Origin of the sequence: Pseudomonas syringae KCTC 12500, assembly GCF_000507185.2 — a bacterium.
Lineage (GTDB): Bacteria > Pseudomonadota > Gammaproteobacteria > Pseudomonadales > Pseudomonadaceae > Aquipseudomonas > Aquipseudomonas syringae.
In genome coordinates this window covers 1,007,761-1,123,103 of the sequence record NZ_AYTM02000002.1, presented here as the reverse complement: position 1 = coordinate 1,123,103, position 115,343 = coordinate 1,007,761, and the positions used below count along the sequence as shown (strand labels likewise).

Sequence of the window (115,343 nt, the reverse complement as noted above, 5' to 3'; positions counted from 1 at the left end):
CTCATGGGTGCTGGATAAATGCAAGGCTCGGCTCAATTGAGCGCGAGCTTTGACGTGCTCGCTACTGTCCTGATCGAGGTCGAGAATCGACCCATCCAACACCAGCGGGGTATCGAACAATGCAGGGTTGTTGAATACCCGGTCGAACATCGGCAAGCGTCCGTCGTTTGCCTCGCCGGGCATCTGGTGAACAAAGGCTGCAAACTCACCAGGCGCGAGGCCGTAACGTTTGTTCAGATACCGATAGGTTCCCAGTGCGCGCAGCGTATTTACCGTCAGCACCATCTGAGGGTTCACGTCGCCTTCGGAGCGAATGACGGCCATGACCAACGTGTCCAGCGCTGTAAAAGGAATGCCCGTCCAGCGCTGCAGACGGATCATGCGTTGCAGGCGGTCGAAGCGGTCCACGCTGGTGTTGGTCAGGTATACGACACCATCAATGTCCTTGCGAAGCCCCATCGCTGGATCGGCGGCTGTGCCATTGACGTATCCAGCCCCAAAGCGACTCACGATTGCAGCAGCGCCTTCATCATGTGACGGCTTCCCCCCGGCAATTTGTCCAGCCGATTGGATATTGGGCGAGGGGTAAGGCGTATGACCGCCCATGGCAAGAAGTGCTTCCACGGCATCGCTGTCGAGCTCGGTCTTGGCCATGAAGGTATCAAGGCTATTGAGCGGATTGCTGGCGTCGTCTGAGTAAGCGATGTTGTATTTGGTTTTGAAGAACGGAATGATGACTTCCGGCTGAGTCGTCAGTGCAGGTTCAAGCACGATTGCCTGTTGTTCAGGACTTAAACCGCTCATCAGCGCCTGTGCGATGGCGCTGGATTGCTGCACTTTTCCAAACTCGTCAGTCGGCGTCGAGGTCGCCGGAACTTCAAGGCTGACGTGATAACTCAGCTCACCGAGCATCGGCTTTTTGCCTGCCAGCCCCAGCGTTATCTGTTGAAAGTGAAAGTTGTAAGGAAACTGAAACGGGTGTTGTTTTTCGGCCACCAATTGGTAAATAGTCTTGCCCTTGTCCTCAGGCACTGTGCCCACGTAGGCGTTGATGGCTTTACTTAACACCTGATTGACGATATGCAGCGTAGGCACTGGCGTGAAGGTGCTTTGGTGATCGATCAACAGATCCTTGAGGTCAGGCCGTCGTTCATCGAGCTTGATTCGGCTCGGTTCCGCTACGCTGCCTTCCAGCTGTTCCAGAGCAAAGCGATACAAGGACGTCAGGTACGCAACGGGTGAATCCTTTGCCTCGATTGCACCCACCTTGCAAAACAGATCCCAGTTCTCCTTGAACAGATTAGGGAAGCCAGGCCCGATGTCTACCAGCGAACGCACGCCGGTGCGCTGCGTCAGCTGTTGGGTTCGGCCTGAAGACAGCAGTTGATTGCGATACAGGCGCACGATCTGGGTGGCGTAACAACGAGCGTTTTCATAGGCGAGCGCTGCATCAGCATCACTGATGCGTGAGAGTTCGTGAACAAAAGCGCCTTTGGAGCGCCGTACGATATCGAACACTGAATGGATGTTCAGTTTTTCCATCGCGTTGATGAACGATAACGTGTCATCGCCATGTTCGTGCGTGTCGTTCCCGGATCGGGCCAGGTTGCGTAACAGGGAGAAGGGGTGCTCGGTCATGTCCGGCTCTCCAGTGGTCATGACCCAGCCTTGTTTACCATGGCGCTCGCGTCTAGCTGACAAAAGTGTCAGTCAACCATCAACAACACCAAAAATTTCTCATCAAAACAAAGTATTAGCGCCCGACGCTGAAGGTATATTCATTGGCGATTGACTACCCAACGGTTATGCCTATTGGTTCTTGACCAAGCCGCGTGCTTCCGTTTGTCTGCTGTTATGGTTGAAGGGCGTCACTAACGGCGGGTAGAGGTTTCAAGGATGAGCTCGATCACGCACACCAACACGCCGCAATTGGCGGTCAGCGATTCACGGGGTCTGCCGGTACGCAGTGTGCAGTTCTATCGTGGCGCTGATGGTCAGCCTGTTGACGCGAGGGTGACGCAGCACTATTTCGACAAGGCCGGGCGACTGATCGCCAGTCGCGATCCACGTTTTTCCAGTCGTTTGAAATACGGTGTCTGTGCGCCTGTGAACCTGATGCAAATCGTCAGCTTGTCCGGGGCTTTGCTGTTATCGAAAAGTGTCGATTCAGGTTGGCGGGTGAGCCTGAACGGCGAAGCGGGGCAGTTAGTCGACAGCTGTGACGGACGTGACAACCCGCGCCAGATCGAATACGACAGGCTGTTGCGCCCTTTGGCGATCAACGAATCAGGCCGAATGACCGAGCGCTTCACTTATGGCGGGCCTGCCACTGCTGAGCATAACCAGTGCAATCAACTGATTCGCCATGACGATACGGCAGGCTCGCGTTTGCTGCTGGACTATGGACTGTCGGGTAGGGCGTTGAGCGAAAAAAGGTACTTCCTGCAGTCGCCCGACAGCCCGGACTGGCCACTTGCCGAGCCCGATCGTGATGCACTGCTCGAGCCGGTCGGCCTGCAGACGCGCTGGGCTTTCAACGCGCAGGGCGAGGACCTGGCGCAGACTGACGCAAACGGTAATGTCCAGCGTTTCAGTCACGGTGTGGCTGGGCAACTGCACGCTGTTGAACTGACCCTGGCCAATACGGCACAGCGGCAAACGCTGGTCAGTGCCATTCACTACGACGCGTTCAATCAGGCCGAGCAGGAGACGGCAGGAAATGGTGTGGTCAGTCGCTATGTGTATGATCAACAGGACGGTCGGCTGACTGAGCTCAGTGCGCTATCTGCCGACGGCTCAGTGTTGCAAAAACTGAACTACAGCTATGACCCGGCAGGTAACGTTCTACTCATCAACGATGCCTCGCAACCAGACCGGTATTGCGGCAATCAGCGTATCGAGCCGATAAACCGTTACTGTTACGACACGTTGTATCAGTTGATCGAAGCCACGGGGCGAGAGGTCAGAAACGGGGCCAGCCATGGTCCGGCGCTACCCGGTCTGCAACCTCTGCCGACGCTCGATCCTTGCCAGGTCAGCAACTATAGACAGAATTACAGCTACGACGCAGCGGGCAATCTGCTGCAAATGCGCCACGAAGGCGCACACAACTTCACCCGCAACATGCACGTTGCCCCGGACAGCAACCGCAGCCTGCCCGACGATGACGGGGATGTGGATTTCGCTACGAGTTTTGATGCCAATGGCAATCTGCTGCAACTGGTTCGCGGGCAGGTTATAGGCTGGGATGCGCGTAACCAGTTGCAGCACATCACCACTGTGCAGCGTAAAGACGCACCGAACGATGACGAACGCTATGTCTATGACGGCCAGGGTCAACGTTGTCGCAAGATCAGCACCGCGCAGGCATCAGGTCGCACACTGACCAATGAAGTTCGCTACCTGCCGGGACTGGAAGTTCGGACCACGGCCGATGGAGAAACTCTTCACGTCGTTACGGCTCAGGCGGGTCGCAACAGCGTGCGGGTGTTGCACTGGGAAGCCGGAAAACCAGGCGCTATTGCGAACGATCAGGTGCGTTACAGCCTGGGTGATCATCTGGGCTCGAGCACGCTGGAGCTTGATCAGCAAGGCGGCCTGATCAGCCAGGAAAGTTATTACCCCTTTGGCGGCACGGCCTGGTGGGCGGCGCGCAGTGCAGTGGAGGCCAAGTACAAAACAGTGCGTTATTCGGGTAAAGAGCGCGATGCCAGCGGGCTTTATTATTACGGGTTCAGGTATTACGCGCCGTGGTTGCAGCGGTGGATCAATCCGGACCCGGCGGGGGCTGTGGATGGGTTGAATTTTTATGCAATGGTTGGGAATAGTCCGTTACGAAATAAAGATATAGCAGGTTTGCAACATCGACCTTATCAGGGCTTTCAAGACGCTTACGAGCAGCAGGCCAGTTCAAGTGGCCTCACCCTCATCGCTCGAGGCAGAGAAAATATAAAACTGTTGAAGAAGCCTCCGACAGATAAGCTGGGTCATGCCCTTGAGGTTGTTGAAGTGGCCTATAAGGAGAGTCAGCGTGTTTTTAATAGCGGAGATTTAACTGAAACGCAAAAAGTCGTCGTCTGGAATGTCATGGGGTATACATCATTGGCACAAATGCCCGAAATGGCCAGTCAGTACGCGAGTTTGAACGACGTGGTGCAGGATTATACGGCAGGGCACGGGTTTAATCAGTTTGCCGTCTTTGGCAGGCAGCCAGGTAATCAGGGTCTTACCTTTTCAAACGACCCACACAAAAGAATATTTTTAGGGCGTGAGGTATTGGATTTTCATGTGCTGGGAACCGCGCTGGTAATGGGCCATGAAATTTCCCATACCACGCAGAGGCGTTCGAGGGATTACATTTATATGAATGCGAGCGTCAATCGGGATGAAGGTGTTGAGCAGCTAACATCCGGTGACGTGGATGAGCATTTGCAGAGCATGTTAGAGTCGGCAAGTCATGTTACAGCAGGGCAGCATGATCACGTCATATTTTCGAATATTGATAGCATGATTAGCGAAGGTAAGCTGACGACAGGTGATGTAACAGGTCTGTTTGCAACCCGTAGTCTTCAAGATATCAACGTTAACCGCTTAAAGTACCCGGGTGTCCGGGACCGCATCCTGCGTAATAATGCAGATAATATTGCGTTTTTAGGGCTTTTTCTCGGAAGAGAGCAGGTTGTTTCAAAAATGAAGGCGCGAGGCTATGTTAAGTAGATGCAGGATGCTGTGGTCGCGCGAAGGTGTCTGGTCTGTACTTGAAGTATGAGCTTGATTTTTCGTGCTGCACGTCCGTGCACTGATCCTGTCAGGCAGGAATAGTGTTCTTATCAAACTTTCATGGATGAAGGTCATGAGTTCGATTGTGCACAGCAATACGCCGATACTGGTGGTCATTGAACCACGTGCGCTGGCCGTGCGTAGCGTGCAGTTCTGTCGAACTGTGGCCGGGCAGCCTCTTTGCGCGCGGGTGACCCATCAGCGCTATGACTGGGCAGGGCGTCCGGTTGTCGGTCGTGATCCGCGTCTGTTCAGTCGCTCGGAAACCGAAGCGCAGACCCCGGCAAATCGGGTGGTCAGGTTCAGTCTGTCCAGAGCGGCCTTGCTGAGCGAAAGCGTCGACTCGGGTTGGCGACTGAACCTGATGGGCGAGGCAGGGCAGTTGCTTGAAAGCCGGGACGGGCGAGGCACTCAGCGCTTGATGGAATACGACAGTTCGCTGCGCCCGGTCTCTGTGACAGAGCAGGGGCTTGTCTTGGAACGCCTGGCCTACGGTGGCGCCGACGCCGCTGAGCATAACCAATGCAATCAACTGATTCGCCATGACGATACGGCAGGCTCGCGCTTGCTGCATGATTACGGCCTGCCTGGCGCTGCGCTGGGTGAGAAACGGCATTTTTTGCAAGCGCCTGAAAGTCCGGACTGGCCGCTGGGCGAAGCAGAGCGCGATGCATTGCTTGAGCCTGTCGGGCTGCAAACCCGCTGGGGGGTCAATGCGCTGGGCGAAGCGATCTGGCAGACCGATGCCATGGGCAATACACAGTCCTTTGGCATGAGCGTCGCTGGGCAGTTAAAAGCTGCTGAACTGACATTGGCCGGTGCCTCACCACCGCAAACGCTGGTCGGTGAAATTCATTACAACGCGCTTGACCAGGTCGAGCAGGAAACGGCGGGCAATGGTGTTGTCAGTCACTTCCAATATGATCCGCAGGACATCCGGCTCGCTGCGCTCAGCGCGATGGCGGCGGATGGCGCGCTATTGCAAAAGCTGATTTACAGCTATGACCCGGTCGGTAATGTTCTGGTGGTCAACGATGCGTCCCAACCAGACCGTTATTGCAACAACCAGCTCGTCGAGCCGATCAGTCGCTTCGAGTACGACACGCTGTATCAGCTGATCGAAGCCAGCGGCCGTGAAGTCCGAAACGGTGCCAGCCATGGCCCGGCGTTGCCGGGCCTGCAATCTCTGCCGACGGATGATCCTTGTCAGGTCAGCAACTACACACAGCGTTACAGCTACGACGCTGCGGGTAACCTGCTGCAAATGCGCCACGAGGGCGCGCACGACTTCACCCGCAACATGCACGTTGATCCCGACAGCAATCGCAGCCTGCCCGACGCTGAAGGAGAAGTGGATTTCGCCACAAGTTTCGACGCCAACGGCAACCTGTTGCAGCTCGTGCGTGGGCAGACCATGAGCTGGGATGCGCGTAATCAGTTGCAGCACATCACCACCGTGCAACGTGAAGACGAGCCGAACGATGACGAACGCTATGTCTATGACGGCCAGGGTCAACGTTGTCGCAAGATCAGCACCTCGCAGGCATCAGGTCGCACACTGACCAACGAAGTTCGCTACCTGCCGGGGCTGGAAATTCGTACCACGGCCGATGGCGAAATCCTTCATGTCGTTACGGCTCAGGCGGGTCGCAACAGTGTGCGGGTGTTGCACTGGGAGGCTGGAAAACCGGATTCCATTACGAACGATCAGGTGCGTTACAGCCTGGGTGATCATCTGGGCTCAAGCACGCTGGAGCTTGATCAGCAAGGCGGTCTGATCAGCCAGGAAAGTTATTATCCGTTCGGCGGTACGGCCTGGTGGGCGGCGCGTAGTGCAGTGGAAGCCAAGTACAAGACCGTGCGTTATTCGGGTAAAGAGCGCGATGCCAGCGGGCTTTATTATTATGGGTTCAGGTATTACGCGCCGTGGTTGCAGCGGTGGATCAATCCGGACCCGGCGGGGGATGTGGATGGGTTGAATCTGTACCGTTTTGTTGGCAATGCGCCGGTACTCATGGTCGACAACACCGGCTTGTTTGGTGAGCGAAGCAACGCTGCGAAGCAGGCTGCCGAAGCGAGCAAGCTGCACTTTGATACGTATCTTCAACCCAGAATAATGGAGCGGAGGGAAAGGGATAAGGAAAGCGCCATCGAATCATTGAAAAAGCGCACGGGGGCGACGTCTTCAGGAAGTGTGGGAGAACTCCTGGAGGCGGTGAGCGGGGTTCTTGAGACAGCTCCGATGACCTTTAATATACAGCCAGAAAAGCTTGGACGGTTGAAGGGCGAGGGAATGATTAATAGGTGGCATACACTAACGCATGAGGACAGCTGGACGCGCAGGAGAGATAAATTCGAAAATCTGATGTTTAAGTATGGCGATTCGTCGTCTGAGCTTGTTCGTAGAGCAGCCCTGACTGGAGCGCAAGAAAACAAGGGAACTCTACGTCCTCTTTACGGTGCTCTTCAGGTCGACAGGCATAGCGGTGCAGGCGGTGCACCTAGCCACGGTAGTGCGGCTTTTCACCTGTCAGACCAGGCGAGGTCCTATATGACGTTTACAGGAGCCGACAGCCTATGCTCAAAAGTCTCCCTGGATGTCCTGGCTTCGTCTGGAAATGTGTTTCCCTTGGTAACCAGCATGCTTCCTTGTACTTGGGAAGCGCTCACTCAGGGCTTGGGTAAAAACGATAACGCCGAACCCGGATCTGGATCCTCCAGCTATATAGAATGGCAGTCGCATGCCCCCGTAAAATGGCGAGATATGAAGTTTTTGAAGTTCGAGAAGTTCTCTGATCTGGACACGGCAAGGTCTGATCCTTCAACCGTAGCTTTTTTCAAAAAACATGCCGTTCCAGTGCGTCTGTATTCGATGTAGTGGCGAATGACTGCGTGGGGCAAGGCGCGGCACTCAGAAGCTAATGCAGCAAGCCCGGCTTGTTGGCCGGGCTTGCTGACATTGCTGCTTACTGCACTTCCACCGCCAGACTGTCGCTGATCTTCTTCTGCCAGATCTGCGGGCCGGTGATGTGAACGGATTCACCGGTGCTGTCGACTGCAACGGTCACCGGCATGTCCTGGACCTCGAACTCGTAGATCGCTTCCATGCCCAGTTCGGCGAAGGCCACGACGCGGGATTTCTTGATCGCCTGAGCCACCAGATAGGCAGCACCACCGACGGCCATCAGGTATACGGCCTTGTGGTCACGGATCGCTTCGATGGCGGTCGGGCCGCGTTCGGACTTGCCGATCATGCCCAGCAACCCGGTCTGATCGAGGATCTGCCGGGTGAACTTGTCCATTCGCGTCGCCGTGGTCGGGCCGGCCGGGCCGACGACTTCTTCGCGTACCGGATCAACCGGGCCGACGTAGTAGATGAAGCGACCCTTGAGGTCTACTGGCAGGGTTTCACCCCTGTTGAGCATTTCGACCATGCGCTTGTGCGCTGCGTCGCGGCCGGTGAGCATCTTGCCATTGAGCAAAACGGTTTCGCCCGGTTTCCAGCTTTGTACTTCTTCCGGGGTCAGGGTATCGAGGTTGACGCGGCGGGCCGATGGGCCGGCTTCCCAGACGATTTCCGGGTAGGCGTCCAGCGATGGAGCCTCCAGCGAGGCAGGGCCGCTGCCGTCGAGCACGAAGTGCGCGTGTCGGGTGGCGGCGCAGTTGGGGATCATGCACACCGGCAGCGACGCGGCGTGGGTCGGGTAATCCATGATCTTGACGTCGAGCACGGTGGTCAGGCCGCCCAGGCCCTGAGCGCCAATGCCCAGCTGGTTGACCTTCTCGAACAGCTCCAGACGCATCTCTTCGATACGATTCTGCGGGCCGCGGGCTTTCAGTTCGTGAATGTCGATGGACTCCATCAACACTTCCTTGGCCATGACCGCGGCCTTTTCTGCGGTGCCGCCGATGCCGATGCCGAGCATGCCCGGCGGGCACCAGCCTGCGCCCATGGTCGGAACGGTTTTCAGAACCCAGTCGACGATCGAGTCGGACGGGTTGAGCATCGCCATCTTCGATTTGTTTTCCGAGCCGCCGCCTTTTGCCGCGACGTCCACTTCCACGGTGTTACCCGGGACGATGGAGTAGTGAATGACGGCCGGGGTGTTGTCCTTGGTGTTTTTGCGAGCGCCTGCCGGATCGGCAAGGATCGAGGCACGCAGCACGTTTTCAGGCAGGTTGTACGCGCGGCGCACGCCTTCGTTGATCATGTCGTCCAGGCCCATGGTGGCGCCGTCCCAGCGAACATCCATCCCCACGCGCACGAAAACCGTGACGATGCCGGTGTCCTGGCAGATCGGGCGATGACCGGTCGCGCACATGCGCGAGTTGATCAGGATCTGGGCGATGGAGTCACGAGCGGCAGGCGACTCTTCACGCAGATACGCCTCGTGCATGGCCTGGATGAAATCCACGGGGTGGTAATAGGAAATGAACTGCAGTGCGTCTGCAACGCTCTGAATCAGGTCGTCTTGCTTGATCACGGTCATGCGGCGCGCTCCTCTGTAAGGACGGGAACATTCAATTACGCTATCGGCGGCAGTCTGGAACTGCGGCTTGAACCAGAGCTGTCAGGGTGGCGATAGCGGGCGCAAAAAGGCGCGGCAGTATAACCCGCCCGACAGGCCAGTCTGTACAATCGCCGTTATTTTCTGCACAGGCCGTCTTGATGCCTCAATTGCATGTGGGTGAGCTTAGCTGGTCGGTGGCATCGGCCAGCAATCTGCTCGACGCCCTGAACCATGCCGGTATTCCGGTCCCTTATAGCTGTCGTGCCGGCAGTTGCCATGCGTGTCTGGTGCGCGTCGTAAAGGGCGAGCCTGAAGACGCTTTGCCCGACGCGCTGCCTGCCGAAAAGCGCCAGCAGGGTTGGCGGCTTGCCTGTCAGTGCCGAGTGACGGGGGATCTGGCTGTCGAGGTGTTTGACCCGCAGCGTGATGGCCTGCCTGCCACGGTGGCAGGCTGCGACTGGCTCTCTGCATCGGTGCTGCGTTTGCGTCTGGAGCCAGCGCGACCGCTGCGCTACAGCGCCGGGCAGCACCAGGTGTTGTGGACTGGCAGCGGTGTTGCGCGGCCTTACTCGCTGGCGAGCCTTCCCGGTGAGGATGCGTTTCTGGAGTTTCACATCGACTGCCTGCAGCCTGGGGCCTTCCGTGACGTTGCCCGCCAGTTGCAGGTCGGCGACGCCCTGAGGCTCGGCGAGTTGCGTGGCGGGGCGCTGCGTTACGACCCGGACTGGCAGGAAAAACCCTTGTTGCTGCTGGCCGCCGGCACCGGGCTCGGGCCGTTGTGGGGTGTGCTGCGCGAGGCGCTGCGCCAGGACCATCAGGGCGCCATACGCGTGATTCATCTGGCCCGCGACAGCCAGGAGCACTACCTGGCCGATGAACTGCGCGCCCTGGCTGAGCGTTATCCCCAAGTGCATGTTCAGTTGGTTACCCCGCAGACGCTACAGGCAACCCTGGCTGAACTGCGCCTGTTGTCGCGGCACGCGATGGCGCTGGTGTGCGGCAGTGCCGACAGCGTGGAGATGTTTGCCAAGCGCCTTTATCTGGCGGGGCTGCCGCGTAATCAGTTGCTGGCGGATGTGTTTGTGGCGCGGGATTAAGAGTGAGTTACAGCTCTCGTTCTTCGGCACGATAATCACATGATTCGCAGGGCTGACCCAACGCAAAAGGCCCCGACTCTTGCGAGACGGGGCCTTGGCTTGCCGTGTGCTGCGATCAGACCAATGGGTCGCCAACGTGCAGAATCTTCATGCCGTTGGTGCCGCCGATGGTGTGGTAGCTGTCGCCCTTGGTGAGGATGACCCAGTCACCTTGCTCGACCAGACCACGCTTGAGCAGTTCGTCGACTGCGGCCTGGCTGACCTGACCTGGCGGCAGGGCTGCCGGGTCGAATGGCACGGTGTAGACACCACGGAACATCGCTGCACGCGCCTGAGTACCACGGTGCGGAGAGAACGCGTAGATCGGCACCGAGGAGCGAATGCGCGACATGATCAGCGGGGTGTAGCCGCTTTCGGTCAGTGCGATGATCGCCTTCACACCCGGGAAGTGGTTGGCGGTGTACATGGCCGCCAGCGCGATGCTTTCATCGCAACGGGTGAAGGAGTGACCGATACGGTGGCTGGAAGTCTTGCCGGTCGGGTGCTTTTCAGCACCGATGCAGATACGGGCCATGGCCTGAACCGCTTCGATCGGGTAGGAGCCTGCAGCACTTTCGGCCGACAGCATCACGGCGTCGGTGTAGTCGAGCACGGCGTTGGCCACGTCGGACACTTCGGCACGCGTCGGCATGGGGCTGGAGATCATCGACTCCATCATCTGCGTGGCAACGATCACTGCCTTGTTGTGGCGACGAGCGTGCAGGATGATGCGTTTCTGTACGCCGACCAGTTCGGCATCACCGATTTCAACGCCCAGGTCACCACGAGCGACCATGACCGCGTCACTGGCGCGGATCAGCTCATCCAGCACTTCGTCGTTGGCAACGGCTTCGGCGCGTTCGATCTTGGCCACCAGCCAGGCCGTACCACCGGATTCGTCGCGCAACTGGCGAGCGTATTCCATGTCGGCGGCGTCGCGCGGGAAGGAAACGGCCAGGTAGTCGAGGTCCATCTCGGCAGCGAGCTTGATGTCCTGCTTGTCTTTTTCGGTCAGTGCCGGCGCCGTCAGGCCACCACCACGACGGTTGATGCCTTTGTGGTCGGACAGCGGGCCGCCGATCAGCACGGTGCAGTGCAGTTCGTTAGCGGTCTGGGTGTCGACGCGCATGACCACGCGACCATCGTCGAGCAGCAACTCGTCGCCTACGCCGCAATCCTTGACCAGATCCGGGTAGTCGATACCCACGATCTGTTGGTTGCCACTGGTCAGCGGATGAGCGGTGGAGAAGGTGAACTTGTCACCGACCTTCAGCTCTATTCGCTTGTCGGTGAACTTTGCGATACGGATCTTCGGACCCTGCAGGTCGCCCAGCAGAGCGACGAAGCGCCCGTGTCTGGCGGCGATTTCGCGGATCAGCCTGGCGCGAGCCTTGTGCTCGTCTGGAGTACCGTGGGAGAAGTTCAGACGAGCAACGTCCAGACCCGAAAGGATCAGTTGTTCGATGACTTCCGGCGAATTGCTGGCAGGGCCAAGTGTGGCGACGATTTTGGTGCGGCGAACGGTCATGCACAAACTCCTTAATTGAAGCGCAGCGAGAGGCTACTCCTGTCTGGGTCTTTAGTCATTGTTCCTTTGCACTACCGTGTCAGGGTCAGGGAGGGCAATCGGCTGACAACCGGCGCTCTATTGGCCTGAAGAAACAGGCCGTGACGCCGATACAGGGCAGAGAACAGGAGAGTCCCATGCGTATTGTAACGATTGTTGTATTACTGACTGCGCTCAGCGGTTGCACCCGCTGGGCGATGAATTCCAACCTTGATCACGCTTACCGTGCCTATCAGGAAGGTGACTGTGATCGGGTGATGCTCGATCTCTCCAAGGTCGAACGCCAGAGCCGCTCGCGCCGTTATGTCCAGCCGGAAGTGTCGATGTTGCGCGGCCAGTGCCTGGAACGGCAGAAATTGTATGTCGATGCGGCACAGACCTATCAATTCCTGATGGCGCAGTATCCAGAAAGTGAATACGCCTTCCGTGCACGCGCCAGACTCGACACGCTGGCACAAACAGGTCTTTACCCCAGGGCTCAACCTGCCAGACCCATACCTGTACCTGTTCGAAACGCTCCTGTATCGAAATAATTACCCTCGTTTGAATGGAAGGTGCTGTGTTCGGGTGGATTTTGAATAATTGTGAGCTAGGCTGAGGTCACAAAGCGGACGAGCTGCTGGGCTCCGGGTCGAGACTGTTTCCTGGATAGCCTTTGTCGTGCAGCGCATTAGAAGTCCGCAACGAACACACGGTGCCGCCTTGTCGCAGCATCGGTCTCGGAAGGCAGCCTGCCATGTATAAAGAGCGGAAAATCGAACGTCATCAACTGCAGGATTATTTGCAGGTTTTCAATCGTCATACCGGCAAGCTGGTGGGGTGTCTGGGGAATGTGTCCGGTGAGGGGCTGATGCTTATCAGCAGTCTGCCGGTGCTGGTGGGCGCGAGATTCGATCTGTGCCTGAAACTACCGAATGGCAACGTCGGACAGCCCATCGATGTGAGTGCCAGGTGCCTCTGGTGTCACGAAGACGAGACACCAGGCAGCTATGACTCCGGTTTTGAATTGTGTCAGGTCTCGACAGAGTATCTGGAGTTCGTGCAGCTGTTGCGACAGTACTTCTGTTTTTACCCCTCCTACGAAGCCTCTGCCTGAGGCTGCTGCCTGACGGGCAGGGCGTCGTTCATAACGTACCTGCCTTTTTCCAGCTCATGTAACGGTTGACCAGCTGTGGGCCCAGTTCTCCTGGCCGCGCATCCATGATCACGATGCCTTGCGCGCTCAAACGATCGTGCAGCGAAGCGCGGGCATTGAGGAAGTCGATCGTCCCGCAATAACTCAGTGCTTCATCGTAGGTGTGTACCGGCGAGTGGCGCAGGCCGTCGAGGACTTCTTCGCGCAGACTGGCGATCAGTACCCGATGCTGTTTGCCGAGCTGCCTGGCAGCGGCCAGCAGTTCCTCATCGTCTTCATCGCGCAAGTTGGTCATCAACACCACCAGTGAACGTCTTTTATGACGAACCATCAGATGGCGCACGGCGGCGCTGTAGTCAGCGGGGCGCCGGGTGGTCTGCAGGTCATAGACTGTGTTGAGCACCCGATTCAACTGCCCAGGCCCCTTCACCGGCGCCAGATAACGATCCTGCTCGCCGGCAAAGGTCGCAATACCGACAGAATCACCCTGACGCAGCGCGACGTAACTCAATAGCAGGCAAGCGTTGAGGGCGTGATCGAAGTGAGACAGGTCGCCGTCCTGACTGCGCATCCGACGTCCGCAATCGAGCATGAAAACGATTTGCTGATCCCGCTCGTCCTGGTATTCCCGTGCGATGGGCGCTCGCTGGCGGGCGGTGGCTTTCCAGTCGATCTGGCGCAGGCTGTCGCCCTCGCGAAACTCACGCAACTGGTTGAATTCCATGCCCAGCCCGCGGCGTTGTAGCTGGCGTATGCCCAATTGGCTCAGCCAGTTATCCACCGCCATCAATTGACCGCCGCAGAGGCGGGCGAAATCCGGATAGACCCGCGTGGTGCCGGGCACTGCCAGGTAGCGTCGTGTCGTCCACAGGCGCAACGTTCCCGGCAGGCTGATTTCGCACTGCTCAAACGTAAAGTGACCCCGGCTTGACGGGCGCAGGCGATAGCCGATGCTGCCTTTACCGCGTGCGGCCAGGGTGAGGGACTGAGGCAGGTTTTCGTGTTCCAGCCCGTGCGGCACATGATCGAATAGCCGCACGATCACGGGTCTGCGATTGTCGTGCTGGACGTCGAGCCGGACTTCGTTCCAGCGGTCCAGCGTCAGACTGCCCGCCAGCTCGCGCTGCACGCGTGGCGAGGGGCTTCTGAGCAGCCAGATTGCATCAAGCACGCTCACGACGACGAGGGCCAGCAATGCCCCCCAGTAAAGGTCGTCGATTTTTGCCGGATACTCGATGCCCAGCGCATGAAACGTTCCGAGCAGCAAGGCCACGCCCATCAGTCCGCCGAGCCAGCGCAGCAGCGTTATCGACGGCTTGAGGACCTGTTTCACAGGCGCGGTGCCGAGACCTGGTCGAGGATCTGCCTCAGCACCTGATCCACCGACAGCCCTTCGATGTCCAGCTCAGGCGACAGCCTGACCCGGTGTCGCAGCACTGCCAGTGCACAGCCCTTGATGTCGTCCGGGGTCACGAACTCGCCGCCACGCAACACGGCTCGGGCCCGCCCACCACGCACCAGCGCAATCGAAGCGCGAGGGCCTGCGCCCTGACTCAGACCTGGCCAGGTGCGCGTGCTGCGTGCCAGTCGCACGGCGTAGTCCAGCACTTGCTCATCGATGGGCAGTTCGCTGGCAATGCGTTGCAGCGCCTGAACCTCGCGGGCCTGCATGATGACCCTGAGCGGTCGCACATCCAGCATGTCAGCCCGGGACGAGCGGGTGACCTGACGTACCATGTTCAGCTCTTCCTGCGCTTCGGGATAATCCATGCGCAGTTTGAGCATGAAGCGATCCAGTTCAGCTTCAGGCAATGGATAGGTGCCCTCCTGTTCGATGGGGTTCTGGGTCGCCAGCACCATGAACGGCTGCGGGATCGGCAGGGCGCGCCCTTCAAGGGTGACTTGCCGCTCCTGCATCGCTTCGAGCAAAGCCCCCTGGGTCTTGGCCGGTGCCCTGTTGATTTCGTCGGCCAGCAGCAGGTTGGTGAACAGCGGCCCCTTGCGCAGCTTGAACTGCTCTGTCTGCATGTCGTATACCGCATGACCGGTGACATCGCTGGGCATCAGGTCCGGCGTAAACTGGATGCGGGCGAATTCGCAGCCGATGCAACTGGCCAGCGCCCGAACCAGCAGGGTCTTGCCAAGTCCCGGAACACCTTCCAGCAACACATGCCCGCCACCGATCAGCGCGGTCAGCACATCGTCGATAACCGCATTTTGTCCAATCACGGCCTTTTGCAGCTCATTGCGCAACGCCTGAGCCAACTGGCTGGCGCGCTGCCGCTGCTGCAACTGAGTGGAGGATTCGGCTGCGGGCTCGGCAAGTGGCTCGGTGCTGCTGCCTGATGGGGCGGGTGTTTGATCGCTCATAGGGCATTCCTGATTGTTTGCAGGTGGGCTACCTGGCGGGTGAATTCGCTGTGTGACAGGCGTTGCGGCGGGCGAGGGCGCAGCGCGTCGCTGATGGCGCTGGTGGGCTGACGGGTCAGGCGTGCAAGCACTTGCCATTGTTCGGCAACGACCAGCCGCTCGAAACCGGGATGCAACCGGCGGGCGCGACGCAGGATGTCCTGTTGCAGGCGTTTGATCAGCGTCTGCTGCCCTGTGTGTTTGCGCAGGAACTCGGCACTGGCGCGCAGGTGCTCGGTCAGTTGGCGGCGTGCAAGTGGCGCGGGTCGACGCAGCGGGCCCTCGCGCAGACCGATGTGCCACAGACCCAGGCCGATCAGCAGTGCCAGCGTCAGCAGCGCCTGAGGATAGTTGCGCAGCAACAGGCTCAGCAGGTTGTCGTGTTCGGTTTGCAGCACCAGGGTCACTTGGCTGTCCTGCGTCAGATACCAGAGCAGCCAGGCATTGTCATAGTGGCCGATCGAGCGGGTTTTCCACAGGTTGGCGTCCGTGATAACCGTAATCAGCCCAGTGCCCCGGCTTATCTGCAGCAGGTGCGTGGCATCGGCGCTGTTGGCCCAGGACTGGGCGTGATCCTCCGGGTCTTCGAGGTGAAACGCCGGATCGAAACTCATGTAGGCCGGGGCGCTCTCGTTTTCCAGGTACAGGCGGGTCAGCTCTGGCCAGGGCATCTTCTTGTGTTTGGGTGCGGGCGTCATCAAAGGGATGGGCAGTGGTGGCTGAGCGTCGGTCAGCTGCTGTTCCTTGGCATTGATGTCTTTGGTGAGGTACTGATGAATCTGCAGACTGTCCAGCAGCAGATCGCCGCTGCGACCTTTTTGTTCGTCCCACAGTTGTTCGGCGACGAACAGCAGGTGCCCGCCTGCTTCGGCCCAGTTCAGCAGCTTTTGGGTTTGCGCCGGCGTCATGTCTTCCCGGTCATCGAGCAGCAGCAGGGTCTGGGTGCTCTGACTCGGGTCGGGAAGCTGGGCCAGCGTATCGACGGTATTCACTGTGACAGAGAGGCCACGCAGAAAATGTTCGGCCGCCAGCCAGGGATTGGCCTTCGCCTCTGGCGAGGGGCCCTGATCGACCGTTTTCTCGTAGCGCTCGAGCTGAGTGCTCAGAAACAGCGCGCCACTTGCCAGCAGCAACAGGACCAGCAGCCCGATCAGCAGTCCGGTGCGGCGGCTCATGGCTGCGCTGCCTGGTTGAACAGGCGACGCCAGCCATCGCAGAGTTCCTGCCGGGCATGCGCCGGTGGCAGGCGATGCCCGTAGGCGAGGTTTTGCCAGTGTGCGGTCAGCGCGCGGCTGAATTCACTCAGCAGCGGCTGGTTGAGCGCGGCGATACGTTCGAGTACCTGACTTTCGGTATCGGCATTTTTCAAGGGCAATCGATAGTCGCTCAGCAAGCGGCTGAGCAAGGCGCGGTACAGCAGACCCAGCGCTTCGCGAGGCTGGCTGTTCCAGAGCTGCTCGGCCCGGCCGGCAACATCGTCGGGCAGGTTTTCAGCATTCACTTGCAGACCAAAGAGCTGCTCGGGTGTCGGGCGGGTGGTTTTGGCCTTGCCGGTCTTCCGGCCGACGAAGGTCCTGAACCAGTCCCGGTAACGAAAGATCACCAGCCCCACAAGCCCGATGACCACGGCCCACAGCAGTACTTCAATCAGGCCGGCCAAGGCGCTCGCTGCGCGCAGAAGCCGGTTGAGCCAGGTCATCAGCCAGCCCTGATCACGCGTGTCCCGCGCCGCAGACTGGCCTTTCTGTTTTTCAGGAAAGCGCCAGCCCGTTTCGGTTCGGGGGTTGCGGAAGGGCGGCTGTTGCAGAACGTTGTGGATCTGGCTGCGTGCCGCTTCGCTGGTCAGGGGCTGGCGGGTCAGGCGCGGCGTGTCGGGCGCCGCCACGGACGGAGCGGATTGCGCAGGGGCGGATTCCGGCAACGGGCAGCTGTAGCTTGGCTGATCGGCCCAGACCGGTGCTGGCGCTGCCGAAAGCATCAGCCCGACGCCCATCAACACGGCATAGGCCGTACCGATCAGGCGCTGGCGCAGGCGCCGGAAGATCAGTTCTATATCCCAGGCTTCAAGAACCGTGCGGCGATTCAAGTACAGCGTGAAGCCGCAGGCGACATACACAGGCTCCCAAAGTATCAGCGCCAGGGCATAGAAGAGGTTGGTCAGGTGGTCGATCCACAGCCATTGGTTTTCGACGTCGAGCAGACTCATCCAGTGCCAGTCGATCTGGATCTGCTGCGGTATCAGGGCGTAGAGCAGGACCAGCAGGCCTATCCACAGTGCGTATTCCAGGTGTGCGCCAACGATGGTGAGCAGCTGTGCGGCACGCAGGTCTTTCTGGCTGAGCAGGCTGATGCGCAGGGCGCGCTCGGTGCCTGCCAGATGCTCCAGTTGCTGCACCGGCAGTTGAAAACTGCGACTCAGGGAAAGACGTCGCCACAAGAGGCTGGGCAGCAGTTGCTCCTTCAGGGTCGCCGGCCAGGCCTTGAGGGCCTGTCGCAGTGTCGGCGTGGCACCGAACAGTGACTGCGAAAGGATCAGCAGCGGCAACCGCTCGAACGCAGGTTTGAGCCACCAGAACAGCAGGATGGCGGCCGTGGGGTAATCCCAGAATAGTGCACTGAGGACACAGAAAAAGGGCAGGGTGACGATTGCCCAACTGCTCATCAGCACACCGCGGTGCCGCCCGGCGAGCAGCACGCCCAGGTCGATGGCCTCCCACGGCGAGCGAGGGCGTATTGCAACAGTCGACTCAGTCAGGCGCATGAGGTGTACGTCCTGCCAGAGTCAGATACGCGGCCACCAGCACCCACAGGACGGCACCTGTCAGGTACTTGAGAAGGGGGCCGGGCCAGGTCATCGATGACCAGTAGGCCTCGATGAAGGCTGCGATCAGCAGAAACAGGATCACCCCGCCGACCAGTTGCATGCTGGCCCGCGCGGCGATGCGCAGTGCGGCACTGCGCGTCAGTCTTCCCGGAGCCAGCAAGGGCCATCCCAGTTTGAGGCCCGCCGCCCCGGCGAGGGCGATGGCCGTCAGCTCGAAGGCGCCGTGACCGATGACGAAGGGCCAGAAGGTCTGCCCGTAACCGATGTTTGTCAGGTGCCCGGCGATTGCGCCGGTCATCAAGCCGTTGAAGAGCAGGAAAAACAGACTGCCCAGCCCGAACAGCAAGCCGCTTGCATAGGTTTGGAAGGCGATACCGATGTTGTTCATGATGTAGTAGCCGAACATCATCCAGTCCGTATCGGAACCCCGTTCGACGGGCTGACCGACCCGGCTGGCCGACGGGTCATACATACTCTGCATGTCTGCCAGTTGTTCGGGGCTGACGACGCTGTAGATCAGTTGTGGAAAACCATAGACCAGCAACGCCATGCCGATCAGGCTGCCGAACAGCAGCAGGCTGGCAACCAGTACAAAGCGCCATTCGGCCCGCACGCGTCGCGGAAAGCCGCTCAGAACGAAGCTCAGCAGTCGCACCCCGGCAGTGCTGCGGTGGCGGTAAAGTTGCTGATGACCGCGCATGGCCAACTGATGCAAGGGGTCGACCAGGTGGCTGCTGTAGCCGCGCTCCTGCGCCAGCGCCAGATGGTGGCAGAGGCGTCGATAATCGCCGGGAAAGGTCTCGCCGCCGCTGACATCGGCCTTGCCCTGTTCAAGGGCCGTCAGGCGCTGCGCGAAGCGTTGCCACTCCTGCTGATGGCGGGTTTCAAACAGGCTCTGCTTCATGTCGGCCCCAGCAGGTTGCGGGCGATGCCGTTTACCTGAGCGACCGCCGTGTCGGCGGGGATACGCAAGGGTTCGGCGAGGATGGTCGCCAGTTCCTGGGTTCGCGCGCTGGACAGTTCAGCCTGCCGCTCCGCCAGGCCGAGCAGCGCGCGCTGTTCATCCAGACGCAGGGCAAAGGGCACCATGACCGGTTCGGCCTGCGGCAGAGTAGGGCGCGCCACCGGCCGGTCGCTGTAAATCACCAGCGTTCCGGCGGCGAGATCACCCAGCCGTTTGAATAGCGGATGGTTCAGACAAGTGATCGCGCCAAGCCCGTAGCCCAGCGGGAGCATGTCGACGAAGCGCAGCAGGTTGCGGATCAGCGAAGAAGACCAGTCTATGGGCGTGCCGTCGTCATGCACCACCCGCAGCCCGAGCAGGCGCTTGCCCGGTGTGCGTCCCTGGTTGAGTACTTCAAACAGCACCATGTACCACCAGTTCACCAGAAAAAACACCAGAGCGGCCAGACCCATGCCGAGCTTGTCGAACAGCTGCAGAAGCACGAAGAACACGCCGAGGAGGGCTGCGCGAATGGCGAAGTCGATGCCGAACGCCAATGCGCGGGAAACCAGCCCGGCAGGGCGCAGAAGCATATCGATGCCTTCTGGCGTCTCGATTTCAATGCGCGTGTCCAACGGCGTGGGCAGCGCTGCACTCCTTGGCGAAGCGGGACGGGATGACATTGTCGGAAGGACGCGCCTGAAAACCAAAACTGATGCTAGCTACCGCAGCGGAGCTAAGCAACCGACCATTCAATACGCGTGCTGTAAGAAAACATTTCCCGGTGCGCCGGATACGACCCGATTAGCCAATGACACCTGTCACGCCCTACACTTCGCGGGTCTTTTGTTCAGGATCAGCCCGTGACCTCCAGCATCTTCTGGTACGACTACGAAACCACCGGTATCAACCCGCGCAATGACCGTGCGCTGCAGATGGCCGGAATTCGCACGGATACCGACCTCAATGAAATAGCGCCTCCGGTCAATCTGCACTGCCAGCTCAGCGATGACATCCTGCCTCATCCTGCCGCCTGCATGATTACCGGAATCACCCCGGCCACGCTGGCAGAAAAAGGCCTCTGCGAGGCCGATTTCATGACGCGCGTACATGCCGAACTGTCTGCTCCGGGAACCTGTGGCGCGGGTTACAACACCTTGCGTTTTGATGATGAAGTCACGCGCTACAGTTTTTATCGCAACTTCTTCGACCCCTATGCGCGCGAATGGCAGGGGGGCAACAGTCGCTGGGATCTGATCGATGTTGTGCGGGCTGCCTACGCATTGCGCCCCGATGGCATTGTCTGGCCGGAACAGGACGGCCGGGTCACGCTGAAACTGGAGCGGCTGACGGCTGCCAATGGTATTGATCACGGGCAGGCGCACGACGCGTTATCCGATGTGCGTGCAACTATTGCGCTGGCACGTTTGATTCGTGAAAAGCAGCCGAAGCTTTACGACTATCTGTTCGCATTGCGCAGCAAACAGAAAGTCCAGGAACAGGTTCGCCTGATGCAGCCTCTGGTGCATATTTCGGGACGCTTTTCTGCGGCGCGCAATTACCTGGGCGTGGTGCTGCCGTTGGCCTGGCACCCGCATAATCGCAACGCGCTGATCGTGTGTGATCTGCACCTGGATCATTCACCGTTGTTGCACGAGGGCGCTGAAACACTCAAGCGGCGTTTATATACGCGGCACGACGCGCTGGGCGACGGCGAATTGCCCGTCCCGCTCAAACTCTTGCATATAAACCGTTGCCCGGTGATCGCGCCGCTGGGGGTGCTGCGCAGCGAAGATCAGCAGCGGCTGCAACTGGACATGGCCGGCTATCAGGCACGCGCAGCGCAATTGAGTGAACGCCGCGAAGTTTGGCACGATAAACTGGCGGCCGTTTACGGCAAGGACGACTTCGTCGCAAGTGAAGATCCCGAACAGCAGTTATATGACGGTTTTATAGGTGACCGTGATCGTCGACTGTGTGAGCAAGTTCGGCAGGCCGAGCCCGAACAACTGGCGCGTGACGCCTGGCCGTTTGATGATGCCCGATTGCCTGAATTGTTATTCCGGTATCGCGCTCGTAACTTTCCTGACACCTTGAGTGGCGAAGAGCAAACACGCTGGCGGGATTTCTGTCAGCAGCGCTTGCGCAGCCCGGAATGGGGCGCTCCCAACACCCTGCATGACTTCACGGCCGCCTGGGTAGAATGCTCCCTTAGTGCCGCGCCAGAGCAGTTAGAGGTGTTGCGGCAGTGGCAGGATTACGCCAACAAGCTGAGTAACCGTCTGGGCGTATAAAAATACCGGGCAATAAAAAACGCCAGCAAGCTGGCGTTTTTGCAATCGCAATGAACCGCGATCTGGTGAAGCTTAGCCCAGCAAAGTGGCCCAGCTTTCAACGTCGTCGCTGCCCCACTTGGCTTTCCACTCTTTCAGCGTCTTGTGGTTGCCACCTTTGGTTTCGATGACTTCACCGTTGTGCGGGTTCTTGTATTGCTTGACCTTGCGCGCGCGTTTGGTGCCGGCAGGTTTAACAGCGCCGCCACGGGGGGCCTTGTTTACCTTGGCATCCGGATCCAACAGAGCAATGATGTCACGCAGCGACTTTTGGTATTCGCCCATCAGCGTGCGCAGTTTGCCTTCGAATTCCAGCTCGGTTTGCAGTTTGTCGTCCTGCGACAGGTTCTTCAAACGGGCTTGCAGTTCTTTGATGGCTTCTTCTGTAGCGCGGTATTCGTTGATCAGGGACATGAGGAGACCTTATGTTGTGAGGGTTGCAGGGATACAGTGCGGCAATAATAGTCACTGTAAATGAGCAAGTAAACATTAAATAAAAGTTTTATTTGAATTATTTAGCAATATACACGCGTCCTACAGACGTCTGAACTAGGAGCGCGTCACGCTTCCTTCAAAAGATCGCCCCTATAAAGCCCTTCTTATTACAGGTTTTGTTTAGCGATGGGCACACGGAAAACGCATACTGGCAAGGTGCAATCTTTGGCCTTGGCGGTGTGCTTTTTCGGCATCTGAATTCAGGCAACAGAGATACTGCAGTTTTGCTGCGCAGCCGCTAGAATAGCGGCTTTGCGAAGTTCTGGAGTTTCCCCCAATGCGCACTTTTCGTCTGGTGATTGCTTGCCCGGACCGTGTAGGCATCGTTGCCAAAGTCAGTAACTTTCTGGCGTCCCATAACGGCTGGATCACCGAAGCGAGTCATCATTCTGACAATCTCAGCGGCTGGTTTTTCATGCGTCACGAGATCCGTGCCGACACCCTGCCTTTTGACCTGGACGGCTTCCGTGAAGCCTTCACGCCGATTGCCGAAGAGTTTTCGATGGACTGGCGCATTACCGACTCGGCGCAGAAGAAACGCGTCGTGCTCATGGCAAGTCGCGAATCGCACTGTCTGGCCGACCTGCTGCACCGTTGGCACAGTGACGAACTCGACTGCGACATCGCCTGTGTGATTTCAAACCACCAGGACCTGCGCAGCATGGTCGAGTGGCACAACATCCCTTACTACCATGTTCCGGTGGACCCGAAAGACAAGGAGCCTGCATTCGCCGAGGTATCGCGTCTGGTCGGTCATCATCAGGCTGATGTCGTGGTTCTGGCGCGTTATATGCAAATCCTGCCGCCGCAGTTGTGCCGTGAATATGCCCATCAGGTCATCAATATCCACCACAGCTTCCTGCCATCGTTCGTCGGGGCCAAGCCTTATCACCAGGCCTCGTTGCGCGGCGTCAAACTGATCGGCGCGACCTGTCACTATGTGACCGAAGAGCTCGACGCCGGTCCGATCATCGAGCAGGACGTCGTGCGCGTCAGTCACCGTGACAGCATCGAAAACATGGTGCGTTTCGGCCGCGACGTGGAAAAAATGGTGCTGGCGCGCGGCCTGCGCGCTCACCTGGAAGACCGCGTTCTGGTTCACGACAACAAGACAGTCGTCTTCGGCTGATCTATCTTTTCCGGAGCGCGTCTGTCGCGCTCCCGACTCAGCTGTCGGCAAGGGTGCAACGCGCAAGGTGACAGCCAATGACCGATCCTCTCGACAAAGCCACTTCCACCGCTCCGGCAACGCTTGGCGAAGGCTGCCTGAGCCGCTATGACCCTGCTGAACTGACTGCTGAAAACGGCACTGATTTCGACGGTGCCGCAGCACTGTGGCGCGAGCTGCAGCAAGCGCAAGCGCCTGGTGAAGGGCTTGAGGAGGAGGGGGAACAAGAGGATGAGTGAGTCAAACCCTTGAGCGGTGCAAGGCATGCACCGCCCGAAGGGTTTCGGATCAGGCCAGGGCCTTGGAAGCCAGCCAGAACAACGCTGCGGACAAGGCGACCGTTGCCGGTAGGGTCAGCACCCAGGCCAGCAGGATGGTGCGCACGGTTCCGCCTTGCAGACCGCTCTTGTTGGCGACCATGGTGCCGGCTACACCCGACGACAGAATGTGCGTGGTGGACACTGGAAGACTGAACACGTTGGCCAGACCAATCGCGCAGGCGGTGGTGATCTGCGCCGACATGCCTTGTGCGTAGGTCATGCCCTGCTTGCCGATTTTCTCGCCGATCGTCAGTACCACACGTTTCCAGCCGACCATGGTGCCGATGCCCAGCGCCAGTGCGACCGCCAGAATCACCCAGAACGGTGCGTACTCGGTGGTGGTGGTCAGGTCCTTGCGAAGTTTCTCCAGGTCGGATTTTTCACGCGCTGACAGGTCCGGAAGTTTGCCGACCTTGCGGGCGGTGTCGTCCAGGCACAACAGGTAGCGACGAACTTCGATGCGGCTTTCAGGGGCCAGCGCGTGGTAGTCGGACACGCCCTTCAGGCGGTCGAGCAGCGCGTCGATGGTGGGTTCGGTCTGCTTCGGATTACAGGCAGAGCTGGACGGCAGGTCGCCTTTTTCGGCTTTACCCATGGCCAGGTATTCGCCCAGCGTGCTGCTGTTGCGCTGATAGAACTGGTTCAGGTGCTGGGTCGCATCGCGGGTGCGTTCGATCTGGTAGGTCGTGCTGGTGAGGTCAAGCACGAACTGGCTGGGCACGATACCGATCAGTACCAGCATGATCAGGCCAATACCTTTCTGGCCGTCATTCGAACCGTGTACGAAGCTGACCGCCATGGCGGAGATGACCAGCACCAGACGGTTCCAGAACGGCGGGTGCTTCTTGTCATCCAGCTTGCGGCGCTGGTCAGGGGTCTTGTGCATCTTCGACAGCGGACGCCACCATTTCAGGGCAATCAGTACCAGGCCCGCAACGATAAAGCCGGCCAGCGGCGAGAACACCAGCGAAGCGCCGATATCGATCGCTTTCTGCCAGTTCACGCCATCGGCCAGCGGGATATCGTTGAGCAGCGCATTGGCCAGACCCACACCGAGTATCGAGCCGATCAGCGTGTGCGAACTGGAGGCCGGAATGCCGAAGTACCAGGTGCCGAGGTTCCAGGTAATCGCCGCCGCCAGCAGCGAGAACACCATGGCCAGGCCATGTCCGGTGTTGACGTTGATAAGCAGTTCGACCGGCAGCAGGTGGACGATGGCATAGGCAACGCCCACGCCGCCCAGCAACACGCCGAGAAAGTTGAATACACCGGAAAAGAGCACGGCCAGATGAGGCGGCATCGCTTTGGTGTAAATGACTGTCGCCACCGCGTTGGCGGTGTCATGAAAGCCGTTGATGAACTCGAAGGTGAGGACGAAAGCCAGGGCGAGCAACAGGCTCACAAGCACCCAGGCATCAAGCCCGCTGAATAAATCGATCATGTAGGTTTTCTGACCGGGTCTGAAGGGGGCGCGATTATGACAGAAAAAATACCGAACGACTTGTCGTCACCACGTGGTGTCGCCTCAAACCAAAAAAAAGACGCATGAGCGCCGCCCCGTTGAATGTTCAATGAGGCAGTAAGGCGTGTAATTCCGGGGGCTGAAAGTCAGAAACGTATCGGGCAGGGATCATCGGCCCTGCGCTGTCATGGCTCTTCTTTCAGGCCTTCTTCCATTTTTTGCAGTTCTTGCTTGAACGCCTGGTCCAGCAGGCTGGCTCTTTTGCGCCAAGGCTTGCGTTCCGGTTCAGGTTGCGCGGCGTAGGTGGTGATTTCACCGCCGTAGACATCCTTGTAGCGTTGTTCCTGGCGCTCAAGTTCCGCGCGCAGTTCATCTTTAGTCACTTTAATACCTGATCGAGTCGAATGGGCTCTGGCGATGACGCAAAACATTGCAAGTATGTTCACTCCAGTCTGGCTGTATACCAACTACAGTCAGCGGCCTGTTCGGGCGATTGCGCGAAAGGGTTACTGGACATGCCTGTTGTTGTCTGCGGCTACGTGCACCAGAGAGAAACACCTGTCGTAGCGACACACGTTTGATTTCAAGCACAGGGCTTGCGCTGGCAGGCTTGCTGATGGTCTCGCTGCGATGGTGCACCGTGACAACGCTTCGACAGGACAGTCGAGGCAGAAATCGGGTCAATGGATCAATCGTTGCGAGGGTATTGCCAACCAACTGACAGATACTATCTCCAAGAACTTCTGCTACGTCAACAACAGAGGTTGAATGAGTTCACATGTCTGGTTTTTTTGTACGATTGTTCCGAAGTTTCAGTGAGCCATTTATATGACATAAGTTTTATAAAACAGTTTTCACGTTCCACGACAAAATGTTGGCGAAGAAATTCACTGTCTTTTATATGCAGGATGTGTGGAGTCGCGTGGCAGGCACCGACCGAGAACGGGATGAAGAGGAGGGTGTCGCGAGCATCGGGCACGAGGGATGCGCCTGAGTAATGAAAACGGCCTTGCTTGGTGAGCAAGGCCGCTGCCTTGGACTTCTCAGTGGGTACCTGACCAGTATTTCCAAGAAGTCACTTCGTGGCAGAGGTAAAGGTATAAGTATATTTACATGGGGTCAATTGCGATTATCGGCCACCTGTTCGATAATCGCACAACTGAGGGCGGGCTTCGCTCCCCTGAAAAGAGCTGAAACCTACGGTTTACAGGGCCTGAAAGGCAGTTACATAAGGTGTTTCAATGAACGACGAACTGCGTAAATCTTTTGCCTCGTTGGCACCGCCCATCGTGGCGTCGCCCGCAAAGCGCATTCAGGCGCTGACCGGTGACCCGGATTTCATGACCTCGCTGGCGCGCGGGCTGGCCGTGATTCATGCCTTTCAGGAGCGTAAGAGACACCTGACCATTGCGCAGATCAGCCACCGCACCGAGATCCCCCGTGCGGCAGTGCGTCGTTGTCTGCACACCCTGATCAAGCTCGGTTATGCGACCACTGACGGCCGTACCTACTCGCTACTGCCCAAAGTATTGACGCTGGGCCACGCCTATTTGTCATCGACGCCACTGGCAACGTCATCGCAGCCTTATCTGGACCGTATGAGCGACCAGCTGCACGAGGCGTGCAATATGGCGACTCTGGAAGGCGACGACATTCTTTATATAGCGCGCTCTGCGACCACGCAGCGACTCATCTCGGTCGACCTTTCCGTGGGCGGTCGTCTTCCCGCGTACTGCACATCCATGGGCCGCATTCTGCTGGCCGCACTGGATGACGTGTCGCTGCATGAATACCTTGACCATGTCGATCTGCAGCCCAAGACCAGCCGCACCATTCGCACGCCGGAGGCCTTGCTCGAATGTCTGCAACTGGTTCGGCAACAAGGCTGGTGCATTGTCGATCAGGAACTGGAGCAGGGGCTGCGTTCGATTGCCGTACCGGTCTATGATGCGTCGGGTCAGGTGCTGGCTGCGCTGAATGTCAGTACCAGCGCCGGACGTGTGGCACGCAGCGAGCTGGAACAGCGCTTTCTGCCGATCATGCTCGATGCCAGTCGCGACCTGAGTACGCAGCTATTTACCTGACGTTGCCGTATTTTAGACGGATTGAATTCGTTCGATTACCGAACGTTTAGTCGATTATCGGATTGTTTGCCTTCTTGCTCAGGCATAACCTCATTTTCATTCCGGCGCAGGTCTTCGCGCTGATCATTGAACGTGATGTTGGGTTCGGAGCACCTCATGGCAGACATTCTTTCTCTACGCGATGCGGTGAAGCAACTGGTCAACGATGGCGACACCGTTGCGCTGGAAGGCTTCACGCATCTGATCCCCACGGCCGCTGGGCATGAAATCATCCGTCAGGGTAAAAAAGACCTGACCCTTGTGCGCATGACGCCCGATCTGATCTACGACCAGTTGATCGGTGCCGGCTGTGCGAAGCGGCTGATTTTCTCGTGGGGCGGCAACCCTGGCGTTGGCTCCTTGCACCGTTTGCGCGATGCCGTTGAAAAGCAGTGGCCGCGCGCGATGGAAATTGAAGAGCACAGCCATGCCGACCTCGCCAACGCTTATGTAGCGGGCGCGTCCGGTCTGCCGTTCGCGGTGCTGCGCGCCTACGCCGGGTCCGACCTGCCCAAGGTCAACCCGCTGATCAAGACGGTCACCTGCCCGTTCACCGGCGAAGTGTTGGCAGCGGTGCCTTCGGTACGTCCCGACGTAACCGTGATTCATGCACAGAAAGCCGACCGCAAGGGCAACGTGCTGTTGTGGGGCATTCTCGGTGCGCAGAAAGAAGCCGCACTGGCTGCGAAGCGTTGCATTGTGACGGTGGAAGAAATCGTCGATGACCTCAAGGCGCCGATGAATTCCTGCGTGCTGCCGACCTGGGCGCTGAGCGCGGTGTGCTTGGTGCCAGGCGGCGCGCATCCGTCTTATGCGCATGGCTACTACGAGCGTGACAACCCGTTCTATCAGGCCTGGGACCCGATCGCCCGAGACCGGGAGACCTTCACGGCGTGGATCGATGAATACATCCACGGCACCGCAGACTTCAGTGAATTCCAGAGCAAGCTGGCTCGCGCTTCGGAGGCCAAATAATGACTTACTCCACCAGTGAAATGATGACCGTTGCCGCAGCCCGTCGCTTGCGTAATGGTTCTGTGTGCTTCGTCGGCATCGGCCTGCCTTCGAAGGCGGCGAACCTGGCACGTCTTACCTCTGCGCCTGACGTGGTGCTGATCTACGAGTCCGGCCCGATCGGTGCCAAGCCCACGGTGTTGCCGCTGTCTATCGGCGATGGCGAGTTGGCTGAAACCGCCGACACAGTGGTCTCCACCAGTGAAATCTTTCGCTACTGGCTGCAGGGCGGTCGCGTCGATGTCGGCTTTCTCGGCGCGGCGCAGGTCGACCGTTTCGGCAACATCAACACCACCGTGGTCGGCGATTACCACCATCCAAAAGTGCGTCTGCCGGGCGCCGGTGGTGCGCCGGAGATCGCCGGGTCGGCCAAGTCAGTGCTGATCATTCTCAAGCAGTCGGCGCGTTCGTTCGTCGACAAGCTGGACTTCATCACCTCGGTCGGCCATGGCGAAGGTGGCGACTCGCGCAAACGCCTGGGCCTGCCCGGTGCCGGCCCAGTGGGCATCATCACCGACCTGTGCATCATGGAGCCGGAAGCCGGCACCCACGAGTTCGTCGTGACCACGCTGCACCCTGGCGTGACCCGCGAGCAGGTCATTGCTGCAACCGGCTGGGAGGTCCGCTTTGCCGACACCGTTGTTGTGTCCGAAGAGCCCACTGACGTCGAGCTGACGGCGCTGCGTGATCTGGAAGCACGAACTGCCGCGGCTCATGGTCAGGTCGCAGGAGAAGCGTGATGCGTGATGTATTTATTTGCGATGCGATTCGTACGCCCATCGGTCGCTTTGGTGGTGGGTTGTCTTCGGTGCGTGCAGACGACCTGGCTGCGGTGCCGATCAAGGCGTTGATGGAGCGCAACCCTTCGGTCAACTGGGAAGAGATCGACGAAGTGTTCCTTGGCTGCGCCAATCAGGCCGGTGAGGACAACCGCAACGTTGCGCGCATGGCCGCACTGTTGGCCGGGCTGCCGGAAAGTGTACCGGGCGTCACCCTCAATCGTTTGTGTGCGTCCGGGATGGACGCCATCGGCACCGCGTTCCGGGCCATCGCTTCCGGTGAAATCGAGCTGGCCATCGCCGGAGGCGTCGAGTCGATGTCCCGCGCGCCCTTCGTGATGGGCAAGGCCGATGCCGCGTTTTCGCGCAACATGAAGCTGGAAGACACCACGATCGGCTGGCGCTTTATCAATCCGGCGATGAAAGCGCAGTACGGCGTCGACTCAATGCCCGAAACGGGCGACAACGTTGCAACCGACTTCAGGATTTCTCGAGCCGATCAGGACGCTTTCGCCCTGCGCAGCCAGCAACGCACTGCCGTTGCCCAGGCTGCGGGCTTTTTCGAGGAAGAGATCGTGCCGGTGCGAGTCGCGCACAAAAAGGGCGAGACCCTTGTCGATAAGGATGAGCATCCGCGTGGCGATACCAGTCTGGAAACCCTGAGCAAACTCAAGCCGGTCAATGGCCCGGACCGCACGGTGACTGCCGGTAATGCGTCCGGAGTCAACGACGGCGCTGCTGCGCTGATTCTGGCGTCGGCCGAGGCGGTCAAAAAGCATGGCCTGACGCCCCGCGCCCGCGTGCTCGGCATGGCCAGCGCGGCGGTTGCACCTCGGGTGATGGGCATTGGCCCGGTGCCTGCGGTGCGTAAACTGGTCGAGCGGCTGGGCCTGGCGGTGACCGATTTCGATGTCATCGAACTCAATGAAGCGTTTGCCAGCCAGGGGATTGCGGTGCTGCGCGAACTGGGTCTGGCGGACGATGCGCCGCAGGTCAATCCCAACGGCGGGGCAATTGCCCTCGGTCATCCGCTGGGCATGAGCGGCGCGCGGCTGGTGCTGACGGCACTGCATCATCTGGAGAAAACCGGCGGGCGCAGAGGCCTGGCAACCATGTGCGTCGGCGTCGGGCAGGGGCTTGCGCTGGCCATCGAGCGGTAAGCCCTCCCGCTTCAACCTGTTGTCCAGCAACCCGGATCGTTTGTCAGCCTCCACGAAAAGGCAGGCCGATGATCCGGGTTGTTGTTCGTCTGGACGCCCGGATTCTCAACGATCCCGCTATTCCAGTCGGCTGAATTGGCCTGACTTATTGTGCTCGATTAAAGACGGTGTTACAGATTGTTTCTTATGGACAGTTCTGCTTGGGGAAAATAATGACTACAACATCAAAAGCACCGCATTACACCGGCGAGGAGCGAAGCAAAAGAATTTTCGCCATTGTCGGCGCCTCATCCGGCAACCTGGTCGAATGGTTCGACTTTTATATCTACGCCTTCTGCGCGATTTATTTCGCACCGGCTTTCTTCCCTTCCGATGATCCGACCGTTCAGTTGCTCAACACCGCAGGTGTATTTGCCGCTGGCTTTCTGATGCGTCCGATTGGCGGCTGGCTGTTTGGTCGTGTCGCAGACAAACATGGCCGCAAGAACTCCATGCTGATTTCGGTCACCATGATGTGTGCCGGATCATTGATCATCGCCTGCCTGCCGACCTATGCCTCGATTGGCGCCTGGGCGCCGGCCTTGCTGTTGATGGCGCGCCTGCTGCAAGGCCTGTCGGTGGGTGGCGAGTACGGCACCACGGCCACTTATATGAGTGAAGTGGCGCTGCGCGGCCAGCGCGGCTTTTATGCTTCGTTTCAGTACGTCACCCTGATCGGCGGGCAATTGCTGGCGGTGTTGACGGTGGTCATCCTCCAGCAATTCCTGACCACCGAAGAACTGCGTGACTACGGCTGGCGTATCCCCTTCGTGATCGGTGCTGGCGCTGCGGTCATCGCCTTGCTGTTGCGTCGCACCCTCAATGAAACCACCACGGCCGAAAGCCGGCAGGACAAGGACGCGGGCAGTATTGCGGCACTGTTCAAGCATCATGCTGCTGCCTTCATCACAGTGCTGGGCTACACCGCCGGTGGCTCGCTGATTTTCTATACCTTCACGACCTACATGCAGAAATACCTGGTCAACACCGGGGGCATGGAAGCCAAGACCGCCAGCTACATCATGACCGGTGCGCTATTTCTGTACATGTGCATGCAGCCGTTCTTCGGCATGCTCGCGGACCGCATTGGCCGTCGCAATTCGATGCTCCTGTTCGGCGCGCTGGGTACGCTGTTCACAGTGCCGATCCTGATGACGCTCAAGACCACCACCAACCCGTTTATTGCCTTTGTGCTGATTACCCTGGCGCTGGCGATCGTCAGCTTCTACACCTCGATCAGCGGGCTGGTCAAAGCCGAGATGTTTCCGCCTCAGGTTCGTGCGCTGGGCGTGGGTCTGGCGTACGCGGTGGCCAACGCAATGTTCGGCGGCTCGGCTGAGTGGGTTGCACTGAAACTCAAGAGTGCCGGAATGGAAAACAGCTTTTACTGGTACGTGACGGCCATGATGGCGGTAGCGTTCCTGTTCAGTCTGCGTTTGCCCAAAGAGCCTAAGTACCTGCATCAGGATCATTGATCGCAGGTGTGTGCCGGCCACAAAAAAACCACCTGATCAGGTGGTTTTTTTGTCTGCCGCTGTCAATCAGAACAGCTGAACCGAAGGCTTCTCCTTGGAGATGGTTTCGGTCTGTCCGGTTCTTTCATACCAGCCGCCGCCGAGGGCCTTGTACAGGTTGACCTCGCTGGTCAGCTGCGACAGGCGATCGGTGATCAGTGTTTGTTGCGCACTGAACAGCGAGCGCTGGGCGTCGAGGAAGGTCAGGTTGCTGTCGATGCCGATCCGGTAGCGACGCTCGGCCAGACGGTAGTAATCCTGGTTGGCCGCGACGAAGTCACGTTGCGCCTGGAGCTGCTCGTCATAGGTCTTGCGCGAAGCCAGACCGTCGGACACTTCCTGGAAGGCGGTCTGAATCGCCTTCTCGTAGTTGGCGACGCTGATTTCCTTCTGGATTTTCGAGTAGTCCAGGCTGGCGCGCAGGTTGCCGGCGTTGAAGATCGGGATGTTGATGCTTGGCTGGAACAGCCACGCGCCCGATCCGCCCTTGAACAGGCCGGACAGCTCGCTGCTGCTGGTCCCGGCACTGGCCGTCAGGCTGATGCTCGGGAAGAACGCTGCACGTGCCGCGCCGATGTTGGCGTTGGCCGCCTTCAGTGAGTGCTCGGCTTCCAGAATGTCCGGACGACGCTGCAGCAGGTCGGACGGCAGGCCTGCCGGCATTTCGGTCAGCATGTCGGAATCGAGCAAATGGCTGGCCGGCAGGTTGTCAGGCAGGCTGGTGCCGAGCAGCAGCACCAGGCTGTTCTGATCCTGGGCAACCAGGCGCTGATACTGGGCCAGTTTGGCGCGCGCGCTTTCAACGGCGGTGCGTGACTGGCTCAGGTCCAGTGCCGAAGACACGCCGACTTCGCTGGCGCGCGAGGTCAGACGGAAGCTTTCTTCGTAGGTCTTCAGGGTGTCCTGCGTCAGCTTGAGCAGTTCCTTGTCGGCCTGCCAGGTCATGTAGGCATTGGCAACGCTGGCCACCAGACTGATCTGGGTGCTGCGACGCGCTTCCTCGCTGGAGAAGTAGGTCTCCAGCGCCTGCTCGCTGAGGCTGCGTACCCGGCCGAAGAGGTCCAGTTCGTAAGAGCTGACACCCAGGGTGGCCGAGTAGCTGCTGGTGATGCCGGGCTGACCGGTTTGCGACTGGTCACCCGGTACACGCTGACGTGAGCCGCTACCCGTGGCCGAAACGGCAGGGAACAGGTCCGAGCGCTGGATACGGTACTGGGCGCGGTAGGCGTCGATGTTCAGCGCCGCAACCCGCAGGTCACGGTTGTTGAGCAGTGCAGTCTGAATCAGCTGTTGCAGCGCCGGGTCATTGAAGAAGTGCCGCCAGCCTTGTTCCGCGGCGGCCATTTTGGCGCCTTCGACCGGCGAGTACGCCGGCCCTTGCGGATATTGTGCCGCGACCGGTGCTTCCGGCTGCTTGTAATCGGGGATCAAAGAGCAGCCGCCGAGAATGAACGCGGTAACTGCAAGTGAGATCAATGACTTGCTCATTGGCCAGCCTCATCGTGTGAAATATGTTTCTGCTTGCTCTTGAAGAGCCCTGAAACCGTTACGAAGAACAGGGGCACCCAGAAGATCGCCAGAATAACTGCGGTGATCATACCGCCAATTACGCCAGTACCGATCGAATGCTGACTACCCGAACCTGCGCCCGTGGAAATCGCCAGCGGTACGACGCCGAGGATGAAGGCCATGGAAGTCATGATGATCGGGCGCAGACGCATGCGGCAGGCCTCGATCGCCGCGTCCACCAGGCTCTTGCCCTGTTCGTGAAGCTCTTTGGCGAACTCGACGATCAGAATGGCGTTTTTCGCCGCCAGACCCACCGTCACCAACAAGCCGACCTGGAAGAACACGTCGTTGGACAGACCGCGCAGGCTGGTTGCCATTAATGCACCGATAACCCCCAGTGGCACCACGAGGATGACCGCGATGGGAATCGACCAGCTTTCATACAGCGCCGCCAGACAGAGGAACACGACCAGCAACGACAAGGCATACAGGGCAGGGGCCTGCGAACCGGGAAGGCGTTCCTCGTAAGACAGACCGGTCCACGAGATGCCGATGCCCTGCGGCAGCTTCTTGGCCAGCGCCTCGACTTCGTTCATCGCGTCGCCGCTGCTGTAACCAGGGGCTGGAGTACCGAGCACTTCCTCTGCCGCCACGCCGTTGTAGCGTGACAGTTTCGGCGAGCCGTAGGACCATTTGCCGCTGGCGAAGGCCGAGAACGGCACCATCTCACCCGCGCTGTTGCGCACGTACCATTTCTTCAGGTCTTCAGGCGTCATACGCGCACCTGCATCGCCCTGGATGTACACCTTCTTCACACGGCCACGGTCGATGAAGTCGTTGACGTAGCTGCCACCCAACGCGATGGACAGTGTGTTGTTGATGTCCGACAGGGTGATACCCAAAGCGCTGGCGCGCTCGTCGTCAATGATCAACTGGTACTGCGGTTCGTCGTTCAGCCCGTTGGGACGCACACCCGCCAGAATCTTGCTCTGTGCGGCCATACCGAGGAACTGGTTACGCGCTTCCATCAGCTTGTCGTGACCCACGCCGCCTTGATCCTGCAAGTAAACATCGAAGCCGGTGGCGTTACCCAGTTCAAGTACCGAAGGCGGGACGACCGCAAACACCATCGCGTCGCGCAGGCTGAAGAAATAGCCCTGAGCCCGCTTGGCCAGTTCGAAGACGCTGTTGTTGGAATCACGCTCCTCCCACGGCTTGAGCATCACGAACGCAATCGCCGAGCTTTGACCGCGGCCTGCGAAGTTGAAGCCGTTTACCGAGAACACCGACTTCACTGCGCCGCTTTCCTTGGTCAGCAGGTACTCACGCATCTGATCGATGACTTCCTGCGTACGCTCGGTCGAGGAGCCGGCCGGTGTCTGGATCTGGGCGAAGATAACGCCCTGGTCTTCATCCGGCAGGAACGCAGCCGGAATACGCATGAACATGAACACCATGCCCGCGCAGATCAGTATGTAACCCAGGTACGCAGGCCACTTGTGCTTGAGCATGTTGCCGACGCCGCGCTCGTAACTCAGAACGCTACGGTCGAAGGTACGGTTGAACCAGCCGAAGAAACCACGTTTCGGTTGCCCGTGCTTCTCGTGATCGATGGGCTTGAGCATGGTGGCGCACAGCGCCGGGGTGAAGATCAGCGCAACCACGACCGACAGGGCCATGGCCGAGACGATGGTGATCGAGAACTGCTTGTAGATCACCCCGGTGGAGCCACCGAAAAACGCCATTGGCAATAGAACCGCCGACAGCACCAGGGCAATACCGACCAGTGCGCCCTGAATCTGTGTCATGGATTTGATCGTGGCGTCGCGCGGGGAGAGCTTTTCCTCCTCCATGACCCGCTCGACGTTTTCCACCACCACAATCGCATCGTCCACCAGCAAGCCGATGGCCAGCACCATACCGAACATGGTCAGGGTGTTGATGGTGAAACCGAAAGCCGCGAGGATGCCGAACGTACCCAGCAAGACCACCGGAACCGTCATCGTGGTGATGATGGTTGCGCGGAAGTTCTGCAGGAACAGGTACATCACCAGGAACACCAGCACGATCGCTTCGATCAGGGTGTGCACCACGCCGTTGATCGATTCGCTCACCACCGGTGTGGTGTCATACGGGTACACGACTTTCATGCCAGGCGGGAAGAATGGCTCCAGCGACGAAACGGTCGCGCGGATGGCCTTGGCGGTGTCCAGTGCGTTGGCGCCGGTGGCGAGCTTGATCGCCAGACCGGAAGCCGGTTTGCCGTCGAACTGCGAATCGGTGCTGTAGTTCTCTGCGCCCAGGCCGACTGTAGCGACGTCTTTCAGGCGAACCTGTGAGCCGTCGGTGTTGACCTTGAGGAAGATATTGCCGAACTGCTCGGCGGTCTGCAGGCGGGTCTTGCCGATGATCGTAGCGTTCAACTGCTGGCCGCTGATCGATGGCAGGCCGCCCAACTGGCCGGACGACACCTGAACGTTCTGCGCGGTGATCGCGTTTTTCACGTCTACCGGGGTCAGCTGGAAGTTGTTCAGCTTGGCCGGGTCCAGCCAGATACGCATGGCGTACTGCGAACCGAACACCTGGAAGTCACCCACACCGGAGGTCCGGGAGATCGGGTCCTGCATGTTCGACACAATGTAGTTGGCCAGGTCTTCCTTGCCCATGCTGCCGTCTTCCGACACCAGACCGATCACCATCAGGAAGTTCTTCACTGCCTTGGTGACGCGGATACCCTGTTGCTGCACTTCCTGTGGCAGCAGCGGGGTCGCGAGGTTGAGCTTGTTCTGCACCTGGACCTGCGCCGTATCCGGGTTGGTGCCCTGATTGAAGGTCGCCGTGATGGTCATGCTGCCGTCGGAGTTACTTTCCGAGCTGACATAACGCAGGTTATCGATACCGTTGAGCTGTTGCTCGATCACCTGGACCACAGTGTCCTGCACCGTCTGGGCAGACGCGCCCGGATAGGTGACCTGGATACCGATGGCGGGCGGTGCGATGCTCGGGTACTGGTTGATCGGCAGGCTGGAAATCGACAGCGCACCGACCAGCATGATCACGAGGGCAATAACCCAGGCAAAAATGGGTCGATCAATAAAAAATTTCGACATGGGTTACTCCCCTTTGCTGCCTGCGGCTTTATCAGTGGCCGGGGCAGGTGCCGGGTTTGCTCCTTTGACGTTGGTCGCTTCGGCGACTTTCACTTCGGCGCCTGGTTTGACGTACTGCAAGCCTTCGGTGATGACGCGATCACCTTCTTTCAGGCCGTCTTCGATCAGCCAGTCGCTGCCCACGGTGCGATTGGCCACCAGCGTACGCATTTCAACCTTGTTGTCCTGGTTGACTACCATGGCGGTCGGCGTGCCTTTCAGGTCACGGGTTACGCCTTGCTGCGGTGCCAGGATGGCCTTTGAATTGACGCCAGCCTGCAATTGAGCATGAACGAACATGCCCGGCAGCAGACGGTGTTCAGGGTTCGGGAACACCGCACGCAGGGTTACGGAGCCGGTGGTCTGGTCAACCGATACCTCGGAGAATTCCAGTTTGCCTTCCTGGGCGTAGACGCTGTTGTCTTCCAGGGTCAGCTTGACCTTGGCCGCGTTGTCACCGGCTTTCTGCAGCTTGCCGCTATCCAGGTCGCTGCGCAGCTTGAGCATGTCGGCAGATGACTGCACCACGTCGACATAGATCGGATCGAGTTGCTGGATGGTTGCCATCGCGTCGGTCTGCGCGCTGCTCACCAGTGCGCCTTCAGTCACCGCAGAGCGACCGATACGACCGGAAATAGGAGCCAGCACCTTGGTGTAGCGCAGGTTGATCTGGGCGGTCTGCAGGGTTGCCTGAGCTTCCTGGGTGGATGCCAGCGCCGTGTCGTACTCCTGACGGCTCACTGCCTGCTCGCTGACCAGTTGCTTGTAGCGATCGGACATCGACTTGGCGGACTGCAGGGTGGCCTTGGCGCTGTTGGCGTTGGCTTCATAGACAGCCGGATCGATCTGGTAGAGCTGCTGACCGGCTTTGACATCGCCACCTTCGGTGAACAGACGCTTGAGAATGATGCCGTTGACCTGAGGGCGAACCTCGGCAACGCGGAATGCGGTGGTGCGACCCGGCAGCTCGGTGGTCAGGGTATACGGCTGTGCTTTGATGGTAACGACGCCTACCTGAGGGGTTTGCGCAGGCGGGGCGGCCTGTTCCTTCTTGCCACAGCCACTGAGCAGGGTTGCCAGGGCGATGGCAGTGACCAGAACGGTAACAGCTGGCTTGAATTGCATGAAGATCCTCGGGGCAGGAGCCTGTTTTCTCAACAGTACGTTGAAGTGTTAAAAAATATTTCGGCTAGATAAGTAGCATGCTAAGGAATATACTTACATTCGCGGTTGTTTGTAAACACCTGCCGTGCGCATTCGGCCAGTATTCAGGGAGCCGGGAGCCAATTCGGGACAAGGCGAGACAAATGCCGCCCGGTCATATCTCGAGGCATGACGCAAGACGCATGCCCGAGGTGAATTTTTTGAGGTCTTATTGCCATGGTTCGTCGCACCAAAGAGGAAGCTCAGATCACTCGCAGCCAGATTCTGGAGGCTGCCGAGCAGGCTTTTTATGAGCGAGGCGTCGCCCGCACTACGCTGGCCGACATTGCCACCCTTGCCGGTGTGACGCGAGGCGCCATCTATTGGCACTTCAACAATAAGGCCGATCTGGTGCAGGCCATGCTCGACAGCCTTCAGGAGCCTCTTGACGAAATGGCCGAGGCCAGCCAGAGCGAGGACGAGGAAGACCCGCTGGGCTGCATGAGAAATCTGTTGATTCACCTGTTTCATGAACTCGCACTGGACCCGAAAACCCGTCGCATCAATGAAATCCTCTTTCACAAGTGCGAGTTTACCGACGAGATGTGTGATTTCCGTCGTCAGCGTCAGGACAACGCCATACAGTGCCACGACCGTATCACCCTGGGGCTGAACAACGCCGTACGCCAGGGGCAATTACCCAAAGGGCTGGACACCGCCCGGGCTGCCGTGGCGCTGTTTGCCTACGTCAACGGCATCATTTACCAATGGCTGCTGGTTCCGGACAGCTTCTCGCTGCCCGCAGAGGCCGAGCAACTGGTCGACGTGTGCCTGGACATGCTGCGTTTCAGCCCGACGTTGCTGATCGACAGCAACCGCTCGACAGTTGGCGCCTGACTGAACATGACCGGCGGCGGCACCCGCCGGTTCCGCCTGCCAGCGATGCTGTGCAGAGCCTAACTCCAATCCGTGCCTCTTATATAGTGTGTTTACCGATCGTTTACCTGTATTTACCGATTGCGCTCGCCGTGCAAGCATCAGCGAGCGTTGATCTGACAAGATATTGTAGGAAGCAAGTAGGACATTTCCTGATACATGTAGCTGATTTCCCAAAGTAAATTCCGAGTATTGCTCCGCAGGAAAACTCCCTTCACTCTTCGCCTCCTGAAAGATCAGAAGAGAGGAAGGTTGCATGTTTTTGCCGAATCTTGCGCCTATGTGCCCTGAAATCATCACCAGTTACGCTGATGTCTACTCGGGCAGGCAGGGCCATGTCTACCCAATGAGCGGGGACATCTCTGGCGTGACCGATACCTGCGAAGGGCATGCAGGTACGCGCAAAAACCTGACCCCGGCGACTGATGGGAGGGCAGGGCATGTCGGACACTGCAACTGACGCTGTGGGGTTATTGGCCAGGATCACGCAACAATCTGAACGTGTGGCCATGGATTCAGTATTGGGCACACCGGTCATACGATTGGGGTTGATCACCACACTGTATTTTCGCAATGGACATACTGTGGAGATGAAGCGTCGCGTCGAAGCCTGCTTTTTGCGCTTTTACGAAGCGTTCAAAACCAGACTCAAATGGCAACTCTTCAAACGCATGCGTCGCCTGAGCGGCTCCGGGTTCGCTTCGACCCGGCGCCAGATTGTCGAGAGCCCGCCAGACGAGCAGTTCATCTGGTCTATCGCCAGCGCCACTCAGGCTGAAGTCGCCACCTACAGCCTGTTCGTGATGAACACTTCAGAGGGCCAGGCCGACAACGATCGATCATGCCTGAAAATGGTTCTGCCCTGGTCATATCTGACCGAGCCCGACGGCTTGAAACAGTACGAGGAGTGGATCAGGTACCTCAGCAGCGAACTGCAGGCCGAGCACGGCTTTGGTGGTCTTGCCTGCGTTTTGCCGTGCGACGGCCATCAGTATTTGCCCCGGGAATTTCGGCTTGCTCAGGATTTTAGCGGGCTGATGGTCGATCCCGGCCCGCACATTGAAAGCCTGCGTCTGCTGGACCGCATAAAGGGCGTCAGTTGGTACACCGTGCTTGGCGATGCGTTCGTCAGGCAACTGGGAGGCAGCGACAAAATGCGCGGCGAGATGAGCGCTCACAGCGAGATCGTGTTCCACACCTATCGCAATGGCTTGATCATCCGCGCCGGTGAGGTGCCCGAACTGGGCGGGAGAGGGCTGCCGCCGCCGCAGTCTTATGTGACGGTCAACAGGATGATCAAGCCGATTCGCCTGCAGGACACCGGAAATCTTCATCCCTACCTGGTTCCAGGGATTGGCTTTACCGATGAAACCACCGCGCAGTGGTATGCGCGATTCGACGAAAAGCCGCTGCCGCCGGTCAATGCCGGGCAAGCCTGCCCTCGCTCCGGCAACTGGTTCAGCAGCGCACAGTCAGGCTCACGTCGACACTTCGACGAAGGTGAACTCATGCCTGCGTTTGCCCATATAAAGAGCAAGAAAACGCAATGGTTTTGGGCCGGGATGCATTCCTGAAACTGAAAGGCCGATCAGTCCCGTCCTCGCAACAACGTATTGGGCATCACCGCGGCTGCCGCAAGACCGAGCAACGAAATGGCTGCACTGGTGATCAGCAGATTTCTGAAGGTCACTGCCAGTTCGGCGCGCAGAGTTTCCAGCGCCGGGCCGGTTGCCGCGTTAAGGCTGTCGAGCAGGACATTGCCGGAGCCGCCTTCGCCACCCAGTGCTCCTGCGCCGAGTTGGCCGACTCCGGTGTGTTGCAACATGGCCAACAGCAGCGCCGACATCAGTGCCACGCCCACTGCACCACCCAGTGAGCGGAACAGATTGGTCGTACTGGTGGCCACGCCCATATCCCGGAGCTGAACCGAATTCTGGGTGCCGACCAATGAGGTGGGGAACTGCATACCGGTCGCAACACCGGTGAGGATCATGAACAGACTCATCACTATCAGCGATTGCGGCGGCGTGAAGGCCATGCCCAGAATCGCAACCGGCATCAACAGCGCACCGGTCAGGATCAGTGGCTTGTAACGCCCGGTATGCGCGGTGCGTCGCCCGGCGAAATAGGCACCCATCGGCATGCCGATAGCCAGTGGAAGCAAGTGCAGGGCGGCGCTGTCTGCGCCGCCCCCGGTAACGGTCTGATAACGCAGCGGCATCAGAACAATCAGGGAAATGGCCTGAAAACTGGTGAAGAACACGGTGCACCAGCACAGCACGGCACTCTTGTTGGTGAACAGATGCATGGGCAGCAAGGGTTCGGCTGTGCGACGTTCATACCAGACGAAAATGGCCAGTGTCAGCAGGGCCGTGCCCAGTAACAACTGAACCTCGGTGTCGCCCAGACCATGCCCCTGGCCAATTTCGGTAATCCCCAGCAGCAGCGCTGTCAGGCCGATGATCATTAGCACGGTACCCAGGTAATCGATAATCGGCTTGCGTTGCGGGACTGGCAGGCCGACGAGGGTCCGATACGCGACGATCAGCGCGGCTGCTCCCAGAGGCAGATTGATCAGGAACACCCAGCGCCAGGACAGGTATTCGGTCATCAGGCCACCGAGTACCGGCCCGGCGACGCTGGCCACGGCGTACATGCTGCTGAAGTAACCCTGATAACGGCCGCGCTCGCGAGGTGGAACGATGTCGGCGATGATCGCTTGGCTGACCGAAACCATCCCGCCAGCGCCGATACCTTGAAGGACGCGCGCCAGCACCAGTTGTTCCATGCTCTGCGCCAGGCCACAGAACAGCGAAGCCAGGGTAAAAATCCCCAGCCCGAACAGCATCAGTTTACGTCGCCCGTAAAGATCGCCGAGCTTGCCGTAGATCGGCACGGCCACGGTCAGCGACACCATGTAGGCGGATATGACCCAGGCCAGGAGATCGATATCCCTGAATTGCGCGGAAATGGCGGGCATCGACACCGCGACGATGGTTTGGTCCAGCGCGCTGAGCAGGACTGCCATCATCAACGCAAACAGGATGCTGCGGATGGCCGGAGGCGTTTGATTAAGACTGGTCAAGGCAAAACCTGATGGCAGTGTTGACCCGCCGCAAGTGTGGCGGGAGAGTCTGGCCAGTCTAATCCGATAGCTTGCTAATCGATAGCTGCCTTTGTGCAATGGCAATGCAATTCACGCGGCGCGAGTCTCATCGCAAGGCGCTGAAGGTTGCATCGGTTGGCACGCAATGGCCAAACGTACAGCTGGAAACATAGGGGGCCTGGCGCGCCAGTTCGTTACGATAGGCACCGGCGCTGTAGACATCCAATACCGCCAGAGCTCCTGCGACAACCATGCACTTTCTTGTTATTGCTTTCATGACGCACTCCTTACCTCGGCTACAGAGCAGTTTGAAAGGACTGATTAGAGTGTAGGACAAGGTTGGGTTTTGCGTCGGCGGCTTTATCGCTGCATGCCGCGTGTCGGACGAGCCGAAAGACGCGCTAGAATTCGCGCTTTGACGTATTGGCAGGGTTGAGAGACATGGCACGCAAGGAATACAACGGGTTTGAAGTGGTCTCGGCAGTCATGCCGTCCGAGCAGGGGTATAACGCGGCGATTGCCGTAAAGGCGCTGGGCGCCGGGGGCGCACCGCGCTTCCATGCGCTGCTGCCGGACCAGAAATTCAAGACCGCCGATGATGCCGACCTGGCCGCTGTGCAAGAGCTGCAGCGGCTGGTCGATATCGATGCAGAGGGCGAACCGGTGTGGGCTGACGCCTGATCAGGCGCCTGGGCGGAACATCTTGAACAGCGCTTTCGGGCCGAGCTGGAAGTAATCCGCCGGGCCGCCGCCGCGCAGAATCGGCTCGGCGGCGGCAGTGTCGTAAACGCCGTCCTTGAGCAGCGACTTGTCGATATGCACCGCCACCACTTCGCCGAGAATCAACCAGCTGGGCACCAACTCCTTGTCGGCACGCTGCAACTGAATGATCTGTGTGACCTTGCACTCGAACGACACCGGTGTTTCGAGTACACGCGGCACCGAGACGATCTGCGAGGCCAGTGGGGTCAGGTTTGCCAGTTCGAATTCGCTGACGTCCGGCGCCACCGGCGCGCAGCTCTGGTTCATGGCTTCGGCCAGCGAGCGGGTCGCCAGGTTCCAGACGAACTCGCCGGTTTGCTCGATATTATTGAGGCTGTCTTTGCGACCCACGCTGCAGAAGCCGATGATCGGCGGCACGTAGTTGAACGCGTTGAAGAAGCTGTAAGGTGCCAGGTTGAGTTTGCCGTTGGCATCCTGCGACGAAATCCAGCCAATCGGGCGTGGGCCTACAATCGCGTTGAACGGGTCGTGCGGCAGGCCGTGACCCTTGGATGGCTCGTAGGAGTGAATAGCGTCTGACATGCTCGGTTCCTGATGGGCTCAATAGTGGATGTCAGCATAGTGCTGCGCATTTGCAGAGGATGCCAGAGGGGCGTGCGTGTTTCATTCTGAGCCAGACATGAAGAAGCCCGACATCAGCCGGGCTTTGGGGGTGTTGCGTGAGCGATCAGCCCAGACGATTGGCGCCTACGCGATCTGCACCGTCTGCAGCAAGACGATTGGCACCGACGTGGTCTGCACCATCGGCAGCCTGACGGTTGGCACCGACGCGGTCTGCGCCATCAGCGGCGAGACGGTTGGCGCCGACATGATCTGCGCCGTCCGCAGATACACGGATCGAGCCGACGTTAGTGTGTTTGGTGCCGCCTTCAGCAACGAGGGTGGTGCTGGACAGGTCGCTCTGAACGTTGGTGGCTGGAAGTGCAAATGCGCTCGAAGCCAGAACAGAGATAGCCAGGCCAAAGATCAGTGTGTTGGTTTTCATGATGATGTCTCCAATGCGTGTCGGGTGAGTTGTCATCCCGGTATGGAGGCAATGCTACGCGCCAGCGGATTATTAAGAAGTTAATAGGATTGCTAGCGATCATCGCTAAAAATGATAGTTGGCTGTGATGCTCTGATTTCGGGCCTTTCAGCGGGGGTTGCATTATTGTGGTGCAATTCTTGAAAAGTCTTGTAATAAAGGCTCTTGACAAATTAAAAGCGCAGTTTATTCAAGCGGTTATTGCTGAAAGTTGGCTAAATAACGCACCTCCCTGTAACACTCTGTTGCAGGTGCTGCATGTAATGGATTGTTTTGTAGCGGCTGATGTATCAATGCGGGCGATGATATTGATCGTTGTAAGTGAGCCTGAATGACTCTTCTGCCTGCGCGGAGTCCTCAGCGTTATACACACGTCTCGATAAGCCCGAAAAATGGAGTGAACGGGGCGGCGATCCCCATTGCTCACGAAGAGTCAGTCATAACGCTCTATTTCTGGAGACTGTACCGGCCTCTTCGCGAGCAAGCTCGCTCCCACGAGATTTGTATATAACGATGAGAGCGGAGCCTGGGCACGAGAATCGTCGCAATCCGATCAGTCAGTTTCGATACGCGAGTGCTTGCGCGTGTCTTTCATGAACACATACACCAGCAGCGAGCAGGCAATACAGGCAGTGACGTACCAGTAGTAACCGGTCTCCATACCGATGCTCTTGAACCACAGCGCGATGTATTCCGCAGTGCCGCCGAAGATCGATACTGTCAGGGCGTAAGGCAGGCCGACGCCCAGCGCGCGGATCTCGGTCGGAAACAGCTCTGCCTTCACCACTGCGTTGATCGAGGTATAGCCGCTGACAATGATCAGTGCCGCCATGATCAGGAAGAACGCACCCCACCATGTCTGAATGGTATGCAGCGTGGTCAGGATCGGTACGGTACACAGCGTTCCCAGCACGCCGAACGCAATCAGGATCGGACGACGCCCGATCTTGTCGGACAGCGCACCGACCACCGGCTGCAACAGCATGAACAGAAACAGCGTCGCCGCTGATATCGACGTCGAGTCGGTGATGCTCATGCCGACGGTGTTGACCAGATACTTCTGCATGTAAGTGGTGTAAGTGTAGAAAGCCAGCGTCCCGCCCATGGTCAGACCCACGACGGTCATCAGTTCCTTGGGATGACGCATCAGCGTGCGCATCAGGCTTTCCTTGGGCTTTTCCTTCTTCTTGCGCGTGAACGACTCGGTTTCTTCCATGCCGCGACGCAGAAACAGCGCGACGATTGCGCACAGTGCACCGATGACGAACGGTATACGCCAGCCCCAGGCATACAATTGCTCCGTGGTCAGCGTCTGTTGCAGGACGATCAGAACGCCCAGCGCGATGAGCTGGCCGGAAATCAGAGTGACGTACTGAAAGCTGGAGAAGAAGCCGCGACGTTCCTTGGTGGCCATTTCGCTGAGGTAGGTGGCGGACGTGCCGTATTCACCGCCGACAGACAGGCCCTGCAGCAAGCGGGCGAACACCAGCAGGATCGGAGCACCGACGCCGATGCTTTCATAGCCTGGTGTCAGGGCAATAATCAGCGAGCCGAAGCACATCAACAGCACCGATGCCATCAGCGCAGCCTTGCGCCCTTTGTAGTCAGCGTAAAGCCCCATCAGCCAGCCACCGATAGGCCGCATCAGAAAGCCGACGGCAAAGATCGTAGCGGTGTTGAGCAACTGGGCGGTGGTGTCGCCCTTGGGAAAGAAGGCTTTGGCGAAGTACAGCGAGAAGGCGGCGTAGACATACCAGTCGTACCACTCGACCATGTTGCCGACCGAACCACTGAAAATCGATTTGAGACGGCTGGAGGTGGTTTTCTGGCCAGCGGCAGTAGCAGCCGACCCATGGGAGGCGGGATTGGAAGTTTCCATGGTGTTCCTTGTTTTTCATTATTTTTGGAAGGAGGCATTGGATGCCCTGCGTGTTACATAGCAGGAGCTGTGCCAGACCATGAGGGCTTGTTCTAGAGCGGTCGGGCGACTTTTATGAGCAAGAATCCGCTTATCTGCCCAGCAGGGGTAAGCGGATTCTTGCCGATGGAAGCGCTCGCAGCAGGGTCTTCTGGTGGATTGCCGACAGAAGACCGCTCAAGCGCTCAGTTTAGAGGAGAGCAACAGCGCTGCCATGACGATGCTCAGCGTGCCGATGATCACCATGACCGTGTGTCTTGCATAAAACTGTCGAATCTTCTGCCGGGCAGGCGCTGTCTGAAACAGGTAGCGATAGGGCGACAGGGCGACCCACAGCACCGCCAGCAGCAGATAAACCAGCAGCGTGCGCGGGCCGTCGAGCACATGGACAAGGCCTAGAAACAAAAACGGAAGGCCATGCCGCAAGACCAGCGCCTGGGCACCGGGCCAGCTCAGCACCTTGGGCAGTAACTTGCTGCTCAGCCAGGCATCGGCAGGCTCTGCCAGAATCATCAGCGGACGCCATACGCAGATAAAGATGAAGAAGCCGACGGTTGTCCAGAGCGGTGTCAGGAACAGCACGAGGACCCGCGTTCCCGGATTGTATTCCGTGCCTTCAGGCGCTAGTGGAGGCGCCAGCAACGCCAGCAGAAACGCGCCGATGTAGACCCAGATGAGAGGCGTGAAGTCGCTCTGCTCACGCATGAGTTTCCAGGCATTCAGGTCTGCTTCGGGGTAGCGCTTGAGGACGTCGGGGTAGTGGACGGTCAACTGCTCCTGAATATGCGCGCAGGCGTTCCACACCGAAGCGTCTTGCTTGACTGCGGTACGGATCCGCGCAGCCAGACGTGGCGGCTTGAACATCAAGTGCGCGGCCTTGCCTTCGGCAGTGCTCGGTTTGGCGTCGAGCAGGCGTTGCAGATGCTCGGCGTACTCCACTTCTTCGTATCGCTGGCGCAGCGTCTGCCAAAGGTCTTCAGGACCGGGGTGAAGGTTTTGCTGCAGGTTCCAGCCAAATACCGCGCGTGTCTGTTCCAGCAGGTCAGAGGTCACATGGTGGCTGGCAATCAGCAAGACCATGCACCTGCATTGCAAATGCTCGCGACGCTCCAGCTCTGTCAGCCAGGGCTGCTGCTCCAGCGTCTGAAGTTCTTCAATGAAGCGTGCATGCTGCCCGCTTTCGATGAGTGCGCTGAACGCTTCGAACGCCTCGCGCAATATCGCCTCGGCCAAGGCGTGCTGCTGGTAGCTGCTGATATGAATGCTTTGCCATACCGTCAGCCAGCGCAGATGCTGAAATGCAGCTTTGATCAATTCGACGCGACGCGCCGAGTCGTTCAGGCACTCCAGCAGCAACAGTTGTTGAAAGCGCTCCGCCTGTCCATGCTCCATGGCGAGCTGCTGTTGCTCGGGCAGGTTCTGCGCTGTGGTTTGCCTGACCTGTTGAAGCCAGTCCATGCCATCGGACTGCTCGATAACGGTCGTTGTCAGAAGCGGGGCAGGCGAGGGCTCAGACAAGGGCTGGCGCAGCATGACAGGCTGGTCGTCTTCATCTGCGCGCGATCGTGCCCGCTGCAGCGCCTCTTCATAGGCATCACGCAGATTCTGGAAGGCTACCGGGTCTTCATCTGGGCGGTTGACCTTCAGTAACCGGGCATATTGGCGTTTGATGCTGCGCTCGTCGGCATCGTTATTCAGCTCAAGTACGGACCAACAGTCGATCATCTTGCGCCCTGCTCGAACGTGTCGACTTCCTGTTTGAGTTGCTTGCGAATTTCGCTGATCTGCCGCTCGTCCTGCGTTTCAAGAACATGCTGGAACTGAGTGGTCCAGTGATCGATAAGTTCTCGATCGCTGCCCAGACATTCCTGATACAGGCGTTCAAGTCTGGCGATCAGGTGAGTATTGGCCTGCTGTTCGCGCGGATGGACTTTGAGCGCTTCAAGTACCTGAAGGCGTTCCTGTATTTCATCAGGCGTCATCACGCCTGGGTTGTTTTCGATGACCAGCTTGTGACGTTCCCCGGTCAACTGTGTCATCACGTCGGCCTCCAGCAGGCCGTTGTTGTCATAGGTAAAACGCACATCCAGCGCCACTTCGCCGGCCTTCGCCTTGGGGATCGGGATAATGAGCTCGCCCAGGGCGATGTTGTCCTTGACCATGCGGCTTTCGCCTTGAAAGATCCGCACCATAACGTGCTCTTGATCATCACTGACGGTCTGGACCGTTTTTACCCGGCTGACCGGTACGACACTGTTGCGTTCGATAATGGGCAGGTAATGACCGCTTTCATAGCGATTGCCAACTTGCGTGATGGTCTCGATCCCCAGTGTGTAAGGGCACACATCGGTGAGGACGATCTCCTCCAGCGCTGCGTCCCGTTGCTTGAGCGCCGCCTGCACCGCTGCGCCCTGAGCGACGATCTCATCGGGATTGAGTGCAATGGAAGGGAAGCGCCCGAACAGGCTCGCGGCAAGCTTGCGGATCAGTGGCATGCGCGTGGTGCCGCCCACCAGCAGAATCTCATCCAGATCGGCGACGCGTATCCGCGCGTCTCGAAGCGCACGCTCGGCCGGCGCGCGAAGGCGGTTGAGCAGGGGCGCATAAAAATCGCTCATTTGCTCTTGAGTAATGGTTTTTCGCCATTCCCTGTCGGCGTGACGCAATACGAAGTCGGCACTCCCGTCCTGGCCCAAAGCCCTGCGCACCCGCTCGGCTTCGCGCCGCAAGGCCGGGGCAATCAGCTCCGTTGACGGGAAGTCCGGCTCATCGCGGTGCAGGTTCACAAAGTGCTCGACCATGACCTGATCGAAATCTTCACCCCCCAGAAAGTTGTCGCCCGCGCTGGCACGCACTTCCATCACGCCGTCGAAAAGTTCGAGGATCGAGATGTCGAAGGTACCGCCACCCAGGTCGAAGACCAGAAACGAGGTTTCGCCTTCCTTCTGGTGAAGGCCATACGCAAGTGCCGCCGCTGTTGGCTCGTTGATGAGCTTCTCGACCTTGAGCCCCGCCAGCTCCCCGGCGATACGCGTGGCTTTACGCTGCGCGTCGCTGAAATAGGCCGGGACGCTGATCACCGCTTCGGTGACAGGCTCGCCAAACGCGCGCTCGACATCAGCCTTCAGGCTTTTGAGCACCAGCGATGACAACTCTTCGGGGCGGTAAGTAGCAGATCCCAGGCGAATTTCTTGGGCGCTGCCCATGTAACGCTTGAACAGGGCGGTGGTTTTTCCCGGGTGGGTCTGCAGGCGTTCGCGGGCTGCCTTGCCGACCAGGATCTGCCCGTCGTCGTCCAGCCCGACAACGCTGGGGGTGAGTGTTTCTCCCAATGCGTTGGTCACCAGCTCGCTGCTGCCGTCGCGCCATACAGCCACCAGGCTGTTGGTGGTGCCCAGATCAATACCGACGATCATCTCGAAAATGCTCCCTGCTCTAAGAGTGTTGCGATGTTTTGCGTGATTCTGAATCAAGGCAACCGGTGTTGTCTTGGTTTTATGCGTCGGTAGTGCCGGGATTCACTCATGCGTATCAGGCATCAGTGAATCCGCTGGCGTGATGAATTGATGCGAATCCATCCCCTTAGTGTTCGCCGCTACGGCTCACGGCCTTGTGCAGAATCGCCGCCAGATCGTCTCTGGAATAGGGTTTCTGCAACAGGTCGAAGCGATGTGTTTCGTCCTGAGCGATCGTCGCGAACTCAGTGCTGTACCCGGTGGTGAGAACCACCGGCATCCACGGGTAGCGCGCTTCGATTTCGGCGTACAGTTCCAGGCCGCTCATGCCCGGCATGGCGATATCCGAGAACACCACATGGAAGTTTTCCGGGTTGCCGAAAAGCTCTTTCAGCGCCTCGGCGGCACTGCTGACCCAGAGTACCTGAAAGCCCAGTTGCTCAAGCATAGGACGGGTGTAGGTACCGATGTCCTGATTGTCCTCGACCATGAGCACGCATAGCCCGGGCAATGGGGTGAGCGTGTGGTGATGGTCTTCCTGGACGACTTCCTGATCCTGTGCGCTGGGCAGGCACAGGGTGAAGCGGCTGCCTTTGCCCAGCTCGCTTTCAACCAGCACTTCACCGCCCGACTGCTTGGCAAACCCGAATACCTGCGACAAACCCAGCCCGGTGCCCTGGCCGACACTCTTGGTGGTATAGAACGGTTCGAAGATCAGGCCCAGTTTTTCCTTGGCAATACCTGCGCCGGTATCGGTCAGCGATACCTTTACATAGTCACCCGCGCTGTGTGAGGCCGGCTGGTCTGCAGTGCAGTGGGCAGCGCATTCAACCTTGATGACCAGCTTACCTGCGCCGGACATCGCATCGCGAGCGTTGACCACCATGTTGACCAGCGCAGTATCGAACTGGCTGCCGTCGGCGAAGATAAAGCACGGTCCGGCAGGCAGGTCGATGCTGACCTGAATACGCGCGCCGGTCAGCGTGTCCATCATCTCGCCGATGCGCGCCACACTCTTGCACACATCGAACACTTCCGGCTGCAAGGCCTGACGGCGGGCGAACGCCAGCAGCTGGCCGGTCAGGCGCGCGGCCCGGTCGACCGTGCTGGAGATGGCCTCGACGTACTTCACACGACGGTGCTCTTCAAGGTTCGCTGACTTCAGCAGGTCGCTGCAGGAGCGGATCACGGTCAGCAGGTTGTTGAAATCATGCGCCACGCCACCGGTGAGTTGACCGATGGCTTCCAGCTTCTGCGCCTGATGCAGGGCGTCCTGCGAAAGCCGCAGCGCTTCATTGGCCTCTTCTTCGGCCTGAATGTCACGGCCGACGGCATGGATGAATTGCTTGTCCGGAACGGCAGTCCAGGAGATGGTCCGGTACGAGCCGTCCTGATGACGATAGCGATTCTTGAAGTGCGGAATCGTGCGGCCGCTCTCCAGCCCGCTCATGGCGGCCAGCGTGCTGTCCACGTCTTCAGGGTGCACCAATGCCAGAAACTGGCTGTCGAGCAGTTGTTGTTCCGACCAGCCGAGGGCTTGCGTCCATGCCGGATTGACTGCCGATATGATCCCGTCGAACTGCGCCACCAGCATCAGGTCGGTCGACAGCCGCCAGATGCGATCACGGTCCTGGGTGCGTTCGACCACGCGCTGTTCAAGTGTCTCGTTGAGCGACAGCAGGGCTTCTTCAGCGTCTCTGAGCTGGGTCATGTCCCTGGAAACACAGAGAATCTTCTCCGGTTTGCCGTCCTTGCCGAAAATCGGACTGACCTGCACATGCCACCACTTGGTGGTGCCCGCCAGGGTCTGCGCCGAGCCGGTGAAACTGGCGTTCTGACCCGCTCGTGCCGCTTCAACCGCAGCAATGGCGTCCAGATTGCCCTGGTCCTGCCAGAAGTCAGGCCAGGGGCAGCCACGAATCGCGTTGAAATCGCTGACCTCCATGATCCGCTGACCGCCTTCACTCATGAAGGTCAGGCGCGAATCGAGGTCCAGCACCTTGATGCAGTCGTTGATGCTCGACAGCACACGGTCGGTGAACGCTTCGTTCTCCGACTGACGGACTTCGGCCATGACCTGCAACGTGGTCTCGTTGACCCGGCAGAACACGCCTTCGATCAGGCCGCTATCGCCATACAGCGGCGAATAGGACAGCGACCACCAGGTCTGCTCGGGCCTGCCATTGCGCACGATGGTGCGCTGAATATTGTCAGACCGGCGGCTTTGTCCGGCCAGCGCCTGCTCGGCGAGCGGCCGCACGGCTTCCCAGGCATCGCCCCAGACCGAGGCAATGGGCTGCCCCTGCGCCTGTCGGGTGGCAATCGGCAGGACCTGAGAGTAAGCGTCATTGAAAAACAGGGTGTAGTCAGGTCCCCAGAGCAGGTACATGCTGTCCGGGCAACTGAGCATCAGATTCATTGAAGACAGTAGCGCTGCGGGCCATGCTTGCTTCGGTCCCAGCGCGGACGTCGACCAGTCCGTCTCTCGGATAAACCGACCCATTTCGCCGCCTCCCAAGGGGAGGTCGAGGGGAGTATTCACGGTAGAAAATGCCCCATCTTTCGGACTGTCAAAGTGAGCTGGGTAACCAGGCGGCCATGATGTCATTATGCCTCGCAAGTATCCAGCCATCACGACCTCATATAGCCGTGAACAGTATGCAGACCCGGCGCTGCGGGAAATGTTCGGTTATCGCCGGAACAAGCTGTACGGAATGTGCGCAGCCCTCATTCGAGGAACGTTTCACGTACCAGAGCATGGCGCTGCATCTTCTCGTTCAGCGTCCGCCGCGGCAGTTGCAACTCATTGAGCACCGCCTTGATGTCGCCTTTATGACGGGCCAGCGAAGCGCGCAGGCATTGTGCTTCGAAGGCTTCCTGACGCGCCGCCAGCGAGTGCCCTGCCGATTGGGTATCAGATTGCGGCAGGGCGTGCTCCAGACCCAAAGCCTGCCGTTCGGCGGCGTTGGCCAGCTCGCGCACGTTGCCTGGCCAGTCATGGCCCAGCAGGCGGCTCAGATGAGCTGCGTCCAGCGCGGGCGGTTCCCTGCCCACGCGTTCGGCGGCGGCGCGGGCGAAGTGGCTGAACAGTTGCGCGATGTCTTCAAGGCGCTCGCGCAGCGGCGGCAAGCGTAGCTCGGCAACGTTGAGGCGGTAGGCCAGATCTTCGCGGAAGCGCCCGGCACGCGCCTCTTCGAGAAGATCAGGCTTGGTCGCGGCAATGATTCGCAGATCGACGTCGATACTCTGATTCGAGCCCAGCCGCTCAAGGCGCTTGTCCTGCAGAACGCGCAGCAGCTTGACCTGTTGCGCCATCGGCATGCTCTCGATTTCATCGAGGAACACCGTGCCGCCGTCGGCATACTCCAGGCGACCGATGCGCTTGCCCTGCGCACCGGTGAAGGCGCCGCTTTCGTGGCCGAACAGCTCGGCTTCGAACAGGTGTTCCGGGATGGCCGCGCAGTTGAGTGCAACAAAAGGTCTGGCGGCGCGCGGACCGAAATCGTGCAGGCAGCGCGCCACCAGTTCCTTGCCGCTGCCGGTTTCCCCGCGAATGATCACGTTGACCGGCAGTTGCGCCAGTTCCAGCACCTGGCGGCGCAGTGTCTGCATGCCGGGTGATACGCCGAGCAGCGTGGCGTCCAGCCGGGTTCTGGCATCGGCCTGCTCGTGCAGGCGGCGGTTTTCCAGCACCAGTTGGCGTTTCTCGAGGGCGCGCCGCAGGTTGCTGATCAAGGTTTCCGGGCTGAACGGTTTTTCCAGAAAGTCATAGGCCCCCTCGCGCATCGCCTCCACGGCCATCGGCACATCGCCATGGCCAGTCAGGAGGATGACCGGCAGGTCGCGGTCTGCGCCTTGCAACCGGGTCAGCAGCTCCAGGCCGCTCATGCCTGGCATGCGCACATCGGTCAGCACAACCCCGGGGAAGTGCTCAGGCAGGTGGGCCAGGCACTCTTCGGCGCGGGCGAAGACTTGCACCTCGAACCCCGACAGCGTCAGCCATTGTTCGACGGCTTGCCGGATGGGCGCCTCGTCGTCTACCACGATGACCGAATTCAACATGCCGGGTCAGGCCTCCAGAAAGTCGTTGGGCAAGCTGAACCAGAACTCGGCACCGTCCGCATGGTTTTGCGCCGTCAGTTGTCCGCCCAGTTCATGAATGATGGCGTACGACACAGCCAGGCCAAGGCCCAGGCCGTCGCCTACCGGTTTGGTGGTGAAGAACGGATCGAAAATGCTGGGCAGATTTTCCGCGGCGATCCCGCTTCCGTTGTCCCTGACGCTGAGCCGCCAATAGTTGTCGACGGCGTCGATACGCACTTCAAGATGCCTGGAGCGGCACTCGCGCATGGCGTCCAGTGCATTGCGCAGCAGGTTTATCATTACCTGTTCCAGGCGGATGGCGTCGCCGCGCACCCATGCCGGGCGAGCCAGATGAAGGACGCAGTCGACGTGTTCCTCGCGCAGGCGCGGGTCAAGCAACAGCAAAGCCTGATCGACAACCGTGGCCAGGTCCAGCCTCTCGCGCAGGCCGCTGGGGCTCTTGCGCGCGAAGGTCTTCAGGTGGCTGGTCAAGGCGGCCATGCGTGTCAGTTGCTGATCGACGGGAACCAGCGCTTTGCAGGCTTCATCGATGCGGCCCTGATCGAGCAGCAGTCGCAGGGTCGCCAGTTGCATGCGCTGGGCGGTTAGCGGCTGGTTGATTTCGTGGGCCAGTGCTGCCGACATCTGCCCCAGCGCCGCCAGTTTGGCCGACTGCACCAGACCGTCCTGCGCGGTTTGCAGATCACGCGTGCGCGCTTGCACCAGGCGCTCAAGTTCATCCCGGTTGCGCTCCCTCAATCGCGCCAGTCGCCAGCGCTGATAGAGAAACAGGCTCAGAAATACCAGCGCCAGCCAGATGCCTGCGGCGGCCAGTCCTGCATTGCGAACGTCCTCACTGGAGGGGGGCGGCTTGCGCAACAGGTGCAGGGTCCAGTTTTCGTCGGTAAGGGGCAGCGACTGCCAGAGATAATCCGTGGTGCCGTACGGGCCGTCGACACGGCTCAAATGGCTGTTTTCGCTGAAGCTGTCGATGACCCGGCTGCGCAGCGGTGACAATACCTGCTTGTCGTACTGGCGGGTGCGCAACAGGGTGGCACGGTCTTCCATCGAGATCGGCAGCAGCTCGCGATAACGCCAGCCTGGTTGATTGGCGATAAATACGATGCCTTTCTCATCGCTGACCAGCAGCAGGTCCTCACCCTGATCCCATTCCTGCTCAAGGCTGGGGAACTCCAGTTTGACGACCATTGCCCCCATGAACCCACCGGTATCGTTCAAGACCGCGCTGGACAGAAAGTACCCCGGAATTCCGGTGGTCACACCGACCGCATAAAAGCGCCCGGTGCCCTTGGCGCGGGTTTGCAGGAAGTAGGGTCGAAAAGCGTAGTTGTGGCCGACATAGCTATTGGGCGTACGCCAGTTGCTCGCGCCAATCGCCAGACCATGCCGGTCGAGCAACTCCAGCGTCGACGAATGAGCCGCGCTGTTGATTTTTTCCAGCTTGAGGTTGAGTGCGTTCTGCACCTCACCGGTTACCGGGCCGCTCAGCGCGGCACGAATTTCCGGGTCCAGCGCCAGCACGGAGGGCAGGGCGCGATAGCGCTCGATCAGGGTGTGCAGGGTATTGGCATACAGTGCCAGCTGTCCTTCGGCACGCGCGGCGTCTTCCGACATTGCGTGACGCTGCGCCTGACGCATCGCTAGCCCGGCGCACAGGGCTGCACCGGCCAGAATCAGCAGCACGTACAGGGTAATGCGCCAGTAGCGATGCTTGAGCGTCATGTCGCAGCCTGATTGAACCCTGCTGGCGCGTTCCCGAGCGAATGCTCACGAACGCGCCACGCGCAGGGTTTACAACAGATTGAAGGTCGCTTCTTTCACTGCTTGCGAGTCCAGGCCGATCATGACCTTGAATTCGCCAGGTTCTGCCACGTGCTTGAGCTCGGTGTTGTAGAACTTCAGGTCGTCTTCACTGAGGGTGAAGGTCACGACTTTTTCTTCTCCGGGCTCGAGCATCACTTTTTCGAAGTTTTTCAGTTCTTTTACCGGACGGCTGATCGACGCCGCTACGTCATGCAGGTACAACTGCACAACAGTTGCACCGGCAACCTTGCCGGTATTTTTCACGGTCACGCTGGCAGTCAGCTTGCCTTTGCGAGTCATGTTGGCGTCCGACAACGTGATGTCCGAGACGTCGAACTGGGTGTAGCTCAGACCATAACCGAACGGGTACAGCGGGCCATTGGGCTCCTCGAAATAGTGCGAGGTGTAGTTGCCTGGCTTGCCTTCGTGATACGGACGGCCGGTGTTCAGGTGCGCATAGTAGACCGGCAGTTGACCGATCGAGCGAGGAAACGTCATGGCTAGCTTGCCCGACGGGTTGTAGTCGCCGAACAGCACATCAGCCACTGCGTTGCCGCCTTCGGTGCCCGGGAACCAGGTTTCGAGCATGGCGTCGGCCTGTTCCTGTTCGTCGACCAGAACCAGCGGGCGACCGTTCATCAGTACCAGCACCAGTGGTTTGCCAGTGGCCTTGAGCGCCTTGATCAGGTCGCGCTGTTTGCCCGGAATGTTCAGGCTGCTGCGGCTGGCCGATTCATGCGACATGCCACGCGACTCGCCGACCACGGCAACGATCACATCGGCCTGCTCGGCGACCTTGACCGCTTCGTCGATCATTTCCTGGGCCGGACGCGGGTCGATCTCTACTTCCTTCTCGATGAAGTTCAGGTAGTTGAGGACGTGTTCGTTGTCACTGACGTTGGCACCGCGTGCGTAAACCAGCTTGGCCTTGTCGCCGACCGCGTTGGCCAGCCCTTCATACACCGTCACCGACTGGTTGGGACGACCCGCTGCCGACCAGCTGCCGAGCATGTCGAGGTGACTTTGCGCCAGTCCGCCGATCACTGCGATGGTGCCTTGCTTCTTCAGTGGCAGTGTCTCGTTCTGGTTTTTCAGCAGCACCAGCGTCTTGCGCGCCACATCTCGAGCTTCGGCACGGTGCAGGCGGTCATCGGAATAGGTGTCGGCCGGATCTTCGGCAGCGACACCGATGCGACCGTAAGGCGAGGCGAACAGGCCCATGTCGTACTTGGCACCCAGCACTTCACGCACGGCGCTGTCGATTTCCTTCATGGAAACCTCGCCGTCTTTCACCAGACCGGGCAACTGCTCGCCATAGGCCGCGTCGTTCATGCTCAGGTCGACGCCCGCCTTGATCGCCAGCTTGGCGGCCTCGCGGAAATCCTTGGCCACGCCGTGGTCGATCAGTTCCTTGAGCGCGCCGTGGTCGCTGATGGTCACGCCCTTGAAGCCCCAGTCCTTGCGCAACAGGTCCTGCATCAACCATTTGTTGGAGGTCGACGGGACACCGTTGATCGAGTTGAGCGCGACCATGATGCCGCCGGCGCCGGCATCGATGCCGGCCTTGTAGGGCGGCAGGTAGTCCTGGTACATGCGCGTCATGCTCATGTCCACGGTGTTGTAGTCGCGTCCGCCTTCTACCGCGCCATACAGGGCGAAGTGTTTGACGGCGGCCATGATGCTGTCGTTGGCTGCGACGTTCTTGCCCTGGAAGGACCTGACCATCACATCGGAAATGCGTGACACCAGGTAGGTGTCTTCACCGAACCCTTCGGAACTGCGGCCCCAGCGAGGGTCGCGGGAAATATCCACCATGGGGGCGAAGGTCATGTCGATACTGTCGGCACTGGCTTCTTTGGCCGAGACCCGGCCCATCAGTGCGATGGCGTCCATGTCCCAGCTGGCGGCCATGCCCAGACTGATCGGGAAAATCGTGCGATGGCCGTGAACCACGTCATAGGCAAAGAACATCGGAATTTTCAGACGGCTCTTGGCGACTGCGGCTTCCTGCAGCGGACGATTTTCCGAACGGGTAATGGAGTTGAACGTGCCGCCGATTCTTCCGGCGGCAATTTCCTTGAGAATTTGCGGCTGTGGCATTTCCGAACTGATACTGATGAGTCGTAACTGACCGATCTTTTCGTCCAGAGTCATTTGTTTCATGAGTTTGCCGATGAAGGCATTCTTGGCCTGAAGCGTTGTATTGTCGGTGGCGGCAGCGTTCTGGGCCATCACCGACTGACTGGCCATACCGACCAGCAAACCTAATAAACACAGCTTATTCATGAATGATTTCTCAAGGCTTTTGTCAGTAACTCGCGTTTAATGTCCGACAGCCAGTTTTTGGGTTATGGACCTTTGGCGTTATGGTTCGCACGGGACGCAAGGATAGTTGCCATCCGCTTCACTGTACGAAGTCTCCCCAAGGTGTGTACGAAAATGGCGGTTTGATTGATTTTTGTACAGACCCTGTTCGATCAAATAATGACCGCATCAGGTGTTGGCGATGGATTATGCCGGGGAACTTGTGTTTTGGCTAAGGCGCGTCGTTTCAATGGATTCAAAAAAACACCGGAGGTCTGGATTTTGAAGTCTGTTTCACAGTGGTTGTTGTACGTGGTGATGCTGTTGGGAGGGGTATTGCGTGCCGAGGCAGAGCCATCAGCGCTGGTTTTTCCGCCGATGACCGGCAGTGTGGTGGACGCCGCACAAATGCTCGACAGCCAGACTACGGTTCGTCTGGCCAGACTTCTGAGCGCCCATGAAAAGGCCACCGGGGAGCGGGTGGTGGTCGTAACCCTCGCTGATCTGCAGGGCACGAGCATCGAAGAGTTCGGCTCTCGACTCGGTGACGCCTGGGGCCTGGGGCTGCACGGCAAGGATGACAGTGTTCTGCTGGTGGTCTATCGCGACAAGCGCAAGGTGTTCATGGAGGTCGGCGATGTGCTGAAGGATCGTCTCAATGACGCCCAGGCCTCTCTGATCATCGACATGCTGATGACCCCCGAGTTTGACGACAACCGGTTTGCCGTCGGTATAGAGCGCGGTACGCGCGCGGTTATCGCGGCATTGGGCGGGCAGATACCCGATTATCCTGAACCGAAAAGACAGATGTCCGAAGTTGACGAGCAGACCAATGACGACCAGGTCTGGCTGATCGGAATCGTGTTGACCCTCATCGTGCTGGGGATTGTAATCATCAGTGTCAGACGCGGCGGCGCCACCCGGCCTGCCCGTGAAAGAGCCGCTGATCGCAGTGGCGGACGTTTCGGCGGCGGCGGTGCTTCAGGCAACTGGTAGTTGATTGATTCGGAATGAGGGAACCATGGCTTTACTGAACAAAGACGAACAGCGGCAGGTTGCCGAAGCGATTGACCGCGTCGAGCAGCGCACTGACGCCGAGCTGGTCACGGTGCTGGCCGCTCGTGCTGACGACTATGCCTACATGCCGCTGATCTGGGCCGGGCTGATCGGTCTGTTGCTGCCGGGCACGATCAATTACTGCCTTCAATGGCTGAGCGCGGACGAGTTGATGCTGGCGCAGATGAGCACGTTCATTATTGTGGCGCTGGTGTGCCACCTGTCGAAGGTCTCAGCGTTGCTGGTGCCGCTTTCGGTGCGGCGCTGGCGGGCCGGCAACCTCGCGCGTCGACAGTTCCTCGAACAGAACCTGCACAAGACCCATGACGGCACCGGCATTCTGGTGTTTATCAGCGAGGCCGAGCGTTATGTCGAAATTCTGGTCGATCATGGCATCGCCAGTCGTCTGCACGACGACACCTGGAAAGCGATGGTCGACGTGTTCACTCAACAGGTTCGAGACGGGCAGATTCTGCAGGGATTTCTGGGGTGTATTCACGCCTGCGGTGAGTTGCTTGCCGATCACGTTCCGGTAACCCACGGCAGAAATGAGCTGCCCAATCGGCTGGTGGTGCTGGGGTAAGGCCAAAAGGCAGGCGTCGAGTTCAACGACACCTGCCTTTCTTGAAACCCGTGCGGGTCAGACGATACGCTTTACGTTGTAAAACGATTTTATGTAAGTCTGCAGGTGTTCGACCTGCTGGCTGATCGACGTCGAAGTATCAGTTGGCGACGTTATCTGATCCAGAAAATGGTAGAGCGATTGATAAACCTTTTTCGCCTCTTGTACCCAAAGCGTTTTGCTCTGAGCAACGCCGGCGAGCGCTGTCAACTCGTCGAGTTTTTCTCGGGTTGCCTGTGCTTCCCGGAGAGCCGTGCGGGAATCGTCAAGCAGAGCGTTATAGCGAGACCTCAGTCTGTCGCGTTCTTCAATGAGGTCAAGGTAGTTCAGGGCGCTGCTGACCTTGTCGAGCAGTTTTCCGAGTCTGGCAATCCCGGCGTTGATCAACGCGAGTTCCGGAGAGGTCATGGTGACCAGCTTGAGTTCCTCTGGAGTAGGCAGCATTTCCTTGAACTGATCGGCAATGTTGTACTTTTCAAATGTCTTGATCGTTGTGTCAAGCAGGCGCCGGTCTGCTGCGATTAACGCCATTGCGCTTTCCTGCGTGGCTGAGCGTTGGGTCATGCTGTCGATCTGTTGCTGAAGTGTTTCCAGCAAACGGTTGCTTTCCAGCGTCAGGTTTATCTGCGCCACATCATCGCTGTGTGCGGCAATGGCTTGAGCGCTGCGGCGCACGACGTCTGTGAGATTCGATACCTGCCGAATGCGCTGCCCGTTCAGCAGGCTGATCGCTTGTTGTTTCTGTGTGTCGCTGAGCCTTGCGTCGGCTTCAATCAGTTGTTGTTTCTGATCGATCGGCTTCAGGTCTATGTTATTCAACTGTACGGTGACAGTGGCCAGTTCCTGGCCATAGACCTTGTCTGCACTCATCAATGCGGCCTGAAGCGGCAGCATTTTTTCTTTCATGACCGGCAAAAAGTCCAGCTTCAGCGCGGTCACTTGCGCAAGAATATTCTGACGGGCTGTTTCCATGACTTCATTGTCAGGGGGGGTGAGGATTAACAGCTGATCCAGGCGTTCAGTGCTCATGGTTATCGTCCTATGCCAATGGCGGGTTGCTGTTCGCGTTTAAACTGGTCCAGCGCGCTATCAAATATCTTTAATAGCTCAGTCGTTTTACCTTTTATTTTCAGCCACGGCATGACGACGCCTTGAAACTGCATGGCGAAAATCAGCAGTGCCTGATCGTCTTTGATGGCCGCCAGTTCATGTGCGGAACGTTCTATGTACGTGGCTAACAGTAACCAGAGGTCTTTCAGGTGGGTGACGCCTTTGTGAGCGTCCAACATACGAATATACATATCATCAAACATGAGTTGCAGGCTGCGCACGGCGCCTGTCAAAGGAACTTTTTCCTTGAGCAGTTGAACTTTCTGAGCCTTTGAAGCAACCATTCGATTTTTTTCTTTTCGGATCTTTTCCGCTTTGGCGCCAAAAATACCTCCTGTGATAGCGACCCCGATGGGGCCGCCGAAACCACCCCAGGCAATATTATTCAGTGTGGTTTTATACTCCTTGTTTTTCTGCTCGATGTCCGTCGTCAGTTGTTCGATATCTTTTTCCAGCTCCTTGATTTGCTGGTCCAGGTCTGAGCGCGCAGCCAGTTTCACTTTGTCGTTGATGCCGGGAATGAGCGTGACGCTTAGTACGGAGCTGAACGTATCGATGTGTTGCTCCAGTGTTTCGGCAGCGTGCTGATGGTTTTTTATTTGTGACGCCGTTTTCTTCAGAAATTCAGCCAGCGTGCTACAGACCCTTTGATCGTTTTTTTCCAAGGGTACCGGAGGTGTGTTGCGGACCTCTTCAATGATCAAATCGGCAACAGTCAGATCCAGCTGTCTGGCAAAATCCATCTTTTCAATGCGGTCGATGATCTGCTGACCCTGTACCGAGAACTGCGCGGCAAACAGGTCAATATTGAACCCGGTACGCTTGATGCCATCCTCGATCCCCGACCAGCTTTTGCCGTGACTGTTAATGGCCTTGTAGGTCTGGAGCATGTCTTCAGGCTCAAGCCCGGGAATGCCACTTTTGGTAAAACCCAATTGCTGTTCGACGCGCGAAAGTGACGTGGGAATATTAAGGGCGTGTCGTTCGTAGCGTTTCAGACTAAGAATGTCTTCCTTGGTCAGAACAAGGCCGGCGCTACGGCCACCACTTTTTTCATCATCAAAGATAACGTTCAGGTATTCGACGGGTTTCAAGGTAACCCGTGCGATGTCTTCGTTTTCCAAAAGTGCTGCTGGAGTCAACATAATGCACGTTCCTTGTGCGAGTTATTTCAGTAGAGCAAAAAGCTCTAGAGGGTTGGTCTGATTATCTATAATCAGCCAAACCGACTATAAAGATGTTTTTATGCCGCGCAAGTAGCGGTTCATCGTTTTTGGCAAGGATTACTTTACCGTTTATGTGCGTTTCTTCAGGGGATGTAGGCACGTGCGAACAGTGTGTGTAGTCCCTGAAAAATAGGGGTGCCCATGACGCGCTGACACGCCTAAAATACAGGCCTGATTTTTCGAGTCCCGGACGGGACGCTTGAGGCACATTTTCAATGTCAGTCATTACCTCCACGTCACCCATCGCTGCGACCGATCATCTCGCGCAGTTCCTCGGCCTGCTGGAGACCAGCCTGTCGCAGAACTCGCTGATCAAGCTGGTCCTGGCCAAATACGTGGGCAGCGAGGCTGATCTGCAGCGGATCATCATCAAGCCGCTGACCGTCAAGGAACAACCGTGCCTGAGCTTCGTGTATCGCTACAAGACTCGCGACATCACCAAGAATTTTTCGCTTGCTGAAGCGGTGACTGTCATTGCCAGCCTGATACCGGCGTCCTTCAAGAACGCGCACCTTTTGTCGCTGACCGACGAGGTGCAGCTGGAGTTCAGCAAGAAGGGCAAGACGACGCTGTTCAAAAGCAAGGCTCAGCAGGAGCGCCAGGCTCCTTCGGCCGGGCATGACCGCGAGAAGAAACGCTACCTGGAGCTTACCCGGCCATTCCTGACTGACTTGGGTGTGACCAATCGCCAGCATGAGCTGATTCCGGCCATGTCGCGCAAATGGAAGCAGATCAACAAGTTCATCGAAGTGTTTTCCCATGCACTGAGCTCATCGCCGCTCAAGCTCGATCAGCCGATCAAGGTTGCGGACTTCGGCTCAGGCAAGGGTTATCTGACCTTCGCCATCCACGACTACCTGTGCAACACCTTGCAGGCGCAAGGGCAGGTGACCGGTGTCGAACTGCGCGAAGACATGGTCAGTTTGTGCAACGAGGCGGCGGCGAAGCTCGATCATCCGGGGCTGACCTTTGCGCAGGGTGACGTGCGTACGGTGGCGCCCAGCGCGCTGGACGTGATGATCGCGCTGCACGCCTGTGATATCGCGACAGACTACGCCATTCATATGGGCATTCGCTCCGGCGCCTCGATCATCATGTGCTCGCCGTGCTGCCACAAACAGATCCGCTTGCAGATCCAGAGCCCGACGCTGTTGAAGCCGATGCTGCAATACGGTCTGCACATGGGCCAGCAGGCAGAAATGGTCACCGACAGCCTGCGCGCGCTGTTGCTGGAGGCATGCGGTTACGAGACCAAAGTGTTCGAGTTCATTTCGCTGGAGCACACCAACAAAAACAAGATGATCCTCGCGGTCAAGCGTACTGAGCCGGTCGATCCGGCTCAGTTGCTGGCGCGTATTCAGGAGCTCAAGACGTTCTACGGCCTTAGCGAGCATTGCCTGGAAACGCTCCTCAAGAGCGACGGTTTTATCGGCTGAAAATAGCCGTTCTGTGCGCAGTGGCCGAAGAGTCTGCGACCAACGGTCTGGCGTTTGACTGCTTTGTTGCGCTGGGTCAATGGTTGTACCTCGCGCCAGGCGGATGCTTGGTTTATCACCCAAGCATCCGCGCTACCCACGAGGGTCCGTCATGATCAGCACTTTTTTCATCCCCGCCGTGAACATCATCGGCACTGGCTGCATTGACGAAGCCATGCTCGCCATACGCAAATACGGATTTCGCAAGGCGCTGATCGTCACGGATGCGGGGCTCGCCAAGGCTGGAGTAGCCAGTCAGGTCGCCGGGCTGCTGGTGGAGCAGGGCATCGACTCGGTGGTGTACGACGGTGCCCGCCCCAACCCGACCATCGCCAATGTCGAGAACGGTCTTGCCTTGTTGCAGGAGCGCCAGTGCGATTTCGTCATATCGCTTGGCGGCGGCTCGCCCCACGACTGTGCGAAAGGTATTGCCCTGTGCGCCAGCAACGGAGGGCACATCAGTGACTATGAGGGCGTCGACCGTTCGGCTAAACCGCAGTTGCCGCTGATCGCCATCAATACCACCGCCGGAACCGCGAGTGAGATGACCCGCTTCTGCATCATCACCGATGAAGCGCGGCACGTAAAAATGGCGATCATCGACCGCAACGTCACACCGCTGCTGTCCGTGAATGATCCCGACATGATGGTCGCCATGCCCAGGTCGCTGACTGCCGCCACTGGCATGGATGCCTTGACTCACGCAATCGAAGCCTATGTCTCCACGGCTGCCAACCCGATCACCGATGCCTGCGCGTTGCAGGCCATGGCGCTGATCGCCAACAATTTGCGTGACGCATTCAACAACGGGGCAAACATCACCGCCCGCGAGAACATGGCCTATGCCCAGTTTCTGGCCGGCATGGCGTTCAATAACGCGTCACTGGGCTATGTGCATGCCATGGCGCACCAGTTGGGCGGCTTTTATGATTTGCCCCACGGTGTCTGCAACGCCGTACTGCTGCCCCATGTGCAGCGCTTCAACGCCAGCGTCAGCGCTGCTCGCCTGACCGACGTTGCGCACGCCATGGGCAGCAATATCCGTGGGCTGTCTCCAGAAGAAGGCGCGCAGGCCGCCATCGACGCCATTCATGCATTGTCGGCTGCCGTGGAAATCCCGGCAGGTCTTGCTGCGCTGGGCGTCAAGGAGGAAGACTTCCCACTGTTGGCCACCAATGCCCTGAAAGATGCCTGTGGCCTGACCAATCCGCGTCCTGCCGATCTTGAGCAGATTCAGGACATATTTCGCCAGGCACTTTAATCATTCCTGCACAACAGGCCCGCCGTGGACGTGCTTTGGCCGTAAACCCTTGAAGATCATGAGTGTTGTGGACGCGGGATTGACAGCGTCAGGATGGAGCGGGTGTTTTCGTGAGCCAGGGTGCCTGAACAGAGGCTGACCAGCACCATGGAACCGGAGCAGACCATGCCGCAGTCCGTTTAGCATCCAGATTGTCCTCGCGAATCCCGCGAGCATGACGGGAAGCTCAACCGATGACGCCCCTGCAATCTCTTTTGCAAAGCGGCTATCTGAAGATCGCCGCCACTCTGGTTCTGCTCTTTTCAGGCGCGCAATGCGTGCGGGCAGCAGACATTCCTGACGGTTTCGCCAAGGATGTGACCGGCGGAGGCTCCGCGGCTGCCGTGCATCCCTCCACGCTGGATGAACTTCGCTCAGCACTCTGTGCGTCGCATGACTCGCACGGTGCCTGCACCGATGACACACCGCGAGTGATTGTCCTGGACCACACGTTCGACTTCCGCGCGAGCGTGATTGCCAACGGCAATACCACAACCACCGAGCCTGGCTGCGTAGTGAAACCGTGCCCGCAAGGTGGTGAGCAACTTGCACTGAATGGCGCCAACAACTTCTGCCAATCAAGGCCACGTGTCATGGTGACCTACGACAACGCGGGGCTGAAACCACTGAAAGTCGGCTCCAACAAGACATTGATCGGGCTCGGCGACAAGGCAGGCATTCAGGGCGCCGGGCTGTTCATTGGCGACGGCGCGCATAACGTGATCGTTCGCAACCTGACGCTTTCGGATATCAATCCACGTGTCGTATGGGGCGGCGATGCGCTGACCCTGAACAATGCTGATGGCGTGTGGATCGATCACAACACATTTGCGCGGATCGGCAGACAGATGATTGTTACGGGCTGGGGCACTGCGTCACACGTCACCATTTCCAGCAATGAGTTCGACGGCCGAACGCCTTACTCGTCTACCTGCGATGGCCATCATTACTGGGTATGGCTGTTCCTCGGCAGTCAGGACACGCTGACGCTGTCGAGAAACTATGTACACGATACCTCTGGCAGAGCACCCCATTCAGGTGGCATGAACAATGCGCAGGTTCGTGCCCAACTGGTCAACAACGTTTTCCAGCGCATGACCTATCAAGGCGCAATCATGTCGCGTACCTCATCGTCACAGCTGCTGGTCGAGGGAAACGACTTCGAGAACGTGGCTCATCCGCTGTATAACGATGTGGACCAGCCAGGCACGGCGTTCGCCTTGTTCGATCCGGTTTCAAAAGCCGCCAATGATGCGTGTATGAGCGCGATAGGCAGAACCTGTGTCGTGAATCAGCAGCGCAGCAGTGGCGAGGACTATCGCCCTCGGGATGCCTCTGCCCTGGAGGCGTTCAGGGAGTATCGGCAGTATCTGGTGATGCCCGTTTCGGCGCAGGAAGCCAAGGCGCGGGTGCCGGGAGAGGCGGGGGTGGGGAAAGTCAGTGCCGGTCTACTGTAATGACTTCGATGTTTGAGTTGCATTCACCGGTACCCAATCGTTTTACTATCACGCAACACCGCGCCTTGTAACACCTAAAAAGGCCCGATCAGTGAGTCAGGGGAAGTCATTTTGATGGATCAAGAAAGCATCGTCCGGTACTGGCATGCGGTCGAGTTGTTGCAACCACAATCAGCACCCAAGCTGAAAAAACGCGCTAATCGATACGAAGCGTTTATCCATGACACGTCAATTCAGCGCCCGCTGCTTCCGTGGACCCCGGAAAGTATCGTCAGTCAACAGGAGCTGCCCAAGAAGCGCATATGGAGCCACACGCTCTATGCTCATCTTTACGACAGTCGTCTCGTTGCCGAGAAGCTCGATGCGATGTACGGCGCCGATCAAGGCTATCAGGAGCCCAGGTTTCGCGAGTCAGCCGTGTTTGCGGCAAAATTCACGATGGCGGGCCGACTGGTCGATGACAGTCTCGTGCTTTCAAGCGAAGCGTGGTTTCTAGGGCGGGTATTGACCGGCAAGGACTGGACCAGAGGGTTCGAGACCGACCAAAAGACCGTCAGGGAGCGCGCCAACGCCCTGTTCGAAGGTGAGGTATCAAGCGCAGACTTGCGCGAACTGACTCACTGGACCCTCCAGTTCCTGGGGCTGGGGGACTTTTTTGGTGAGATGGACCACCATCATTTTCGCTTTCGCTCACAACCCGTCAAGCCCGACAAGCCCGAGTCGGAAGACGATCCACTGAACAGCTTTTTGCTGGACGATCTTGCCGATGTCGCCGATGCGATCTCCAGAGGGGTGAAAAGCGAACCACTGGACCAGTACCTGCGCTATCACGATCCCGAGCTTCGCCTGCATATGGATGATAAGCGTGCATCGTTGCCACTGATGGGGCGACTGATGCCGGATGCCTACGCCAGTAGTTGTTGGCCCACCGAGCACCATTTGGGCCTGGTGCATTCCCAGCAGCTGGCGGTCAACACAATCCAGTCCACCCTTGCCGATGGTCAAGGATTGCTTGGCGTCAACGGCCCACCTGGAACGGGCAAGACGACGCTGTTGCGCGACCTTATTGCAGCGATTATCACCAGCCGCGCCGATGCGTTCGCCAAGCTACGCCGCGCTTCCGATGCATTCTTAAGCGACGGGCGCGAAGCCGCTAACGACGGTGGTAAGCAGCAATATGGTTTCAAGCTCAACCCGGCACTGTATGGCTTCGAAATCGTGGTCGCTTCATCCAACAACGGTGCCGTGGAAAATGTGACACTGGAACTGCCGCAGCGAGACAAGATTGATGAAAGTTGGCTGCCAGAAGCAGAGTATTTCGCGGAGCTGGGGGAACTTGTCTCGGATAAGCCTGCGTGGGGACTGATTTCCGGTGCATTGGGGAGTAAGGCGCGTCGCAACAAATTCGTAGATCGTTACTTCTATGGTCAGCGCCCGTTTGGCAGCGAAGACAAGGCTGCGGCGCAGGTAGAAGACGAGACGGAGGTCGACCCTGACGAAGAAGTCGACAACATCGTGGAAGCACTCTTTTCGGCCTCCTCTGCCGAGATGGAAGACGCTGACGACAGCGAGAGCCAGAGCGAAGATGCTCCACCCGAGGAAGAGAAGGGCCCGAAGGGATTTTGGGGGTGGCTCAATGTGAGTGCCGAGGTGAATGCGGTCCGTTCACCAGAGCAACGTCAAGCGTTGTGGCAGCAAGCAGTCTCTGACTACGAGGCGGTCAAGGCGCAAGAACGCAAAGCATGCCGTGACGCCAGTCGGATTCGTGAGTTGATCCTGGCCATCCTCGAGGCCAGGAAGAAGATTGCCGAAGACTCCGAAAAACTCAGGTCATTCGAACAGTCGCTGATTGAGGTAGCCAATGAACTCTCGCGCCTGGATAACGAGGAAGGTGGTCCCGCCAATACGGCACTGAAGAAGTGTCTTGACGCGCTTGGGATGCTCCCACCCAGACCCGGTTTCTGGTCAAATGTATTCAGTCTGGGAAATGCTCGACGCGACTGGAATGCCGCTCGGGCACTGCTGGAAAGCCGACGTGACGTTGCCAAGGCCGAGTTCGCGCGGATCACACGCCTTACTCAACAACTCGATATCGATAAGGTCCAGGCGGAAAGAAAAATCACTGACGCGCGCCGAGTGCTTCAGGGATCGCAGCAGCAGGACCAAGCGCTTACGCGCGATGCCTGGGAACTGGCAACCACTCATCAGGCTGACCATCTGCTTGCTTGGTTAAAAGACAACGCTATCGGGGATGGGGATGCCATTGAACTGGCCGAACCCTGGCGCATTGAAGGCTGGCGGAAGGCACGTGCGCGGGTTTTCATCCAGGCACTGAAGCTCCACCAGACGTTCTTCGAGCTTGAGGCGTCAAGACTGCGTTCCAATTTATTCATGATCAATAGTCTGCTGACCGGTTCGCGTTTCCAAGGGTTGTCGCGCGATGCAATCCGTTCGGCGTGGGCTTCTTTGTTCATGGTCGTTCCGGTGTTGAGCAGCACCTTCGCATCATTCGCCCGTTCGTTTGGCTCGCTGGGTGCCAGTGAGATTGGCTGGTTACTCGTGGATGAGGCCGGTCAGGCCGCTCCGCAACAGGCAGTCGGCGCACTGTGGCGGTCCCGACGCGCGTTGCTGGTGGGGGACCCGCTGCAACTCAAGCCCATCGTTACCGTATCCGATGCGGTGCTGGAGCACATGCGTACACGTTACGGGGTTGATGCGCACTGGATTCCCAATCAAAAATCCGCACAGGTGCTGGCTGACGAAGCCACTCCTTGGGGACGCATGGCCGGGCCCGCCGGCGGCAAGACGTGGGTAGGATTGCCACTGGTCGTGCATCGCCGCTGCGACAAGCCTATGTATGCACTCGCCAACCGTATCGCCTACGACGGAGCAATGGTGTATGGAACGATTGCACCGCGCGCCGACAAAGAAACCCTCGCCAGTCTGCCGACAGGGTGGATACATGTCAGTGGGTCTTCCGAAGGAAATTGGGTGCCTGCGGAAGGCCAGGTCTTGCGCGACCTGCTCAAGCGGCTGCATGGCGATGGCGTAGAGGCGAAAGATATTTCGGTCATCACGCCTTTCAAGGCTGTGCAGCAAAACCTCAAGCGCATACTCCGAGGCAAGCTAGTGTCGGGCACGATCCACACGATGCAAGGCAAGGAAGCATCGATCGTCATCGTCGTATTGGGCGGCAACACTGCCGGAGCGGGTGCTCGCAACTGGGCTGTTTCAGAACCTAACCTGCTGAACGTGGCTGCGACGCGTGCCAAGCGACGTCTCTATGTGATTGGCGACAGAAACGACTGGAAGCACCGGCAGTTGTTCTGTGACGTCATGGATCTGCTACCGCTTCAGGATATTCAAGCACACCAGTAATGGGCTTTACGCATGAATGCCACCGCTCCACTGTGTGCACTGCTGCAGCGTTCGCTGAGCGGAGATCAGTGGTTCGGGTGGATGTGTGAATTTGTCTTGACCCGATTGAACGCGATAGCGAGCCGGGACAGTGATGAGAAGGACGTAGATTCCGCTCGAACGGCGGGGGAGATTTTCGCTGCGTCACGTCGCAGGAGCCCCTTGCAGGAGGACTACTTGACTGTCTCGCTGTCTCTCAATGGATTTCAGTAAATCGATGGGGCAGGAAAAATATGGAGCGGGTAGAGGGAATCGAACCCTCAACTAAAGCTTGGGAAGCTTTCGTTTTACCACTAAACTATACCCGCTCTGATAGCTGCTCTGAGCGGCTGACTTTGTACCAGAACCCTGCCCTGATTTGAAGCGCTAATTTCACTGCGCAGCGCTTTGCCTCCTGATACTCACCCTGAAAACCAACCGCCAGATGACGATGCTCCGTAACTGACGGCGGCTTCGTGTGTGGTTTTCAGAAGGTCAGGGACGGGTAGTCCTGAACCCGGTTATGGACGTCGCGTGACACCTGTGCCGGTTGCAGGAAATTCATCAGTACCTGTTTCGAGTCGCGGCAGGCGGCCTTGTGTTCCATGTCCAGGAAGTGGCCGGTGGCGTCGATGGTGCTGAAGCTGCAGTCGCGAAGGTATCTGGAGAAGTGGGCGGCGTCGTGCGCGCAGGTGTATTCGTCCAGGGCTCCGTTGATGAACAGTATGGGGACGGTGATGTTCTTGCCTGCGGTCAGGTAATTGTCCGGGTCGAGCTCCAGGACCTGGCTGAAGTGGTAATGCATCTGGTCATATTCGTGAGCATCCAGGCTGCTGATATGACGGAAATTGAAGCGTTTGAACAACGTAGGCAGATGCTTGCCGACGGTGTTGTTGATCAGGTGGCCCATGTCATAACGGTTATGCGCGCCCAGGTGCGTGATGCCGTGACACAGGTAGTCATGCATCTTCTCGTTGATCACTGGGGAGAACGAGCTGATCACTGCGCTTTCGATGCGTTTCGGCCGATGCGCCAAAGCAACCAGCGTGGCCGCGCCGCCCCACGAGAACGACAGCACGTGCTCGGCGTTGAAGTGATCGATCAGTTCCAGCAGCAACTGGCCTTCTTCTTCCCGGGTCAGTGGCGCGCCATGCAGGTTGTGCGGTTTGGATTTGCCTGAATAGGGCTGGTCGTAAAGCACCACGTTGAAGGTCGGGTAGAGGTTGCGGACGGTCTGGGTAAATGAAGCGGTGGTGGCCAATGAGCCGTTGACCAGAATGATGGTCTTGGCGGCGGCATCGGTGCGATAGAGTTCGGTATAAACCCGAAACTGTCCTTGTATGTCGAGCACTGCTTTTTCTGGCGACATAGGTTTCACTCCTGGCGTAGACAGGTATGCGTGCCTATGACATTGCCCGCGTTTCGTGACAGACATGCGATAGTCGATCAACGGCCTGTGCCGATCCGACCAGCGTCTGCCAGGAGGCCATGACGTTCAAAACAGGCCGATTTCTCCGGCGTTCAGCGCGCGATAGCTGCCGGGGCGCAGGTCGGGGTCCAGCGCCAGCGCGCCGATCGTTTCCCGATGCAGGCGCAACACTTTATTGTCGAAGTGGCCGAACATTCGTTTCACCTGATGATAGCGGCCTTCGACAATGCTCAGGCGCGCACTTTGCGGCCCCAACAAGGTCAATTGCGCCGGTTGTGTGGTGAGGTTTTCGAATGCGAAATACAGGCCTTCGGCAAACTTCGCGGCGTAGCGTTCGTCGATCGGTTGCTCGGTCTCGACGTAATACACCTTGGGCATTTTGGTCTGTGGCTGAGTCAGGCGCCGCGACCATTGACCATCGTTGGTTATCAGCATCAGGCCGGTGGTGTTGAAGTCCAGCCGTCCGGCGATGTGCAGTTCGTGCTTGTCAGGCTCGTCCAGCAAATCGAGCACGGTTGGATGCTGCGCATCGCTCGTCGCGCTGACGCAGCCTTCAGGTTTGTGCAGCATGAAGTAGCGGGGGACTTTGCCTGCCTGGAGGATCTCTTCGTCGAGCGCCACACAACTGAATTCGCGTACTTCGTGGTGCGGGTCGCGGGTTGCCTGGCCGTCTACCTGCACGCGTCCGCTGGCCAGTGCCAGGCGCACTTGCTGACGATTGAAGCGTGGCAGGTTGCTGAGGAAACGATCAAGGCGCATGGCGATAACGGCGAGCGGAGGAAGGGGCGCGCATCTTACTCTGTGGCCCGGCGTGCCTGGGGACCTGGCGCGGCATCCTCGATCCCGGCGCAGCGCGGGCACAGACAGGCCTTGTCGCGAAGGTTATCCGGCAGGGCTGCCAGCAATGCCGGGTCGATGCTTTGCGAAAAGCACCAGCAGGGCCGGTCCACGGTGCGCGGATCGGCCAGGCTGCATTGGTTGCTGAAGCCGCACAAGGGGCACAGCGCGGTGTCAGGGGAGGCCGTTGTCATGTCGAGAGTAAGCGCCGTGCTGGATGATCGGGATGTCCGTTTCAGGCCATATTAGCAATCACCGAGCTCGCTGTCGGGGCATGATAGACGGGTGAGCGGTTCATCAGCGCCGATATCGCCGCACACCGGCAGTGCACGAGCAATATTCTGTCGTAATGGATGCCTTGCATGGACAGGCTTTCGAACAGGTCGGCCAACGATGGTGGGGGCATGCCGAAGCGGTTGCGCACTGTCAGAACATCCATCGGCGTCGGCGGCAACCAGCCGCGCAAGGGCGACGCCCGCGAGTTGCCCACCACGCTTGCGATCTCGTCATAGCTCTCGCTGGTCGTCGTCTGAAACTTGGACAGGCTGTAGTTCTTCAGTCTGCCGGGCAGCGAAGTGCCTGCTATCAGCTTGTCGGTGAGAAGTAGAGGTTCAAGCGGCGTGGGCTGCATCACGCTATGCACCGCCGTATTGGAAAGTGCGAATGGCCGGGCGTTCTTGTTGACGACCCGATGCAGCTTCGGGTCCACCAGTTCGTAGCCATGCGGCGCGTAGGTGCGAATCTCGGTGCCATTGGGGATCTTCACCGTCCGGGACCACGGTGTGTAGTACCCATGGCTGCTGACCACCAGAGTGCGCGCCTGACCCCTGTCGGACGTCCATAAAAGGAACCTTTTACCCAGCTTCCAGGCATGGACCTGCAACAGGTTTGACGAGACGGCAGTGCTGACTGTCCAGCGTTTGAGCAGGGCGTCGGTGTGAAAGAATTTCTCCAGCCGGGTCTGGCGCGGGGTGACAAATTGTCTGCGCAACGGCCGGGTGCCGAACGCCCGGTCGAGCGTAATCGCTACGGTTTGGGAACTGCTCACGGCAGGTTTTACGATTCGGCTCAGTGAGCGCAGCATCCTTGGCGTGTGCGGAGCCAGTTGCAGCAAGCCCAGCGTTAGCGTGGCCAGCAGCGCCTGGTTTTTCTCTGCGTAACGGCTGCCTGGCAGATGCGTTGCGGCAATGGCCAGCGAGGTGATGCCAATCTCCGTGCCCAGGGAGGCAACGAGCGCAGGTGTCAGCAACAAGGACATCGGCACCAGCAGCCGCTGTAATTGCTGAAGCCGGTCGGTCCAGTCCGCCAGTGTTACCTGCGTTGATGTGACGATCTGATCTTCTGCGTCATCCAGCGCGTTCTGCTTGAGCAGTCGGTGCAGAAAAGCGAATGGCGTGTCTTCCAGCCTTTTCTCACACAGCGAGTGGTTCATGGCCTGGCGTGTGTCAGGGTTGTACAGCGCATCGATCCAGGGGCGAAGGATGGAAACGGGCGGGTTGGGCGCCTGTGTCCCGCCCCATAATTTGAGCAGGTAGTCCAGGCGCTGGTGATGACGGCGCGGAACATAACGCATGACCGTCTCACGCCACTCCGGACTGGCCGTTGCCCGGCTCAGGTGCAGCTTCAGCGCCGTGTCGTCTGCAAACTCGATGAACGCATCGGCATGGCCCGCCTGATAAAGCACGTTCGGTGAGCCCGGCTGCTCAAGTACCAGCAGGCCGGTGTACTGCTCCTGCATGCCGTCGGTCAACGCGCCCTGAACGAAAAAACCGAGTGACCGCCATTGACCAGGTGCAGAGGGCGCAAGGGTGTCCACGAGCAGATCGAAGGTGCCGCGCGTGAGGCTGCCACGCTTCAGGCTGATCAGTGCCTGGTTGATGAAGGTGGTTCTGAATGCCTGTTGTATGGTGGTTCGCTGCTGATCCCAGAAGTCGTGGATGCGTTGAGTCATCCAGGTCAGAAAGTCGAAGGCTGTGATGTAGTCCTCGAGCGCCTGCGGGCTGATATCAAGCACCTGACCCTGCTCACTGTCGCCCTGCCCGGTGGGGTCGAAGAACACCACGGTGCTGCCGCCGTGATCAATGTAGCCAGCCGGATGATCGACTCGGTAATTGCTTATCAGCGCCTCGCTCAGGCTGATTGGCCTTGGGTCGGGCGTGTGAACATACGTAGGCGGCAACCGGGGGTTGCCCAGGGGGGTGCTCGAATAGCCGGGTCGATAAGCGATGAACACATGCTCGGGGTTGATCGTCAGCGTGTGGTTTTCCTGTAAATAGCTCGCCATGACTTTCCCGGCCATTTTCGACGCAACCGGGATCTGCTCCAGAATGCTTGGCTGTGTCTGCCACAGGTCTGCGGCACCTGCCAGCGCCAGGCCACGAGCGACGGGCCTGAGCAGGTCGAGCGTGCTGCGCGCGTGGCTGTCGGCAAGAAGCCCGGCGAACGAAGCCTGGGTCACTGCGGTGAACAGGTCGCCTTCGATCAGCGGCGCCTCGGCAACGATGCCGGCATGCTGCTCAAGCGAAAGAAATACCTGGCCGTAGAGCCCTGAGGCGTTCATGGCCGCCAACAGCCGCCTGCTCATCTGGCGTGGATCATCGCTGATGTATTCGATGACGTTACCCTTGGCACCCAGAATGTGAATGAAACAATGCGACGTGGTTTTCGAGCTGATCTGAAATATCTCCGGCACCTGTTTGCCATTCAGCATCAGGGCTCGGACTTCGGATTTTTCACCTCGTCCGCTCATGCTCAGCGTGTCGGTGGCGGCGGGAAACCGGTCCAGCCCCAGGGCGTCCAGCGCCAACCAATAACCGTCCCGACTGATGTGTCTGTGGTTGAGCTGCCGAGCCAGATTGTCAAGGAACGCCAGCCGCGACAAGGTGCGCCAGGTTGCCTCGTGCCGGGTCCTGAATGTCTGCAGTACGGCGTTGTAATTGCGTTTGAGCGGCAGCTCGCCAATCCGCTTGAACATCCGCGCGGTTGTCAGCGCAGGCGTGTCTTCGCACAGTGAAATATCGGCAAGGGTGCTACGCGACAGCGCCTGGAAGTGCGCAGGCTCGAAGCTGGCCAGCGCCACATCGGTCAGCGACAGGCTGACGCTGTAATGCTCGTGTCCATTGTCGTCCACGGCAGGTCGGTCATCGTTGCTGAACGTGATCTGCAGGGCGTCCGGGTCGAGTGCCTTGTCGCTCGTCTGCGTGAGCAGCGTGGTCAGTTGCTGGCGAACATAATCCTGTCGCGTCGGCGGAAAGTCCATGTCCAGTTGGCAGGCTTGGAGGAGTAACGTCGAGTCGGCAATCAGCCGGAAACCTGCGCTGTTACGCATGGCTCTGAGTTGGCGCTCGATGTGTGGCGCGGCGTCTTTCGGCTCGCTTTCTTCGGTCACCGCAGGCAACGGTGTTGGTTCGGGCACTGAAAAGCCGTCCGGCAGGATGAACGGCATTGATGCGTTCAGCGTGTCGTGTCTGCTACTGCTGTGCTCGGGACGCAGAACGCTGGTTTGCTCCAGCAATAAAGAGGACGGGTGAAACAGCGTGTCCTGGCGAAGCGGACTCCAGATGGGGGGCATGACGTGCAGTCGAAATGAATGAATGCCCATTATTTCGGGAAGCGCGATGGGGAAGGTCATAACTATGTATTGCAACTTCCCGTCGCGCTGAAAGAGCGAGACGGCACGCCCGAGCATGCCGCCTTGCTCACTGCGGTTGCACGTGCGCACGCCAGCCGCCGAGATGGCTGATGTCGCGGGCGCCCTCCAGACCATAGGCTTCGCAGATGAAACCGGTCTCCCAGCGGCCGTCGGCCAATTGCACCTTGCCCAGCCCGAGCGGTGCTGGAATGCCGGTCAGGAACGACCCCAACTCCATACTTGGCAGCTCCCAGACCTCCACGTCGATGGCGACGCCGTGTTCGGTCACCCGCACCATGCCAGGCCGGAAGGGCGGACCACCGGCCAGCGCATACAGCCGATAGTCGGCCGAGCTTTGCGTGGTTTCCAGCAGGCGTGCCCCTCGTTGCCTGAGCTGCCAGTTCAATGCCAGTCCGTCCAAGTGAGCACCGCAGACCACCAACCGCGCCCTATCGTTGCGCGCAGTGGTTTGCGGTACAGGCAGCCGAGGTGCTTCGCCGCCAATCAAGGGCAGGGCGGTTTGCCGTTGCAAGGCGTCGGCCAGACTGAGCAGGTACTGATCGGTGAATGCGCGTCCGAACAGCGTCACGCCCCACGGCAGACCGTTGCCCATGAAGGCACTGGGCACGGCGACGGCGGCGTAGTCGAGCAGGTTGACGAAATTCGTGTAGTAACCCAGCTCCGAGTTACGCAACACCGGCTCGGCCGCTAGCTCTGCCGATGTCACCGGGCGGCCGATGCTTGGCGTCACCATGCATTCCAGGCCTTCAAGTGCCCGATCGCACGTCGCCTTGAGTGCTTGCAAACGGTACTGCGCGCGAAACGTATCGACCCCGCTGACCTGGGGAGCCTTGGCCAGCACGTCGCGGATCACCGGCAATACCGCGTCAGGACGTTCTTCCATTAACTGTCCGGCGACGCTGTAGCGTTCGGCCACCCACGGCCCCTCGTACAACAACCGCGCCGCTTCGAGAAACGGTGACAAGTCCACTGTGACCGCTTCGCCACCCAGCGCTGCAAGGTGGTCGATAGCTGCGTTGAACAGTCTCGGCCCCTCGGTACAGCCGAAGAACTGCAGGTCCTCGGCGCGGGGTACACCGAAGCGAAACGGGCGAGGTGTGCCGAAAGCCGAGGCGTCGTTCCACGAAGGGTTGCGACGGCTGTACTCATCGCGCGGATCAAATGCGGCGATCAGTGCCAATAGCTCGCTGGCTTCCCGCGCCGTGGCGGTGAAGGTCGAGACGCAATCCTGCGTGCGGCATGCGGGCACCACGCCCGCCGTGGAAATCAGTCCCTTGCTGGCTTTCATTCCCACCAGGTTATTCAGTGCTGCGGGCACCCTGCCCGAGCCCGCCGTGTCGGTGCCCAGCGAGAAGCTGCTGACGCCCAATGCCACGGCCAGCGACGAGCCGGCGCTCGAACCGCCTGACGGGTACTCGTTCAACACGCTGTTGGGGCAGGCGCCATAGGGCGAGCGGCTGCCGTTCAAACCTGTGGCGAACTGGTCCAGATTGGTCTTGCCCATGGGCACGGCACCCAGCGCGATCAGGTGCGCGACGACGCTTGCCGAGTGCTCGGGTGTGTAGGCGTAGTCCGGACAGGCCGCGGTGGTTGGAATGGCCGCCAAATCAATATTGTCCTTGATCGCGAAGGGGATGCCGAACAGCGGCAGGTCTTTGGGATCACGAGCATCCAGTCCAGCCAGATAAGGCTCGAGTTCAGCCGGGCTGAGCAGGTGGATGAACAGGTGATAATCGCTGTTCAGCCTTGCGGCTTTTTCGCGCAGCGCCAGGATCAGCTGGCGCGGCGATATTTTGCCGGACTGGTAGAGCGCGCGTACGGTGTCCAGACGCAGGTCATTGGGCAGTGCTATGTCGTTCATGACGGGATTCCCTTGAAAGTGAAAAGTGGGTCGATTCAGTCTGCGCTCAGCACCACCACCCGTTGCCCTGCGCGTACTGCCGAGCCGGGTTGCACCCTGACGTCCTGCACCACGCCGGCGATCGGGGCGAGCAGGGGGATTTCCATTTTCATGGACTCCAGAATCACCAGCACATCGCCTGCTTCCACGTGTTCGCCCAGTTGTACCTGGACTTGCCAGAGATTGCCGGCGATGTGGCTGTCGACGCCTTGCTGGCCAAGTTGCAGAGGCTGTTCTTCGGTGTTTGGCGTCACGCCTTCATCGCTCTGGAAATCGGCCTGCCCGTTGGCGATCCAGCGTTCGCGCTCTGCGTTGAAAGCGGCGTTCTGCTGGGCGCGGAACGCCTCAATGCCTTCGGCTTCGCGGGTCAGGAAGGCTTGGTAATCAGCCAGATTCAGGGTGCTGTGTTCGATGTTCAGGGCGAAGCGACCCAGCGGGAAGTCGCGGCGGATACGCACCAGTTCGTCGGCGCTGACCGGGTAGAAACGGATCTGATCGAAGAAGCGCAACAGCCATGGTTTACCCTCGAAGGCAGCGACGTCGCGATAGCGATTCCACATCTGCAACGTGCGGCCGACGAACTGGTACCCGCCGGGGCCTTCCATGCCGTACACGCACATGTACGCGCCGCCGATGCCCACCGAGTTTTCGGCGGTCCAGGTGCGCGCCGGGTTGTACTTGGTGGTGACCAGCCGGTGGCGCGGATCCAGCGGCGTGGCCACCGGTGCGCCGAGGTACACGTCGCCCAGCCCCATGACCAGATAGCTGGCGTCGAACACCGTGCGCTGGACTTCGTCGAGGTTGGGCAGGTCATTGATACGGCGGATGAACTCCAGGTTGCTCGGGCACCAGGGCGCGTCCTTGCGTACTGTGGTCATGTACTTTTCGATGGCCAGCTGGCAGACCGGGTCATCCCAGGACAGCGGCAGATGGACGATGCGCGAGTCCACTTGCAGGTCTTTCGCGGCGCACACGGCGTCCCATTCTCCGGCGATGATGTCGAGCAGTTGCCGAAGCGGCAGTTGCTCGGGGCGGTAGTGGACTTGCAGAGAGCGAATGCCCGGCGTCAGATCAATCACCCCCGCCAGCGCCTTGGCCTCCAGCGCAAGCATCAAGGCATGGCCGCGCAGACGCAGCACCAGATCCAGCTCCGGCGCACCGATTTCCAGCAGCAGGTGGGTATCCCCGGACAGACGCGCAACCAGGCGTTTATCGTCCTGACCGATGTCGAGGATGACTGGGGAGGGCAGATCCTCTTTACGGACAACTTCGCTGTCACGGGAGTTTGCGGTGCCCTGTAGGAGCGGACTTGTCCGCGAAGAGTCCTCTACAGTCGATGGGTTTTCTGCGTCAGGACTATAGCCTTCGCGAACAAGTTCGCTCCTACGGGAGTTTGCGGTGCTTTGTGGGATCTGGCTTGCTCGCGAAGAGGGTGTTGCAGTCGATGGATTTGCTGCGTCAGGAATATGGTCTTCGCGAACAAGTTCGCTCCTACGGAAGTTTGCGGAGCCTTGTGGGAGCGAGCTTGCTCGCGAAGAGGACGTTGCAGTCGATGGATTTTCTGCGTCAGGACTATAGCCTTCGCGAACAAGTTCGCTCCTACGGAAGTTTGCGGTGCCTTGTGGGAGCGAGCTTGCTCGCGAAGAGGGCGTTGCGGTCGATGGATTTTCTGCGTCAGGAATATAGCTTTCGCGAACAAGTTCGCTCCTACGGAAATTTGCGGTGCCCTGTGGGAGCGAGCTTGCTCGCGAAGAGGGCGTTGCAGCCGATGGATTTTCTGCGTCAGGACTATAGCCTTCGCGAGCAAGCTCGCTCCCACGGAAATTTGCGGTGTCTTGTGGGAGCGAGCTTGCTCGCGAAGAGGGCGTTGCAGTCGATGGATTTTCTGCGTCAGGACTATAGCCTTCGCGAGCAAGCTCGCTCCCACGGAAATTTGCGGTGCCTTGTGGGAGCGAGCTTGCTCGCGAAGAGGGCGTTGCAGCCGATGGATTTTCTGCGTCAGGACTATAGACTTCGCGAACAAGTTCGCTCCCACGGGAGTTTGCGGTGCCCTGTATGAGCGAGCTTGCTCGCGAAGAGGGCGTTGCAGTCGATGGATTTTCTGCGTCAGGACTATAGCCTTCGCTAGCAAGCGCGCTTCCACATCGTTCTGCATGACACGCCTCGACGCTCACCGGAGTGAATCGGAGCTTGTCGCCAGCCTTCAATTGCCCCAGCTGCCACAGGTCCGCTTCGATGATGGTCACCGGGCAGACGAATCCGCCCAGGCTGGGTCCGTCCGGCCCGAGGATTACCGGCATGTCGCCGGTGAAATCCACCGCGCCGATCGCATACGGGTTGTCGTGGATGTTGGACGGGTGCAACCCCGCCTCGCAGCCATCGGCACGCACCCATTCGGGTTTGGGACCGATCAGGCGCACGCCGGTGCGGCTGGAGTTGAAATGCACTTCCCAGTCGGTCGCGAAAAACCTCTCGATGTACGCTTCGGTGAAGTATTCCGGGGCGGCATGCGGGCCGTAAATGACCCTTATCCGGCGCACGTCTGTCAGCGCTTCAAGTGCCTCATCGGCAATCCGCTGCCCCGCACTGCGCTCCACCAGGGGCACGATGTGCAGCACATCGCCGGCGCGCAGCGCGCGACCGCCATGACCGCCGAACTGGCCGAGGGTAAAGGTACTTTTGCTGCCCAGGTAATCCGGCACGTCGAGCCCGCCGCGCACGCACAGATAGCTTCGCACACCGGCACCTGCGATGGTGCCCAGCGACAACGTCGAACCGGCGCTCACGAATAGCGCGGTGTTCATCGCACAGGATTGGCCATCGAGAGTGATCGGGATGTGCGCACCGGTCACTGCCACCACCGCATCGGTGTTGAAACGCAGTAGCGGCCCGCTCATGGTTATTTCCAGCGCGGCGCATCCTTCAGGGTTGCCCAGCAGGCCATTGCCCTGGCGCAACGCGCGGCTGTCCATCGGCCCGGATGGCGGTACACCGACCGCCCAGTAGCCCAAGCGTCCCGGATAGTCCTGAACGCTGGTCTGGGTGCCGCCGCTCAGCACCTCGAAGGTGTCAGCGTGATACACCAGATCTTCCAGACAGCGGGTCCACGGCTGGCCACTGGCGAACGGCGCGTCGGCAATGATCTGGCGCAGGTAGTCGCGATTGGTTTCCACACCGTACAGGCGCGTTTCGTTCAGCGCGTCGATCAGCCCGGCGCTGGCGTCCTCGCGGCTCGGTGCCCAACTGATCAGCTTGGCGATCATCGGGTCGAAGTACGGCGGTATCTCGCAACCGGCCTCGACCCAGGTGTCGATGCGCAGCTTCCGGCCATCCGCAGGCGGGAAATCAGCCGCAGTCAGCAGGCCAGGGCAGGGCTGAAAGTCACGGCCTGGATCTTCCGCGTACAGCCGCGCCTGAATCGCATGGCCAACCGGTTTCAGATCGGCCTGCAACTGATCCAGCGGCGGCAGATCACCGGCGGCCAGTTGCACCATCCAGCTGACCAGATCCACGCCCCACACCTGCTCGGTGACGCCGTGCTCGACCTGCAAGCGTGTGTTCACTTCCAGAAAATAGAAGCGCTGATCTTCACTGTCGAAGACGAACTCGACCGTCCCGGCGCTGCGATAATTGACTGCCCTGGCCAGTTTCACAGCCGCTATGCAGAGTTCTTCGGCCATGCCGTGCGGCAGGTTCGGGGCCGGGGTTTCTTCCAGCACTTTCTGATTACGCCGCTGTACCGAGCAGTCGCGTACGCCGAGCGCCAGCACTTCGCCCTGACCGTCGCCGAACACCTGCACTTCCAGATGGCGGGCGCGCTGGATGTATTTCTCGATGAACACACCCGCGTCGCTGAAATTGTTCTGACCGAGGCGCTTTACCGCCTCGAACGAGTCGGCCAGCTCTTCGGCGCTGCGACACACACGCATGCCGATACCACCACCGCCCGCCGTGCTCTTGAGCATCACCGGGTAGCCGATGGTGTGAGCCGCCGCGATGGCCGACTCCAGACTGCCGAGCAGCTCAGTGCCTTCGAGCATGGGCACGCCATGCTGTCTGGCTAGCGCTCGGGCGGTGTGTTTGAGGCCGAATACGCGCAGTTGCTCGGGCGTCGGGCCGACGAAGGCGATACCGGCGTCTTCACAGGCCTGAGCGAACCCAGCGTTTTCGGAGAGAAACCCGTAGCCGGGATGAATGGCTGTGGCGCCGCTGGCTTTGGCGATGGCGAGGATCTTGTCCACCGCCAGATACGTTCCGGCTGCGCCACCTTCGCCCAGGCTATGGGCTTCGTCGGCCTGCATCAGGTGCAGGCTGGCAGCGTCGGCTTCGGAATACACCGCCACGCCCTTGACCTGCAAGGTGCGCAGGGTCCGCAGGATGCGGCAGGCAATGGCGCCACGGTTGGCGATCAGCAGTTTGTCGAACATGGCATAACCCCGGAAACCCAGTCGCGCTCGGTTTCGTGATGGGAAGCGGGCCGTCCCGCTATTGATCAATCTACGCAACGGTCGTCCGTTGCTGAGGGCAGGTGCCGCGTCAGTCGCGAATCAATAACTGCGCAGGCGTCGGGTTGTAGCCGTTGCAGGGGTTGTTGAGCTGCGGACAGTTGGAAATCAGCACGATCACGTCCATTTCAGCGCGCAGCTCGACGTATTTGCCGGGTGCGGAAATACCGTCTTCGAAGGTCAGGCCGCCTTCGGCTGTCACGGGTACGTTCATGAAGAAGTTGATGTTCGGGCTGATGTCGGCCTTGCTCAGCCGACCGTCATGCATACAGGCGCGCAGGTAGTTGTCACGGCAGCTGTGCATGTAGCGCTTTTCCAGGGCGTAGCGCACGGTGTTGCTCTCTTGCGCGCACGCGCCACCCAGTGTGTCGTGGCGACCGCAGGTGTCATCGACAATGGTCAGCATCGGCTGGCCGAGGTTGGAAAACAGCACGCTGCCGGTGGTCAGGTACACGCTGTTCTGACGGCGCAGGGTGCGCTGCACGTCGTAGCGTTCACGCGGGTTGCTCAGACTGAAAAACAGTGTGTCGACGGCCTGATTGCCTTGCAGATCGAGGATGCGCACGGTCTGCCCGGCCTTGACCTCGGCCAGAAACGGCTCGCCAGCCGGGATGGTCGCGTCGCAGCAAAGGTGAGTGGGTGAGTTCATGACAAGGCTCCTCAGGCGAACAGGCGGTCGGTATTGATGAAGCCGCGCTCGTTTTCCGGGCGCGAGGTGCGGCAGTGCTCGGCGACGCTTGCGTCGGCTTTCATCCAGCTGAGTTTCAGCGGTTGTGGGGTGTATTCGGGGTTGGGGTCCATCGGGTGTTGCAGCGCGGTCAGCACCACCAGCGTGTCCATCGGTGCGTAGAGTTCGATGTAGTCACCGGCTTTGGAATTATTCGGCGCGGAGTGCAGGGTTCCTGCCTCGTCGACATCGACACGGCTGAACAGGTTGAGGGTCATCAGCAGGTCGGACAGCCCCAGCCCCCATTTGCCCAGCTCGACCAGCAGGTTGTCGACGCCGTTGCGAAAGAAGCCGTTGCGCAATTCCTGATAACGGCCCTGGCCGTATTTTTCAGCGACTTCCTGAGCATTGAGCACGCCGCCGATGCTGTCGCTCCAGCCGCAGGTGTCAGTGACGATGGCCGCCAGTACGCGGCCCATGTCCGAATACAGGCAATGACCGTTGCTCAGACGAGCGGTGTGCTGGCATTTGAGGCTGTCAGGCAGGTTCAGCCGTTCGGTTTTTTCGTGGGCGTTGAGCAGGGTCAGGCTGACGTTGGCGTTGCCGTGCAGGTCGGTCAGGCGCAGCAGTTCGCCGCGCTTGAGGATAAACGAACGATGGCCGCCACCGGGCAGCATCTCTTCGGCGAAAACCGGGTACAGCGTGGTTGAGTCGGTCATTGAACGGGCTCCTCTGAAACGTTGAGCAGCGAATCGATGGCGGCGCGTTCGGCGCGGCGTTCGCTGTTGAGGGGGATGTCGTAAGTGATACGCGCGCCATAGGCGCCGGGGGCGTGCGGGTCGTGGCGCACCTTGTCGAAAACCAGCAGGCGGGTGCCGAGGTTGAAACCTTCGGACAGGTCGTGGGTGACCATGAATAGGGTCAGTTTGGTTTCGCGCCACAGGTCCAGCAGCAGGTGATGCATGTCCTTGCGGATGCCGGGGTCGAGCGCGCCAAACGGCTCGTCCAGCAGCAGGACGCGCGGTTTCATGATCAGCGCCTGAGCGATGGCCAGGCGCTGTTGCATGCCGCCGGACAATTGCGTCGGGTACTTCTCCAGCGCATGCCCCAGGCCGACCTTGCCGAGCAACTGCGCAGCGTGCTCGCGCGCCTCGCTTTTCGCCTGGCCGAACAATAGGCCGAGCCAGGGCGAGCGGGGCAGCTCCAGACCCAGCGCCACGTTGTCGAGCACCGACAGGTGCGGGAACACCGAATAGCGCTGAAACACCACGCCACGGCTGGCATCCGGCTCATTGCGCAGGGGCGTGCCGTCCAGCGTGATCACGCCGCGACTGGGGGATTCCTGACCCAGCAACAGGCGCAGAAAGGTCGACTTGCCGCAGCCCGAAGCGCCGACCAGCGTGCAGAATTCGCCTTCGGCCACGTCCAGGTTCAGGCCCTCGAGTACCACCTGATCGGCGTACTGCTGCCAGACATTGCGCACACTGATAAAGCTCATGCGCGTGCTCCTTCGTACCAGGGAAAGGCGCGTCGGGTCAGGGCTTTCAGGCCCCAGTCCATCAGCCAGGCGAGCAGGGTGATCCACACCACATAGGGCAGAATCACGTCCATCGCCAGATAGCGCCGCACCAGGAAGATCCGGTAGCCCAGGCCGTCAGTCGAAGCAATCGCCTCGGCGGCGATCAGGAACAGCCACGCCGAACCCAGCACCAGGCGCAGGGCGATCAACAGGCGTGGCAGCAATTGCGGCAGGATCACCCGCAGGATCAGTGTCCAGGTCGAGGCACCGAGGGTTTGCGCCTTGATCAGCAGTTCGACCGGGATTTCACGGGCGCGCTGTTCCAGATCGCGGGCCAGAATCGGCGTGATACCGATCACGATCAGCATTACCTTCGATAACTCGCCCAGGCCGAACACGATGAACAGAATCGGCAGGATGGCCAGCGGCGGCACCATCGACAGCACCGTCAGCAAGGGCGACAGCGGTGCGCCGCACAGCGGCAGGATGCCCGCTGCGATGCCCAGACACAGGCCCAGCAGCGCGCTGATCCCCAAGCCGATGGCCAGGCGTTGCAGGCTCGATGCGCTGTCCTGCCACAGCAGGTAGTCACCGCTGCGCGGGTCGGCAACGAACGCCATGCGTTTGACCGCATCGGCCATCTGTACCGCGCTGGGCAGCAGTTTGTCGCTGGGGTTTTCCGCAAGCCGGGTGGCCGAGCCCATGAAATAGGCGAACAGCAACAGGGCGAACGGCAGGATCACCAGTATCAGGCGACCGGCACGATCCGGATGGCGGTTTATCAAACGCATGGCAATGACCTTTCTACTGAACGTGATTTACAGCTTGCCGTCGACGGCCATCTGCACGTAGCCGGGGTCAAAGTGCAGCTTGAGATTGCCCTTGTCGCCGAGCGTCACGCCATTGGCGAACGACATGCCGACCGCATCGGCGTCGCGTGCGCCTTCGCCGAGCAAACCGTGAGCGAACGAGAAGTCAGCCACCTTGCGCTGGGTGTCCGGCAGTTGTTTGCTGGTCGCGAACTCAAGCGCTTCCTTGGGCGTGGCAAACAGCTTGGTGGTGTCCAGTTGCGCCTGGAAACCGGCCAGATCGGTGCCCGATGCTTTAGCCATATGTTCCAGCGCAGCCTTGCCCTGAGCGTTTTTGGCATTCATCAGTTCGACCACTTCAAACCAGGCGCCGGTCAGGGCCTTGCCTAGGGCCGGGTTGTCTTTCAGGGTCTGAGTGTTGACGACCATCATGTCCATGATCTCGCCGGGAATCTGGCTGGAGTTGAACACTTCGGTCACGCCGGGCTTGGCCTTGATGTCCGAGAGCATCGGGTTCCAAGTGGTGACCGCCTGTACATCGTCGGTATTGAAAGCTGCCGAGATATCGGCATCCGAGGTATTGACCACCTTGAGGTCTTTTTCACTGAGCTTGACACTGTCCAGCGCTCGGGCCAGCAGGTAGTGAGACACCGACAGCTCGACCAGATTGACGTCCATGCCTTTCAGATCGGCGATTTTCTTGCCTTCGCCCTTGAGCACGATGCCGTCGTTACCGTTGGAGAAGTCGCTGACGATCAGTACCGTGCTTTCCACGCCACCTGCGGCCGGGATTGTCAGAGCGTCCATGTTGGTCATGGTGCAGCCATCGAACTGGCCGGCGGTGTACTGATTGATGGATTCGACGTAGTCATTGAGCTGGGTGACATCGATCTTGATGCCGTACTTTTTTGCCCACTTGTCGACGATGCCCTGGCTACCTGCGTATTCCCACGGCATCCAGCCTGCGTAGATGGTCCAGCAGACGTTGAAATGATCTTTCTGGGCGGCAGTCGCCGAGAGGCTCAACGCAGCAAGCAGGCCTGCCGTCAGCAGACCGAAGAGACGAGACTTTTGCATGTTGAGAAATCTCCAGTAGTGAAAAAAGGCGGCCAGGAGCAACGTGACACCACTGGTGTCCCTGTCTCCCGGGCTTTTGTCCCGCCGTGTAACCTCTACTGGAGGTCGCCAACTCTCGGACCAGCCACTTGCCTGTTGGCAAGCCGGAACCCTAGTCGGCTATTGCAAATTGTGGTGCCGCGAACCTGTGTTGACTCCTGCACATCGCTCATCAAGCGAGAGTTGTGCCAACTCGTGCTGCGCCTTGTTTTTCAAGGGCTGGCCGAGTCATCGACGGCCAGTTGCCGGAGGAACTGCCTTGTGCTGGTGCGAGACCGCACCGTGATGAGGCAAAGGTGGATGAAATGTTTTGTAGCATGTTTGTAGAAGGCCGAAACAGGCCTGCAGGCCTTGGTTGCAGAGCCTTTGCGAGTCAGTTGCTGACCATTCGCGCCCTACCCTCTAAGCTGACCCAAGGCACTAGAAGGCCTTTTCGATGTCAGATATTTCGTCCGCCAACCGCTTTGACGGACGCCGACCAGCGTCGCTGGTTTGGCCCAATCGCGGTCCAGGAGGCCGCCATGTATCGAAGACCCTTGCTTATCACGTTGCTGACCCTTTTCCTTTCTGGTTGCTACGCAGGTCCCGGTTACTACGAATCCGATGTGTACACGCAGCCGACTGTCGTTGGCGGCGCCTACGCGTATGACAATGGCTACCGCTCTACCTACTATCAGGAGCGACGCATCTATGTGGCGCCTCAACCGCGCTATTACACCCAGCCTCGCTACTATGCCCCGGCACCCCGTTATTACGCGCCACCGCCCCCGCCGCGCTACTACCAGCCGGGACGTCCACCGGGTTATGGCTGGAGAAACGATGGTTTTCGCGGCAATGGCGGTTTCGGCCGCAATGACGGCTTCGGACGCAACGACGGCTTTCGTGGCGACCGAGGTAACCGTGGCTGGGACGACCACGGTGGGCGTGGCGGACGAGATGGCCGTGATCATGGAAGAGGCGGGCGCGGCGATGGTCGTGGCGGGCATCGATAGCTGAAATGTGTGCGCTCACTGTCATGCCAACGCTGTGAACTGACTACTGCTGCAAACTGACTATAGTGCCGACGTTCCGCGTCGGCACACTTTCCTGGACGCTCTGCGTCCTGGCTTGAAGGCGCATAGCGCAACCGGCATTGACTTTGCCGCCTGGCTTTCCTAGTGTCCGCGCATTGTTTTTACCGGATGTAACCATGACTAGCGACGACCGCATCAAGCTTGAGCCGAGCTGGAAAGAAGCCCTGCGTGACGAATTCGAACAACCCTACATGGCTCAATTGCGCGAGTTTCTGCGACAGGAGCACGCGGCGGGCAAGGAAATCTATCCGCCCGGGCCACTGATCTTCAACGCGTTGAACTCCACGCCGCTGGATAACGTGAAAGTGGTCATCCTTGGCCAGGACCCTTATCACGGTCCGAATCAGGCGCATGGCCTGTGCTTCTCGGTGCAGCCGGGAGTGCCGACGCCGCCATCGCTGGTCAACATCTACAAAGAGCTGAAACGCGACCTGAACATCGATATTCCGAACCACGGTTGCCTGCAATCCTGGGCTGATCAGGGCGTGCTGTTGCTCAACACCACGCTCACTGTCGAGCGCGCCAACGCTGCTTCCCATGCAGGAAAAGGCTGGCAGCACTTCACGGACCGGATCATTCAAGTGGTCAGCGAGCACCAGCCGCATCTGGTGTTCCTGCTGTGGGGCGCTCATGCGCAGAGCAAGCAGAAACTGGTCGATGCGACCAAGCATCTGGTGCTGACCTCCGTCCATCCGTCGCCGTTGTCAGCCTACAAAGGCTTTTTGGGCAACGGGCATTTCGGGCGGGCCAACAAGTACCTTGAGCAAAACGGCATTGCGCCGATCGACTGGCGCTTGCCAGCGCTTTGATTTGCGAGGATTCCAGCGACCTGTTCAGTCCGCGAGCCGTTTGTTCCAGCGTCGGTATAGCGGCTCGGCGAGAAACAGCACGAACAGCAGGCGCATGACCTGCATGGCCGTGACCAGCGGCACCGACAGTTGCAGCACTTCGGCGGTCAGGCTCATTTCTGCGATGCCGCCGGGCATCATGCCCAGCGTCAGCGAACGCAGGTCCAAGTGGGTGAGGGCGCTCAGCGCCAGTGCCGCGAGTGCGGCGATCAGCATGGTCAGCGCAGTGCCCAGCAGCGTGCGCGCCAGGAACGATGGCGCACGCCGAAAGAACTCCCGATTGAAATGACAACCCAGCCCGCTGCCAATCAGCAACTGACCAAGCTGGCTGGCGCCGTTGGGCAGGCCGATTTTCAGATCCCAGACCACGCTCGCCACGGCACTGAGCAACAGCGGGCCGAACAGCCAGGGATTGGGCTGCTTGAGGCGTTGCCACAGCCAGGCCAGCGCAGCCCCGAGCGGCAGCAGAACGGCCAGCCAGCGCCAGTCCACGACGCTGGCATGCAAGGCTGGTGCACCATCACCCAATAGGTATTTGAAGATCGCCGGTACGCACAGCACCACGGCGAGTACCCGCAGACTTTGTGCGGCCGCGACACTGCTCAGCGTTGCACCGTTGCGAGCGCCGAGGTTGACCATCTCCCCGGAACCGCCCGGCATGCTGGAGAAGAACGCCGTAGGGCGATCCTCGCCGGTACGCAGCATCAGCCACACGCCGACCAGACACGACAGGCTGGTGACCAGGGCACCGATGAAAATCAGCCCGAAATGCGCCAGTACCTGTTCAATGACCACCGGGGTGAAGTGCAGGCCGATGCCGATCCCGATGATCAGCTGACCGCATTTGCGCCCGCCGGGAATCTGCGCCAGCTGCCAGGGTGTCAGGCAGCGCACCAGGATGATTGCCAGCAACGAGCCCACCATCCATGGCAACGGCCAGCCGACCTGACTGGCGAGGTAGCCGCCCAGCAGGCCGACCAGTGGCGTTGCCCACCATTGGCGCAGAGACGAATCAGCCATGTGCCGCAGCGGCCTGCTGTTTGGCGCGCTTGCGCCAGATGCGCAGCAGCGGGAACAGCAGCATGAACACGGTCACCACCCAGACCCCGAGGGTGATCGGGCTGGACCAGAGGATCCCCAGTTCGCCGTTGGAGATCGACAGGGCACGACGCAGGTTTTGCTCCATCAGGCCCCCCAGGATGAACCCGAGCAGGATCGGCGACAGCGGGAAGTCCAGCTTGCGCAGGATGTAACCGAAGATACCGATGCCGACCATCAGGAACAGGTCGAAGGTGGTGGCGTGCACCGCATACACACCGATGCCGGTGATGATCGCAATCACCGGGACCAGCGCCCAGTTCGGCACGGCGAGGATGCGCGTGAAGATGCGAATCATCGGGATGTTGAGGATCACCAGCATGATGTTGGCGATGAACAACGACGCGATCAGGCCCCAGACGATATCCGGTTGCTGTTGAAACAGCATCGGGCCGGGCGTGATGTTGTACAGCGACAACGCGCCGATCATCACCGCCGTGGTGCCTGAACCCGGCACGCCGAGTGTGAGCATTGGCACCAGTGCGCCACAGGCTGTCGCGCCGATGGCTGTCTCGGGTGCGGCCAGGCCACGCATGTCGCCTTGGCCGAACTTGCCGCTAGCGCCGGCGATGCGTTTTTCCGTCATGTAAGCGACCGCGCTGGCCAGCGTCGCACCGGCACCAGGCAATACGCCAAGGATGAACCCCAGCAGACCGCAGCGAATATTCACCACGAATACGGCAGCGGCTTCCTTGACGTTGAACATCATGCGCCCGGTGGCCTTGACGGCCTCCTGGCCGCGATGGGTCTTCTCCAGGAGCAAGAGGATTTCGCTGATCGAAAACAGGCCCAGCACCAGCACCACGAACTGAATGCCATCGGTGAGGTGAATGTTGTCACCCGTGAAACGGTACACCCCGCTGTTGGCATCGATACCGACCGCAGACAGGAACAGCCCGATCAGCGCGGCAATGAACGTCTTCAGCGGCCGGTCACCGGCCATCCCGCCCAGACAGACGATCGCGAACACCATCAGCACGAAGTATTCCGCCGGACCAAAGGCAATCGCCCATTTGGCGAGCAGGGGGGCGAACAGCACCATGCCGCAGGTGGCGATGAACGCGCCGATGAACGAACTCCATGCCGACAGCGACAGTGCAACCCCGGCCAGGCCCTGACGTGCCATCGGGTAACCGTCCAGGGTGGTCATCACAGTGGACGCTTCACCCGGAATGTTCAGCAGGATCGAGCTGATACGTCCGCCGTATTCGCAGCCCAGGTACACGGCTGCCAGCAGAATCAGCGCCGACTCGGGCGGCAGGCCCAGCGCGAAGGCGATAGGGATCAGCAGCGCTACACCGTTGATCGGTCCAAGCCCCGGCAGCAGGCCGACGACAGTCCCGATCAGTGTTCCGCACAGCGCCGTGATCAGGTTGTAAGGCGTCAGGGCGACACCGAAGCCCTGGCCCAGATAACCGAAAGTATCCATTTTAATTCTCCAGAACGCTGAGCAGGCCTAAAGGCAAGGGGACGTCCATGGCCTTGTCGAACAGCAGGTACAGGCCGACGCTCATCAGAATCACCACCACCACGCTCGGCAGCCAGCGGCCGCCATACAGGCGGGCCATGGGGATGCCGATCAGAATGCTGCTGAGGATGAAGCCCAGCGGTTCGAACAGCCCCGCGAATATCAGCAGCAGGACGATGCACTCGCCGATTTTGATCAGGGTCTCGCGATCCAGCTCCGGGTCTTCCTCGGTGTGCACGATGGGTGTAGGTCTGATCAGCAGGTACAGCAGGGCGACGCCCATCAGCCCGAGCATCAGCAGCGGGAAGGCGCACGGTCCGACCGGTTCATAGGAAAAAGGTGCCTGATAAGGCCAGGCCATGAGGGCCAGGCCTGCGCATGCCAGCAACAGCAGGCCAGCAAAGATGCGTTGTATGACCATGAGAAGCTCCTGAGTCGCACCCGTCGGCGGACGCAACTGAATGTCAGTCAATTGAGTTCAATTACTGAATCAGGCCGAATTCCTTGGCCATCAACTTGTAGTCGGCGACCTGCTTCTTGACGTAGGTGTCCAGTTCCGCGCCGGTCATGGCGAACGGGAACAGCTCGCGCTGGTCGCGCAGTTTGGCGAAGTCCTCGGAGGCCAGGATCTTGTCGAACGAGGCTTTCCACCAGTTGTAATCTTCGTCGCTGACCTTCGGCCCGAGGTAGAAGCCACGTACCACCGGCCAGACGATGTCGTAGCCCTGTTCCTTGGCGGTGGGGATGTCTTTCATTTCAGGTTCGTCGATACGCTTTTCGGCGAACACAGCGAGCAGGCGCATGTCGCCGCTCAAAATGTGCGGCATGGAGTCGGAAATATCGGTACTGCCTACCTGGATGTGGCCGCCGAGCAATGCGGTGGCAATTTCACCGCCGCCTTCGAGTGCCACGTAGCGCAGGGCACGCGGGTTGATGCCTGCAGCCTTGGCGATCAGCGCGGTCTGCATCCAGTCCTGGCTACCCACGGTGCCGCCTGAGCCGATCACGACTTTGCTCGGGTCGGCTTTCAGCGCCTGGACCAAGTCGTCGAGATTCTTGTAGGGCGAGTCGCTCTTCACTGCGATGGCGCCATAGCTGGTGCCCACGGCGGCTAGCCAGCGCACTGCGTTCTCATCGAAACGACCGAATTTGCCCTGCGCCAGATTGAGCAGCGAACCGCTGGACCACGCGACGAGTGTGCCGGCATCGGCGGGACGTTGTGCGACGACGGCGTTGTAGGCCACCGCGCCGACACCCCCAGGCATGTAGGTGACGCGCATCGGCGAGGTCAGAATCTTTTCGTTGATCAGCGCGCTCTGTACCAGTTTGCAGGTCAGGTCAAATCCGCCACCTGGCGAGGCTGGGGCGATGCATTCCGGACGTTTGGGTTCGGCAAGTAACTGGCTGGCAATCAGCATGCACCCAGCGGTGGCGGCTATGTGGCGCAGGGAAAATTTCATGTTCAGTCTCCAGAGATATTGTTGTTTTTGGAAGAGAGAAGCTGTGTACCAAGCGCTTTTGTCACGCGCACGGCGAAACCTGCGCTGTCACAGCGGCGGGCGTTTGCGCTGATGTGTTGTTTTGAGGCGTGTAGAGGGAGGAGTGCGCAGAGCAGCCCTCGACGGGATGTGCTCCATGGGCTGGCAAGCCTGGGCGGGCTTAGACATGACGTGACTCCGTTTTGCGATTTATTGTTTTTATTGTTCAGACGCATCCGGGCGCCTGTTTTTTACGTACCCTTTTATCGGGTCGTGACGCGATGCTAAACGACAAACCTTTCGTAAACCTTTCAGTTGCCTTTCACGTTGCGATTGGCGAGTCGCGAATCGTTTCTGCCCTTCACAGACCGCGGCCGGCCTGTAAACTCCACCGCCACGAGCCTCGATACCCAGATCGATAACAACAGTGACAATCAGGAGACGGCGATGCGTGTTCTTCTTGTGGAAGATCATCTGCAATTGGCTGAAAGTGTCGCGCAGGCGCTCAAAAGCGCGGGTTTGACCGTTGATGTGCTGCATGATGGCGTGGCCGCCGACCTGGCGTTGAACAGCGAGGAATACGCGGTCGCCATTCTCGATGTCGGATTGCCGCGCATGGACGGCTTCGAAGTACTTGCGCGTCTGCGAGCGCGCAGCAAAAACCTGCCGGTGCTGATGTTGACGGCGCGCAGTGACGTCAAGGACCGTGTCCATGGCCTGAATCTGGGCGCCGACGACTACCTGGCCAAGCCTTTCGAACTCTCCGAACTGGAGGCCAGGGTCAAGGCCCTGTTGCGGCGCAGCGTGCTGGGTGGCGAGCGGCAACAGCGTTGCGGCGTCTTGGCCTACGATCTGGACACCCGACGCTTCACGCTCGGCGAAGAACTGCTGACCCTGACTTCTCGCGAACAGGCAGTGCTGGAAGCGCTTATCGCCCGGCCGGGTCGGGTGATGAGCAAGGAGCAACTGGCGGCGCAGGTGTTCGGGCTCGATGAAGAAGCCAGCCCCGACGCCATCGAGATCTATGTCCATCGTCTGCGCAAGAAGCTCGACGGACATTCCGTGGCCATCGTGACCTTTCGCGGTCTGGGGTATCTGCTGGAAAGCCGTGATGATTAACGACAGCCTGCGCTGGCGATTATTGTGGAATCTGGCCCTGCTGCTGGTGGTATTGATGTTGGCCAGCGGCATGAGCGCTTACTGGAATGGCCGCGAAGTGGCCGACACCGCCTATGACCGCACGTTGCTGGCTTCCGCACGTACCATCGCAGCCGGCCTGACTCAGCGCGATGGCACGCTGAGCGCCGACATTCCCTACGTGGCGCTGGACACCTTCGCCTACGACAGCGAAGGACGCATCTACTATCAGGTCAACGACATCCATCAGAAGCTGATTTCCGGCTATGAAAACCTGCCGTCGCCGCCACCCGGTACGTTGCGTACCGACGATTACCCGGCCCTGGCGAAATTTTATAACGGGATTTATCAGGGGCAGGACGTGCGGGTTGTCAGCCTGCTCAAACCAGTGACCGACCCGGGCATGAATGGTACTGCTGAAATCCGCGTTGCCGAAACCCAGGAAGCGCGCAAGGGCATGGCGCGCAGCCTGATGGCTGACACATTGCTGCGGCTGGGCATGCTCGGAGGAGGCGCGCTGCTGCTGGTCTGGTTCACGGTAAGCGCGGCATTGCGACCGCTGGAGCGCCTGCGCACCGCCGTCGAGGAGCGTCAGCTGGATGATCTGCGCGCGTTACCGATGGTTGAAGTGCAGCACGAACTGCGTCCGCTGGTGGGCGCGCTGAACCACTTCACCGAGCGACTGCGCGTGCAGTTCGAGCGTCAGGCGCAATTCATCGCCGATGCCGCTCATGAACTGCGCACCCCGCTGGCCGCCTTGAAGGCGCGGGTCGAGCTGGGGCTGCGCGAACACGACCCGCAGCATTGGCGCAGCACACTGGAGTCGGCGGCGCTAGGCACGGATCGACTCACGCACCTGGCCAACCAGCTGCTGTCCCTGGCGCGCATCGAAAACGGCGCGCGGGCCATCGCCGAGGGCGGGGCGCAACAGCTGGACCTCAGTCAGTTGGCCAGAGAGCTGGGCATGGCCATGGCGCCATTGGCTCATTCCCGGGGTGTCGCGCTGGCGCTGGAGGCTGACGAGCCGGTCTGGCTGCGCGGCGAGCCGACCTTGCTGAACGAATTACTGAGCAATCTGATCGACAACGCGCTGGCCCATACCGCACCGGGCGGCAACGTCGTCTTGCGGGTCTATGCGCCGGGTGTTCTGGAGGTCGAGGATGATGGTCCCGGCATTCCGGCCGATGAGCGTGAACGGGTTTTCGAGCGGTTTTACCGTCGCAGTCAGCAGGGCAGTGGCGCCGGGCTCGGCCTGGCGATAGTGGGCGAAATCTGCCGGGCACATCTGGCCAGAATTACGTTGCACGAGGGCGCCGAGCGCGGCCTGAAGGTAAGGGTCAGTTTTAGCTCCACCTGATCCAGACTGTGTAAAAACTACTGCGCTTGCCAATACTGCGTTAAAAACAGGCGAAAAATGCTCATTTAGAACACCTAGAGTCGGTCGCGACCCCGGCCGTTTTCGCCTGTTTTTGCCTTGTCTTGCCCTCGCTCGTGACGTTTTTACACACCCTGGACCAGCTGAGGCTAGTAGAGCATGCTCTTGGCTTCGTCCATCTGGGCGCTGAGCACGCCTTCTGCTCTGGCAAGCCCCAACTGGCTGTAGGCAGGCAGGTCGACCATTTCGATGAGGCCGAAGGGATGGTCGGTATTCCTGTGGATATGCACCGTGGCGATCTGTACCAGATCGGTGTAATCAGGGCTTTTCGAGACGCGCGCAAAGTTCTGGAACTGGCCCGGCACGCAGGCCAGTGGTTCGGGGAAATCCCATGAGCGCAGCAGGCGCTCGCCGATAACCGGATGAATGCTGTCGATCACGTGGTTGAGGCTGATCGGGTCGGACAGCAGCTCGTAATGGTCTTCGGCATAGGTCAGGATCGGCAGGATCCCGATCAGGTGGATTAATCCGGCGAGCGTGGCCTGATCAGGTTTCAGATTGGTATAGCGCTGACACAGGGTGTAGCTGATACCGGCAACCTGCAGGCTTTGCTTCCAGATATCGCGCATCTTCTGCTCGATGACCGGCGACTTGGCGTGGAACATCTGCTCGACCACCAGGCCGATGGCCAGATTGCAGGTGTAGTTGACGCCCAGCCGCCGAATCGCAGTATTGACGTCGCTGACTTCAAAGTTCGGGCGCAGCAAGGGGCTGTTCGCGACCTTGATCAGGCGCGCGGAAAGGGCTGTATCGCTACCGATGACCTTGCTCAGGGCCGAGATGCTGATCTCGGTGTCCTCTGCAGCCAGGCGAATTCTCAGTGCCACTTCCGGCAGGGTGGGTAGAAACAAGGCATCTCTGTCGATGGCCTTGATCAAGTTTCTCTGCACCTCGTCAGCCATCTTGCTCATGTTGCATCTCGCAGCTGTTGGGGGTGTCCAGAGTTATCCGCGCGCTCTTCAGAGCGCCAGGCTGTACTGGATCGCTCTAAAGACACTAGGAAGCTGAATGTGTTCGTCTGGCTAGCGCTGAGTTTCGAGTTTGCTGTCCAGTGTGTAGGGCAGTTCACTCATTTGCAGCGCTGCGCCTTCTGGCGAGCCAAGATTGATACGGCCGTCTTCTGCCGCATCACCCTGCAATACCGCGAGCAGTTCAATGTTCTGCCCATCCTGTGCGGCCATGACGACGTTGCCCACGGCGCTGGCATGTACCGGTGAGAACAATGCAGTACCGGGTTGTGGGATATCTTCGTCGCTCAGGGTCAGGCGATAAAGCCTGCGCTTGAGTTTGCCAAGATATTGCATTCTGGCAACGATTTCCTGGCCGGTGTAGCAGCCTTTCTTGAAGCTGACGCCGCCAACTGCTTGCAGATTGATCATCTGCGGAATGAATTCTTCGCGGGTGCTGCCGAACACCTGGCCGATGCCGACACGTATCTGGCCCAGCAACCAGTCATTCAGCGGGCCTTCACTCAACTGCGCTGCCAGGCGCGACTTGATGCTGTCTGCCTGTGCGCTGCGCACCCAAAGCTCGGCCCTGCCTGGCGAGACGCGGATTGCAATCAGGTCATTGGCGCGCACCACACTATCGGTTTCCTGGGGCAGATCCAGGCCCAGGCTGACCAGCGCGGCGTCCCCATCCTGCAAGCCGAAGCGCACCCAGTCTGCGCTTTCGTCCGTGAGCTTCGATTTGGAGAACACTGCGTATTTGCGCAGGTCGAGCAATTGCGCTTCGATCAGTTCGCCAGCCATCGCCAGCAGGCAGCCGTCGCCTTCGAACACGATGCGAAAACTCGACTGCATCCGGCCTTTCTGCGTGCAACGGGCACCCAGGCTGGATTTGTCTTCATTCAGATAGTTGAGGTTGCACGTCAGCTGACCCTGAAGAAACTTGCTGGCATCCACGCCGCGAACGGCGAGAACGCCCTCATGGGTTAGCGTGCAGAAAAAAGCTGTGTGGGCCATGGTCATCGCAGATTGGGAAAAAAGTCCGGGGGCACATCATAGTGCCGAGTCGAGGTTATGCATACGGGTACATGAAAACTGCTGCGACCATTGCGATATTCGCGCGCCCGGCTCACGGCTGTATACTTGCCGCCTACTTTGAGGAGCGCTCCATGGTCGAAGACGTTGAACTCAACCGCCTTTACTGGCACAGCCGCCGCGGCATGCTTGAACTGGACGTGCTGCTGGTGCCGTTTGTCCGTGAGGTCTACCCACATTTGAATGACGTGGACCGCGATTTGTACCGCCGTCTGCTGACCTGTGAGGATCAGGATATGTTCGGCTGGTTCATGCAGCGTGCCGAATCCGAAGATGCTGAATTGCAGCGCATGGTTCGCATGATCCTGGATCGTGTCCAGCCCCAGTGATCGCTTCGAATGTCACTGGCAGGCCTCGCGTCTGCTGGTGACGGCGTATCTCGCGGTCCAGTGTCTGGCACTGGTCGCGTTGTACTGGCTGGACATCGCCGTGTGGGCTGCGGCGCTGGGTGCGCTGATATGTCTGGCGCATGCTGCCTGGGTGATACCAAGTTCCATCCTGCTGACGTATCCGGCGGCATTCACCGCGCTCAAGCGCGATCATCAAGGCTGGCAGCTGTGGAATGCACGTGACGGCTGGCAGCCTGTGCAGTTATGCCCCGACAGTCTTGCCTTGCCGTGGGTGGTCATTCTGCGTTTTCGCCCGATTATCGCCGGTCGTCCCGGACGATCGATCAACAGCTGCTGCATCCCGCGTGACGCACTGACGCCGGACATTCACCGACGTTTGCGCGTACGTTTGAAGTTCAGCCGGCATAAGTGGGCGGCACCAGAATAGTGTCCAGCGCCTCCGGCAACATTTCGGGATAGTCCAGCGTGTAGTGCAGCCCCCGGCTTTCCTTGCGCTGCATGGCCGAGCGGATCATCAGTTCCGCCACTTGCGCCAGGTTGCGCAACTCGATCAGGTCGCGGCTGACCTTGTAGTTGCTGTAAAACTCGACCGTATGAGGCTAAACCCAATGGATATAGGGGTTTCAGCCGATGACCATCAACCAGCACTCCCAAACTGGGACAAACCTGTTACAAACTGCCCTCGCCAAGCCTTACCACTATCGCCGGTCTGGTCGCTATTACCTTCGCCTTCGCCCTCAAGGCACCGCTAAGGGCTTCTTCACGCTATCGCTCAGGACCACCGATAAGGCCACCGCTATGACCATCTCCAAGGACATCCTCACGACCCTCAAGGCGTACCACTTCGATAACTCTGAGGCCACTTGGGACGAACTCCGTGAGCGCCTCATAGACATCGCTGAGTCCTGCCTGACAATGGCCCATGGCGATAGCTCGCTGGTCGCCTACGAGATGATCAACGATGAGCACCATGAGGCTCTCCGTGAGGCGAGCGCCAAGATGCCTTTGAGCGTCAACCAGCAACGCGCAGTTGGTAAGGCACTGGATATCGTCGAGGCCGCTCAAGAGCGCTTGAAGGGGAAGCCGGGAAAGCTGGTAGGGATCGTTAGGGACCTGAAGGCTGAGGTTTGTAGCACGTCTGTAGCCCTATCTCCGTCCCTATCTGTATTACCTTCTGAAGCATCCAAGCCATTGACCTTCAAGGGGCTCTCAGGGCTCTACATGGACGAACTCAAGGATAATGTTCAAGCCAGCACCATGAGGGACGTGAAGTCTACCTGTGAGGCCATTGGCGCCATCCTTGGGGAGCTGGACTTAAAGGCCCACACTCGGGAAGATATGAAGAACCTTAGGGCAAAGCTTCTTGAGGATCGTAAGCCGTCCACTGTGAGGAAAATCCTGACCCGACTCTCTACGGTCATGGATTGGGGAGTGAATAATGACTATCTCGTCAAGGCTCTCACCGATGGTTTGAAGCCGACCAAGGGGGCTGATAGCTCCCGTGAGGCGTTCTTTCAGGATCAGGTAAAGGCCCTTATGGCCCACGCTAAGGAGCTTCCTGTGGGCTCTTGGCAGCGCTGGGCATTGTCTCTTGGGGCCATCACAGGGGCCCGAATTGAAGAACTCAGGCAGTTGACCAAGGCTGACATTAAACAGGTCGCTGGTGTCTGGGTGATCGACATCAATAGGGATGATGGCAAGACAGCCAAGACCAAGAACGCTTTGAGGATTATCCCGTTGACCGATGGAGCCTATGGGTTTGATCTTCAGGCGTTCCTTGAGTTTGTCGATAAGGCTGACTCTCGGTTGTTTACGCTGGGCACTGGTCAGTTCTCTGGGGTTCTCAATGGCATGCTCAGGGGCGTCTTGGACCTGAAGGCTGATAGGACCCAGACCTTCCATTCGTTGCGTCATTCGCTGGCGGGCGCTTTGAAAGCCGCTGAGGTGCCTGTGGGGACCGCTGAGGCAATCTTAGGGCACGCCTCAGGTTCGATTAGCTACGACCTGTACGGGGCTGGTAGTGGGGTACAGGTCGCAAGGATGGCTGAGGCGTTAAACACAGCCCTGCTATAAGCCACTGGACGACTGCTCAAATCTGAGTAGTCCTAACCAGTCGATGACCATGAGCAGCAGGGAGATTGCTGAGTTGACCGGCAAGCAGCCACAGCATGTGAAGCGAGATATTGAGAGGATGTTCAGTGAGCTACAGGAAGATGTGTCCAAAACTGGACGCATCTTTTTGGACAGCATGAACCGTCAGCAGACCGAGTATCTGCTCGACCGGCACCACACCGAATGTCTCCTCACTGGCTACAGCGCCAAGATGCGTATGGCCGTGATCAAACGGTGGCACGAACTGGAGGAAGTACAGCACATGGGGGAAATGGGTTTTTGCCATTCCGCTCAATCTCAAGGGGCCATCATTGAGTCCCTCTCAGGTCTCCAGTCAGAGGTTATGAGCCTACGGCGTTTGTAGTGCGTTCCTACGTGAAATCCATGCGACTCGCTGAGGCTTAGCCTTACTCCGTGAGCGTAGGAACGTGCTTGTGGGAAACCTGGAGATTCCCTGAAGTCCCGTATTTGCTGGTCGAAAGTCCGCTGTCGTTAAAAACCCTCACTGTTGCGACCAACAACAGGAGGACCATTCCATGCGTTCCAAGTATCACCGCCACCTCGGCTTCGAAGCCAAAACCATCTTCCACGTTGATCCAGACACGGGCGAAGTCATCAACCACAATGAGATGACAATGCCCAAGAATCCCGAGGAAGAGTTCCAGGCGTGGGCTGCCGAGCGCCGAGCCGACCCAGCTCTCTCCAAGGACACCCACACGGCTCTCACAAATCTCCCAGCTCTGACCACCAGCACCCAAGCCAACCCAAGTGATTCTCGCAAGGCAACCCGAGGACGCCCAAGGACCGCTTACCCGAACTCAGCCGCTGCCTATATGCATCTCCTTGCGATTCCCGATCCGTTGCCGTGGGTAGACGACATTGTTACTGGGTCGATCATCACCAGTGCCGGGGTCACCAACGGAAAGATCAACGTCAAGCGCCGAGCGGTTATTAATGCGTTGTTCCTTTCGGAGATCACAGCGGAAGCCTGCAAGACCGATGAGATGACTTTGCGAACTGCCCAGCGTATCGCCAAGGCTGCTCGACATGCTGCTCATGGGATCGCTTCTTACGTGGAGAGGCACCCAAGAATCAAGGCAGAGATCGACGTGGAAGCTCTATTCCGGGCTTCTTAGAGATAGCGACGGATAATAGAAAGAAAACTATTAGGGCACCTTCCATCTTAAAGATCCCTTCCAGCTTATCGACACCTGATCGACCAGTTCTGATGAGGAGGGGTAATTAATAATTAAAACCCCTTCTTTTCATTTATCTCTCAAGAAATCTTTAAGGAGGACTCACATGAACACCTATCCAGCAAACGAATTGCTTAAAGAACATGACCTGATTGCTTTGTCTCGGGTCTTCCCACCAGCCTCAAGGGGTCAATTGATCATTGTAAAGAATCTACTCACCGATCATAGAGCAAACTTCAGAAGCTATGAAAACGGAATGGTCTCCTTTGATATCGATGCTCTGGTTCGTGAAGCATCCTTAAAGGGCTCTTACAAGACTGGCGAAAGGATCATTGAACTGGTCTCGGCTGGACTCAATCTACAGGCGCTCGCAAAGACGCCTTTGAGAATCCCAATGGTCGGTAAAGAGCCAATTTCGATCAGGCTTTGAAGTATCAGTCAAGGTGTCGTTTAAAACCCCTCACTATTGGGACAGACACCGAATCCAATAAAAATATTCTCTATCCCAGCTACAGCGACCGTCGCCACGGTTGTCCATAAAGATGCCCTCTCAGGTTCCGCCATTTCCTGTTAGATCATCTGCAATAACCCAAACCCCAGAATCTATTAGTCAGCCTTAGTTGAGGCTTCGTGGTCTTCTCTCCTTGGCCGTCTGGTCGTGTGCCTCAATGGCGCTAAGGCTGACTAATGGATCAACTCATAGGAGATCCAAACAAATGAAAATCACAATCACCAAAGTCCTGAAGAACGAAGTCACTGTGTCGGGGCAAGTTCTGAACCGTGAGTACGTAGAGAACATCATGCTGCCCATGCTGGTTGCTCAATGTGGCACCGTTAAGAGTCGCCAATTCGAGATCGTCCAAGTGTTTGATGAGGCCGGTCTTTCGCTCAAAGCGATTCCTGATGTTGCCCGCGAGTACCACGGAGACAAAGCCGCAAAGGCATCTGAGCGAGCGCGTCAACAACGCGAAGCCGATGCCCATGCCGAGCGCTGCCGTGAGTGGACGCCTCGTGAACTGGCTCAGGCCAAAGCTGACAAGGAAGCCCGCGCCGCTGCCATTCGTGATCAGGGTGCCCGTGTCCGTGCGGCATCCCGTGGTAACTCCGGCTGGTAAGCCAAGACCGAACCCAACTATCTAATTCAGGAGAAAATTCTATGAAACCTAATCAGTACGTAGCACCGCATGTAGACACCGTTAAATGGAACATCAGCGCCATTGACGATAACAATGCATCAATCCACTTCAGCACTTCCGATGTACGAGCAGAGACACTCGCAAGCACCGATCCATCGGCCTATGTGGAAGCCCTTGTGGAACTCGCTGAGGACTTCTTGAATGGCGATGAGTGGCGCGAGGCTGCTATGGAGAGAACCCCTTGCGAGTTCCGTCCTGCGGGCTCTGAGGCTACCGGTCAACAAGTTATCACTATGGCTGATCGCTCCGTTAAGTTCGACCCTCGCAAGAACTGGGATAACCAAACCATTAGCAAGGGCGAAGTATTGGCCGGGTCGATCATCTTTACGGAACCTACCGATTCAGCTCTGGTTATTAGTCATCGCGTGACGATCCTCGACCACAACTTGATTGCTGGTTTTACCGAAGCATCAATGTCTCAAACTGCTGACAAGATCTTGCGTGACATTGAGTTAAGCGCAGCGGGTAAAATCGCTGGCATCCTTTCGACCGCTGCAAGTACCGAGGTTTTCTCTGAAGTTAAGCCAACGGGCAAGCCTGTAGAAATTGCTGAAGATCTTATTGATCTCCTGACGATGCACATCAATCAGACCGTGGGCACCTCTTTGTCTGACTTCGTGGTGTTGCTGCCTGTGTCGATGGTGGCTGTACTTGAGCGTGCCGCCCAGCGTGCTGGTGTGGGTGAAATCGAGAACCTTATTGGCGCGTCTGTGCAGCCTTACAGCGGTACTGACTACGGTCTGTTCTTGCTACCGAAGATGTTCACCTCTCTGAGCTACCGTGAGAACCGTGAGGGCGACATTTGGAAAATCCTTGCGACCCGCAACGGCAATGCCCAGGCGTGGGACATTGAGATTATGACAACCGTAGACATCGTGGCTAACGGCAAGGTCAAGGTGAAGCTGACCGAAGATGGTCTTCAGACTGAAACTGTAGCGTTCCCGATGATCACCAACGTGAGGCTGTTCACTCCGGTGTCGGGTGTATCCCTCAAGAGCGCCTCTAAGGACCTCGCCGTGGGTGCTTCATACTCAAACGTTGCCACTGTGTCCCCTGCAAATGCCACCAATCAGAGCATCACATGGGCCACATCCGATGCCTCAGTCGCAACGGTATCCCCAACAGGTTCTGTAAAGGGTCTCAAAGTGGGCAAGGCGACAATCAAGGTGACGACTGCTGATGGTGGTTTCTCGGCGTCCTACACCGTGAATGTAACTGCCGCTGCTTAACAAAGTTTGAAAGATGACCCGTAAGACCGGCCCGAGAGGGACCGGCAGGGTCACCGCTACACCTGCCCGTCGCTGGGCAATCAACCAATCCAGTCTTTCTGATAGTGCCTTTCATGCCATGCCGGGTCCCTTTGTCGGGGTCTGGATGCTCGGCTGTGGGTGCGACCTGAAGGGCACTACCAAAAGGAAATCGACACTATGAACGTGAATAACATCGTAACCATGACCACCGTTGAAATCGCTGAATTGACTGGCAAGCGTCACGACAACGTTCTCCGAGATGCCCGAGGGATTGTTGCTCAAGTAGGTGCCCTCAGATCTGAGGAGTCCTCCGTGGCTTTCACCGAGGCAACCTATAAGAACAACCAGAACAAAGACCTGCCGATGCTGGTCCTCGACAAGCACCTAACCTTCACCCTCATCACTGGCTATGACACTGGTCTTCGCTACAACGTGGTGGGGCGCTGGATTGAACTGGAGCAAGTCGCTAACCCAGCCTTTGCTGCTCAGGCCATCACCGAGACCCTTAAGGATCTACAGAGCCGAGTCAATGCAATGGCCCCTGCCTTCGATGAGCATGTCCGTAAGGGTCGTACAGTTGGTTATAGCTGGCGTGAAGCCTGCCGCCTCGCTGAAATCGCCCATCCCGATAAACTTTTAGCCCTGCTGATCGACACGGGGAACGCCCGTAAGACAACCCAAGGGCACACACAGCTTAATCCCAAGTACGAGCAAGCTGGTTTCATCAAGCCCCTCAAACCGTCCAATCTGGTCGTATCCAATAATGGCGGCCACCTGTTCAAGATCACCCATAAGGGCCTCAATGAGTGGCTCAAGCACAAGGCTGAGAGCATGAACAATGCTGTCAATAAAGCTCAGGACAAGACCGACCGTTGGGGCCGAATCGCCAAGTAACCTCAAGGAGAACCTCATGGACACGCTACAGGCTGCCTACTGGGTCTGCGTAGCTGTTCATGTGGCCTTCTGGCTGTATGGGAAACTCAAGGTCCCTCAATGAAAATCTGATAAAAAAATCTGAATGACCACCTCTCATAGACAGACCCAGCGGTTACCCCCGTAGGCCCTCGCGCAGGTCGTTAGCTCAGAGCCGCACGGGAGCGGTAAGGACCCCAGGGCTGGGACAAATATGGTCCAAAGCTGTTACAAAACGAGGCCTTAGGTGCTACGCTTAGGCCCTCAAACGTGCCTCAAAAAGTCGGTGTAAGGATCGTATCCTTAGCCTCTGGCAGCATCTCTGGATAGTCCAGCGTGTAGTGCAGGCCCCGAGATTCCTTGCGTTCTATGGCAGACCTGATCATCAGTTCCGCTACCAGAGCAAGGTTCCTCAGTTCGATCAGGTCTCTGCTTACTCGGTAGTTGCTGTAAAACTCGTCAATCTCATCCAGCAGCAGGCGTACGCGGTGCTGAGCGCGCTGCAGGCGTTTATTGGTGCGCACAATGCCGACGTAGTCCCACATGAACCGTCTCAGCTCGTCCCAGTTGTGCGCGATGATCACGTCTTCATCCGAGTCAGTGACCTGGCTGGCGTCCCAGGCCGGAAGGTCGGCGGGCATCTGCACGTCAGCCAGTTGCTTCTCGATGTCTGCGGCGGCCGATCGGGCATAGACGAAGCACTCCAGCAGCGAGTTGCTGGCCATGCGGTTGGCGCCATGCAGGCCTGTGAAGCTGGTTTCGCCGATGGCGTAAAGGCCCGGCACATCGGTATGCCCCTTGCTGTCCACCATCACGCCACCACAGGTGTAATGCGCAGCGGGGACTACGGGGATCGGTTCGCGAGTGATGTCGATGGAAAATTCCAGGCAGCGTTCATAGACGGTTGGGAAGTGCGTCTTGATGAAGGCTTCGGGTTTGTGGCTGATGTCCAGATACACGCAGTCGATGCCCAGCCGCTTCATCTCATGGTCTATCGCGCGGGCAACGATATCGCGCGGCGCCAGTTCTGCCCGCTCATCGAAGCGTTGCATGAACCGCTCACCGTTAGGCAGCTTGAGGTACGCCCCTTCACCGCGCAGTGCCTCGGTGATCAGAAAGCTCTTGGCCTGCGGGTGGTACAGGCAAGTGGGGTGAAACTGGTTGAACTCAAGGTTCGCTACCCGGCAGCCGGAACGCCAGGCCATGGCGATGCCGTCGCCACAGGCACCGTCAGGGTTGCTGGTGTAGAGGTAAACCTTGGCGGCGCCGCCCGACGCCAGGATTGTGAAGCGCGCGCTGTAAGTATCTACTTCGCCACTGTGGCGATTGAGCACGTAGGCGCCGAGGCAGCGCTTGCCTTCCAGGCCGAGACGGCGTTCGGTGATCAGGTCGATGGCAGCGCGCTGTTCGAGCAATTCGATATTGGGTCGCTTGATTGCCTGTTCCAGCAGGGTGCGAAAAATGGCTGCACCCGTGGCATCTGCAGCATGAATGATCCGCCGGTGGCTGTGGCCGCCTTCACGCGTCAGGTGAAATTCAAATCCGCTTTCGTCGGTGCCTGCGTCATCGCCGCGGGTAAAAGGCACGCCTTGATCGATCAGCCATTGAATCGCCTCGCGGCTGTGTTCGACGGTGAAGCGCACAGCGTCTTCGTTGCAAAGGCCGCCGCCTGCGTTCAGCGTGTCCTCAACATGAGATTGCACGGTGTCGGTGTCATCCAGCACTGCCGCAACACCGCCCTGCGCCCAGAAGGTCGAGCCGTTGGCGAGGTCACCCTTGCTCAGGACCGCAATCCGCAGGTGGTCGGGCAGGGTCAGTGCCAGGCTCAACCCGGCAGCGCCGCTGCCGATTACCAGTACGTCATGCTGAAAATGTTGACTCATCTGCGAATTCTGCCCTTGGCGACCACTAGTATAAGTATTGGGGTAACGGCACAATAGCCTCGCCTACATGGCAATGTGAGACCACGGCGGGTCTGGATTGTGCTCCAGTCCCGGACGGCATGCCTATTGTTTTCCTTTTGTTCGGTCGCTGGAAATGCTCCAGTGCGTTGATTCAAGGGAACTTTAAGCAGTTTGAGTCTCACGCCGGCAATTGTGTCAATGGAACTTTTTGTAAAGAACCATGCTCAATAGCAGGTTGCCTACACAGGAACAGCGTCTATTTCGCAGGGTTAGATAAGTGATCATCAACTGCGAAACTGGCGACAAGACTATTCGCGCAGCCGACCGTGTCGAGCTGCGTTTTTCGTGCACGCTTTATGATGGCTTGCAGGAAACTTGCTTGAAGGGGGAGAACTTTTGCGAAAAGCCCGAGTCTATGTTTGCAAGCCTGAACACTATCAGTTGCAACACTCCTTCATGCTTAACGAGGAGTGTTCATGCTAACCCAGGAAGAGGATCAGCAGCTTGTCGAGCGCGTACAGCGTGGCGATACGCGAGCATTTGATCTGTTGGTGCTGAAGTATCAGCACAAAATTCTAGGGTTGATCGTGCGATTCGTGCACGACACCCATGAGGCTCAAGACGTTGCACAGGAAGCCTTTATCAAGGCTTATCGTGCTCTCGGAAATTTTCGCGGTGACAGTGCTTTCTACACCTGGCTGTACCGCATCGCCATTAACACGGCGAAGAACTATCTGGTTTCGCGAGGTCGGCGACCACCGGATAGCGATGTAAGGTCTGAAGACGCGGAGTTCTACGACGGCGACCACGGCCTCAAGGACATAGAGTCGCCGGAGCGTGCATTGTTGAGGGATGAGATCGAGGGCACCGTCCATCGGACCATCCAGCTTCTCCCGGAAGATTTACGTACGGCACTAACTTTACGTGAATTCGATGGTCTGAGTTATGAAGACATTGCGAGCGTCATGCAGTGTCCAGTTGGTACCGTGCGCTCTCGGATCTTCCGCGCTCGGGAAGCCATCGATAAAGCCCTGCAGCCGTTGTTGCAGGAATCCTGAGACAGCGGCGATAGCCCAAGAGAGGAACCCGCCATGAGTCGTGAAGCCCTGCAGGAATCGCTGTCCGCGGTACTTGATAATGAAGCGGACGAACTGGAATTACGTCGGGTATTGAATGCCTTTGACGATGCCGATACCCGCGCCACCTGGTCGCGTTACCAAGTTGCTCGTGCAGCAATGCACAAAGAGTTGCTGGTCCCTCATCTGGATATTTCGGCTGCTGTATCTGCCGCGATCGCCGATGAAGTCAGCCCGCTCAAGGCAGCTCGCGGTCCTTGGCGTACGCTGGGTCGTCTGGCCGTTGCAGCGTCGGTTACCGTAGCCGTTCTGGCTGGTGTCCGCCTGTATAACCAAGACGACATTGCCGGTGCACAGTTGGCACAGCAGACTCAACAGCCTGCCAATCTGACTGTTCCGCAAGTGAAAGGCCCTGCCGTACTGGCTGGCTACACTGAAAGCGCCGAGCAAGCACCTGGTCCTATGGCCAACGGTGTACTGCAGGGCGGTGGTCAAGGTGACCAGCGTCTGCCGGGCTATCTGCGTCAGCACGCCCAGGAAGCAGCGTTGAAAGGCACTGAAAGCGCGTTGCCATACGCACGTGCTGCGAGTCTGGAAAACCGTTAAGGAGGATCATGCGAGCCGTCCCTCTACTGCCACTACTGCTTGGTGGATGGCTTGCCCTCCCGGTACAGGCTGATGATGCGCAAGACGCAATAAATCGTCTTGCCAAGGTTGATCAGCAGCAAAGCTATCAAGGCACCTTCGTATACGAGCGCAACGGTAGTTTTTCTACCCACCGGATCTGGCACCGCATAGCGGACGGCCATATTCAGGAGCGCTTGCTACAGCTTGATGGTTCTGCTCAGGAAGTATTGCGTGTTGACGGGCTTACTCAGTGCGTCAGCGGCACGCTCGAAGCGGGTGTAGCCAATCCGGCCGACTCTTCTGCCCACGCATTCGATGTCAAAAGACTGTCCGCCTGGTATGACATGAAAATTGCCGGCAAATCCAGGGTGGCCGGTCGTCAGGCGACTATCGTTGCGCTGTCCCCCAAGGACCAGCATCGATACGGCCTCGAACTGCACCTGGATAACGAAACCGGTCTTGTGCTCAAGTCGCTTCTGTTGAGTGAGAAGGGGCAGTTGCTCGAGCGTTTTCAGTTTACCGATCTCGATACCGCTAGCGTGCTGTCCGAGCAGGTGCTCAAGACCAGTGCTGACTGCAAGCCTGTTTCTGTAGTGAAGTCCAAGCCTGAGGCTTCCATAAGCCCTGTGGCCTGGCATTCTGACTGGCTGCCGCCGGGTTTTGACGTCAGCAGCAGCGGTGTACGCAAAGACCCCGCTACGCAGTCGCCGGTGACACATCTCATGTACAGCGACGGTCTGGCGCGTTTTTCGGTGTTCATCGAAACGGTTAAAGGTGGCGCGTCTTCGGATATTCGCACTCAGCTAGGCCCGACAGTGGCCGTATCCCGCCGTCTGACAACGCCGCAGGGCGACATGATGGTGACGGTCGTCGGAGAAGTTCCGATGGGCACTGCAGAGCGCATAGCATTGTCGATGCGTAACGACGAATCTTCAGCCAATAAATAAACATTTGGAGTCACGGCTCCCGGGATGTAAAAATTTTCATCCTGGGTTACAGAAGCCGCCAGGCCGCACTCAACCTGGCTTGAGCAAAGGCGCTGAAATGTTTGGTGAGGTTTGCAGATTGCAAAAACTCTGTTTTTTTTCTATAGGTCACAGCCTCGCAGCTCTGGCCTTTTGTCGTTTCCAGAGGTCATGTGGCTGATCCAGAGATGAGCATCGCTGCTTGAGGTCTTTGAGTCGGTTGCTTCGGACTGCTTAATTTTTTCCTCGTTACAAACGGGAGCCATATGTCGATACCACGCATGAAATCCTACTTTTCATTGATTGCCGCTGTGCTGATGCTCGGTCAGGTGGCTACGGCTCAGGCCGAAAACCTGCCGGACTTCACCGGACTGGTCGAGCAGGCATCGCCCGCAGTGGTGAATATCAGTACGCGTCAGAAATTGCCGGACCGTGCCGTCGCCAATCAGCAGATGCCTGATCTGGAAGGGCTGCCGCCGATGCTTCGCGAGTTTTTAGAGCGCAGCATGCCGCCGGGTTCGCGTCCGCCAGGCTCGGGTGCAGGCAAGGGTGATCGCCAGCGTGAGGCTCAGTCCCTTGGGTCGGGCTTCATCATCTCCCCTGACGGCTACGTTCTGACCAACAATCACGTAATCGATGGTGCTGACGAGATTCTCGTACGCCTGTCCGATCGCAGCGAGTTGAAGGCCAAGCTGGTCGGTACCGATCCGCGTACCGACGTTGCCGTGCTGAAAATTGAGGGCAAGGACCTGCCGACCGCCAAACTGGGCAATTCCAATACGCTCAAGGTCGGCGAATGGGTTCTGGCGATCGGCTCGCCGTTCGGCTTCGATCACTCCGTGACCAAGGGTATCGTCAGTGCCAAGGGGCGCAGTCTGCCTAACGATACCTATGTGCCGTTCATTCAGACCGACGTGGCCATCAACCCGGGTAACTCCGGTGGCCCGCTGTTCAACATGGCTGGCGAAGTCGTCGGGATCAACTCGCAGATCTTCACCCGCTCCGGTGGTTTCATGGGGCTGTCGTTCGCGATTCCGATCGACGTCGCCATGGATGTCGCGAACCAGCTCAAGGCCAATGGCAAAGTCAGCCGCGGCTGGCTGGGTGTAGTCATCCAGGAAGTGAACAAGGACCTCGCCGAGTCGTTTGGTCTGGACAAGCCTGCCGGCGCGCTGGTTGCGCAGGTGCTTGAAGATGGCCCGGCTGCCAAGGGCGGTGTGCAGGTGGGTGACGTGATTCTGAGCGCCAACGGCCAGCCAATCGTCATGTCGGCTGACCTGCCGCACCTGATCGGCAACCTCAAGGACGGCAGCAAGGCCGAACTTGAAGTGATTCGCGACGGCAAGCGTCAGAAGCTGACGGTCACCGTCGGCGCACTGCCTGATGAAGGTCAGGAGATGGGCGATGTTGGCGGTACGGGAGCCGAGCGCAGCAGTAATCGTCTGGGTGTATCGGTGATCGAGCTGACCGCGGAGCAGAAGAAGTCCCTGGACCTCAAAGGTGGCGTTGCCATCAAGGAAGTCACAGGCGGCCCGGCTTCGCTGATCGGCCTGCAGGCGGGTGATGTGATCACTCACCTGAACAATCAGGCGATCACGTCCAGCAAGCAGTTCACCGAGGTGGCGAAAAGCCTGCCCAAGGATCGCTCTGTCTCGATGCGTGTTCTGCGTCAGGGTCGTGCGACGTTCATCACCTTCAAACTGTCCGAGTAACCGGTCGGTTTAAGCGGAAAGGGTGGCCATGGCCACCCTTTTTTGTGCCCGTTTGTTTACCGTGCGCCGATCCGGGTGCCTGTAAGCGTGACGCCTCTTGCTTAGTTCAGGTACAATTCCCGGCTATTTTTCGGCGGGCAATCTGCCTGCAACCTTTTTGAGTGTTGATCCGTGAGTGATTTGAGTCATATCCGCAATTTCTCCATCATCGCCCACATTGACCATGGCAAGTCGACGCTGGCCGACCGCTTCATTCAAATGTGCGGCGGCCTGACCGAGCGCGAAATGGAAGCGCAGGTGCTCGACTCCATGGATCTTGAGCGCGAGCGCGGGATCACCATCAAGGCCCATAGCGTTACCCTGTATTACAAGGCCAAAGACGGTATCACCTACCAGCTGAACTTCATTGACACCCCGGGGCACGTCGACTTCACCTACGAAGTCAGCCGTTCTCTGGCCGCGTGCGAAGGTGCGTTGCTGGTGGTCGATGCAGGGCAGGGCGTCGAGGCGCAATCGGTCGCCAACTGCTACACCGCCATCGAGCAGGGCCTTGAGGTCATGCCGGTACTGAACAAGATGGACTTGCCACAGGCCGATCCGGACCGCGTCAAGGAAGAGATCGAGAAGATCATCGGTATCGACGCCACCGATGCCGTGGCGTGCAGCGCCAAGAGCGGCATGGGCGTTGACGAGGTCCTCGAGCGCTTGGTCGCAACCATTCCTGCACCGACCGGCAATATCGAAGATCCGCTGCAGGCGTTGATCATCGACTCCTGGTTCGACAACTACCTGGGCGTCGTGTCTCTGGTGCGTGTGCGCCACGGCCGCGTCAAGAAGGGCGACAAGATTCTCGTCAAGTCGACCGGCAAGCTGCATCTGGTCGACAGCGTGGGCGTGTTCAACCCCAAGCACTCGGCGACCGTCGATCTGAAAGCGGGCGAAGTAGGCTTCATCATCGCCGGCATCAAGGACATTCACGGTGCGCCGGTCGGTGACACCCTGACCCTGAGCACCACTCCCGACGTCGACGTACTGCCCGGCTTCAAGCGTATTCAGCCACAAGTCTACGCAGGCCTGTTCCCGGTCAGCTCGGACGACTTCGAAGACTTCCGTGAAGCGCTGCAAAAGCTGACGCTTAACGACTCTTCACTGCAATACCTGCCCGAGAGCTCCGACGCGCTGGGCTTCGGCTTCCGCTGTGGCTTCCTCGGCATGCTGCACATGGAGATCATCCAGGAACGCCTGGAGCGTGAGTACAATCTCGACCTGATCACCACCGCGCCAACCGTAATCTTCGAGCTGTTGCTGAAGACCGGCGAAACGATTTACGTCGATAACCCTTCCAAGCTGCCTGACCTGTCGGCCATTGAAGACATGCGCGAGCCCATCGTTCGCGCAAATATTCTTGTGCCGCAGGAGCACCTGGGCAACGTCATTACGTTGTGCATCGAAAAACGTGGCGTACAGCACGACATGCTGTTCCTCGGCACGCAGGTTCAGGTGAGCTACGATTTGCCGATGAACGAAGTGGTTCTCGACTTCTTCGATCGTCTCAAGTCTGTCAGCCGCGGTTATGCTTCGCTGGATTATCATTTTGATCGTTACCAGTCGGCCAATCTGGTCAAGCTCGACGTTCTGATCAACGCCGAGAAGGTCGACGCCCTGGCCCTGATCGTTCATCGCGACAATGCACACTACAAAGGGCGTGCGTTGACCGAGAAGATGAAAGAGCTGATCCCTCGACAGATGTTCGACGTGGCAATTCAGGCGGCTATCGGCGGTCAGATTGTGGCCCGGACAACCGTCAAGGCGCTTAGAAAGAACGTATTGGCCAAATGCTACGGCGGCGACGTCAGCCGCAAGCGTAAATTGCTGGAGAAGCAAAAGGCCGGTAAGAAACGCATGAAGCAGGTCGGCAACGTGGAAATTCCACAGGAAGCCTTCCTTGCAGTGCTCAGGTTGGAATAGTCAGGTCCTATGTCACTAAATTTCCCGCTGTTGTTGGTCATCGCTGTCTTCGTCTGTGGCGTGCTTGCACTGATTGATCTGGTCATCCTGGCGCCTCGTCGCCGGGCTGCCATTTCCAACTATCAGGGCAGCGTGGGCGAACCTGACATTGCTGTCGTGGAGCGCTTGAACAAAGAGCCTTTGCTGGTCGAGTACGGCAAATCGTTCTTCCCGGTGTTGTTCATCGTGCTGGTGCTTCGTTCGTTTCTGGTCGAGCCGTTCCAGATTCCTTCGGGCTCCATGAAGCCGACACTGGATGTGGGTGATTTCATTCTGGTCAACAAGTTCGCGTACGGCATTCGCCTGCCGGTACTGGACCAGAAGGTGATTCAGATCGGTGATCCGCAGCGTGGCGACGTGATGGTGTTCCGTTATCCGAGCGACCCGAGCGTCAATTACATCAAGCGCGTCGTCGGTCTGCCGGGTGATCGTATCCGCTACACCAGCGACAAGCGGCTGTTCATCAATGGCGAGCTGGTCGCCAAGAAGCTGATCGGCACCGAGCCCGGTACACTGGGCAGCGCGGAACTCTATGAAGAGCAGCTGGGCGAAGTCGAACATCAGATCCGTCAGGAAATGAGCCGCTACCGCGCGCCGCCTGACAGTGAATGGACAGTGCCTGCCGCGCACTACTTCATGATGGGCGACAACCGTGACAACTCCAACGACAGCCGTTACTGGGATGATCCCAACATTCCCAAGGACGAGCTGGGCATGGTCCCGGACAAGAACATCGTAGGCAAGGCGTTCGCGGTGTGGATGAGCTGGCCCGAGCCGAAACTGAGCCACTTCCCCAATTTTGCGCGCGTAGGGCTGATCAAGTAATCGATGCGGCGCTGCCTGAGCAGCGCCGTATGTCATTTGGGCTGACTGGAAACGCCTCTGAAGCATGAGTCGACCCGGTCAGGAGGCGTTGCACTCTTGAGGTCGAAGTCGAACATGACGTTCTCTACTTCTCAAAAAGGCTTTTCTTTCGTGGGCTGGCTGTTAGTGCTGGCGCTGGTCGCGTTTGCGACGAGCACGGCCTTCAAGCTGGTCCCGCACTACCTCGACTACATGACGATGAAGAAAATCATCGAAGCGGTCGACACCAACAAGACCCTGGACATCACCACGGTCGACGATTTTTACGGTTATGTCGGTAAGAACATGCAGGTCAACAGCATTCGGGATATAGATTTGAACAAGGCGTTGAAAGTGACGGTGGAGAACAATGCGTTCCAGGCTCATTTGAACTATGAGCAGCGTGAACCGTGGTTCCAGAACATCGATCTGGTGTTGAAGTTCGACAAGCAATTCAGTGTGGGTAAACCGTGAGCGTATCCTTGAGCCGCCTTGAGCGTCAGCTCGGCTACACCTTCAAGGATCAGGAACTGATGGTCCTGGCCCTGACCCATCGCAGTTTTGCCGGTCGCAACAATGAGCGTCTGGAGTTTCTCGGTGATGCCATTCTCAACTTCGTGGCTGGCGAGGCGCTGTTCGAGCGTTTCCCCCAGGCTCGCGAAGGCCAGTTGTCCCGCTTGCGGGCGCGGCTGGTGAAGGGCGAGACTCTGGCGTTGCTGGCCCGTGGTTTTGACTTGGGCGAATATCTGCGCCTTGGTTCGGGCGAGTTGAAAAGCGGTGGTTTCCGTCGTGAGTCGATTCTCGCCGACGCGCTCGAGGCACTGATCGGCGCGATTTACCTGGATGCTGGCATGGAGGCGGCGCGCGAGCGCGTCCTGGCCTGGCTGACAACCGAGTTTGACAGCCTGACGCTGGTGGACACCAACAAGGACCCCAAGACCCGACTGCAGGAATTTCTCCAGTCGCGGGCCTGCGAACTGCCGCGTTACGAGGTGGTGGATATCCAGGGCGAACCGCATTGCCGGACGTTTTTCGTCGAATGCGAGATCAACCTATTGAATGAAAAAAGCCGAGGACAGGGTGTCAGCCGCCGGATTGCCGAACAGGTAGCCGCCGCAGCAGCACTCATCGCCCTGGGCGTGGAGAACGGTCATGAATGATACAACCGCAACACGCTGTGGCTATGTTGCCATTGTCGGCCGTCCCAACGTAGGCAAGTCCACGCTGCTCAACCACATTCTCGGTCAGAAGCTCGCGATCACCTCGCGCAAGCCGCAGACCACGCGCCACAACATGCTGGGCATCAAGACCGAGGGCGCCGTGCAGGCGATCTATGTCGATACCCCCGGCATGCACAAGAATGGCGAGAAAGCGCTCAACCGTTACATGAACAAGACCGCTTCGGCGGCGCTGAAGGACGTCGACGTGGTCATCTTCGTCGTCGATCGCACCCGCTGGACAGACGAAGACCAGATGGTTCTGGAGCGTGTTCAGTATGTGCAGGGGCCGGTCATCCTGGCGATCAACAAGACCGATCGCATCGAGGACAAGAGCGACCTGATGCCGCATCTGGAGTGGCTGCAGGGCCAGTTGCCGAATGCGTCCATCGTGCCGATCTCCGCGCAGCATGGCCACAACCTCGAAGCGCTGGAAAGCCTGATTGCCTCGCACCTGCCCGAGAACGACCACTTCTTCCCGGAAGACCAGATCACCGATCGCAGCAGCCGCTTTCTGGCTGCCGAACTGGTTCGCGAGAAGATCATGCGCCAGTTGGGCGCCGAGCTTCCGTATCAGATCACCGTCGAGATCGAAGAATTCAAGCAGCAGGGCCGCACCCTGCATATCCATGCGCTGATCCTCGTCGAGCGCGACGGACAGAAGAAGATCATCATTGGCGACAAGGGCGATCGCATCAAGCGCATCGGCAGTGACGCGCGTCGTGACATGGAACTGCTGTTCGACTCCAAGGTGATGCTCAACCTGTGGGTCAAGGTCAAAGGTGGCTGGTCCGATGACGAGCGCGCACTGCGTTCCCTTGGCTACGGCGACCTCTAAGCTGTCCTTTCGCCCGACCTTGCTATGGTCGGGCGAACACTTCCCTTTCGAGCCAGCCTGATGAGCACGCCTACCGGCCAACCTGCTTATGTGCTCCACAGCCGTGCGTATCGCGAAAACAGCGCGCTGGTCGACTTCCTCACGCCTCAGGGCCGTCTGCGTGCCGTGCTGCGCAGTGCCAAGGGCAAGGCCGGTTCGCTGGCACGTCCGTTCGTGCCCCTCGAGGTCGAGTTTCGAGGGCGGGGCGAGCTGAAGAATGTCGGTCGCATGGAAAGCGCCGGCGTCGCTACCTGGATGACCGGCGAAGCGCTGTTCAGCGGCATGTACCTCAACGAGCTGCTGATTCGCCTGTTGCCTGCCGAAGACCCTCATCCTGCCGTGTTCGAACATTACGCTGCCACGCTGCTGGCCCTTTCTCTGGGGCGTCCACTGGAGCCGTTGCTGCGTTCGTTCGAATGGCGGTTGCTGGATGACTTGGGCTATGGCTTCGCGATGGACGCCGACATCAACGGCGAACCGCTGGCCATTGATGGCATGTATCGTCTGCAGGTCGATGCCGGGCTCGAGCGTGTGTACTTGCTTCAGCCCGGTCTGTTTCAGGGCGCGGAATTACTGGCCATGTCCGAAGCGGACTGGAGCGTCCCCGGCGCATTGTCCGCTGCCAAGCGCCTGATGCGTCAGGCGCTGGCGGTTCACTTGGGCGGTCGCCCTTTAGTCAGTCGTGAACTGTTTCGCAAGCCGTGATCAGGCTTTATTCTCTACAGCCTGCTTCGACCAGCTCGCCCATTTTTCTGGAGACCACCGTGACCCACAGCACTCGTATCCTTCTCGGCGTGAACATCGACCACGTAGCCACCTTGCGTCAGGCCCGTGGCACGCGTTACCCGGACCCGGTCAAGGCTGCCCTGGACGCCGAAGAGGCAGGCGCCGACGGCATCACCGTTCACCTGCGTGAGGACCGCCGACACATTCAGGAGCGCGATGTCCTGCTGCTCAAGGACGTCTTGCAGACCCGCATGAATTTCGAGATGGGCGTGACCGAAGAAATGCTCGCCTTCGCCGAACGCATTCGCCCGGCGCACATCTGTCTGGTGCCTGAGACACGGCAGGAGCTGACCACCGAAGGCGGTCTGGATGTGGCAGGGCAGGAAGCGCGGATCAAGGCGGCGGTCGAGCGACTGGCGAAGATTGGCTGCGAGGTTTCACTGTTCATCGACGCCGACGAGCGTCAGATCGCCGCTTCAAAACGCGTCGGTGCACCCGCCATCGAACTGCACACCGGTCGCTATGCCGATGCTCAGACCCCGACTGAAGTCGCCGAAGAACTGCAGCGGGTCGCCGATGGTGTCGCGTTTGGTCTCGCCCAAGGGCTGATCGTCAATGCCGGTCATGGCCTGCATTATCACAACGTCGAAGCGGTCGCCGCGATCAAGGGCATCAACGAACTGAACATCGGCCACGCGCTGGTGGCTCATGCTCTGTTCGTCGGCTTCAAGGCGGCAGTCGCCGAGATGAAGGCGTTGATCGTGGCGGCAGCC

At 58.8% G+C, this 115,343-nt stretch carries 93 protein-coding genes, 1 tRNA gene, 1 pseudogene and 1 riboswitch (2 of these 96 only partly in view); of the genes and pseudogenes, 47 read left to right on the top strand and 48 right to left on the bottom strand.

Annotated features, from left to right (window positions below; translation table 11 throughout):
* On the bottom strand, positions 1-1,659 hold the 5' portion of the coding sequence (locus V476_RS05405) for a Tc toxin subunit A (RefSeq protein WP_235810963.1). The gene continues 1,287 nt to the left of window position 1, outside the view; 1,659 of the gene's 2,946 nt are visible here — the first part of the coding sequence; its start codon is at positions 1,657-1,659; its stop codon lies off the left edge, out of view.
* 237 nt (positions 1,660-1,896) lie between these two features.
* Between V476_RS05405 and V476_RS05400 the strand changes: the two genes are divergently transcribed.
* Together V476_RS05400 and V476_RS05395 are read left to right on the top strand one after the other, a co-directional pair.
* Complete coding sequence (locus V476_RS05400) at positions 1,897-4,716, top strand: RHS repeat domain-containing protein (protein WP_024959720.1); 2,820 nt, start codon at positions 1,897-1,899, stop codon at positions 4,714-4,716.
* Positions 4,717-4,852: 136 nt separating this feature from the next.
* The gene (locus tag V476_RS05395; protein WP_024959721.1) at positions 4,853-7,657 is read left to right on the top strand and encodes an RHS repeat-associated core domain-containing protein; all 2,805 of its coding nucleotides are present in this window, start codon (positions 4,853-4,855) and stop codon (positions 7,655-7,657) included.
* A gap of 88 nt (positions 7,658-7,745) precedes the next feature.
* Here V476_RS05395 and V476_RS05390 read toward each other — a convergent pair whose 3' ends face one another.
* Entirely contained in the window at positions 7,746-9,269 is a 1,524-nt protein-coding gene (locus V476_RS05390) for a fumarate hydratase (protein WP_024959722.1), read from the bottom strand.
* A 179-nt stretch (positions 9,270-9,448) separates the two neighbouring features.
* On the opposite strand from V476_RS05390, the gene V476_RS05385 reads away from it, so the two are divergent.
* A complete protein-coding gene (locus tag V476_RS05385; protein WP_024959723.1) occupies positions 9,449-10,387 on the top strand; it encodes an iron-sulfur-binding ferredoxin reductase in 939 nt (312 codons plus the stop codon).
* Between the two features lie 115 nt (positions 10,388-10,502).
* Here V476_RS05385 and pyk read toward each other — a convergent pair whose 3' ends face one another.
* A complete protein-coding gene (gene pyk / locus V476_RS05380; RefSeq protein ID WP_003345368.1) occupies positions 10,503-11,954 on the bottom strand; it encodes a pyruvate kinase in 1,452 nt (483 codons plus the stop codon).
* Between the two features lie 176 nt (positions 11,955-12,130).
* On the opposite strand from pyk, the gene V476_RS05375 reads away from it, so the two are divergent.
* The gene (locus V476_RS05375) at positions 12,131-12,526 is read left to right on the top strand and encodes a tetratricopeptide repeat protein (RefSeq protein ID WP_003345370.1); all 396 of its coding nucleotides are present in this window, start codon (positions 12,131-12,133) and stop codon (positions 12,524-12,526) included.
* A 203-nt stretch (positions 12,527-12,729) separates the two neighbouring features.
* A complete protein-coding gene (locus V476_RS05370) occupies positions 12,730-13,089 on the top strand; it encodes a PilZ domain-containing protein (RefSeq protein WP_003345371.1) in 360 nt (119 codons plus the stop codon).
* A gap of 28 nt (positions 13,090-13,117) precedes the next feature.
* On the opposite strand, the gene V476_RS05365 is transcribed toward V476_RS05370, so the two are convergent.
* From V476_RS05365 to V476_RS05340, 6 genes are read right to left on the bottom strand one after another with little or no spacing between them, the layout of a single operon-like run.
* Positions 13,118-14,461, bottom strand: a complete 1,344-nt coding sequence (locus tag V476_RS05365; RefSeq protein ID WP_004416314.1) for a DUF58 domain-containing protein — start codon at positions 14,459-14,461, stop codon at positions 13,118-13,120.
* Positions 14,458-15,498 (bottom strand): AAA family ATPase, encoded by a 1,041-nt coding sequence (locus tag V476_RS05360; RefSeq protein WP_024959724.1) that lies wholly within the window; start codon positions 15,496-15,498, stop codon positions 14,458-14,460. The genes V476_RS05365 and V476_RS05360 overlap by 4 nt, the downstream gene beginning before the upstream one ends.
* Complete coding sequence (locus V476_RS05355; RefSeq protein WP_024959725.1) at positions 15,495-16,712, bottom strand: DUF4350 domain-containing protein; 1,218 nt, start codon at positions 16,710-16,712, stop codon at positions 15,495-15,497. The genes V476_RS05360 and V476_RS05355 overlap by 4 nt, the downstream gene beginning before the upstream one ends.
* Positions 16,709-18,298, bottom strand: coding sequence for a DUF4129 domain-containing protein (locus tag V476_RS05350; protein ID WP_024959726.1), 1,590 nt, complete (start codon positions 18,296-18,298; stop codon positions 16,709-16,711). The genes V476_RS05355 and V476_RS05350 overlap by 4 nt, the downstream gene beginning before the upstream one ends.
* Positions 18,285-19,265: a stage II sporulation protein M gene (locus tag V476_RS05345; protein ID WP_024959727.1), complete on the bottom strand. Its 981-nt coding sequence runs from the start codon at positions 19,263-19,265 to the stop codon at positions 18,285-18,287. The genes V476_RS05350 and V476_RS05345 overlap by 14 nt, the downstream gene beginning before the upstream one ends.
* Positions 19,262-19,987 (bottom strand): RDD family protein, encoded by a 726-nt coding sequence (locus V476_RS05340; RefSeq protein WP_024959728.1) that lies wholly within the window; start codon positions 19,985-19,987, stop codon positions 19,262-19,264. Before V476_RS05340 ends, V476_RS05345 begins: the two co-directional genes overlap by 4 nt.
* Before the next feature lie 180 nt (positions 19,988-20,167).
* On the opposite strand from V476_RS05340, the gene sbcB reads away from it, so the two are divergent.
* Positions 20,168-21,598, top strand: a complete 1,431-nt coding sequence (sbcB, locus tag V476_RS05335) for an exodeoxyribonuclease I (RefSeq protein ID WP_004416328.1) — start codon at positions 20,168-20,170, stop codon at positions 21,596-21,598.
* A gap of 72 nt (positions 21,599-21,670) precedes the next feature.
* Here the strand turns inward: sbcB and mvaT are convergent, their stop codons facing one another.
* Positions 21,671-22,051: a histone-like nucleoid-structuring protein MvaT gene (mvaT, locus tag V476_RS05330; protein ID WP_002554971.1), complete on the bottom strand. Its 381-nt coding sequence runs from the start codon at positions 22,049-22,051 to the stop codon at positions 21,671-21,673.
* A gap of 358 nt (positions 22,052-22,409) precedes the next feature.
* Between mvaT and purU the strand changes: the two genes are divergently transcribed.
* Both purU and V476_RS05320 read left to right on the top strand, forming a co-directional pair.
* Positions 22,410-23,261: a formyltetrahydrofolate deformylase gene (gene purU, locus V476_RS05325; RefSeq protein WP_003413243.1), complete on the top strand. Its 852-nt coding sequence runs from the start codon at positions 22,410-22,412 to the stop codon at positions 23,259-23,261.
* A gap of 77 nt (positions 23,262-23,338) precedes the next feature.
* Positions 23,339-23,539 (top strand): hypothetical protein, encoded by a 201-nt coding sequence (locus tag V476_RS05320; protein ID WP_003425184.1) that lies wholly within the window; start codon positions 23,339-23,341, stop codon positions 23,537-23,539.
* 49 nt (positions 23,540-23,588) lie between these two features.
* Here the strand turns inward: V476_RS05320 and V476_RS05315 are convergent, their stop codons facing one another.
* The gene (locus V476_RS05315; protein ID WP_003425186.1) at positions 23,589-25,061 is read right to left on the bottom strand and encodes an inorganic phosphate transporter; all 1,473 of its coding nucleotides are present in this window, start codon (positions 25,059-25,061) and stop codon (positions 23,589-23,591) included.
* Between the two features lie 206 nt (positions 25,062-25,267).
* A complete protein-coding gene (locus V476_RS05310; RefSeq protein ID WP_002554967.1) occupies positions 25,268-25,465 on the bottom strand; it encodes a hypothetical protein in 198 nt (65 codons plus the stop codon).
* An 858-nt stretch (positions 25,466-26,323) separates the two neighbouring features.
* On the opposite strand from V476_RS05310, the gene pcaR reads away from it, so the two are divergent.
* From pcaR to V476_RS05285, 5 genes are all read left to right on the top strand, one after another.
* A complete protein-coding gene (pcaR, locus tag V476_RS05305; RefSeq protein ID WP_003363842.1) occupies positions 26,324-27,166 on the top strand; it encodes a pca regulon transcriptional regulator PcaR in 843 nt (280 codons plus the stop codon).
* A 156-nt stretch (positions 27,167-27,322) separates the two neighbouring features.
* Positions 27,323-28,180, top strand: a complete 858-nt coding sequence (locus tag V476_RS05300) for a CoA transferase subunit A (RefSeq protein ID WP_003395944.1) — start codon at positions 27,323-27,325, stop codon at positions 28,178-28,180.
* On the top strand, positions 28,177-28,959 hold the full coding sequence (locus tag V476_RS05295; protein WP_174518584.1) for a CoA-transferase subunit beta: 783 nt from the start codon (positions 28,177-28,179) through the stop codon (positions 28,957-28,959). The genes V476_RS05300 and V476_RS05295 overlap by 4 nt, the downstream gene beginning before the upstream one ends.
* On the top strand, positions 28,959-30,158 hold the full coding sequence (gene pcaF, locus V476_RS05290) for a 3-oxoadipyl-CoA thiolase (RefSeq protein WP_004416333.1): 1,200 nt from the start codon (positions 28,959-28,961) through the stop codon (positions 30,156-30,158). The genes V476_RS05295 and pcaF overlap by 1 nt, the downstream gene beginning before the upstream one ends.
* Before the next feature lie 212 nt (positions 30,159-30,370).
* Positions 30,371-31,672 carry an MFS family transporter gene (locus V476_RS05285; RefSeq protein WP_003425192.1) on the top strand — a complete coding sequence of 434 codons (1,302 nt, stop codon included), beginning with the start codon at positions 30,371-30,373 and terminating at the stop codon, positions 31,670-31,672.
* Between the two features lie 66 nt (positions 31,673-31,738).
* Here the strand turns inward: V476_RS05285 and V476_RS05280 are convergent, their stop codons facing one another.
* Genes V476_RS05280 through V476_RS05270 form a run of 3 tightly spaced genes read right to left on the bottom strand, consistent with a single transcriptional unit; the run spans position 31,739 to position 37,494 of the window.
* Entirely contained in the window at positions 31,739-33,199 is a 1,461-nt protein-coding gene (locus V476_RS05280; RefSeq protein WP_024960558.1) for an AdeC/AdeK/OprM family multidrug efflux complex outer membrane factor, read from the bottom strand.
* Positions 33,196-36,330: an efflux RND transporter permease subunit gene (locus V476_RS05275; RefSeq protein ID WP_024960559.1), complete on the bottom strand. Its 3,135-nt coding sequence runs from the start codon at positions 36,328-36,330 to the stop codon at positions 33,196-33,198. Before V476_RS05275 ends, V476_RS05280 begins: the two co-directional genes overlap by 4 nt.
* 3 nt (positions 36,331-36,333) lie before the next feature.
* Positions 36,334-37,494: an efflux RND transporter periplasmic adaptor subunit gene (locus V476_RS05270; protein ID WP_024960560.1), complete on the bottom strand. Its 1,161-nt coding sequence runs from the start codon at positions 37,492-37,494 to the stop codon at positions 36,334-36,336.
* A 255-nt stretch (positions 37,495-37,749) separates the two neighbouring features.
* Between V476_RS05270 and pmeR the strand changes: the two genes are divergently transcribed.
* The gene (pmeR, locus tag V476_RS05265; protein WP_003395927.1) at positions 37,750-38,409 is read left to right on the top strand and encodes an auxin-lysine conjugate-binding transcriptional regulator PmeR; all 660 of its coding nucleotides are present in this window, start codon (positions 37,750-37,752) and stop codon (positions 38,407-38,409) included.
* 479 nt (positions 38,410-38,888) lie between these two features.
* Complete coding sequence (locus tag V476_RS05260; protein ID WP_004416342.1) at positions 38,889-40,022, top strand: DUF3396 domain-containing protein; 1,134 nt, start codon at positions 38,889-38,891, stop codon at positions 40,020-40,022.
* Between the two features lie 14 nt (positions 40,023-40,036).
* Here V476_RS05260 and V476_RS05255 read toward each other — a convergent pair whose 3' ends face one another.
* Entirely contained in the window at positions 40,037-41,533 is a 1,497-nt protein-coding gene (locus tag V476_RS05255; protein ID WP_004389716.1) for an MDR family MFS transporter, read from the bottom strand.
* Between the two features lie 127 nt (positions 41,534-41,660).
* The gene (locus V476_RS28555; protein WP_162839177.1) at positions 41,661-41,831 is read right to left on the bottom strand and encodes a hypothetical protein; all 171 of its coding nucleotides are present in this window, start codon (positions 41,829-41,831) and stop codon (positions 41,661-41,663) included.
* A gap of 164 nt (positions 41,832-41,995) precedes the next feature.
* On the opposite strand from V476_RS28555, the gene V476_RS05250 reads away from it, so the two are divergent.
* A complete protein-coding gene (locus tag V476_RS05250; protein ID WP_003406313.1) occupies positions 41,996-42,235 on the top strand; it encodes a hypothetical protein in 240 nt (79 codons plus the stop codon).
* Here the strand turns inward: V476_RS05250 and V476_RS05245 are convergent, their stop codons facing one another.
* Positions 42,236-42,859 carry a flavin reductase family protein gene (locus V476_RS05245; protein ID WP_024960561.1) on the bottom strand — a complete coding sequence of 208 codons (624 nt, stop codon included), beginning with the start codon at positions 42,857-42,859 and terminating at the stop codon, positions 42,236-42,238.
* A gap of 145 nt (positions 42,860-43,004) precedes the next feature.
* A complete protein-coding gene (locus V476_RS05240) occupies positions 43,005-43,322 on the bottom strand; it encodes a hypothetical protein (RefSeq protein ID WP_003395917.1) in 318 nt (105 codons plus the stop codon).
* Positions 43,323-43,501: 179 nt separating this feature from the next.
* On the opposite strand from V476_RS05240, the gene V476_RS26690 reads away from it, so the two are divergent.
* Complete coding sequence (locus V476_RS26690) at positions 43,502-43,696, top strand: hypothetical protein (RefSeq protein ID WP_161780161.1); 195 nt, start codon at positions 43,502-43,504, stop codon at positions 43,694-43,696.
* Positions 43,697-43,914: 218 nt separating this feature from the next.
* Here V476_RS26690 and V476_RS05235 read toward each other — a convergent pair whose 3' ends face one another.
* From V476_RS05235 to bglX, 7 genes are all read right to left on the bottom strand, one after another.
* On the bottom strand, positions 43,915-45,240 hold the full coding sequence (locus V476_RS05235) for an MFS transporter (RefSeq protein WP_024960562.1): 1,326 nt from the start codon (positions 45,238-45,240) through the stop codon (positions 43,915-43,917).
* A 216-nt stretch (positions 45,241-45,456) separates the two neighbouring features.
* A complete protein-coding gene (locus tag V476_RS05230; protein WP_024960563.1) occupies positions 45,457-47,004 on the bottom strand; it encodes a J domain-containing protein in 1,548 nt (515 codons plus the stop codon).
* Entirely contained in the window at positions 47,001-48,695 is a 1,695-nt protein-coding gene (locus V476_RS05225) for a molecular chaperone HscC (RefSeq protein WP_024960564.1), read from the bottom strand. Before V476_RS05225 ends, V476_RS05230 begins: the two co-directional genes overlap by 4 nt.
* A gap of 166 nt (positions 48,696-48,861) precedes the next feature.
* Positions 48,862-51,237, bottom strand: a complete 2,376-nt coding sequence (locus V476_RS05220) for a PAS domain-containing protein (protein WP_024960565.1) — start codon at positions 51,235-51,237, stop codon at positions 48,862-48,864.
* A 224-nt stretch (positions 51,238-51,461) separates the two neighbouring features.
* A complete protein-coding gene (locus V476_RS05215) occupies positions 51,462-52,796 on the bottom strand; it encodes a sigma-54-dependent transcriptional regulator (protein ID WP_003395903.1) in 1,335 nt (444 codons plus the stop codon).
* A gap of 6 nt (positions 52,797-52,802) precedes the next feature.
* Complete coding sequence (locus V476_RS05210) at positions 52,803-54,560, bottom strand: ATP-binding protein (RefSeq protein WP_003425219.1); 1,758 nt, start codon at positions 54,558-54,560, stop codon at positions 52,803-52,805.
* A 69-nt stretch (positions 54,561-54,629) separates the two neighbouring features.
* Positions 54,630-56,927 (bottom strand): beta-glucosidase BglX, encoded by a 2,298-nt coding sequence (gene bglX, locus V476_RS05205; RefSeq protein WP_003395900.1) that lies wholly within the window; start codon positions 56,925-56,927, stop codon positions 54,630-54,632.
* Between the two features lie 336 nt (positions 56,928-57,263).
* Here bglX and V476_RS05200 point away from each other — a divergent pair, with 336 nt between their 5' ends.
* A complete protein-coding gene (locus V476_RS05200) occupies positions 57,264-57,941 on the top strand; it encodes a TPM domain-containing protein (RefSeq protein ID WP_044312284.1) in 678 nt (225 codons plus the stop codon).
* A gap of 25 nt (positions 57,942-57,966) precedes the next feature.
* Positions 57,967-58,584 (top strand): TPM domain-containing protein, encoded by a 618-nt coding sequence (locus tag V476_RS05195; protein WP_003395896.1) that lies wholly within the window; start codon positions 57,967-57,969, stop codon positions 58,582-58,584.
* 57 nt (positions 58,585-58,641) lie between these two features.
* Here the strand turns inward: V476_RS05195 and V476_RS05190 are convergent, their stop codons facing one another.
* Both V476_RS05190 and V476_RS05185 read right to left on the bottom strand, forming a co-directional pair.
* Positions 58,642-59,658, bottom strand: coding sequence for an alpha-xenorhabdolysin family binary toxin subunit B (locus tag V476_RS05190; protein WP_024960566.1), 1,017 nt, complete (start codon positions 59,656-59,658; stop codon positions 58,642-58,644).
* Positions 59,655-60,878, bottom strand: a complete 1,224-nt coding sequence (locus V476_RS05185) for an alpha-xenorhabdolysin family binary toxin subunit A (protein WP_024960567.1) — start codon at positions 60,876-60,878, stop codon at positions 59,655-59,657. The genes V476_RS05190 and V476_RS05185 overlap by 4 nt, the downstream gene beginning before the upstream one ends.
* 296 nt (positions 60,879-61,174) lie before the next feature.
* Between V476_RS05185 and V476_RS05180 the strand changes: the two genes are divergently transcribed.
* From V476_RS05180 to V476_RS05165, 4 genes are all read left to right on the top strand, one after another.
* The gene (locus V476_RS05180; protein WP_024960568.1) at positions 61,175-62,395 is read left to right on the top strand and encodes a class I SAM-dependent methyltransferase; all 1,221 of its coding nucleotides are present in this window, start codon (positions 61,175-61,177) and stop codon (positions 62,393-62,395) included.
* A 151-nt stretch (positions 62,396-62,546) separates the two neighbouring features.
* On the top strand, positions 62,547-63,695 hold the full coding sequence (gene yiaY / locus V476_RS05175) for an L-threonine dehydrogenase (protein ID WP_010424090.1): 1,149 nt from the start codon (positions 62,547-62,549) through the stop codon (positions 63,693-63,695).
* Positions 63,696-63,928: 233 nt separating this feature from the next.
* Complete coding sequence (locus tag V476_RS05170) at positions 63,929-65,191, top strand: pectate lyase family protein (protein ID WP_024960569.1); 1,263 nt, start codon at positions 63,929-63,931, stop codon at positions 65,189-65,191.
* Between the two features lie 114 nt (positions 65,192-65,305).
* Positions 65,306-68,569, top strand: a complete 3,264-nt coding sequence (locus tag V476_RS05165) for a DEAD/DEAH box helicase (protein WP_024960570.1) — start codon at positions 65,306-65,308, stop codon at positions 68,567-68,569.
* Positions 68,570-68,842: 273 nt separating this feature from the next.
* Here the strand turns inward: V476_RS05165 and V476_RS05155 are convergent.
* The 12 genes from V476_RS05155 to V476_RS05100 form a co-directional block, all read right to left on the bottom strand.
* Positions 68,843-68,916: transfer RNA gene (locus V476_RS05155), tRNA-Gly, on the bottom strand.
* A gap of 158 nt (positions 68,917-69,074) precedes the next feature.
* The gene (locus V476_RS05150; RefSeq protein WP_004416378.1) at positions 69,075-69,956 is read right to left on the bottom strand and encodes an alpha/beta fold hydrolase; all 882 of its coding nucleotides are present in this window, start codon (positions 69,954-69,956) and stop codon (positions 69,075-69,077) included.
* A gap of 126 nt (positions 69,957-70,082) precedes the next feature.
* Complete coding sequence (locus V476_RS05145; RefSeq protein ID WP_024664802.1) at positions 70,083-70,775, bottom strand: pseudouridine synthase; 693 nt, start codon at positions 70,773-70,775, stop codon at positions 70,083-70,085.
* A gap of 35 nt (positions 70,776-70,810) precedes the next feature.
* Positions 70,811-71,047: a cysteine-rich CWC family protein gene (locus V476_RS05140; RefSeq protein WP_024648702.1), complete on the bottom strand. Its 237-nt coding sequence runs from the start codon at positions 71,045-71,047 to the stop codon at positions 70,811-70,813.
* A gap of 41 nt (positions 71,048-71,088) precedes the next feature.
* Positions 71,089-74,424: a dermonecrotic toxin domain-containing protein gene (locus tag V476_RS05135; RefSeq protein ID WP_024960572.1), complete on the bottom strand. Its 3,336-nt coding sequence runs from the start codon at positions 74,422-74,424 to the stop codon at positions 71,089-71,091.
* A gap of 127 nt (positions 74,425-74,551) precedes the next feature.
* Complete coding sequence (atzF, locus tag V476_RS05130) at positions 74,552-76,366, bottom strand: allophanate hydrolase (RefSeq protein ID WP_024960573.1); 1,815 nt, start codon at positions 76,364-76,366, stop codon at positions 74,552-74,554.
* Positions 76,367-76,401: 35 nt separating this feature from the next.
* Positions 76,402-80,832, bottom strand: a complete 4,431-nt coding sequence (locus tag V476_RS05125) for a 5-oxoprolinase/urea amidolyase family protein (protein ID WP_027902957.1) — start codon at positions 80,830-80,832, stop codon at positions 76,402-76,404.
* A gap of 109 nt (positions 80,833-80,941) precedes the next feature.
* Positions 80,942-81,559 carry an urea amidolyase associated protein UAAP2 gene (locus V476_RS05120; protein ID WP_024960447.1) on the bottom strand — a complete coding sequence of 206 codons (618 nt, stop codon included), beginning with the start codon at positions 81,557-81,559 and terminating at the stop codon, positions 80,942-80,944.
* Between the two features lie 11 nt (positions 81,560-81,570).
* Positions 81,571-82,296, bottom strand: coding sequence for an urea amidolyase associated protein UAAP1 (locus V476_RS05115; protein ID WP_024960446.1), 726 nt, complete (start codon positions 82,294-82,296; stop codon positions 81,571-81,573).
* Positions 82,293-83,075: an ABC transporter ATP-binding protein gene (locus V476_RS05110; protein ID WP_024960445.1), complete on the bottom strand. Its 783-nt coding sequence runs from the start codon at positions 83,073-83,075 to the stop codon at positions 82,293-82,295. The genes V476_RS05115 and V476_RS05110 overlap by 4 nt, the downstream gene beginning before the upstream one ends.
* Positions 83,072-83,887, bottom strand: a complete 816-nt coding sequence (locus V476_RS05105) for an ABC transporter permease (protein WP_003413041.1) — start codon at positions 83,885-83,887, stop codon at positions 83,072-83,074. Before V476_RS05105 ends, V476_RS05110 begins: the two co-directional genes overlap by 4 nt.
* A gap of 27 nt (positions 83,888-83,914) precedes the next feature.
* Positions 83,915-84,982, bottom strand: a complete 1,068-nt coding sequence (locus V476_RS05100) for a putative urea ABC transporter substrate-binding protein (protein ID WP_024960444.1) — start codon at positions 84,980-84,982, stop codon at positions 83,915-83,917.
* A 63-nt stretch (positions 84,983-85,045) separates the two neighbouring features.
* Positions 85,046-85,148, bottom strand: a riboswitch (guanidine-I (ykkC/yxkD leader).
* A 478-nt stretch (positions 85,149-85,626) separates the two neighbouring features.
* Here V476_RS05100 and V476_RS26680 point away from each other — a divergent pair.
* Together V476_RS26680 and ung are read left to right on the top strand one after the other, a co-directional pair.
* Positions 85,627-86,013, top strand: coding sequence for a hypothetical protein (locus V476_RS26680; protein ID WP_003425264.1), 387 nt, complete (start codon positions 85,627-85,629; stop codon positions 86,011-86,013).
* A 197-nt stretch (positions 86,014-86,210) separates the two neighbouring features.
* Positions 86,211-86,903: a uracil-DNA glycosylase gene (gene ung / locus V476_RS05090; RefSeq protein ID WP_003425266.1), complete on the top strand. Its 693-nt coding sequence runs from the start codon at positions 86,211-86,213 to the stop codon at positions 86,901-86,903.
* Between the two features lie 24 nt (positions 86,904-86,927).
* On the opposite strand, the gene V476_RS05085 is transcribed toward ung, so the two are convergent.
* The 4 genes from V476_RS05085 to V476_RS05070 form a co-directional block, all read right to left on the bottom strand.
* The gene (locus V476_RS05085) at positions 86,928-87,962 is read right to left on the bottom strand and encodes an AbrB family transcriptional regulator (protein ID WP_024648546.1); all 1,035 of its coding nucleotides are present in this window, start codon (positions 87,960-87,962) and stop codon (positions 86,928-86,930) included.
* Complete coding sequence (locus V476_RS05080) at positions 87,955-89,469, bottom strand: tripartite tricarboxylate transporter permease (RefSeq protein WP_024662637.1); 1,515 nt, start codon at positions 89,467-89,469, stop codon at positions 87,955-87,957. The genes V476_RS05085 and V476_RS05080 overlap by 8 nt, the downstream gene beginning before the upstream one ends.
* A 1-nt stretch (position 89,470) precedes the next feature.
* Positions 89,471-89,929 carry a tripartite tricarboxylate transporter TctB family protein gene (locus V476_RS05075; RefSeq protein WP_024960442.1) on the bottom strand — a complete coding sequence of 153 codons (459 nt, stop codon included), beginning with the start codon at positions 89,927-89,929 and terminating at the stop codon, positions 89,471-89,473.
* Between the two features lie 61 nt (positions 89,930-89,990).
* Entirely contained in the window at positions 89,991-90,974 is a 984-nt protein-coding gene (locus tag V476_RS05070) for a Bug family tripartite tricarboxylate transporter substrate binding protein (RefSeq protein ID WP_170846027.1), read from the bottom strand.
* Between the two features lie 459 nt (positions 90,975-91,433).
* On the opposite strand from V476_RS05070, the gene V476_RS05065 reads away from it, so the two are divergent.
* Positions 91,434-92,105, top strand: a complete 672-nt coding sequence (locus tag V476_RS05065; RefSeq protein WP_003363740.1) for a response regulator — start codon at positions 91,434-91,436, stop codon at positions 92,103-92,105.
* Positions 92,098-93,480: a sensor histidine kinase gene (locus V476_RS05060; RefSeq protein WP_024648543.1), complete on the top strand. Its 1,383-nt coding sequence runs from the start codon at positions 92,098-92,100 to the stop codon at positions 93,478-93,480. Before V476_RS05065 ends, V476_RS05060 begins: the two co-directional genes overlap by 8 nt.
* A 167-nt stretch (positions 93,481-93,647) precedes the next feature.
* Here the strand turns inward: V476_RS05060 and V476_RS05055 are convergent, their stop codons facing one another.
* Positions 93,648-94,469 (bottom strand): HDOD domain-containing protein, encoded by an 822-nt coding sequence (locus tag V476_RS05055; RefSeq protein ID WP_003395819.1) that lies wholly within the window; start codon positions 94,467-94,469, stop codon positions 93,648-93,650.
* Positions 94,470-94,580: 111 nt separating this feature from the next.
* Entirely contained in the window at positions 94,581-95,522 is a 942-nt protein-coding gene (ygfZ, locus tag V476_RS05050; RefSeq protein ID WP_032629368.1) for a CAF17-like 4Fe-4S cluster assembly/insertion protein YgfZ, read from the bottom strand.
* A gap of 152 nt (positions 95,523-95,674) precedes the next feature.
* Between ygfZ and V476_RS05045 the strand changes: the two genes are divergently transcribed.
* A complete protein-coding gene (locus V476_RS05045; RefSeq protein WP_003363729.1) occupies positions 95,675-95,929 on the top strand; it encodes an FAD assembly factor SdhE in 255 nt (84 codons plus the stop codon).
* Entirely contained in the window at positions 95,913-96,377 is a 465-nt protein-coding gene (locus tag V476_RS05040; protein WP_024960440.1) for a protein YgfX, read from the top strand. The genes V476_RS05045 and V476_RS05040 overlap by 17 nt, the downstream gene beginning before the upstream one ends.
* Here the strand turns inward: V476_RS05040 and V476_RS26670 are convergent.
* Positions 96,346-96,537 (bottom strand): annotated as a pseudogene (locus tag V476_RS26670) (L-aspartate oxidase); the annotation flags it as partial. The gene V476_RS05040 and the pseudogene V476_RS26670 overlap by 32 nt on opposite strands.
* Before the next feature lie 43 nt (positions 96,538-96,580).
* On the opposite strand from V476_RS26670, the gene V476_RS05035 reads away from it, so the two are divergent.
* The 7 genes from V476_RS05035 (at position 96,581) to V476_RS05005 (ending at position 102,598) form a co-directional block, all read left to right on the top strand.
* Positions 96,581-98,023 carry a tyrosine-type recombinase/integrase gene (locus tag V476_RS05035; protein ID WP_024960439.1) on the top strand — a complete coding sequence of 481 codons (1,443 nt, stop codon included), beginning with the start codon at positions 96,581-96,583 and terminating at the stop codon, positions 98,021-98,023.
* A gap of 43 nt (positions 98,024-98,066) precedes the next feature.
* Positions 98,067-98,426 (top strand): Rha family transcriptional regulator, encoded by a 360-nt coding sequence (locus V476_RS05030; protein WP_024960438.1) that lies wholly within the window; start codon positions 98,067-98,069, stop codon positions 98,424-98,426.
* A 172-nt stretch (positions 98,427-98,598) separates the two neighbouring features.
* Positions 98,599-99,198 (top strand): hypothetical protein, encoded by a 600-nt coding sequence (locus tag V476_RS05025; RefSeq protein WP_024960437.1) that lies wholly within the window; start codon positions 98,599-98,601, stop codon positions 99,196-99,198.
* Positions 99,199-99,364: 166 nt separating this feature from the next.
* Complete coding sequence (locus V476_RS05020) at positions 99,365-99,688, top strand: hypothetical protein (protein WP_024639465.1); 324 nt, start codon at positions 99,365-99,367, stop codon at positions 99,686-99,688.
* A 286-nt stretch (positions 99,689-99,974) separates the two neighbouring features.
* Complete coding sequence (locus V476_RS05015; RefSeq protein ID WP_024960436.1) at positions 99,975-100,373, top strand: hypothetical protein; 399 nt, start codon at positions 99,975-99,977, stop codon at positions 100,371-100,373.
* Between the two features lie 41 nt (positions 100,374-100,414).
* Positions 100,415-101,683, top strand: a complete 1,269-nt coding sequence (locus V476_RS05010) for an Ig-like domain-containing protein (RefSeq protein WP_032629358.1) — start codon at positions 100,415-100,417, stop codon at positions 101,681-101,683.
* Positions 101,684-101,881: 198 nt separating this feature from the next.
* The gene (locus V476_RS05005) at positions 101,882-102,598 is read left to right on the top strand and encodes a Rha family transcriptional regulator (RefSeq protein WP_024960435.1); all 717 of its coding nucleotides are present in this window, start codon (positions 101,882-101,884) and stop codon (positions 102,596-102,598) included.
* A gap of 293 nt (positions 102,599-102,891) precedes the next feature.
* Here the strand turns inward: V476_RS05005 and nadB are convergent, their stop codons facing one another.
* Positions 102,892-104,499, bottom strand: coding sequence for an L-aspartate oxidase (nadB, locus tag V476_RS05000; RefSeq protein ID WP_024960434.1), 1,608 nt, complete (start codon positions 104,497-104,499; stop codon positions 102,892-102,894).
* Positions 104,500-104,996: 497 nt separating this feature from the next.
* Between nadB and rpoE the strand changes: the two genes are divergently transcribed.
* From rpoE to pdxJ, 11 genes are all read left to right on the top strand, one after another.
* A complete protein-coding gene (gene rpoE / locus V476_RS04995; RefSeq protein WP_002554912.1) occupies positions 104,997-105,578 on the top strand; it encodes an RNA polymerase sigma factor RpoE/AlgU in 582 nt (193 codons plus the stop codon).
* A gap of 33 nt (positions 105,579-105,611) precedes the next feature.
* On the top strand, positions 105,612-106,202 hold the full coding sequence (locus tag V476_RS04990) for an anti sigma-E factor RseA C-terminal domain-containing protein (protein ID WP_024960433.1): 591 nt from the start codon (positions 105,612-105,614) through the stop codon (positions 106,200-106,202).
* A gap of 8 nt (positions 106,203-106,210) precedes the next feature.
* Positions 106,211-107,170, top strand: coding sequence for a MucB/RseB C-terminal domain-containing protein (locus tag V476_RS04985; RefSeq protein WP_024960432.1), 960 nt, complete (start codon positions 106,211-106,213; stop codon positions 107,168-107,170).
* 299 nt (positions 107,171-107,469) lie between these two features.
* Positions 107,470-108,900 carry a DegQ family serine endoprotease gene (locus tag V476_RS04980; protein WP_223272533.1) on the top strand — a complete coding sequence of 477 codons (1,431 nt, stop codon included), beginning with the start codon at positions 107,470-107,472 and terminating at the stop codon, positions 108,898-108,900.
* A gap of 171 nt (positions 108,901-109,071) precedes the next feature.
* The gene (gene lepA, locus V476_RS04975; RefSeq protein ID WP_003413009.1) at positions 109,072-110,868 is read left to right on the top strand and encodes a translation elongation factor 4; all 1,797 of its coding nucleotides are present in this window, start codon (positions 109,072-109,074) and stop codon (positions 110,866-110,868) included.
* Positions 110,869-110,877: 9 nt separating this feature from the next.
* Positions 110,878-111,732, top strand: a complete 855-nt coding sequence (gene lepB, locus V476_RS04970) for a signal peptidase I (protein WP_003363711.1) — start codon at positions 110,878-110,880, stop codon at positions 111,730-111,732.
* 114 nt (positions 111,733-111,846) lie between these two features.
* Positions 111,847-112,224, top strand: a complete 378-nt coding sequence (locus V476_RS04965) for a DUF4845 domain-containing protein (protein ID WP_003384196.1) — start codon at positions 111,847-111,849, stop codon at positions 112,222-112,224.
* The gene (gene rnc, locus V476_RS04960; protein WP_002554906.1) at positions 112,221-112,910 is read left to right on the top strand and encodes a ribonuclease III; all 690 of its coding nucleotides are present in this window, start codon (positions 112,221-112,223) and stop codon (positions 112,908-112,910) included. The genes V476_RS04965 and rnc overlap by 4 nt, the downstream gene beginning before the upstream one ends.
* A complete protein-coding gene (gene era / locus V476_RS04955; RefSeq protein WP_003363707.1) occupies positions 112,903-113,805 on the top strand; it encodes a GTPase Era in 903 nt (300 codons plus the stop codon). Before rnc ends, era begins: the two co-directional genes overlap by 8 nt.
* 60 nt (positions 113,806-113,865) lie before the next feature.
* Entirely contained in the window at positions 113,866-114,549 is a 684-nt protein-coding gene (gene recO, locus V476_RS04950) for a DNA repair protein RecO (protein WP_003413003.1), read from the top strand.
* 59 nt (positions 114,550-114,608) lie between these two features.
* Positions 114,609-115,343: the 5' portion of a pyridoxine 5'-phosphate synthase gene (pdxJ, locus tag V476_RS04945; protein WP_003425294.1), read on the top strand. Its footprint extends 6 nt past the window's final position; the window shows 735 of its 741 coding nt (coding positions 1-735); the start codon lies at positions 114,609-114,611; its stop codon lies off the right edge, out of view.

Coding starts and splice junctions, on each gene's coding strand:
- V476_RS05400 (WP_024959720.1), top strand. CDS start 1,897: ATGAGCTCGATCACGCACACCAACACGCCGCAATTGGCGGTCAGCGAT.
- V476_RS05395 (WP_024959721.1), top strand. CDS start 4,853: ATGAGTTCGATTGTGCACAGCAATACGCCGATACTGGTGGTCATTGAA.
- V476_RS05390 (WP_024959722.1), bottom strand. CDS start 9,269: ATGACCGTGATCAAGCAAGACGACCTGATTCAGAGCGTTGCAGACGCA.
- V476_RS05385 (WP_024959723.1), top strand. CDS start 9,449: ATGCCTCAATTGCATGTGGGTGAGCTTAGCTGGTCGGTGGCATCGGCC.
- pyk (WP_003345368.1), bottom strand. CDS start 11,954: ATGACCGTTCGCCGCACCAAAATCGTCGCCACACTTGGCCCTGCCAGC.
- V476_RS05375 (WP_003345370.1), top strand. CDS start 12,131: ATGCGTATTGTAACGATTGTTGTATTACTGACTGCGCTCAGCGGTTGC.
- V476_RS05370 (WP_003345371.1), top strand. CDS start 12,730: ATGTATAAAGAGCGGAAAATCGAACGTCATCAACTGCAGGATTATTTG.
- V476_RS05360 (WP_024959724.1), bottom strand. CDS start 15,498: ATGAGCGATCAAACACCCGCCCCATCAGGCAGCAGCACCGAGCCACTT.
- V476_RS05355 (WP_024959725.1), bottom strand. CDS start 16,712: ATGAGCCGCCGCACCGGACTGCTGATCGGGCTGCTGGTCCTGTTGCTG.
- V476_RS05350 (WP_024959726.1), bottom strand. CDS start 18,298: ATGCGCCTGACTGAGTCGACTGTTGCAATACGCCCTCGCTCGCCGTGG.
- V476_RS05345 (WP_024959727.1), bottom strand. CDS start 19,265: ATGAAGCAGAGCCTGTTTGAAACCCGCCATCAGCAGGAGTGGCAACGC.
- V476_RS05340 (WP_024959728.1), bottom strand. CDS start 19,987: ATGTCATCCCGTCCCGCTTCGCCAAGGAGTGCAGCGCTGCCCACGCCG.
- mvaT (WP_002554971.1), bottom strand. CDS start 22,051: ATGTCCCTGATCAACGAATACCGCGCTACAGAAGAAGCCATCAAAGAA.
- purU (WP_003413243.1), top strand. CDS start 22,410: ATGCGCACTTTTCGTCTGGTGATTGCTTGCCCGGACCGTGTAGGCATC.
- V476_RS05320 (WP_003425184.1), top strand. CDS start 23,339: ATGACCGATCCTCTCGACAAAGCCACTTCCACCGCTCCGGCAACGCTT.
- V476_RS05315 (WP_003425186.1), bottom strand. CDS start 25,061: ATGATCGATTTATTCAGCGGGCTTGATGCCTGGGTGCTTGTGAGCCTG.
- pcaR (WP_003363842.1), top strand. CDS start 26,324: ATGAACGACGAACTGCGTAAATCTTTTGCCTCGTTGGCACCGCCCATC.
- V476_RS05300 (WP_003395944.1), top strand. CDS start 27,323: ATGGCAGACATTCTTTCTCTACGCGATGCGGTGAAGCAACTGGTCAAC.
- pcaF (WP_004416333.1), top strand. CDS start 28,959: ATGCGTGATGTATTTATTTGCGATGCGATTCGTACGCCCATCGGTCGC.
- V476_RS05285 (WP_003425192.1), top strand. CDS start 30,371: ATGACTACAACATCAAAAGCACCGCATTACACCGGCGAGGAGCGAAGC.
- V476_RS05280 (WP_024960558.1), bottom strand. CDS start 33,199: ATGAGCAAGTCATTGATCTCACTTGCAGTTACCGCGTTCATTCTCGGC.
- V476_RS05275 (WP_024960559.1), bottom strand. CDS start 36,330: ATGTCGAAATTTTTTATTGATCGACCCATTTTTGCCTGGGTTATTGCC.
- V476_RS05270 (WP_024960560.1), bottom strand. CDS start 37,494: ATGCAATTCAAGCCAGCTGTTACCGTTCTGGTCACTGCCATCGCCCTG.
- pmeR (WP_003395927.1), top strand. CDS start 37,750: ATGGTTCGTCGCACCAAAGAGGAAGCTCAGATCACTCGCAGCCAGATT.
- V476_RS05260 (WP_004416342.1), top strand. CDS start 38,889: ATGTCGGACACTGCAACTGACGCTGTGGGGTTATTGGCCAGGATCACG.
- V476_RS28555 (WP_162839177.1), bottom strand. CDS start 41,831: ATGAAAGCAATAACAAGAAAGTGCATGGTTGTCGCAGGAGCTCTGGCG.
- V476_RS05250 (WP_003406313.1), top strand. CDS start 41,996: ATGGCACGCAAGGAATACAACGGGTTTGAAGTGGTCTCGGCAGTCATG.
- V476_RS05245 (WP_024960561.1), bottom strand. CDS start 42,859: ATGTCAGACGCTATTCACTCCTACGAGCCATCCAAGGGTCACGGCCTG.
- V476_RS05240 (WP_003395917.1), bottom strand. CDS start 43,322: ATGAAAACCAACACACTGATCTTTGGCCTGGCTATCTCTGTTCTGGCT.
- V476_RS05235 (WP_024960562.1), bottom strand. CDS start 45,240: ATGGAAACTTCCAATCCCGCCTCCCATGGGTCGGCTGCTACTGCCGCT.
- V476_RS05230 (WP_024960563.1), bottom strand. CDS start 47,004: ATGATCGACTGTTGGTCCGTACTTGAGCTGAATAACGATGCCGACGAG.
- V476_RS05225 (WP_024960564.1), bottom strand. CDS start 48,695: ATGATCGTCGGTATTGATCTGGGCACCACCAACAGCCTGGTGGCTGTA.
- V476_RS05220 (WP_024960565.1), bottom strand. CDS start 51,237: ATGGGTCGGTTTATCCGAGAGACGGACTGGTCGACGTCCGCGCTGGGA.
- V476_RS05215 (WP_003395903.1), bottom strand. CDS start 52,796: ATGTTGAATTCGGTCATCGTGGTAGACGACGAGGCGCCCATCCGGCAA.
- V476_RS05210 (WP_003425219.1), bottom strand. CDS start 54,560: ATGACGCTCAAGCATCGCTACTGGCGCATTACCCTGTACGTGCTGCTG.
- bglX (WP_003395900.1), bottom strand. CDS start 56,927: ATGAATAAGCTGTGTTTATTAGGTTTGCTGGTCGGTATGGCCAGTCAG.
- V476_RS05200 (WP_044312284.1), top strand. CDS start 57,264: ATGCTGTTGGGAGGGGTATTGCGTGCCGAGGCAGAGCCATCAGCGCTG.
- V476_RS05195 (WP_003395896.1), top strand. CDS start 57,967: ATGGCTTTACTGAACAAAGACGAACAGCGGCAGGTTGCCGAAGCGATT.
- V476_RS05185 (WP_024960567.1), bottom strand. CDS start 60,878: ATGTTGACTCCAGCAGCACTTTTGGAAAACGAAGACATCGCACGGGTT.
- V476_RS05180 (WP_024960568.1), top strand. CDS start 61,175: ATGTCAGTCATTACCTCCACGTCACCCATCGCTGCGACCGATCATCTC.
- yiaY (WP_010424090.1), top strand. CDS start 62,547: ATGATCAGCACTTTTTTCATCCCCGCCGTGAACATCATCGGCACTGGC.
- V476_RS05170 (WP_024960569.1), top strand. CDS start 63,929: ATGACGCCCCTGCAATCTCTTTTGCAAAGCGGCTATCTGAAGATCGCC.
- V476_RS05165 (WP_024960570.1), top strand. CDS start 65,306: ATGGATCAAGAAAGCATCGTCCGGTACTGGCATGCGGTCGAGTTGTTG.
- V476_RS05150 (WP_004416378.1), bottom strand. CDS start 69,956: ATGTCGCCAGAAAAAGCAGTGCTCGACATACAAGGACAGTTTCGGGTT.
- V476_RS05145 (WP_024664802.1), bottom strand. CDS start 70,775: ATGCGCCTTGATCGTTTCCTCAGCAACCTGCCACGCTTCAATCGTCAG.
- V476_RS05140 (WP_024648702.1), bottom strand. CDS start 71,047: ATGACAACGGCCTCCCCTGACACCGCGCTGTGCCCCTTGTGCGGCTTC.
- V476_RS05135 (WP_024960572.1), bottom strand. CDS start 74,424: ATGCCCCCCATCTGGAGTCCGCTTCGCCAGGACACGCTGTTTCACCCG.
- atzF (WP_024960573.1), bottom strand. CDS start 76,366: ATGAACGACATAGCACTGCCCAATGACCTGCGTCTGGACACCGTACGC.
- V476_RS05125 (WP_027902957.1), bottom strand. CDS start 80,832: ATGTTCGACAAACTGCTGATCGCCAACCGTGGCGCCATTGCCTGCCGC.
- V476_RS05120 (WP_024960447.1), bottom strand. CDS start 81,559: ATGAACTCACCCACTCACCTTTGCTGCGACGCGACCATCCCGGCTGGC.
- V476_RS05115 (WP_024960446.1), bottom strand. CDS start 82,296: ATGACCGACTCAACCACGCTGTACCCGGTTTTCGCCGAAGAGATGCTG.
- V476_RS05110 (WP_024960445.1), bottom strand. CDS start 83,075: ATGAGCTTTATCAGTGTGCGCAATGTCTGGCAGCAGTACGCCGATCAG.
- V476_RS05105 (WP_003413041.1), bottom strand. CDS start 83,887: ATGCGTTTGATAAACCGCCATCCGGATCGTGCCGGTCGCCTGATACTG.
- V476_RS05100 (WP_024960444.1), bottom strand. CDS start 84,982: ATGCAAAAGTCTCGTCTCTTCGGTCTGCTGACGGCAGGCCTGCTTGCT.
- ung (WP_003425266.1), top strand. CDS start 86,211: ATGACTAGCGACGACCGCATCAAGCTTGAGCCGAGCTGGAAAGAAGCC.
- V476_RS05085 (WP_024648546.1), bottom strand. CDS start 87,962: ATGGCTGATTCGTCTCTGCGCCAATGGTGGGCAACGCCACTGGTCGGC.
- V476_RS05080 (WP_024662637.1), bottom strand. CDS start 89,469: ATGGATACTTTCGGTTATCTGGGCCAGGGCTTCGGTGTCGCCCTGACG.
- V476_RS05075 (WP_024960442.1), bottom strand. CDS start 89,929: ATGGTCATACAACGCATCTTTGCTGGCCTGCTGTTGCTGGCATGCGCA.
- V476_RS05065 (WP_003363740.1), top strand. CDS start 91,434: ATGCGTGTTCTTCTTGTGGAAGATCATCTGCAATTGGCTGAAAGTGTC.
- V476_RS05060 (WP_024648543.1), top strand. CDS start 92,098: ATGATTAACGACAGCCTGCGCTGGCGATTATTGTGGAATCTGGCCCTG.
- V476_RS05055 (WP_003395819.1), bottom strand. CDS start 94,469: ATGAGCAAGATGGCTGACGAGGTGCAGAGAAACTTGATCAAGGCCATC.
- ygfZ (WP_032629368.1), bottom strand. CDS start 95,522: ATGGCCCACACAGCTTTTTTCTGCACGCTAACCCATGAGGGCGTTCTC.
- V476_RS05045 (WP_003363729.1), top strand. CDS start 95,675: ATGGTCGAAGACGTTGAACTCAACCGCCTTTACTGGCACAGCCGCCGC.
- V476_RS05035 (WP_024960439.1), top strand. CDS start 96,581: ATGACCATCAACCAGCACTCCCAAACTGGGACAAACCTGTTACAAACT.
- V476_RS05030 (WP_024960438.1), top strand. CDS start 98,067: ATGACCATGAGCAGCAGGGAGATTGCTGAGTTGACCGGCAAGCAGCCA.
- V476_RS05025 (WP_024960437.1), top strand. CDS start 98,599: ATGCGTTCCAAGTATCACCGCCACCTCGGCTTCGAAGCCAAAACCATC.
- V476_RS05020 (WP_024639465.1), top strand. CDS start 99,365: ATGAACACCTATCCAGCAAACGAATTGCTTAAAGAACATGACCTGATT.
- V476_RS05015 (WP_024960436.1), top strand. CDS start 99,975: ATGAAAATCACAATCACCAAAGTCCTGAAGAACGAAGTCACTGTGTCG.
- V476_RS05010 (WP_032629358.1), top strand. CDS start 100,415: ATGAAACCTAATCAGTACGTAGCACCGCATGTAGACACCGTTAAATGG.
- V476_RS05005 (WP_024960435.1), top strand. CDS start 101,882: ATGAACGTGAATAACATCGTAACCATGACCACCGTTGAAATCGCTGAA.
- nadB (WP_024960434.1), bottom strand. CDS start 104,499: ATGAGTCAACATTTTCAGCATGACGTACTGGTAATCGGCAGCGGCGCT.
- rpoE (WP_002554912.1), top strand. CDS start 104,997: ATGCTAACCCAGGAAGAGGATCAGCAGCTTGTCGAGCGCGTACAGCGT.
- V476_RS04990 (WP_024960433.1), top strand. CDS start 105,612: ATGAGTCGTGAAGCCCTGCAGGAATCGCTGTCCGCGGTACTTGATAAT.
- V476_RS04985 (WP_024960432.1), top strand. CDS start 106,211: ATGCGAGCCGTCCCTCTACTGCCACTACTGCTTGGTGGATGGCTTGCC.
- V476_RS04980 (WP_223272533.1), top strand. CDS start 107,470: ATGAAATCCTACTTTTCATTGATTGCCGCTGTGCTGATGCTCGGTCAG.
- lepB (WP_003363711.1), top strand. CDS start 110,878: ATGTCACTAAATTTCCCGCTGTTGTTGGTCATCGCTGTCTTCGTCTGT.
- V476_RS04965 (WP_003384196.1), top strand. CDS start 111,847: ATGACGTTCTCTACTTCTCAAAAAGGCTTTTCTTTCGTGGGCTGGCTG.
- era (WP_003363707.1), top strand. CDS start 112,903: ATGAATGATACAACCGCAACACGCTGTGGCTATGTTGCCATTGTCGGC.
- recO (WP_003413003.1), top strand. CDS start 113,866: ATGAGCACGCCTACCGGCCAACCTGCTTATGTGCTCCACAGCCGTGCG.